This is a genomic window from Marinomonas pontica (genome assembly GCF_036322735.1).
Classification (GTDB): domain Bacteria; phylum Pseudomonadota; class Gammaproteobacteria; order Pseudomonadales; family Marinomonadaceae; genus Marinomonas; species Marinomonas pontica.
Window position 1 is genome coordinate 1,638,342 of sequence record NZ_AP027271.1, and the last position, 115,343, is coordinate 1,753,684.

At 42.6% G+C, this 115,343-nt stretch carries 98 protein-coding genes, 3 tRNA genes and 1 pseudogene (2 of these 102 cut by a window edge); 69 read left to right on the top strand and 33 right to left on the bottom strand.

The genetic code is table 11. The annotated features are described in order from the left end of the window. Positions 1-1,108, bottom strand: partial view of a patatin-like phospholipase family protein gene (locus AABA11_RS07665; protein WP_265727831.1) — the 5' portion only. 38 nt of this gene lie to the left of the window's left edge; the window shows 1,108 of its 1,146 coding nt (coding positions 1-1,108); the start codon lies at positions 1,106-1,108; its stop codon lies beyond the left edge, outside the window. A gap of 256 nt (positions 1,109-1,364) precedes the next feature. Here AABA11_RS07665 and AABA11_RS07670 point away from each other — a divergent pair, with 256 nt between their 5' ends. Both AABA11_RS07670 and pgm read left to right on the top strand, forming a co-directional pair. Next, complete coding sequence (locus tag AABA11_RS07670; protein WP_338266756.1) at positions 1,365-2,489, top strand: beta-ketoacyl-ACP synthase III; 1,125 nt, start codon at positions 1,365-1,367, stop codon at positions 2,487-2,489. Positions 2,490-2,603: 114 nt separating this feature from the next. After that, positions 2,604-4,253: a phosphoglucomutase (alpha-D-glucose-1,6-bisphosphate-dependent) gene (pgm, locus tag AABA11_RS07675; RefSeq protein WP_338266758.1), complete on the top strand. Its 1,650-nt coding sequence runs from the start codon at positions 2,604-2,606 to the stop codon at positions 4,251-4,253. An 88-nt stretch (positions 4,254-4,341) separates the two neighbouring features. On the opposite strand, the gene AABA11_RS07680 is transcribed toward pgm, so the two are convergent. Both AABA11_RS07680 and ydiJ read right to left on the bottom strand, forming a co-directional pair. Next, on the bottom strand, positions 4,342-5,082 hold the full coding sequence (locus tag AABA11_RS07680) for a spermidine synthase (RefSeq protein ID WP_338266761.1): 741 nt from the start codon (positions 5,080-5,082) through the stop codon (positions 4,342-4,344). 68 nt (positions 5,083-5,150) lie between these two features. After that, complete coding sequence (gene ydiJ, locus AABA11_RS07685) at positions 5,151-8,225, bottom strand: D-2-hydroxyglutarate dehydrogenase YdiJ (RefSeq protein ID WP_338266763.1); 3,075 nt, start codon at positions 8,223-8,225, stop codon at positions 5,151-5,153. Positions 8,226-8,412: 187 nt separating this feature from the next. Between ydiJ and AABA11_RS07690 the strand changes: the two genes are divergently transcribed. From AABA11_RS07690 to AABA11_RS07735, 10 genes are all read left to right on the top strand, one after another. Then, on the top strand, positions 8,413-9,345 hold the full coding sequence (locus AABA11_RS07690) for a 1-aminocyclopropane-1-carboxylate deaminase/D-cysteine desulfhydrase (RefSeq protein WP_338266765.1): 933 nt from the start codon (positions 8,413-8,415) through the stop codon (positions 9,343-9,345). 131 nt (positions 9,346-9,476) lie between these two features. Next, the gene (locus AABA11_RS07695) at positions 9,477-10,358 is read left to right on the top strand and encodes an NAD(+) kinase (RefSeq protein ID WP_012069864.1); all 882 of its coding nucleotides are present in this window, start codon (positions 9,477-9,479) and stop codon (positions 10,356-10,358) included. A 179-nt stretch (positions 10,359-10,537) separates the two neighbouring features. Continuing rightward, the gene (locus AABA11_RS07700; RefSeq protein ID WP_338266769.1) at positions 10,538-11,293 is read left to right on the top strand and encodes a rhomboid family intramembrane serine protease; all 756 of its coding nucleotides are present in this window, start codon (positions 10,538-10,540) and stop codon (positions 11,291-11,293) included. 66 nt (positions 11,294-11,359) lie between these two features. After that, entirely contained in the window at positions 11,360-11,641 is a 282-nt protein-coding gene (locus AABA11_RS07705) for a YeaC family protein (RefSeq protein ID WP_265727838.1), read from the top strand. Then, a complete protein-coding gene (locus AABA11_RS07710; RefSeq protein WP_265727839.1) occupies positions 11,641-12,465 on the top strand; it encodes a DUF2797 domain-containing protein in 825 nt (274 codons plus the stop codon). The genes AABA11_RS07705 and AABA11_RS07710 overlap by 1 nt, the downstream gene beginning before the upstream one ends. Positions 12,466-12,475: 10 nt before the next feature. After that, positions 12,476-15,109 (top strand): aminopeptidase N, encoded by a 2,634-nt coding sequence (gene pepN, locus AABA11_RS07715; protein WP_338266773.1) that lies wholly within the window; start codon positions 12,476-12,478, stop codon positions 15,107-15,109. 175 nt (positions 15,110-15,284) lie between these two features. Next, positions 15,285-16,880 carry a coiled-coil domain-containing protein gene (locus AABA11_RS07720; protein ID WP_338266775.1) on the top strand — a complete coding sequence of 532 codons (1,596 nt, stop codon included), beginning with the start codon at positions 15,285-15,287 and terminating at the stop codon, positions 16,878-16,880. Positions 16,881-17,040: 160 nt separating this feature from the next. Further along, positions 17,041-20,778 (top strand): methionine synthase, encoded by a 3,738-nt coding sequence (gene metH / locus AABA11_RS07725; RefSeq protein WP_338266777.1) that lies wholly within the window; start codon positions 17,041-17,043, stop codon positions 20,776-20,778. Positions 20,779-20,853: 75 nt separating this feature from the next. Next, entirely contained in the window at positions 20,854-21,462 is a 609-nt protein-coding gene (gene cobO, locus AABA11_RS07730) for a cob(I)yrinic acid a,c-diamide adenosyltransferase (RefSeq protein ID WP_265727841.1), read from the top strand. Between the two features lie 82 nt (positions 21,463-21,544). After that, entirely contained in the window at positions 21,545-21,898 is a 354-nt protein-coding gene (locus AABA11_RS07735; protein ID WP_265727842.1) for a RidA family protein, read from the top strand. A gap of 45 nt (positions 21,899-21,943) precedes the next feature. Here AABA11_RS07735 and AABA11_RS07740 read toward each other — a convergent pair whose 3' ends face one another. After that, positions 21,944-22,438 (bottom strand): Crp/Fnr family transcriptional regulator, encoded by a 495-nt coding sequence (locus AABA11_RS07740; RefSeq protein ID WP_338266781.1) that lies wholly within the window; start codon positions 22,436-22,438, stop codon positions 21,944-21,946. A 288-nt stretch (positions 22,439-22,726) separates the two neighbouring features. On the opposite strand from AABA11_RS07740, the gene AABA11_RS07745 reads away from it, so the two are divergent. Then, complete coding sequence (locus tag AABA11_RS07745) at positions 22,727-24,313, top strand: ABC-F family ATPase (protein WP_338266783.1); 1,587 nt, start codon at positions 22,727-22,729, stop codon at positions 24,311-24,313. Positions 24,314-24,403: 90 nt separating this feature from the next. Here the strand turns inward: AABA11_RS07745 and AABA11_RS07750 are convergent, their stop codons facing one another. The 4 genes from AABA11_RS07750 to AABA11_RS07765 all read right to left on the bottom strand — a co-directional run bounded on the left by AABA11_RS07750 (position 24,404) and on the right by AABA11_RS07765 (position 27,616). Next, the gene (locus AABA11_RS07750; RefSeq protein WP_338266785.1) at positions 24,404-25,240 is read right to left on the bottom strand and encodes an MOSC domain-containing protein; all 837 of its coding nucleotides are present in this window, start codon (positions 25,238-25,240) and stop codon (positions 24,404-24,406) included. Between the two features lie 115 nt (positions 25,241-25,355). Continuing rightward, positions 25,356-26,522: a type III PLP-dependent enzyme gene (locus AABA11_RS07755; protein WP_338266787.1), complete on the bottom strand. Its 1,167-nt coding sequence runs from the start codon at positions 26,520-26,522 to the stop codon at positions 25,356-25,358. 266 nt (positions 26,523-26,788) lie between these two features. Continuing rightward, entirely contained in the window at positions 26,789-27,208 is a 420-nt protein-coding gene (locus tag AABA11_RS07760) for a DUF6691 family protein (protein ID WP_265727847.1), read from the bottom strand. A gap of 9 nt (positions 27,209-27,217) precedes the next feature. Next, on the bottom strand, positions 27,218-27,616 hold the full coding sequence (locus AABA11_RS07765; protein WP_265727848.1) for a YeeE/YedE family protein: 399 nt from the start codon (positions 27,614-27,616) through the stop codon (positions 27,218-27,220). A gap of 168 nt (positions 27,617-27,784) precedes the next feature. Between AABA11_RS07765 and AABA11_RS07770 the strand changes: the two genes are divergently transcribed. Together AABA11_RS07770 and AABA11_RS07775 are read left to right on the top strand one after the other, a co-directional pair. Next, a complete protein-coding gene (locus AABA11_RS07770; protein ID WP_338266792.1) occupies positions 27,785-28,243 on the top strand; it encodes a DUF6942 family protein in 459 nt (152 codons plus the stop codon). After that, entirely contained in the window at positions 28,237-28,683 is a 447-nt protein-coding gene (locus AABA11_RS07775) for a tellurite resistance TerB family protein (protein WP_338266794.1), read from the top strand. The genes AABA11_RS07770 and AABA11_RS07775 overlap by 7 nt, the downstream gene beginning before the upstream one ends. 46 nt (positions 28,684-28,729) lie before the next feature. Here AABA11_RS07775 and AABA11_RS07780 read toward each other — a convergent pair whose 3' ends face one another. Further along, a complete protein-coding gene (locus tag AABA11_RS07780; protein ID WP_265727851.1) occupies positions 28,730-29,314 on the bottom strand; it encodes a superoxide dismutase in 585 nt (194 codons plus the stop codon). A 158-nt stretch (positions 29,315-29,472) separates the two neighbouring features. Between AABA11_RS07780 and AABA11_RS07785 the strand changes: the two genes are divergently transcribed. Continuing rightward, complete coding sequence (locus tag AABA11_RS07785) at positions 29,473-30,393, top strand: hypothetical protein (protein WP_338266797.1); 921 nt, start codon at positions 29,473-29,475, stop codon at positions 30,391-30,393. 57 nt (positions 30,394-30,450) lie between these two features. Here AABA11_RS07785 and AABA11_RS07790 read toward each other — a convergent pair whose 3' ends face one another. Together AABA11_RS07790 and AABA11_RS07795 are read right to left on the bottom strand one after the other, a co-directional pair. Next, positions 30,451-31,293 carry an IS3 family transposase gene (locus AABA11_RS07790; RefSeq protein WP_338266799.1) on the bottom strand — a complete coding sequence of 281 codons (843 nt, stop codon included), beginning with the start codon at positions 31,291-31,293 and terminating at the stop codon, positions 30,451-30,453. After that, on the bottom strand, positions 31,293-31,793 hold the full coding sequence (locus tag AABA11_RS07795; RefSeq protein WP_338266801.1) for a hypothetical protein: 501 nt from the start codon (positions 31,791-31,793) through the stop codon (positions 31,293-31,295). Before AABA11_RS07795 ends, AABA11_RS07790 begins: the two co-directional genes overlap by 1 nt. Before the next feature lie 229 nt (positions 31,794-32,022). Here AABA11_RS07795 and cysD point away from each other — a divergent pair, with 229 nt between their 5' ends. Continuing rightward, positions 32,023-32,928 (top strand): sulfate adenylyltransferase subunit CysD, encoded by a 906-nt coding sequence (cysD, locus tag AABA11_RS07800; RefSeq protein ID WP_265727854.1) that lies wholly within the window; start codon positions 32,023-32,025, stop codon positions 32,926-32,928. An 18-nt stretch (positions 32,929-32,946) separates the two neighbouring features. Beyond that, positions 32,947-34,560: a sulfate adenylyltransferase subunit CysN gene (gene cysN, locus AABA11_RS07805; RefSeq protein WP_265727855.1), complete on the top strand. Its 1,614-nt coding sequence runs from the start codon at positions 32,947-32,949 to the stop codon at positions 34,558-34,560. Between the two features lie 64 nt (positions 34,561-34,624). Here the strand turns inward: cysN and AABA11_RS07810 are convergent, their stop codons facing one another. Together AABA11_RS07810 and AABA11_RS07815 are read right to left on the bottom strand one after the other, a co-directional pair. Beyond that, positions 34,625-35,365, bottom strand: a complete 741-nt coding sequence (locus AABA11_RS07810; RefSeq protein ID WP_338266806.1) for a siderophore-interacting protein — start codon at positions 35,363-35,365, stop codon at positions 34,625-34,627. Positions 35,366-35,381: 16 nt separating this feature from the next. Further along, the gene (locus AABA11_RS07815; protein WP_338266808.1) at positions 35,382-35,822 is read right to left on the bottom strand and encodes a MarR family winged helix-turn-helix transcriptional regulator; all 441 of its coding nucleotides are present in this window, start codon (positions 35,820-35,822) and stop codon (positions 35,382-35,384) included. 143 nt (positions 35,823-35,965) lie between these two features. Here AABA11_RS07815 and AABA11_RS07820 point away from each other — a divergent pair, with 143 nt between their 5' ends. The 14 genes from AABA11_RS07820 to nadA all read left to right on the top strand — a co-directional run bounded on the left by AABA11_RS07820 (position 35,966) and on the right by nadA (position 46,853). Continuing rightward, on the top strand, positions 35,966-36,481 hold the full coding sequence (locus AABA11_RS07820; protein ID WP_338266810.1) for a transcription elongation factor GreAB: 516 nt from the start codon (positions 35,966-35,968) through the stop codon (positions 36,479-36,481). 191 nt (positions 36,482-36,672) lie between these two features. After that, on the top strand, positions 36,673-38,445 hold the full coding sequence (aspS, locus tag AABA11_RS07825; RefSeq protein WP_338266812.1) for an aspartate--tRNA ligase: 1,773 nt from the start codon (positions 36,673-36,675) through the stop codon (positions 38,443-38,445). Between the two features lie 161 nt (positions 38,446-38,606). Then, positions 38,607-39,164: a crossover junction endodeoxyribonuclease RuvC gene (gene ruvC, locus AABA11_RS07830; protein ID WP_265727860.1), complete on the top strand. Its 558-nt coding sequence runs from the start codon at positions 38,607-38,609 to the stop codon at positions 39,162-39,164. Then, on the top strand, positions 39,161-39,763 hold the full coding sequence (gene ruvA / locus AABA11_RS07835; protein ID WP_338266814.1) for a Holliday junction branch migration protein RuvA: 603 nt from the start codon (positions 39,161-39,163) through the stop codon (positions 39,761-39,763). Before ruvC ends, ruvA begins: the two co-directional genes overlap by 4 nt. 3 nt (positions 39,764-39,766) lie before the next feature. Further along, positions 39,767-40,780: a Holliday junction branch migration DNA helicase RuvB gene (ruvB, locus tag AABA11_RS07840; RefSeq protein WP_338269642.1), complete on the top strand. Its 1,014-nt coding sequence runs from the start codon at positions 39,767-39,769 to the stop codon at positions 40,778-40,780. Between the two features lie 9 nt (positions 40,781-40,789). Continuing rightward, positions 40,790-41,470: a protein TolQ gene (gene tolQ, locus AABA11_RS07845; RefSeq protein WP_265727862.1), complete on the top strand. Its 681-nt coding sequence runs from the start codon at positions 40,790-40,792 to the stop codon at positions 41,468-41,470. Next, a complete protein-coding gene (gene tolR, locus AABA11_RS07850) occupies positions 41,470-41,895 on the top strand; it encodes a protein TolR (RefSeq protein ID WP_338266817.1) in 426 nt (141 codons plus the stop codon). Before tolQ ends, tolR begins: the two co-directional genes overlap by 1 nt. After that, positions 41,895-42,845 carry a cell envelope integrity protein TolA gene (gene tolA, locus AABA11_RS07855; RefSeq protein WP_338266819.1) on the top strand — a complete coding sequence of 317 codons (951 nt, stop codon included), beginning with the start codon at positions 41,895-41,897 and terminating at the stop codon, positions 42,843-42,845. The genes tolR and tolA overlap by 1 nt, the downstream gene beginning before the upstream one ends. Beyond that, positions 42,845-44,143 (top strand): Tol-Pal system beta propeller repeat protein TolB, encoded by a 1,299-nt coding sequence (gene tolB, locus AABA11_RS07860; protein WP_409371073.1) that lies wholly within the window; start codon positions 42,845-42,847, stop codon positions 44,141-44,143. Before tolA ends, tolB begins: the two co-directional genes overlap by 1 nt. A 19-nt stretch (positions 44,144-44,162) precedes the next feature. Continuing rightward, positions 44,163-44,750, top strand: a complete 588-nt coding sequence (pal, locus tag AABA11_RS07865) for a peptidoglycan-associated lipoprotein Pal (protein WP_265727864.1) — start codon at positions 44,163-44,165, stop codon at positions 44,748-44,750. Then, a complete protein-coding gene (gene ybgF, locus AABA11_RS07870) occupies positions 44,750-45,544 on the top strand; it encodes a tol-pal system protein YbgF (RefSeq protein WP_338266822.1) in 795 nt (264 codons plus the stop codon). The genes pal and ybgF overlap by 1 nt, the downstream gene beginning before the upstream one ends. A gap of 41 nt (positions 45,545-45,585) precedes the next feature. After that, positions 45,586-45,661, top strand: a tRNA-Lys gene (locus tag AABA11_RS07875). Between the two features lie 27 nt (positions 45,662-45,688). Then, a tRNA-Lys gene (locus tag AABA11_RS07880) sits at positions 45,689-45,764 on the top strand. A gap of 42 nt (positions 45,765-45,806) precedes the next feature. After that, positions 45,807-46,853 (top strand): quinolinate synthase NadA, encoded by a 1,047-nt coding sequence (gene nadA / locus AABA11_RS07885; RefSeq protein WP_265727866.1) that lies wholly within the window; start codon positions 45,807-45,809, stop codon positions 46,851-46,853. 24 nt (positions 46,854-46,877) lie between these two features. On the opposite strand, the gene AABA11_RS07890 is transcribed toward nadA, so the two are convergent. Continuing rightward, positions 46,878-48,398, bottom strand: a complete 1,521-nt coding sequence (locus AABA11_RS07890; RefSeq protein WP_338266824.1) for a coiled-coil domain-containing protein — start codon at positions 48,396-48,398, stop codon at positions 46,878-46,880. Positions 48,399-48,541: 143 nt separating this feature from the next. Here AABA11_RS07890 and AABA11_RS07895 point away from each other — a divergent pair, with 143 nt between their 5' ends. Continuing rightward, positions 48,542-49,108, top strand: coding sequence for a nitroreductase family protein (locus tag AABA11_RS07895; RefSeq protein WP_338266826.1), 567 nt, complete (start codon positions 48,542-48,544; stop codon positions 49,106-49,108). Between the two features lie 91 nt (positions 49,109-49,199). Beyond that, positions 49,200-49,287, top strand: a tRNA-Ser gene (locus AABA11_RS07900). A gap of 71 nt (positions 49,288-49,358) precedes the next feature. On the opposite strand, the gene AABA11_RS07905 is transcribed toward AABA11_RS07900, so the two are convergent. Beyond that, entirely contained in the window at positions 49,359-50,498 is a 1,140-nt protein-coding gene (locus tag AABA11_RS07905) for a hypothetical protein (RefSeq protein ID WP_338266829.1), read from the bottom strand. 479 nt (positions 50,499-50,977) lie between these two features. Here AABA11_RS07905 and AABA11_RS07910 point away from each other — a divergent pair, with 479 nt between their 5' ends. Next, the gene (locus AABA11_RS07910) at positions 50,978-51,598 is read left to right on the top strand and encodes an inovirus Gp2 family protein (RefSeq protein WP_338266831.1); all 621 of its coding nucleotides are present in this window, start codon (positions 50,978-50,980) and stop codon (positions 51,596-51,598) included. Positions 51,599-51,689: 91 nt separating this feature from the next. Here the strand turns inward: AABA11_RS07910 and radC are convergent, their stop codons facing one another. Next, a complete protein-coding gene (gene radC / locus AABA11_RS07915; protein WP_338266833.1) occupies positions 51,690-52,148 on the bottom strand; it encodes a RadC family protein in 459 nt (152 codons plus the stop codon). Between the two features lie 126 nt (positions 52,149-52,274). On the opposite strand from radC, the gene AABA11_RS07920 reads away from it, so the two are divergent. The 11 genes from AABA11_RS07920 (at position 52,275) to AABA11_RS07970 (ending at position 68,471) form a co-directional block, all read left to right on the top strand. Next, positions 52,275-52,457 (top strand): AlpA family transcriptional regulator, encoded by a 183-nt coding sequence (locus AABA11_RS07920; RefSeq protein ID WP_338266835.1) that lies wholly within the window; start codon positions 52,275-52,277, stop codon positions 52,455-52,457. Positions 52,458-52,555: 98 nt separating this feature from the next. Then, positions 52,556-52,855 (top strand): hypothetical protein, encoded by a 300-nt coding sequence (locus AABA11_RS07925; RefSeq protein WP_338266837.1) that lies wholly within the window; start codon positions 52,556-52,558, stop codon positions 52,853-52,855. Between the two features lie 91 nt (positions 52,856-52,946). Continuing rightward, positions 52,947-53,717 (top strand): hypothetical protein, encoded by a 771-nt coding sequence (locus tag AABA11_RS07930; protein WP_338266839.1) that lies wholly within the window; start codon positions 52,947-52,949, stop codon positions 53,715-53,717. Next, positions 53,717-54,262 (top strand): BREX protein BrxB domain-containing protein, encoded by a 546-nt coding sequence (locus AABA11_RS07935; protein WP_338266841.1) that lies wholly within the window; start codon positions 53,717-53,719, stop codon positions 54,260-54,262. The genes AABA11_RS07930 and AABA11_RS07935 overlap by 1 nt, the downstream gene beginning before the upstream one ends. Positions 54,263-54,271: 9 nt before the next feature. Further along, on the top strand, positions 54,272-57,742 hold the full coding sequence (gene brxC, locus AABA11_RS07940) for a BREX system P-loop protein BrxC (protein WP_338266843.1): 3,471 nt from the start codon (positions 54,272-54,274) through the stop codon (positions 57,740-57,742). A gap of 52 nt (positions 57,743-57,794) precedes the next feature. Further along, positions 57,795-61,298: an Eco57I restriction-modification methylase domain-containing protein gene (locus AABA11_RS07945; RefSeq protein WP_338266845.1), complete on the top strand. Its 3,504-nt coding sequence runs from the start codon at positions 57,795-57,797 to the stop codon at positions 61,296-61,298. Positions 61,299-61,422: 124 nt separating this feature from the next. Further along, positions 61,423-62,535, top strand: a complete 1,113-nt coding sequence (locus AABA11_RS07950) for an AAA family ATPase (RefSeq protein ID WP_338266847.1) — start codon at positions 61,423-61,425, stop codon at positions 62,533-62,535. Beyond that, positions 62,532-63,197 carry a DUF4276 family protein gene (locus tag AABA11_RS07955; protein ID WP_338266849.1) on the top strand — a complete coding sequence of 222 codons (666 nt, stop codon included), beginning with the start codon at positions 62,532-62,534 and terminating at the stop codon, positions 63,195-63,197. The genes AABA11_RS07950 and AABA11_RS07955 overlap by 4 nt, the downstream gene beginning before the upstream one ends. 3 nt (positions 63,198-63,200) lie before the next feature. Then, positions 63,201-65,246, top strand: coding sequence for a BREX-1 system phosphatase PglZ type B (pglZ, locus tag AABA11_RS07960; RefSeq protein ID WP_338266850.1), 2,046 nt, complete (start codon positions 63,201-63,203; stop codon positions 65,244-65,246). A 90-nt stretch (positions 65,247-65,336) separates the two neighbouring features. Continuing rightward, entirely contained in the window at positions 65,337-66,941 is a 1,605-nt protein-coding gene (locus AABA11_RS07965) for a hypothetical protein (RefSeq protein ID WP_338266853.1), read from the top strand. Then, positions 66,942-68,471: a hypothetical protein gene (locus AABA11_RS07970; protein ID WP_338266855.1), complete on the top strand. Its 1,530-nt coding sequence runs from the start codon at positions 66,942-66,944 to the stop codon at positions 68,469-68,471. A 49-nt stretch (positions 68,472-68,520) separates the two neighbouring features. Here the strand turns inward: AABA11_RS07970 and AABA11_RS07975 are convergent, their stop codons facing one another. From AABA11_RS07975 to AABA11_RS07990, 4 genes are all read right to left on the bottom strand, one after another. Then, a complete protein-coding gene (locus tag AABA11_RS07975; protein ID WP_338266857.1) occupies positions 68,521-70,386 on the bottom strand; it encodes a DEAD/DEAH box helicase family protein in 1,866 nt (621 codons plus the stop codon). Between the two features lie 61 nt (positions 70,387-70,447). Continuing rightward, complete coding sequence (locus AABA11_RS07980) at positions 70,448-72,439, bottom strand: DEAD/DEAH box helicase family protein (protein ID WP_338266858.1); 1,992 nt, start codon at positions 72,437-72,439, stop codon at positions 70,448-70,450. Positions 72,440-72,489: 50 nt separating this feature from the next. Then, complete coding sequence (locus tag AABA11_RS07985) at positions 72,490-73,395, bottom strand: GIY-YIG nuclease family protein (protein WP_338266859.1); 906 nt, start codon at positions 73,393-73,395, stop codon at positions 72,490-72,492. A 211-nt stretch (positions 73,396-73,606) separates the two neighbouring features. Continuing rightward, positions 73,607-75,577 (bottom strand): sigma-54-dependent Fis family transcriptional regulator, encoded by a 1,971-nt coding sequence (locus tag AABA11_RS07990; RefSeq protein WP_338266860.1) that lies wholly within the window; start codon positions 75,575-75,577, stop codon positions 73,607-73,609. 407 nt (positions 75,578-75,984) lie between these two features. On the opposite strand from AABA11_RS07990, the gene AABA11_RS07995 reads away from it, so the two are divergent. The 8 genes from AABA11_RS07995 to AABA11_RS08030 all read left to right on the top strand — a co-directional run bounded on the left by AABA11_RS07995 (position 75,985) and on the right by AABA11_RS08030 (position 85,950). Then, entirely contained in the window at positions 75,985-77,814 is a 1,830-nt protein-coding gene (locus AABA11_RS07995) for a flavin-containing monooxygenase (protein ID WP_338266862.1), read from the top strand. Positions 77,815-78,018: 204 nt separating this feature from the next. Then, entirely contained in the window at positions 78,019-78,279 is a 261-nt protein-coding gene (locus tag AABA11_RS08000; RefSeq protein WP_338266864.1) for an HTH-like domain-containing protein, read from the top strand. 71 nt (positions 78,280-78,350) lie between these two features. Beyond that, entirely contained in the window at positions 78,351-78,779 is a 429-nt protein-coding gene (locus AABA11_RS08005) for a hypothetical protein (RefSeq protein WP_338266866.1), read from the top strand. Then, positions 78,776-81,271 carry an Hsp70 family protein gene (locus AABA11_RS08010; protein WP_338266868.1) on the top strand — a complete coding sequence of 832 codons (2,496 nt, stop codon included), beginning with the start codon at positions 78,776-78,778 and terminating at the stop codon, positions 81,269-81,271. Before AABA11_RS08005 ends, AABA11_RS08010 begins: the two co-directional genes overlap by 4 nt. A gap of 3 nt (positions 81,272-81,274) precedes the next feature. Next, the gene (locus AABA11_RS08015) at positions 81,275-82,738 is read left to right on the top strand and encodes an ATP-binding protein (protein ID WP_338266870.1); all 1,464 of its coding nucleotides are present in this window, start codon (positions 81,275-81,277) and stop codon (positions 82,736-82,738) included. Beyond that, complete coding sequence (locus tag AABA11_RS08020) at positions 82,731-83,534, top strand: hypothetical protein (RefSeq protein ID WP_338266871.1); 804 nt, start codon at positions 82,731-82,733, stop codon at positions 83,532-83,534. Before AABA11_RS08015 ends, AABA11_RS08020 begins: the two co-directional genes overlap by 8 nt. A gap of 9 nt (positions 83,535-83,543) precedes the next feature. Then, positions 83,544-85,190, top strand: coding sequence for a hypothetical protein (locus AABA11_RS08025; protein WP_338266874.1), 1,647 nt, complete (start codon positions 83,544-83,546; stop codon positions 85,188-85,190). Between the two features lie 391 nt (positions 85,191-85,581). Next, positions 85,582-85,950: a hypothetical protein gene (locus AABA11_RS08030; RefSeq protein WP_338266875.1), complete on the top strand. Its 369-nt coding sequence runs from the start codon at positions 85,582-85,584 to the stop codon at positions 85,948-85,950. 417 nt (positions 85,951-86,367) lie between these two features. On the opposite strand, the gene AABA11_RS08035 is transcribed toward AABA11_RS08030, so the two are convergent. Together AABA11_RS08035 and AABA11_RS08040 are read right to left on the bottom strand one after the other, a co-directional pair. Next, a complete protein-coding gene (locus AABA11_RS08035) occupies positions 86,368-89,214 on the bottom strand; it encodes a UvrD-helicase domain-containing protein (protein ID WP_338266877.1) in 2,847 nt (948 codons plus the stop codon). Positions 89,215-89,744: 530 nt separating this feature from the next. Next, positions 89,745-89,912 carry a hypothetical protein gene (locus tag AABA11_RS08040; RefSeq protein ID WP_338266879.1) on the bottom strand — a complete coding sequence of 56 codons (168 nt, stop codon included), beginning with the start codon at positions 89,910-89,912 and terminating at the stop codon, positions 89,745-89,747. 153 nt (positions 89,913-90,065) lie between these two features. On the opposite strand from AABA11_RS08040, the pseudogene AABA11_RS08045 reads away from it, so the two are divergent. Then, positions 90,066-90,413, top strand: a pseudogene (locus AABA11_RS08045) (transposase); the annotation flags it as partial. Between the two features lie 142 nt (positions 90,414-90,555). Here AABA11_RS08045 and AABA11_RS08050 read toward each other — a convergent pair. From AABA11_RS08050 to AABA11_RS08070, 5 genes are all read right to left on the bottom strand, one after another. Continuing rightward, a complete protein-coding gene (locus AABA11_RS08050; protein ID WP_338269644.1) occupies positions 90,556-91,530 on the bottom strand; it encodes an IS5 family transposase in 975 nt (324 codons plus the stop codon). A 67-nt stretch (positions 91,531-91,597) separates the two neighbouring features. Then, positions 91,598-92,818: a tyrosine-type recombinase/integrase gene (locus tag AABA11_RS08055; protein ID WP_338266881.1), complete on the bottom strand. Its 1,221-nt coding sequence runs from the start codon at positions 92,816-92,818 to the stop codon at positions 91,598-91,600. A gap of 241 nt (positions 92,819-93,059) precedes the next feature. Continuing rightward, complete coding sequence (locus AABA11_RS08060; protein ID WP_338266883.1) at positions 93,060-93,467, bottom strand: acyl-CoA thioesterase; 408 nt, start codon at positions 93,465-93,467, stop codon at positions 93,060-93,062. Between the two features lie 24 nt (positions 93,468-93,491). Further along, positions 93,492-94,520: a GGDEF domain-containing protein gene (locus AABA11_RS08065; protein WP_338266886.1), complete on the bottom strand. Its 1,029-nt coding sequence runs from the start codon at positions 94,518-94,520 to the stop codon at positions 93,492-93,494. Between the two features lie 164 nt (positions 94,521-94,684). Further along, positions 94,685-95,029: a translation initiation factor Sui1 gene (locus tag AABA11_RS08070; RefSeq protein WP_338266887.1), complete on the bottom strand. Its 345-nt coding sequence runs from the start codon at positions 95,027-95,029 to the stop codon at positions 94,685-94,687. Positions 95,030-95,174: 145 nt separating this feature from the next. On the opposite strand from AABA11_RS08070, the gene AABA11_RS08075 reads away from it, so the two are divergent. Beyond that, positions 95,175-95,729, top strand: a complete 555-nt coding sequence (locus AABA11_RS08075) for a GNAT family N-acetyltransferase (protein ID WP_338266889.1) — start codon at positions 95,175-95,177, stop codon at positions 95,727-95,729. Here the strand turns inward: AABA11_RS08075 and AABA11_RS08080 are convergent. Genes AABA11_RS08080 through AABA11_RS08090 form a run of 3 tightly spaced genes read right to left on the bottom strand, consistent with a single transcriptional unit; the run spans position 95,689 to position 97,999 of the window. Then, positions 95,689-96,414 carry a pseudouridine synthase gene (locus tag AABA11_RS08080; RefSeq protein WP_338266891.1) on the bottom strand — a complete coding sequence of 242 codons (726 nt, stop codon included), beginning with the start codon at positions 96,412-96,414 and terminating at the stop codon, positions 95,689-95,691. The genes AABA11_RS08075 and AABA11_RS08080 overlap by 41 nt on opposite strands. Next, positions 96,411-97,349, bottom strand: coding sequence for a D-2-hydroxyacid dehydrogenase (locus tag AABA11_RS08085; RefSeq protein WP_338266893.1), 939 nt, complete (start codon positions 97,347-97,349; stop codon positions 96,411-96,413). The genes AABA11_RS08080 and AABA11_RS08085 overlap by 4 nt, the downstream gene beginning before the upstream one ends. 20 nt (positions 97,350-97,369) lie before the next feature. Further along, positions 97,370-97,999, bottom strand: coding sequence for an arylesterase (locus AABA11_RS08090; RefSeq protein WP_338266896.1), 630 nt, complete (start codon positions 97,997-97,999; stop codon positions 97,370-97,372). A 25-nt stretch (positions 98,000-98,024) separates the two neighbouring features. On the opposite strand from AABA11_RS08090, the gene AABA11_RS08095 reads away from it, so the two are divergent. Genes AABA11_RS08095 through AABA11_RS08105 form a run of 3 tightly spaced genes read left to right on the top strand, consistent with a single transcriptional unit; the run spans position 98,025 to position 103,540 of the window. Then, complete coding sequence (locus tag AABA11_RS08095) at positions 98,025-98,708, top strand: ABC transporter ATP-binding protein (RefSeq protein WP_265727876.1); 684 nt, start codon at positions 98,025-98,027, stop codon at positions 98,706-98,708. Then, positions 98,705-101,164 carry an ABC transporter permease gene (locus tag AABA11_RS08100; protein ID WP_338266901.1) on the top strand — a complete coding sequence of 820 codons (2,460 nt, stop codon included), beginning with the start codon at positions 98,705-98,707 and terminating at the stop codon, positions 101,162-101,164. The genes AABA11_RS08095 and AABA11_RS08100 overlap by 4 nt, the downstream gene beginning before the upstream one ends. A 30-nt stretch (positions 101,165-101,194) precedes the next feature. Further along, positions 101,195-103,540 (top strand): DNA polymerase II, encoded by a 2,346-nt coding sequence (locus AABA11_RS08105; RefSeq protein ID WP_338266902.1) that lies wholly within the window; start codon positions 101,195-101,197, stop codon positions 103,538-103,540. Positions 103,541-103,548: 8 nt separating this feature from the next. Here AABA11_RS08105 and AABA11_RS08110 read toward each other — a convergent pair whose 3' ends face one another. Both AABA11_RS08110 and AABA11_RS08115 read right to left on the bottom strand, forming a co-directional pair. Next, entirely contained in the window at positions 103,549-104,325 is a 777-nt protein-coding gene (locus AABA11_RS08110; protein WP_265727879.1) for a TatD family hydrolase, read from the bottom strand. Next, positions 104,322-105,506 (bottom strand): EAL and HDOD domain-containing protein, encoded by a 1,185-nt coding sequence (locus AABA11_RS08115; RefSeq protein WP_338266905.1) that lies wholly within the window; start codon positions 105,504-105,506, stop codon positions 104,322-104,324. The genes AABA11_RS08110 and AABA11_RS08115 overlap by 4 nt, the downstream gene beginning before the upstream one ends. A gap of 114 nt (positions 105,507-105,620) precedes the next feature. Here AABA11_RS08115 and AABA11_RS08120 point away from each other — a divergent pair, with 114 nt between their 5' ends. The 6 genes from AABA11_RS08120 to AABA11_RS08145 all read left to right on the top strand — a co-directional run bounded on the left by AABA11_RS08120 (position 105,621) and on the right by AABA11_RS08145 (position 110,191). Continuing rightward, positions 105,621-106,556: a chemotaxis protein CheV gene (locus AABA11_RS08120; protein WP_265727881.1), complete on the top strand. Its 936-nt coding sequence runs from the start codon at positions 105,621-105,623 to the stop codon at positions 106,554-106,556. 96 nt (positions 106,557-106,652) lie between these two features. Continuing rightward, positions 106,653-107,456, top strand: a complete 804-nt coding sequence (locus AABA11_RS08125; protein WP_338266907.1) for a sulfite exporter TauE/SafE family protein — start codon at positions 106,653-106,655, stop codon at positions 107,454-107,456. 120 nt (positions 107,457-107,576) lie between these two features. Continuing rightward, the gene (gene hemH / locus AABA11_RS08130; RefSeq protein WP_338266910.1) at positions 107,577-108,569 is read left to right on the top strand and encodes a ferrochelatase; all 993 of its coding nucleotides are present in this window, start codon (positions 107,577-107,579) and stop codon (positions 108,567-108,569) included. 1 nt (position 108,570) lies between these two features. Beyond that, positions 108,571-109,287, top strand: coding sequence for an HAD family hydrolase (locus tag AABA11_RS08135; RefSeq protein WP_338266911.1), 717 nt, complete (start codon positions 108,571-108,573; stop codon positions 109,285-109,287). A 21-nt stretch (positions 109,288-109,308) separates the two neighbouring features. Continuing rightward, positions 109,309-109,683 (top strand): hypothetical protein, encoded by a 375-nt coding sequence (locus AABA11_RS08140; protein ID WP_338266913.1) that lies wholly within the window; start codon positions 109,309-109,311, stop codon positions 109,681-109,683. A 4-nt stretch (positions 109,684-109,687) separates the two neighbouring features. Continuing rightward, positions 109,688-110,191: a DNA topoisomerase family protein gene (locus AABA11_RS08145; RefSeq protein WP_338266914.1), complete on the top strand. Its 504-nt coding sequence runs from the start codon at positions 109,688-109,690 to the stop codon at positions 110,189-110,191. On the opposite strand, the gene AABA11_RS08150 is transcribed toward AABA11_RS08145, so the two are convergent. Then, complete coding sequence (locus AABA11_RS08150; RefSeq protein ID WP_338266916.1) at positions 110,188-111,078, bottom strand: TIGR01777 family oxidoreductase; 891 nt, start codon at positions 111,076-111,078, stop codon at positions 110,188-110,190. The genes AABA11_RS08145 and AABA11_RS08150 overlap by 4 nt on opposite strands. A 167-nt stretch (positions 111,079-111,245) precedes the next feature. Here AABA11_RS08150 and AABA11_RS08155 point away from each other — a divergent pair, with 167 nt between their 5' ends. The 4 genes in view from AABA11_RS08155 to AABA11_RS08170 are tightly spaced (at most 39 nt apart) and all read left to right on the top strand, a layout consistent with a single transcriptional unit that may run on beyond the window. After that, positions 111,246-111,653, top strand: coding sequence for a sirohydrochlorin chelatase (locus AABA11_RS08155; protein ID WP_338266918.1), 408 nt, complete (start codon positions 111,246-111,248; stop codon positions 111,651-111,653). A 39-nt stretch (positions 111,654-111,692) separates the two neighbouring features. Continuing rightward, a complete protein-coding gene (locus AABA11_RS08160; protein WP_265727889.1) occupies positions 111,693-113,084 on the top strand; it encodes a Wadjet anti-phage system protein JetA family protein in 1,392 nt (463 codons plus the stop codon). Then, positions 113,084-113,737 (top strand): DUF4194 domain-containing protein, encoded by a 654-nt coding sequence (locus tag AABA11_RS08165; RefSeq protein WP_265727890.1) that lies wholly within the window; start codon positions 113,084-113,086, stop codon positions 113,735-113,737. The genes AABA11_RS08160 and AABA11_RS08165 overlap by 1 nt, the downstream gene beginning before the upstream one ends. A 9-nt stretch (positions 113,738-113,746) precedes the next feature. Further along, positions 113,747-115,343 carry the start of an SbcC/MukB-like Walker B domain-containing protein gene (locus AABA11_RS08170; protein WP_338266921.1) on the top strand. It continues 1,820 nt past the right edge of the window, so 1,597 of the gene's 3,417 nt are visible here — the first part of the coding sequence; its start codon is at positions 113,747-113,749; its stop codon lies beyond the right edge, outside the window.

Below are 115,343 nucleotides of genomic sequence, written 5' to 3' on the forward strand. Positions count from 1 at the left end.
TTTCCCACATGGCGTCTTGATAGCCTAGGTCCATTAGTGCTTTGCAATATTGCGGTGTAAATAGCAAATAACTGGCTGCCGAACTCACTTTTTCAGACGTTGACCCACCTGCCGCTTTTAACAATACACGAATATTTTTTGGAAGCGTGGAAAGGTAATGGTGCGCAATGGCGTTCAGCTCTTCTGATGGAGAAATAATTAATGTTTCTGTGGGAAGGTTTTGGTGCTTTGCCTTTTTATCTTCCGGTAAGTCTCGAATAAGACTGTTCATGATTTCCAGCTGATAAATATCGTCTTCTAAGTTGTCAATAAATGCACTGTTTAAGAGTTGCCCAAGTATTTGCGCCATACTTGGGGCGCTTGAATCAACAGTTGTGTCTGGTATCGCCCATTTTTTTGCACTTCTGTTTCCGCTTACACCAATGATAAAGAGTTTATCTGCGCCCAACTTTAGAGCTGGATAAATAGCCGATTTTTGTCGAATTGCGCCATCACCGTAATAGTGTTTGTCAATTTTATGGGCTGGGAAAATAGTAGGGATAGCGCTGGAGGCTAATAAATGATCGACACCTAAGTTTGCAACAATGCCTTTGCGGCGGTTGCCTTGCCAAGACTGTAGCTCAGAAGAGCCTTGAAAGAACGTGGTTGACTCGCCTGTGCTGTAACTCATGGCGGTAACGGCCAACGCTTTTAGTTGCTCATTTTGTATGGCGATGTTGATTTTCGAGAAATCCAAGTGATTGGTGAGCAATTCTTTGAGCGGGCTGTTGTCCATTAAAGCAATAGAAGTGTCATGGTTGTGCACGTGGAATAGTGACATGAGTGTTTTGGTCACCGAGGTTGCCACTGGCCATCGACCAACTGTGTAAATTTGGTCTGGAGTTAGATGCCGCCAAACAAAAGCAAGCGTTGAAACAGCTTTAGAAAAATTGTCAGCATAGGAAGCGAGCATCGTCGCATTTAAAGCGCCCGCTGAAGTACCACATAAAATTGGAAAAGGTAGAGGGGTATTTTTGGGTAAAAGTCTTCCCATGGCGGAAAGAACACCAACTTGGTAAGCAGCGCGAGCGCCACCGCCAGATAAGATTAATGCATTATTTTTCTTCATAAAAGCTCACTTCTTCGACCCTGATTAAGCAAAGAATTTATCTCATAGTGAATCACTTTCTCCTATAAAAACAACTACTCATTTACATATAAGTATGGCGTATATTGGTAGTATTGCCATTAAGAGATATCAACAAATCGAATGACATGGCGCTTTTGTTATTACATTTTGTGGACTGGACTGACGATGTGGTACACAATCTCATCTATACTTTTGATGACAATATTACGGTTAAAATAATAAGAAAGGTGAATTCATGAATACTTCTGTTGTTATAAGCGGTGTTGGGTTATGGACACCTGAACACAGCATTTCCAATGAAGAGCTTGTCGACAGCTACAATGCTTGGGCGGAACGTTACAATGTTGAGAACAGTCAAGCGATCGCATTGGGAGAGGTAGACGCTAAGCCTCTTTCAAGTGCTGAATTTATTGAAAAAGCATCAGGCATTAAGAGTCGCTATATCTATGCAAAAGAAGGTGCGTTGGACATTGATCGCATGCGTCCTATTTTAGACGTTAGAGGAGATGAGCAAGTTTCCCATCAAGCAGAGATGGCCATAGCCGCTGCAAAGAAAGCCTTGCTGGCCGCTAATAAAGTCCCAAGTGACATCGATATGGTGATTGTGTCATGTGCTTACACACAGCGCTCTTATCCTGCCATTGCTATAGAGGTTCAATCTGCCCTTGGTATTGATGGGTTTGGTTTTGACATGCTGGTGGCGTGTTCCGCAGCGACCTTTGGTTTGCAAAGGGCGGTGGATGCCATTAAAGCGGGTTCCTCAAAAGGGGTGTTGGTAATCAATCCAGAACTGACGTCGCCGCAAGTTAATTATATGGACAGGGACTCGCATTTTATTTTCGGTGATGTGGCAACGGCGGTAGTAGTAGAAAGCAGTCAAACCTGCCAATCAACACATTCATTTGATGTGCTAAGCACCAAGTGCATTACGTCTTATTCAAATAATATTCGCTCTAATTTTGGCTACACAACGCGTGTTACGGATGAAGAACCCTATTCAGCCGACATGCTTTTTCATCAAAATGGTCGAAAGGTTTTTAAGGAAGTGTGCCCAATGGCCGCCGACCACATTGAAAACCATTTGAAGAGTGAAGGCATTCAGGTGTCGCAGTTGAAACGATGGTGGTTGCATCAAGCGAACATCAACATGAATCTATTGATCAGCAAGCGGTTATTAGGGCGAGATGCAACGCTGGAGGAGGCGCCAGTGGTGCTTAATGAATACGCCAATACTGCCTCGGCCGGGTCAATAATTGCGTTTGCGAAATTTCATGATGATCTTTCGGTTGGCGATATCGGTGTGATTTGCTCGTTTGGCGCTGGGTATTCCATTGGTAGTTTGATATTGCGTAAGCGTTAATTGCGTATTCTTTTGTAAGCCTTTAATAACTAGCTAGGTTAAGTCATTGAAACAGATGTGATTATAAGGGAGACTATTCGCATCGGTTTCAAAGACTCAATAGGGCTTTTAAATATGGCAATTCATCCTCAAGCAGGGCTGCTTGCATCTCATGACTTACTTGTAAACCTCCCAGAACTCATGTCGGCTTATTATCTTAACAAGCCATCTGTCACAAAAAATCCAGACGAACGTGTCAGCTTTGGCACATCAGGCCATCGTGGCAGTGCGCTATCCACCAGCTTTAATGAACACCACATATTGGCCATTGCTCAGGCTATTGCCGAATACAGGAAATCTCAAAACATCACCGGTCCTTTATATTTAGGAAAGGACACGCATGCTTTGTCTGAAGCGGCTTTTCAAACCACGGTGAGCGTGCTCACAGCCAATGGTGTGCGAGTTCGTACGCAGTTAAATGGCGGCTACACGCCAACGCCGGTTATTTCGCATGCAATATTAACGCACAACAAGCAAGCGTCAGGCAGTGACATGAGTGACGGCATTGTTATTACGCCTTCTCATAATCCGCCAGAAGATGGCGGTATTAAATACAATTCAAGTAAAGGCGGCCCAGCAGATAAAGACATTACCGACTGGGTAGCCAAAAGAGCGAATGCATTATTAGAAGCCGACTTACAAGGTGTTAAGCGTTTCTCGCCCGATGAGGTGGAAGCCAGTGGTTTAATCGAACCGTTTGATTTCATTAATCATTACGTTAATGACCTTGAAAATGTCATAGACATGAAAGCCATCGCGGATAAAAAAATCCGTATTGGTGTTGACCCAATGGGTGGTTCAGGTATCCATTATTGGGAGCCGATTGCAAAAAAATATGGCTTGGACATAACGGTTGTTAATAAAGAAGTCGATCCTACTTTTCGCTTTGTGCCAAGGGATAAGGACGGCAGAATTCGGATGGATTGTTCCTCTCCTTACTCCATGCAAGGATTGTTAAAGTTAAAAGATGACTTTGATATCGCCGTCGGAAACGACCCTGATTATGACCGACACGGTATTGTGTGTTCTGGTTTTGGATTGATGAATCCAAATGCGTATTTGGCTGTCGCGATTGAATACTTATCCCAGCACCGCAAGCAATGGCCACAAAAAATTCAATTTGGTAAAACCCTAGTGTCCAGTGGCATGATAGATCGCGTGGTTGATGGATTAGGGCGACCACTTTGTGAAGTGCCTGTTGGCTTTAAATGGTACGTTGAGGGAATGTTCAATGGCACCATGGCGTTTGGTGGAGAAGAGAGTGCAGGCGCTTCCTTTCTCCGTAAAGACGCCAGCGTTTGGACAACGGATAAGGACGGTTTCATCATGGCGTTGCTCGCGGCTGAAATTTTAGCCGTCACAGGTCAAGACCCTCAGACACTGTATGAAGCGCAAGTAGCCAAATATGGGAGACCATTCTATAAGCGTATTGATGTTGCGGCGACACCGGCTCAAAAAGCACTCTTGGGTGCATTAGACGCAAAAGATGTCACTCAAACGGAATTGGCTGGTGAGGACATTGTGTCTGCTTTGACACACGCACCAGGAAACAATGCCGCCATTGGTGGTTTAAAAGTATCCACCAAAAATGGTTGGTTTGCTGCCCGACCGTCTGGCACCGAAAATGTGTATAAAATCTATTTAGAAAGCTTTATTTCAGAAGAGCATCTTGATGAATTGGAAAAAGAAGCAAAAGCGCTAGTGGACAGCGTACTTGCTAAGTAATTAACGCACGATACGACATCAAAAACGCCGTTTATTTTGAGCAAATAGACGGCGTTTTTATTTTTTTAGGGGTAGGGTTTTTTACCGCTTAGATCTCAGATAAACGGGAGAGCCATTTTCCTAATTGAAAGCCCAACTTATCGCTGAGTTTTTGTGCCGTGTTTTTCAGCTCCTTTGCATTGTCGTGATTGGCACGTTTGCCAGCGATAACCACCCAGTTGCCACTTCCTGTGTCTAGCGCCCGCACATCGTTAAAATGTTGTTTAATGATGTCGGTGAGTTCTTGGTTATTTTTATGATCTACCCAACAATTAAGGGCTAACCAGCCGTCTTCTTTGATGTTTTTTGCGCAATTTGCGATAAAACTAGCCTGTAATACTCCACGATCCATGCCCTCCGTGTTGTAGAGATCTGTCATGAGTATGTCGACTTTTTTGGTCAATCCTGCCTCAATATAATCAATGGCGTTCGCCACCTCTAAGTTGATGCGTTTCCCTCTTGGTAGCTTGAAATACATTTCCGCAGCGTCCAGAACCTCTTGCCTAAGTTCCACTGCGGTAATGTGTATTGCCGGAACGGAATGATGCAATGCGTTGAGTAGTGTGCCGCCACCTAACCCCAAAATGCATACACGTTTCGGTTCGCAAAATAGCAGCGGCAGCATCATGGCTTGAGTGTATTCATGCTGCAGAACATGAGGCGTAGAAAGACGAATACGGCTTTGCTCGTCACCTTCGGCAAAGGACAAAATACGATATTGGCCATCGTCAAAAATGCGAATAGGGCCCAATTCATCAGCGCTGTCATGTAGTAAGTTATGGTGACTCATTATTTTCCTTTCAGTTTAAGCATGGCGTTTGCTTTCCAAACGCTATGGAAATGTTTGTATAATGCTGATTAGTGAGTAGTGGCTTCTCGTAGGTGCCTTAGAATAACTTGTATTGGGTGTGGAACATGAGTGTCGTCAAAACGTTTAACCTGACTGCGGCAAGAATAGCCTGTGGCAACTAACTTACCAAGCAGACCAGGATTGGTGATTTTTTCTTTCCACGACAAATCATAAATCGTTTTAGAGGTCTCTTTATTAGCGGTTTCATGGCCGTAAGTCCCAGCCATGCCACAACAGCCAACGTTTTCGACTTTTAATTCTAAGCCAAGAATACCGAAGACCTTCTGCCAATCTTGAATAGATGCGGCCGCGTTGGTCTTTTCCGTGCAATGTGTCATGAGATGATACGTTGAGTTGTCGCACATCAGTGGTTGCTTGATGAGGTGCTCACTTTTCTTCATTAGCCATTCTTGCATTAATTGGATTTTTGGAATTTGTCGAGTATCGCCAAAGGCTTTGGTGTATTCCGATCGATAGGTCAGCGTCATAGAAGGGTCGATGCCTATAAAGGGCAAACCATAGAAAGCCAAGCTTTGCAGCATGTCTAAATTTTTGCGTGCAGTGCGATTAAAGGCTTTCATAAAACCATGCACATGTAAGGGTTTGCCGTTAGGCATATAGGGCGCAAGATAGGCTTGGAAACCAAGACGGCTTAGCGTTTCCATTGTGTCCAATACCAGTTCTGTATCAAAGTAACTGGTAAAGGCATCTTGCACCACGATGACAGCGCGAGATCGGTCTTTTGGGCTTAAGGCCTCAATTGCCAATGGCGTTGCTAGACGAATGCCACGACGCGACATTTCTTTTTTTAAATTGAGCTTGCTCAGTTTCGGGTTGTCGGCCAAACCTATGTATTTGCTGCTGAAGTGATTAACCCAGCTACGGCTTACCAACCAATTATATGGCTGTGGAAATATCGCCATGGTTGGCATCATGAATTCTAACGAGCCAATAAGATAATCTTTCGCTGGTCGCAGATAGCGGCTGTAGTATAGCTCTAAGAATTTTGCTCTAAACTCTGGTACATCGACTTTAATTGGGCATTGTCCAACACAAGATTTACACGCCAAGCAGCCCATCATAGATTCATGCACTTCGTTGGAGAAATCATATTCACCACGACGCTTTGCTAGGGTATTTTTCAGTCTTGGTAAGAAATTAAAAATTACATTGCTGTCTTTTGCATCTTTGCTTGCTTTGACTGTATCCACGCCTTGCAGGCTCATACCACGAAGCCATTCACGCATTAAAGAAGCGCGACCTTTTGGCGAGTGGCGACGATCTCGGGTGCCTTTCCAAGAAGGGCACATGGCATCATTTGGATCGAAGTTATAGCAGGCACCGTTGCCATTGCAGTACATGCCTTCTTGAAATTGATCACGATTCTGCAATGGAATTTGACGATCAAATTGACCACGTAATGGAACGGCATCTATCTTTAATAAATCTACACCGAGTTCAAATGGCGTGGCGATTTTACCAGGATTTAATCGGTTTCTTGGGTCAAATGCGGCTTTTACTTGCTGGATACTAGGATAGAGTTCACCGAAGAAAGCGGGTGAATATTCAGAGCGAACGCCTTTGCCGTGTTCACCCCACAATAAGCCATTGTATTTCTGCGTGAGCGCAACCACCTTATCGGTGATTTCACGGATCATGGGCTCTTGGGATTCGTCTTTAAGGTCAAGCGCAGGGCGAACATGCAGAACGCCAGCATCCACATGGCCGAACATGCCATATTGAACCTTGTAGCTGTCTAGAACAGCGCGAAATTCCATAATGAAGTCAGCAAGGTTTTCTGGCGGAACGGCGGTATCTTCAACGAAGGGAATAGGGCGACTTTGTCCCTTGGCGTTTCCGAGTAGGCCAACGGATTTTTTACGCATTCCCCAGAGCTTGTTGACGTTGTCGTGCCCCATAGCGATGGTGTAGCCCAACGCGCTGCTTCCGCCTTGTTTGACGAGAGCATCGAGCTTGTCAGTGAGCCCTTTGATTTTGTCGGCAACGTCTTGTTCGTCATTGCCTGTGTATTCGACAAGATTGATCCCTTGGATGTTTTCTCCCGCCTTTTCTGGAAAAAACTCAGCGACGGAATTCCAAACGATGTCACTTTTTGCAAGGCCGAGCACTTTTGAATCGACGGTTTCGATAGAGGTTGGTTTGGCATCGAGTAACTCGCGTGCATGTCGAAGCGAACCTTCAAAGCTGTCATAGCGAATGTTGACCAGAGCCGCATAGGTAGGAATCGGCAAAAGATTTAGTTTGGCTTCAACAATAAAGCCTAATGTGCCTTCTGACCCGCAAAGCACCGAGTTCATATTGAATTGACCATCTTCGGTGCGAATATGAGCCAAGTCGTAGCCAGTTAGGCAGCGGTTGAGTTCTGGGAAGGTGTCTTTGATCTCTTGCGCTTTGCTTTTTTGAATACTATCGACAACACGGTGCGCATGAGCGGAATAGTCACTGCCACTTTGTATTTCGGCCAGTGTTTCATCATCAATGGGGGCTGATTCTAGTAGATGGCCATCTAACAGCACGGTTTTTAATTCGAGAACATGGTCACGAGTTTTTCCATACATTACCGAACCTTGTCCGCTGGCGTCGGTATTTATCATGCCGCCAATGGTGGCTCTATTGCTGGTGGAAAGTTCCGGGGCAAAAAACAAACCATGGGGGTTGATGGCTTTGTTAAGTTGGTCTTTCACTACGCCGGCTTCAACGCGAGCCCAGCCTTCTTCTGCGTTGATCTCCAGAATTCGATTCATGTGCTTGGATAGATCAATCACTAAACCATCGGTTAAAGACTGCCCATTTGTGCCTGTGCCGCCGCCTCGTGGGCTTAAAACGACATCATTAAATTCTTCTTGGTTGGATAACTGCACCAATAACTGAATATCTTGTGTGTTCTTTGGAAAGATGACGCCTTGAGGTAAAACTTGATAAATAGAATTGTCCGTTGAAAGAACAACACGGTTGGCATAATCAGGATGGGTGTCTCCTGAGAATCCTGAAGCTTTCAGGCGTTCGATGAAAGAAAGGTATTTGGACTGAACGGGCGAGACTTCAGAAAGCTTTGGAATCATGTTTCATCTCCACAAATGATGAGTGCGGAAATGTTAACAAAGAAAAGCGGTCTAAAGGGATATTTATCAGACGAATAAATCGACCTATCACGTTATTTATATTCATGTTTAGCAGTGATGCGCACGAATTTTACGATATTATGATTCGCGTCTGCCTTTTACTTCACAGCTAGGTGTTTTTGTGTCAATGATCCAGCCCATTACTTTATCGAACTCCTGCCGCCAAGCGACTGACATGTTATACGAATTAGACGTTTATCGAGGCGATTTGGAGCACCCTAATGCACCAGGTAATAAATGGCACAAACTTCAACACCATCTGAACTCGGCAAAACAGCAAAACGCCTCTGTCATTGCCACCTTTGGAGGGCCTTTTTCGAATCACCTTCATGCTTTTGGGACAACCCTGAGAAACATGCCGTATAAGGCGGTTGCTATTGTGCGAGGTGAGTTGCAGCCGCGATTAACGCCTACTTTGCGTGACATGGTTGTTGCTGGTGTTGAATTATGGCCTTCTTCGAGAGCGGATTATCGTCTAGGAATGGAGTCCGATGTTGTTGGTGAAATCAATAAACGTTATGCCAATGTTTACTGGATTCCCGAGGGTGGTGGCGGAGAGGCTGGGGCGTTGGGGTGCCGTGATTGGGCAAAATGTCTTTGTGAACTAGATAGCAGATACGATGCATGGGTGGTGTCTTCAGGCACTGGCACCACCGCCGCTGGTTTGTTGTCGTATCCTGATATCCCTGATCTGCATGTGTTTAGCGCTCTTAAAGGTGAGCCTGCTCAGCGAGATGTTATATTGAATTTAGCCAATCGACTGTCTACAGATTCAATACTGAGAGACCGTTTAGATAAAAAGTTATTTTTCCATTCTGATTGCCATGAAGGCGGTTACGCTAAACACAGTTCCGAGTTACTCGCTTTCATGCAAGAGTTTGCTCATACGAATACAAGCGTTGAGCTTGATCCGGTTTATACTTGCAAAAGTATGCGCGCGTTGGTAAGAGCAATGGAGAGCGGTACTTGGCCGTATCGGCGTACCTTGTTTATTCACACTGGTGGGCTACAAGGGTGGCGAGGATATTCAAAAGATACTAATCCCTATCCCTGTCGTTAACGAGATGGCGAAAACGGGCTTCTTCATGTTAAAGTTGGCCAACTTATGTAAAACCCACGCTAAAATAAAAACCGTCATTAATACTTTAGTGGGTTGATTTGTATACATTGAAAACGGGAAGAGAATGACACATGAGTCTTTTTAGACGTGTTGGTATTATTGCTCGATTAGACAAGCCTCAGATTCTTGATACGGTTAAGAAACTGATGGAATATCTCCAAGAAAAAGACATCGCGCCGGTGCTGGAAGACCAGTTGGCGACTATGATGCCAGGCGTTAAAGTCGCTTCTTCGGCATTAAAAGAGTTAGGTGACCATTGTGATATGGTCATGGTAGTGGGAGGGGACGGCAGTTTCCTTGGTGCAGCCAGAGCGATCTGCAATTACGACATCCCTGTGTTAGGTATCAACCGAGGTACATTGGGTTTTCTAACGGATATTTCTCCTCACAACCTTCAAGAAGAATTAGACCCAATTTTTCGTGGTGAATACCATGAAGAAAAACGCTTTATGATTGAAGCTAAAATTAAGCGTCAAAATCGCCCCAGCGGCGAGGGGATTGCGCTTAATGATTTGGTACTTCACCCAGGTAAATCTGCTCGGATGATTCGATTTGATTTGTTCATTGACGATCAATTTGTGATGAATCAAAAATCCGATGGTCTGATTGTCGCCACACCAACAGGCTCAACGGCTTACGCACTCTCTGCGGGCGGCCCTATCATGTTGCCAAAATTAGATGCTTTGGTTCTAGTGCCAATGCACCCGCATACGTTGAGTAATCGTCCTATTGTGATTGATGCGAATGCTCGTATTCGTATTGTGGTGTGTGAGTCAAATTTGACTTACCCAAGTGTTAGCTGTGATGGCCAGTTAAATATTACCGCTGCCCCAGGCGATGAAATTCACATCACAAAGAAAGCAGGTGGAATACGTTTGATTCATCCTAAAAACCATGATTTTTATAACGTCTGTCGTGATAAATTAGGGTGGCAATCCAGCTATCGTCCTTAATCTGTTGTCTTGGCTCCAGGTTCTTATTGTTTTTAAAAAGGTATCCTCTTTAGGGCTCCATGTATTTTGTTTATCAGTTTAATAAAACAGAAGACCCTAAAGGGTTAACTGCCGCGTTATGGCATCATAAAATAGCCCATCAAGTTGTCTTTAATAAGGGGCATAATGAGCTGTGGATTATGGATCCTAGTCAATTGCCAGCGGTTGAGCAATTAATGTCCATCTGGAAAGACGACCCAGATCTACTGCAAAGTGTTAAACGAGCTCAGCCTACCTCATCTGCAATGTCTTCTAATCAACGTCTGTTTTCACAATTTGCGCTAGCGCCTGTTACTACGGGGTTGTTGTTACTTACTGTGTTGGTTGCTGTCATTACTCAGTTGGGTTCTGATTTGACTATGGTGGGCTACTTTTCTATCAGTCCGTTTGACATTAAAAATGGTCATATCTATTTCTATAATTCCATAGAAGTCTTTAATAAAGGTGAGTACTGGCGATTCTTTTCACCCGCATTGTTGCACTTTAGTGTTTTGCATATTGTGTTTAATACGCTGTGGGTATGGGATATTGGCTCCAAACTGGAACGAATTTTAGGTTCAATTGTTTGGAGTATCGGCGTTATCCTTATTGCCGTTTCAAGCAATGTTTTGCAGTATCAAATAAGTGGTTATCCATTATTTGGTGGTTTATCCGGTGTGGTATATGGGTTGATTGGCTTTGCTTGGCTGATGCCTATTTTGAACACGCGTTGGCCGACGATTATCAGCAAGCAATTGATGGTGTTTTTTGTTGTCTGGTTGGGTATTGGTTACACGCCCTTTCCTGAAATGTTAGGGCTTGGCAGCATCGCTAACACTGCGCACACTATTGGTTTGCTGTCGGGCTTGTTGCTTGGCATGATTTATTGGTTTGTGACGAAACGTCGCCTCAGCTAATTGGATATAGTACTTTTACTGTGTCGTTTTTATTAATAGCCTGCATGATCGCAGGGAGACCTGAACATGAATTTTAAAGAAATGATCGACAATATGTCGCCAGAAGTGTACGTCAAATTAAAGCAAGCGGTTGAACTTGGTAAATGGCCAAATGGTGTAAGACTGACACCAGAACAAACCGAATTATGCCTGCAAGCTGTCATTACCTACGATTACAGTAACAAAGAAGAAAAAGACCGTGTGGGTTATATCGATACGACAGGGCATAAAAACATTGGCAAGAAAGACCCAGCAAAAGAACAAGACACCATAAAATGGGTTGGCGATGGCCCTGAGGGACAAGCTTAATGTTACAGGGCAATCTCAAAAAGATGTCGACTGAGGTTCATGACAGTAAGGTGTCTTATTACTTGAACTTAGGTAGCGATCGAGTTTTGGTCAACGATTTGTTGGGTAAGACAGTCTCCTTACACCTTGATGGCACTATTCATTGTGTTAACTGCGGTAAGGTAACGAAGAAGTCTTTTAGCCAAGGCTTTTGCTTTAATTGCTTTCGAAAATTGGCCGCTTGCGACACTTGCATTATGAGCCCTGAAAAATGTCACTTTCACTTAGGAACCTGCCGAGAGCCTGAGTGGGCGGAACAGTATTGTATGCAAAGCCATTATGTTTACTTGGCCAATTCATCGGCGCTAAAAGTTGGCATTACTCGTGGCGATCAACTGCCAACACGCTGGATTGATCAAGGTGCAACTCAAGCCCGAGCTTTGTTTCGAGTGCAAAACCGCAGAATGTCCGGATTGGTAGAGACCTTGTTTAAAACCCAAGTAGCGGATAAAACCAATTGGCGCAATATGCTCAAAGGATCCTCCATCGAGATGGATCTTGAGCAAGAGCAAGAGCGTTTAATTGATCAACTATATGAGGGTTTAGATTCTCTTCAACACGAATTTGGCCTTCAGTCCATTACTGACTTATCCGATGAAAATGAAACCCATGAATTTGTTTATCCGGTTTTAGAGTACCCCACTAAAATTACCAGCCTTAACGCCGAAAAAACGCCTCATATTGAAGGCACTTTGATGGGCATTAAAGGCCAATATTGGATGCTAGATACTGGCGTGATTAATATCCGTAAATACACAGGCTATCAAGCAACACTGAATTTTTAGGAGAGAGCACATGAAAGAGAGTCAACCTTCCGCGATTTTTTTAAAAGACTACAAAGTTCCTCCTTTTCTTATTGATAAAACAGAACTGACGTTCGATTTAGACGAAGCAACAACGATTGTTACATCCCGTTTGCATATGCGCCGCAATCCAGCTTTTGGCAAATCGACCGCGCCATTGGTTCTAGACGGTGGGGAAGATGTTAAGTTGATCGGCGTTGCCATGGACGACTATGCGTTGCCGCCAGAAGAATATCGCGTCAGTGAAAATAAACTGATTATTACCGCCACAGCAGACGAATTTTTGCTGACCTGCGAGACCTTGATTGAGCCACAAAACAACACACGCCTTGAAGGCTTGTATCGCTCATCGTCCATGTTCTGTACTCAGTGTGAAGCGGAAGGTTTTCGTCATATTACATATTACTTAGATCGTCCAGATGTGATGTCTGTGTTCACCACGACCATTATCGCTGACGAAGCACGTTATCCTGTTATGCTGTCTAATGGCAATGAGGTTGAACGTGGAAAAACCGATGAAGGTAAAACGGTCGTTGTCTGGCACGATCCATTCCCAAAACCAGCTTACCTGTTTGCCTTGGTGGCCGGCGATCTTGCAGTCAAAAATGATGTCTTTACCACGCAAAGTAAGCGCGATGTAAAACTGCAAATTTTCACAGAGTCTCATAATATCGATAAAGTCGATTACGCTATGGAAGCGTTAAAGCGTTCTATGCGTTGGGACGAAGAAACCTATGGCCGTGAATACGATTTGGATATTTTCATGATCGTTGCCGTAGATGATTTCAATATGGGCGCAATGGAAAACAAAGGGCTGAATATTTTCAACTCTTCTTGTTTGCTCGCCAGTCCAGAAACCACGACAGACGATACTTATTTGCGTGTCGAGGCGATTGTTGCTCATGAATATTTCCACAACTGGTCTGGAAACCGCGTGACATGTCGCGACTGGTTTCAATTAAGCCTGAAAGAAGGCTTCACAGTTTTCAGAGATCAAACTTTTTCTGCCGATATGCATTCAGAGACAGTAAAACGTGTGGAAGACGTTTCTTTCCTGAAGACAGCGCAATTTGCTGAAGACGCGGGTCCTATGGCGCACCCAGTTCGTCCTGCTTCCTTCATTGAGATTTCAAATTTTTACACGTTGACTGTGTATGAAAAGGGCTCTGAAATAGTTCGTATGATTCATACGCTATTAGGCGCTGAGAAGTTTCGTGCGGGTTCTGACTTATATTTTGATCGCCATGATGGTCAAGCCGTCACATGCGATGATTTCGTCGCCGCTATGCAAGACGCTTCTGGTGTGGATTTAACCCAATTTAAACGCTGGTATTCTCAAGCGGGTACACCAATTGTTAAGGTGACAGACAGCTTTGATGCCGCGACGGGGACTTACCGTTTAACCATGGTGCAGGATACCCCAGCAACACCTGGCCAGCCGACTAAACTGCCTCTTCATATTCCTGTACGTGTTGGTTTGCTTGATGAGCAGGGTAGTGTGTTAACGGCTGAAGTGAATGGTGTATCAGCAGAAGATCATGTCCTGCATTTGACATCCAGTGAGCAAGAATTCGAGTTTCATGGTTTAAGCGCGAAGCCAGTGCCATCTTTGTTGCGTGGCTTTTCAGCGCCCGTAAAATTACGTTATGACTATTCTTCAACAGATTTATTGTTGTTGCTGTCATCGGATTCGGACGGCTTTAACCGCTGGAGTGCATCGCAGCAATTAGCGGTTAATGAGCTGACCGCTCTCATTAATCAAGCGATTGAAGGGCAAGAATTATCGATCGACTCACAATTAGTTCATGGATTTAAAGCCTTGTTGAATGACGAGTCGTTGGACCCCGCTATGGTGGCTTTGATTCTTGCTTTGCCAAGTCAGGCGTATTTGTCTGAGTTGGCAACCCCAATTTACCCAGCCGCAATTAAACAAGCACGCCAGTATTTAAAGGCGTTGTTAGCAAATGCGTTATCAGCGGATTTTGAGCGTGTTTATCGAGAGCACAAAATGGATGGCGACTATCAACCGACGGCAGAAGACATCGCGCATCGCTCTTTAAAAAATATCGCATTGTCATACTGGGCTGAAACAGAGAGTGAGCTCGCTCAGCAAGAGGTTGTGTCACAATTTAAGACAGCGAATAATATGACGGATCAATTTGCAGCGCTTTCTATTGCCGTAAATTCACAACACGAAAAAGCAGAGGCTCTATTGGCTTCCTTCTATGAACAATGGAAAGCTGAGCCGCTGGTGGTGAATAAGTGGTTAATGTTGAGTGCAAGCCAGGAGCAAGAAACAGCGCTGACAACCGTGAAAGGTTTAATGGAGCATCCTGCCTTTGATCTTAAAAATCCAAACAAAGTGCGCTCTGTATTGGGTGGATTTGGTCAAAGCGTGTCTGGTTTTCATCACGAAAACGGCAGCGGTTACGCTTTCTTGGCGGATCAAATTATTCTCTTGAATAAACGCAATCCACAAATTGCTTCCAGATTGTGTACGCCGCTGACTCGTTGGAAAAAAATGCAGCCGGAACTAAGTGTAAAAATGAAAGCCGAACTTGAACGTATTTTGGCGGAAGATTTGTCCAAAGATGTTTATGAGGTGATCTCAAAAAGTCTTGCTTAACCACTGTCTTTTTTTCAAGTTTTGCTAAAGCCTCGTTGGATTCCAGCGAGGCTTTTTTATTGACTCCTTGAAATTAAGCGAAAGCTTGTCTTTACTGGATCTTTGCAATCTATGCGTAAATCTGGCATAAGAGAGGTAACTTATTGTCGACCTTGAGTTTATTAAGGAGCGAAAAATGAAAACTAATACAAGAATATTTCTGCCCATTAGCTTAGGGTTGATGCTCTCCGCCTGCAGCACTTCTTCTAGTCAAGACTCGACCAACTCCATTGCCACAGACGCCATTGAATCCCCCCCAGCCGCGACAATGCCCATTTCTGTGAATGAAACGACAGCAAAAAATGTGTCGCAAAATCAAAATCAAGAGCAGGGTGCAAATCAGGTTCTTATCAATGATTTACAGAAAAAGCTCAGTGATAATCAGAAGCAGCTTGCTGCTTTGAATCTGTCCCTTGATGAAAAAGATCGGCGCATTGCCTCTTTGCAAAACGCGTCTCCCAGTGCAGAAACACTGGCAACGCTAGAAGAGCAGAAAAAAATTCGCGCTGACCTAGAATCAAATTATGCGGCATTGCAACTAGATAACGACTTATTGCGACGCCGTATTGCTCAACTGGAAAATGAAAATAGTTCTCTTAAACAGCAGATATCAACGTTAGAAAACATGCCAACGTCTGATGACGGTTTTAAACAAAGCTATTTTGATTTGCTTGACGTTAACGCTGACCTGCAAAAAAAATACGCCAACCTAGAAATGGACAACGAAGCGTACCGCAAGCAACTTACGGCTTTAAAAAAAGAGAATCTAATCTTAGGCGGTGCATTGTCTGAAGCAAGAGCCCAACACCAAATCTTGTGGGATCGTATTCGTGTGCTTACCGACTCGTCAACCAAGTCGCCAGAGACAGACAATAGAACAGCGGATATTAATGACGTCCCAGCAGTGACAGTAATACCAAATCGTCCTAATGTTGAAATAGAAAATGCAAATATGCGTTCAACACTGGCTAAGTTAGAAGCTCAAATTGCCGAGCAAAAAAACATCATTACTGAATATCAGAGTGACGTACTAAAGTTGGAGTCCGCGCTGGATGAAAACGCCGATTACGAAGCTCGATGGAAGCAGCTAGACGCAAAGTTGGCAGAAGCTCAGAAAGAGAATGCGCTATTAAATGTTCAGTTGCTTAACGCGGAAAAAAATCAGCAAACTGTTCAAGCGGAACTTGACGAACTCACCGCGCGGTTGAGCAGTACATTACAAACGTTGGAGTCTAAAGAAAATGAAGGCATTTCCATTGGCGCATTTATGGATTCTCTTCAGTCGCAGATCCGTTCAACGCTGAACAATGTCCAGTGGCAGTTGCCAAATGAAATTGCCTTACATAATAATTTCGAGATCATTGTGTCTGCCGATGTTCAGCCTTCTTTGAGCGGACAAACTTATCAAGCTGAATTGGTAACGGACAGTGACATTCAGATGGTGAGTGACCGTATTGCAAGTGCCGTTGTACAAAATGGTCGATTGCAATGGCGGTGGCGTGTAGCGGGATTAAATGAAAAGCCTGAAGCCCAGCTTAATCTTTTTGTTCGCCAGCAGATTAATATTCAAGGTCAGCCTATTCAACGCCAGATTTATCGTGGCAGCCAAACGTTATCGCTTATTAACACTAATCTATTTGAAAAATATGGCTTTTGGGGCGGTGCTATTTTATTGGGTTTGATTGGCGGTTTTTTAATTGGCAGAGTCAATAAGTCGAAAAATACCGTCTAAATAACACGTATCGAAGCCCATTTAAGTGTTCTGCCATTGGTTGGGCAGGGCTTAATTGGGCTTTTCTCGAATCATTCAACTCCTCATTACTTTTTTTCAACGCGCCATTCGTTGCTTTTCGGTATAGTACGTTCGCATATTCTTTTTTGAGGTGGTGAGCGTGGTAAAGTCCGATTCGTATTCTATTATTGAGAAACGACTAGCAGAAAACGTATTGATTCTTGATGGCGCCATGGGCACCATGATTCAGGGATATAAATTAGAAGAGCAAGACTATCGCGGCGAACGCTTTGAACATTGGGAAAGTGACTTAAAAGGCAACAATGACCTACTTTCTCTGACCCAACCTAAGATCATCAAAGACATTTATTCTAGCTATCTTGCTGCTGGCGCGGACATTATTGAAACAAATACGTTCAATGCCAATTACATTTCCATGTTGGATTACCACATGGAAGACCTCAGTTACGAGCTGAATTTTGAGTCTGCTCGTCTAGCTCGTGAAGCCGCTGATGAATTCACCAAACAAAACCCAAACAAGCCCCGTTTTGTTGCGGGTGCTGTTGGCCCAACCAGCCGGACTTGTACAATCTCTCCCGATGTAAATGACCCCGGTTTTCGTAATATTCATTTCGATGAATTAGTGGACGCTTATACCACGGCCGTTGATGGTCTTGTCAAAGGGGGGGTCGACATTCTTTTGATCGAAACCATTTTCGACACCTTGAACGCCAAAGCGGCTATCTATGCGGTTTTGGATTATTTCGAAAAAACCGGCGTACGTTATCCTATTATGATTTCTGGCACCATAACGGACGCTTCCGGTCGAACGCTATCAGGTCAAACAACGGAAGCCTTCTGGAACTCTATATCTCATGCCAAGCCAATCTCCGTTGGTTTAAACTGCGCATTAGGTCCAAAAGAACTGCGTCAATATGTAGAAGAGCTTTCTCGTATTGCAGATACGCATGTGTCTGCTCACCCTAATGCGGGTTTACCCAATGCTTTTGGTGAATACGATGAATCACCAGAAGAGATGTTAGAGGAGATTCAAGGCTGGGTTGATTCTGGCTTTTTGAATATCATTGGGGGGTGTTGTGGAACGGCACCAGAACACATAGAAACCTTTGCAAAAGCCTTTGCAGATGCGACACCACGCGTTGTTCCTGAGATCGAAAAAGCCTGCCGCTTATCCGGCCTTGAACCGTTCAATATCGATGGAAATAGTCTGTTTGTGAACGTGGGTGAAAGAACCAACGTGACTGGATCCGCGATGTTTAAACGCCTAATTAAAGAGGGTGATTTTGATACCGCTTTGGATGTAGCGCGTCAACAGGTTGAAAATGGCGCCCAGATCATCGATATAAACATGGATGAAGGCATGCTGGATTCCCAAGCCGCGATGGAGCGATTCCTTAAGCTTATTGCGTCTGAACCGGATATTTCTCGGGTTCCGATCATGTTGGATTCTTCTAAATGGGAAATTCTAGAAGCCGGCTTGAAATGGATTCAAGGCAAGGGTGTCGTTAACTCTATCAGCATGAAAGAGGGCGAAGATAAGTTCCGTGAGCAAGCTCGTAAGCTGATGAAATACGGCGCGGCTGTGATCGTCATGGCGTTTGACGAAGTGGGTCAAGCGGATACTCGTGCTCGTAAAATTGAGATATGCCGACGTTCATACCACATTTTGGTAGACGAAGTTGGCTTCCCGCCAGAAGACATTATTTTCGACCCCAATATCTTTGCTATTGCCACTGGTATTGAAGAACACAATCGTTATGCCTTGGACTTCATTGAGGCGACAGGCGACATTACTCGCGAATTGCCTTATGCCAAAGTGTCAGGAGGTGTTTCTAACGTCTCTTTCTCTTTCCGTGGTAACAACCCGGTGCGTGAAGCGATTAACGCAGTGTTCTTGTATCACGCCATCAAGCAAGGCATGACAATGGGTATCGTGAACGCGGGTCAGCTTGCCTTGTACGAAGATATACCGCCTAAACTTCGTAATGCTGTAGAAGACGCGGTGTTAAACCGTACGCCAGATGCAACAGACAATTTATTGGCCATTGCTGGTGAATTTGCAGGAACGGGTGAGGTTGCCGAAAAAGAAACGCAAGAGTGGCGAGGTTTGCCCGTCTCTGAGCGCCTTAGTCATGCTCTTGTGAAGGGGATAACCGAATTTATTGATGAAGATACGGAAGAAGCACGTCAAGCCTTTGCTCGTCCATTAGAAGTGATTGAAGGACCATTGATGGATGGCATGGGAATTGTCGGTGATTTATTTGGTTCCGGTAAAATGTTCTTGCCACAAGTTGTTAAGTCCGCGCGCGTAATGAAAAAAGCGGTTGCTTACTTAATGCCATTTATCGAAGAAGAAAAGCGCCTCAATATGGACACGGCTTCGTCTAGTAACGGCAAGATTGTTATGGCAACTGTGAAAGGCGATGTGCACGATATCGGTAAGAATATCGTGGGGGTTGTACTGCAATGCAACAACTTTGAAGTCATTGACCTTGGAGTTATGGTTCCTGCTGAAAAAATATTGCGCACCGCAAAAGAAGAAGGGGCTGACATGATCGGCCTGTCTGGCTTGATCACGCCATCGTTAGATGAAATGGTGCACGTAGCAAAAGAAATGGAGCGACAAGGTTTTGATTTGCCCGTCATGATCGGTGGCGCGACCACCTCAAAAGCCCATACTGCGGTGAAAATTGAGCAAAACTATAAACGCAATCAAGTGGTTCATGTTACCAATGCCTCGCGAAGTGTGGGTGTTGCCAGTGCGTTGTTGAGTAAAGACAAAGAGCGTTATCAGAAATTTGTTGATGAGATCAAAGCAGATTACGAGAAAACCCGCATTCGTTACAAAGATCGAGCGAAAGCAGGTCGTCGGGTGTCTTTGGATAAGGCGCGTCAAAACAAGCCGCCGATTGAGTTTGCAGGCGACAATGTTGTACAACCTAAAAAACTGGGTATTACCGTACTCACAGAAAACGATATCGATCTAAATTTGGTTAAAGACTATATAGATTGGACGCCATTTTTCCAAACATGGGAGCTGGCAGGGGCTTATCCGCGAATCCTTACTGATGACGTGGTTGGTGTGGAAGCAACGCGTGTCTATGAAGATGCGTTGAAAATGTTGGAGGAAGTGATTGCAAGCAAATCCTTGCAAGCGCGTGCTGTGGTAGGTTTGTTTCCTGCCAACCAAGTTGATCACGATGACATTGAAATCTATTCTGATGAAACACGCAGTGAAGTGATAGAGCGTTTGTCTTTCCTTCGTATTCAAAACGAATTAACAGCTCCGGGAAAATACAATCATAGCTTGGCAGATTTTGTCGCGCCAAAAGAAAGCGGCGTAGCCGATTACATGGGGGCTTTTGCTTGTGCGGCGGGTTTTGGTATTGACCCACTGGTTGAAAAATACGAAGCAGACCATGACGATTACAATTCCATTATGATCAAAGCGGTTGCAGATCGTTTGGCCGAAGCAACGGCCGAGTATTTGCATGAAAAAGTTCGTAAAGAATTTTGGGGCTACGCTGAGGCCGAAGCTTTAACCAATGAACAACTCATCAAGGAAAAATACCAAGGTATTCGCCCTGCGCCTGGTTATCCAGCGTGTCCTGACCATACAGAAAAAGCCAAACTTTGGACGCTTTTGGATGTGAAAGAAAAGATTGAAATGGAAATCACGGAAAGCTTTGCCATGCTACCGACTGCGGCCGTTAGTGGTTGGTACTTTGCTCATCCAGACGCATCGTATTTTGGTATTGGCAAAATTGGCCCTGATCAAGTTGACAGTTATGCAGAGCGTAAAGGAATGAGCAAAGATGATGCTGAGAGATGGTTGGCCCCTAATCTTGGCTATGACCCTGAAGACGATCGCATATAAAACTGGCCGCGTTAGCACATAATGTTGTGGTAACGCGGTCTTCTTATTTAATAACGCTAGCGAGTATGCTCGACCATGGCAAAAGCAATTCACGACGCAGAAAAACACTTACAACGCATGCGAAATATTAAAAAGCATGTAGACCAACGTATAGCGAAAGCCCAAGAAGACAAAGGTACGTTTGTTTTATTGACAGGTAATGGGAAAGGAAAGTCTAGCTCTGCGTTGGGTATGGTTGCCCGCGCACTAGGTCATGGCATGAAAGTGGGTGTTGTTCAGTTTTTGAAAGGAGAGTGGAATACGGGCGAGATTGATTTCTTTAAGCTGCAAGACAATGTGCAGTGGGAGATCATGCCGTCTGGCTTTACTTGGGAAACACAAAACAGAGAAGCCGACATCGCATCTTCAGAAGAGGCGTGGGCGAAGGCACAAACAATGTTGGCGGACGCTACTTTTGATCTTGTGGTTCTCGATGAGCTGACTTATTTGCTTCATTATGAATATTTAGATGAAGATAGCGTTGTTTCTGCATTAATGAATCGCCCAGATTCGCAGCATTTAGTGGTTACAGGCAGAGGTGCGACAGAGGCCTTGATTGAATTGGCGGACACGGTCAGTGAAATCAAGGAGGTAAAGCATGCCTTCAAGCGTGGCATAAAAGCGCAAAAAGGTCTGGAGTTTTAAGAGTGCATGGCTTTATAGTGTTCAACTCATTTTTATAAATATAAAACAGTGTGGTTTTTCAACCTAATAGATAGAGGTAATTATGGCAACTATTGAACGCATGGAAGTAGGTCAACGTATGAGTCGTATCGTTAAGCATAACGAAACCGTTTACCTGTGTGGTCAAGTTGGGGCAGACGCAAATACGGACATTACTGAGCAAACTCGAACTATGTTAGAAAAGGTTGATGTGTTGCTAGAGCAAGCTGGCTCAGACAGGTCATACATACTGTCAGCAACTATTTATCTTCGTGACATGAAAGACTTCACTGCTATGAACGCGGTTTGGGATACTTGGATTCCAGAAGGTCATGCGCCAGCAAGAGCTTGTGTTGAAGCTCGTTTAGCAAGAGCTGAGCTTTTAGTCGAAATTTCTGTAGTAGCGGCGATAAAGTAATCGCACGGTCAAACTGGTCGGCTGATCTTTTTGTCTGACAGCCGACTAATTTCTTTTTACCAATAGATCATTTTCAACAAGCGCATTGCTCAGTACGCGTATAGTTCTTGCCATATCTCGCGATAAATTCATCAGTAGAATACCGAAGTCGAACGGGTATTGATCATGAAAGTCACTGAACAGTTGGCTGGATATTTCCAGTAATAAGCTGTCTTCTAAGGCATACAAACTACCAACACGTTCATGTAAGGCAATCATAGACACAAAGCCAATTGCTTCACCAAACCCAATGGTTCTCGTTCTACATTTGTTGTCACCATGTTGTTTATAAAAGTCTAATTTTCCGTGCAACACCGTATGGAAGCTATCGCCCTTACTGCCGTAAGAGAAAATTTCCTCACCTTTAGATACGGCATGCAGTGTGCCTTGCTCGGTCAAAAACTGAATGGAAGCGTCTGATAAGGCGCCAAATATGGAGCCTCCCTTTAAATGGGAAGGAGATATGTTGTATTGCGATGTTTGTGCTGAGACGGTATTCATAGCGCTCTCCGCCAATGTGAATCTATTCCATGTCATCGGCTGTGTTCCGCATTTCTAAATAGTCGATCGACAATATAAGTTTTAGCGTGTTTAACACGAAATAACCGTGTTGTTTTGTATTTTGCCTATGTATTTATGACTCTATATGTAACCGTTAGTTCGAGCTTTTTTTTACAATAAGCGCTTTCTTCCTTAAAGACTTGTCTCAATCTGTGCGATAATGCAGCCCATAATCTTTGCTTTTAAAGAAGCAAACAAAATTTACCTTATGAAAAACGGAAGAATGCTTTGTTAACGACGGCTAACATCACCATGCAATTTGGTGCAAAACCTCTTTTTGAAAATGTCTCTGTGAAGTTTGGAGAAGGAAAGCGCTACGGTCTTATTGGCGCTAATGGTTGTGGTAAGTCCACATTCATGAAGATCCTCGGTGGCGATTTAGAGCCTAGCTCCGGCAACGTGTCTAAAGATCCAAATGAGCGTTTAGGTAAGCTGAAGCAGGATCAATTTGCTTATGAAGAGTATTCCGTTATTGACACTGTCATCATGGGGCACACTGAGCTATGGGCTATCAAATCCGAAAAAGACGCCATTTACGCTAACCCAGAAATGACCGAGGCAGATGGTCTTCGTGCTGGCGACCTTGAAGCAGAGTTTGCGGAAATGGACGGTTACACTGCCGATGCCCGTGCTGGTGAGCTGCTCTTGGGTGTGGGGATTCCTACAGAGCAACATTATGGCCTTATGAGTGAAGTCGCTCCAGGCTTAAAGTTGCGTGTGTTGCTTGCTCAAGCTTTGTTTTCCGATCCAGAAATTTTGTTATTAGACGAGCCTACCAACAACTTGGATATCAACACTATACGTTGGTTGGAAGGGGTGTTGGTTGAGCGCAACTGTACCATGATCATTATTTCCCATGACCGTCACTTCTTAAACTCCGTTTGCACAAACATGGCGGATTTGGATTATGGCGAATTGCGTTTGTTCTCTGGTAATTATGATGAGTACATGACGGCAGCGACTCAGGCTCGCGAGCGTCTATTGTCGGATAATGCGAAGAAGAAAGCCCAAATTAATGAGCTGAAATCGTTTGTTAGCCGATTTTCTGCGAACGCTTCTAAGTCTAAACAAGCCACCTCTCGAGCAAAACAAATCGATAAGATTCAGTTAGAAGAAGTGAAGCCGTCTAGTCGTCAAAACCCATTCATCCGTTTTGAGCAAGAAAAGAAGCTGCACCGTATGGCTGTTCAAATCGAAAATGTGGCGAAATCTTATGACGAGCAGCTGTTTAGCGGTCTGAACATGATGGTCGAAGTTGGCGAGCGTATTGCGGTCATTGGACCGAACGGTATCGGTAAAACGACGTTGCTAAAATGTTTGGTTGGCGATACGGAATTGAGTAAAGGTGACGTGAAGTGGTCAGAAAATGCCAATATCGGCTATTACGCACAGGACCATGCCCATGAATTTGAAAAAGACGTAGATCTTATTGAGTGGATGGGGCAATGGGGGCAAGAAGGCGACGATGAGCAAGTCATTCGTGGTACTTTGGGGCGTCTTTTATTCTCTCAGAATGACATCAAAAAGTCCGTCAAAGTGTTGTCTGGTGGTGAGCAGGGTCGTATGCTTTTTGGTAAGCTGATGCTGCAAAAGCCAAATGTGCTTGTTATGGATGAGCCAACTAACCACATGGACATGGAGTCTATTGAGTCTTTAAACTTGGCGCTTGAGAACTACCCAGGTACATTGATATTTGTCAGTCATGACCGTGAGTTTGTATCCTCCTTGGCGACTCGAATCGTTGAGGTAACCAGCGAGGGTATTGTTGACTTCCACGGAACCTACGACGAGTATTTGGCTAAGCAAGAAGCATAAGGCCAGAAACAAATTTATTGCTCAATCTTTAAAAAAAGGAAGACTCATCATTATGAGCCTTCCTTTTTTTTGTAACGCCAGCGGCAGGTGTTAGCGTCTGTCAAGGTAGGTTTCTGCTTCGTGATATTCTAAAATTTCGACTGTGTCACCCGTACTTATCCTTCCTTTGTTTAGTGCAATCATATTGACTCCGAATGTCACGCCTTCTTTCCCTAATAGACGAAATTTCCCCAACGTTTTTAATGGTTCACCTTTGCCAATTCTTTCAGCGGTCTTTGGGTTCAGCGTTGTAAATATGCAGCGCACACAAGGCTTCACATTTTCAAATTCAACCTCACCAATTTTTATGCGCTTCCAGCGATCTTCTTCAAATGCTTGATTACCCTCTATGACCAAATTGGGTCTGAATTGTGCCATTTCTATGGTTCGAGTAGCCGTTTTGTTTAGATCATCTAAAGAGGCTTGGGTGGTCAAAAGGAACGGGTAGCCATCAGCAAAAGCAACGGGCGTTTCTGGTCTGCGGCTTGTGTAACGTTGTGAAGTGGTGCCAAAATAGATCAATTTAACGGGCTCTGCCGCTATCTCGCTCAGCCAAGTATCTATGTCATTTTGTGTTCTTTGGCCTTGTAGCACATCGTCCCAAACTTGAACGGACAGGAACTCTGCTGGAAATGTATCTGCATGCAATACCACCTTGTTTGCCATTTTCGGGTGAGAAAGCAGCCATTGATTGTTGCCAAGGGAGCGCGCGGTGATGAGGGTGATATTGGGATGTTCTCGCCCACTGATGAATTGATTGTTTTGGTTAACCAGCATATAGCGACGATCACCAAGTAGACCAGAAAAATCCACTTCGCTGCTTTGTAATGAAATCCCTTGTATGGATTTAATGGGATAGATTGTCAGTTCACTTAGAGAATAAGGCATGAAAGTTCCTTTTATTGGCAAGCGCTCATTATTACTTAGGTTAAGGCGTGTGCCAATAAAAAAGCCCCGGAAGTGTCACTCCGAGGCTTGTGTTGATATTGATGAGTTATCTATATCAAAGGTAGTAAGACGCCAATGGAGGGAAGCCATTGAATTCAACCGCACTGTATGTTGTGGTGTAAGCGCCAGTTGATAACCAGTACATACGATCCCCAATAGCCAAGTTCAATGGAAGGCCATATTTGTAGTTTTCATACATAATATCTGCACTGTCACATGTTGGTCCCGCAATAATAACTTCTTCTAATTCACCGCCTTTATCCACGTGAATAGGGTACTTAATCGATTCATCTAGTGTTTCGATTAGACCAGAGAATTTACCAACATCAGTGAACACCCAGCGGTTTAAAGCCGTGTGTGATTTACGAGAAATCAAAACCACTTCACTGACAAGAACGCCCGCATTTGAAATAAGTGAACGACCAGGTTCTAGAATGATGCGTGGTAAATCTGATCCGAAGTCTTCTTCTAAGAAACGGGTAATTTCTTCAGCGTATGTTGCAAGGTCGTTTGTACGAGCAATGTAGTTAGCTGGAAAGCCGCCACCCATGTTAATCATTTCGAGAACGATTCCGTCTTCTTCTTTCAGACGTTCAAATATAACCTTAACGCTCGCAATGGCCGCATCCCATGCGCCGATATCGCGCTGTTGAGAGCCAACGTGGAAAGAGATTCCGTAAGGAACTAATCCAAGCTCTTTTGCAAGAACAAGTAAATCCATTGCCATGTCTGGGCGGCAGCCAAATTTGCGAGAAAGTGGCCAATCAGCAGTGACCGTACCTTCGGTCAAAATACGAACGTAAACGCGAGATCCTGGGGCTGCTTTTGCTATATTGCGCAAATCCGCCTCAGAGTCTGTTGCAAACATACGAACGCCTTTCTCATAGAAATAACGCACATCTTTGGCTTTTTTGATGGTGTTGCCATAACTCACTTGATCTGGAGAAATGCCGCCAATAGAAAACAGTTTGTCCAGTTCGTAACGGGAGGCGACATCAAAGTTTGAGCCGCGGTCGCGAAGCAATGACAAAATTTCTGGTGCAGGGTTTGCTTTGATAGCATAAAAAATGTCAGCGACAGGAAAGCCTTTAGTCAGCTCTGTGTACGCTTCATCAATAATCGCCGTGTCGATGACGACAAAAGGGGTTTCTTTTGTTTCTGCAAAGGCTTTAAAGCGTGCGAAACGTTCTGGTGTGTAAAAAGAATTGACGTCAATAGTCATGGGCGAGAAGCTCCTTAATTATGCAAAACATAAACCGATTAAATAAGTAAACGCCTTTACCTTATCACGTCCTACTTATGGCTGTTACTTATCCGGCTCGATGGCCTTAAGCGACTAGCGCAGCAGTTGAAGCGGTGCGGATTATGTTCAGCAATGACGCGGGCGAAATTTAAGGCGCATGGCCCTTTGGGTCAAGTATTTTTTCATATTTTGGGGTAAAAAAAAGAGACCACAAAAGTCTCCTTTTTCTTTAGGTTTTTTTTGCGTTACTTTTGCGTAACACGCATTTGAATAAAGTGTATTCCACTACCAATAACGAGGGCGGCAATAAAATACATTCCTTCGCTTGGGTTGTTCACCAAAGCAGTTAAGCCTGGTCCCGGACAATACCCACTCAGCCCCCACCCAATACCGAAGAGTGAAGAGCCGATCAATAACTTGGCATCAATGTGCTTCAGGCTTGGTACTTGCCATTCTTTGGCTATCCAAGGCTTTACTTTCTTGTTTTTGATCGCGTAACCAAGCATGCCGACAGCAATGGCACTGGCCATTACAATGATGAGTGATGGGTTCCAGTCACCAAAAATATTAAGGAAGCCAATCACAACCGCTGGGTTTGTCATTTCAGAAAAAGCGAGGCCGAGGCCAAACAATAAGCCAGAAATAAAGGTAATAGCTGCAAACATCTCTTTCTCCTAATTCAAAATTGAAACGGTGATAATCGCCGCCGCCATAAAGGTTAAAGTGGCCACAATAGAGCGAGGGGATAAGCGCGATATACCGCAAACACCATGACCACTTGTGCATCCTCCTCCAAGGCGTGTACCGTATCCAACAAGCAGGCCAGAGAGTATTAGTAGCCAAGGGCTTCTGGTTTCTGGAAACGCGACGGTCTGTTCTGTTAACGTGCCATATGCCGAGCCGCCGATGATCAAGCCTGCAATGAACAAAAATGGCAATAGCCGACCTTTGTTAAACAACAATTGCGACAAAATGCCGCTGATGCCAATGACTTTTCCCGTGCTCAAAAGGTAGATCGTTGCGGTTAGGCCGATGAGCAAACCGCCAATTAAAGGGTTAAAAAGTGATTCCATGTGTGTGTCCTCATGATGATATGAAGGTATTCTAATGTATATTTATAAGTAAAGTCTAATATATGTTTTAAGTCCTATTCATTTTTAAATAATTACACGCTCTTTGTGCATTGGATGGCTGATATCCTCGGTGAGGCGAGGTATCCTTAAGGTTAAAAGGAGATCAGAATGAGTGATTTATGGCTAGGAGCTTCCATTCAGCAGGCAAGATGCATTTTTTTAATGCCGAATAAGCCGATTTTCCCAAGCTCAGAATCCGAGCCGGTGTCTGTGGCTCGTTTGATTGAGCTAAATGGAAATCATTGGCGCAAGATTTTTACAATAATGGCGAAACTGGTGGCGACAGATCTGCTTTCTTGGAAGTCTGTTCGCGATGACTGTTTATTGGATTGGGTCGGTATTGCTTTTTCTGTGGATCAAATTCATGACTGTGAGCAAACTGTTTTTATTGTTGGTAAAACATTTGAAGCGGATTTGCCTATAAAAAAACAGGCGGTGAAAGTGGGGCATAAACAGATTGCTTACGTCTCCTATCCTTATGTTTGGTGCCCATACCTAGATTACCGTCAATTTCCCAACAGCCTGATTAGTGAACTTCGGGCGTGTATATTGGAGTCGAAATGTTAAATACCTTAAAGCGTTTGTTTAGTGTGCCGGTTGAGAGCGGTGAAACCATATCTTATCAAAAGGCCATTGCCGCTTTGTTGATGGAAGTAATGCTTGCTGACCATGAGATTGATCCTAAAGAAGAGATAAAAGTGAAAGAGTACTTGCGATCCTTGAGCGGACTGGATGAAGGTATTGATGAGCTTTATCTGGATGCTCGTTCTGGTGTGGATCAGGCTAATGACCTTTATCAATTTACAAAAGTGATTAATGACGTAGCGTCAATTGAGCAAAAATTCCTGTTGTTAAAGGGGTTGTGGCACGTTGCTTTAGCGGATGGCGATATTGATTCGTACGAAGATCATCGTATTAGGCGAATCAGCGAATTACTTCTTATGCCTCACTCTGAATTTATTCAGGCAAAAATAGCGGTTCAAAAAGAGCTGACTAACAATGCATAAAAAAATGCGGCTCAAGGGCCGCATTTTTTATAGCTGCAATGTCGTATTAAGCTGCGAAGTTTGCTGCTGCAAATTCCCAGTTAGCCAACGCCCAAAAACCTTTTAGGTAATCAGGACGTACATTGCGGTAATCAATGTAATAAGCATGCTCCCAAAGATCGACAGTGATGATCGCTGTTTGACCATTTGTCATTGGAGTGGCTGCATTGCTAGTGTTAACGATCTCTAGAGAACCGTCTGCGTTTTTCACCAACCATGTCCAGCTAGAACCAAAGTTGTTTACCGCTTTGTCATCAAAGGCGGCTTGAAATTCTGCGAAAGAACCCCATTTCGCATTGATAGCATCCGCTAGCGCGCCAGTTGGCTCGCCACCGCCATTAGGGCTTAGGCTGTTCCAGAAAAATGTGTGGTTCCAAATTTGAGCTGCATTGTTGAAAACAGGACCCGCTGGTGCAGAGGTGATGATCTCTTCAAGCGTTTTATTTTCGTATTCAGATCCAGGAACCAAACCGTTCAATTTTACAACATAAGTGTTGTGATGCTTACCGTGGTGGTATTCAAGCGTCTCAACAGACATGTGAGGCTCTAGTGCATCTTTAGCATAAGGAAGAGCGGGTAATTCAAAAGCCATTTTCAATTCTCCTTGCTTTTAATTAACGAAAAATGCTTGTTATCAAGCAGTTAATGGTGCTTATATAGTAGCACCGAACAGCTTAAGATAATATTATTTAGGTTTGTTCTAGAATGAATTTTCATAATTTCTGTTAATAACGACTATATAAGATTTCCATGCGAAGAGACGATGATGTTGAGATCCCAAGCCTGACTCTGGATCAAGATGAAGTCAGCGAAAGAAGACCCAGTGCAGTCACACCTAAAGGGCATTCTAATCCTTCTCCAACTAGACCTGTACATGCTCCTAATGTTGTGCATAAAAAGACCAGTCTTGTTGGGATTTATATTTTGCTTATTCTTTTACTGCTCGCGTCATCTGGGGCGGGTTATTGGCTGTGGCAGCAAAATATGCAGTTACGTAATGAGCTTTATGGCGCTAAGAGTGAGATTCAAAACTTAGACCATCAATTACTTGCCGCAGATGTATCCGCAAATAAGCAAGGGGAAACGCTCGAAGAAACGCTGAATAAACACGACAGTGAAATTCGTAAGTTGTGGGGCGTCGCTTATGATACGAATAGAAAGTCTATTTCAAGTAATGAAGCGGCCATTGATGATTTGCAAAAAAGATTAGCAACATTAAGAGAAACTGTCTCTACACAATCTAAGCGTATTGCGATTCAAGCAGACGCCTTTAGTGATGTAGAAGCTGGCTACAACAAGTTAGTCCCTGCTGTTGCAACAATTGACAGCGTGGTCAAGGCGGTTTCAGCATCACAAGAAGGCCAGAGTCAGAAAATAGTGGCTGCTGAGAAACGTATTGCTGCTCAAGCTGGGCAAAACGAAGCGCAAGCAATCAGTTTAGAGCAAATTTTGCAAAATCTATCCGCACTACAGCAAAAGGTGTCGGCAGTAGAGAAGCAGGCAACATCAGCAAGCTCAGCCGACCTGTCATCGTTAAAAGACACTCTGACGAAGCACCAAGAAGCCATCGACTCTAGCGATACTTTTAGAGTACAAGTCAATGCAGAGATCATTCGTTTGCGTAAGCAGATTAACCAGCTCATGCTTGAACAGCAACTGGGTAGTGAATAAGTAGACAGCAATAAAAAAAGCCGATTGTGAAGTGACCCCATAAAGTTGGACTCATTTCTAAGCAGCTAGCAAGGCCTGATTTCGATATTCAATCGGACTCAGGCCTTTTAGTTTCTGTTTAATTCGCTCGTTGTTATAGTAATCGATGTATTCTTTGATTTTCTCAATAAGATCATCGGCATTTCTAAACACGTTATTGTGGAACATTTCTGTCTTCAGTATGCCGAAAAAGCTCTCTGCAACGGCATTATCCAAACAGTTTCCTTTGCGTGACATACTTTGTATTAATCCCTTTTCTCTAAGCTGGTTTTGATACTGTCGATTCTGATATTGCCAACCTTGATCTGAGTGAACAATGGGCTTCTCATGCGATTTTAATTTATCTGTCGCGCTCTTCAACATATCTGTGACTAAGGAGAGCTTCACCGATTGACGTACTTCATAGCTCACTACTTCTCGGTTAAAAAGATCAATAATAGGAGACAGGTAAACCTTCTTGTCTCCCACTTTAAATTCAGTGACATCCGTTACCCATTTCTGGTTAGGCCTATTTGCCACAAATTCTCTATTAACGAGATTTGGAGCTATTCTTCCTACATGCCCTTTATAAGATCTATATCGCTTCGGTCGAACTTTTGATTTGAGCCCTAGTTCATTCATAAGGCGTTGAACTCGCTTATGGTTAATAAGAGTACCTGCTGAACGTAATGCCAGTGTGATTCTACGGTATCCATATCGACCTTTGTGTTGATGGTAAATATCTTGTATTTGCGCCTTTAGCCCTGCATCAGACCCAACAACAGCTAGCATCTTACGATGATAGTAGTAAACGCTTCTAGGTAACCCTGTCGCTTTAAGCAAACAAGATAAGTTAAATTCTGCCTTGAGCTCATTGACCACTAGAGTCTTTTCTTTGCTTTTTTCTTTTTGGCTTGAGCCAAGGCTTCTAACTTTTTTAAAACGGCATTCTCAGCACGTAAATACTCTAATTCTTCTCTCAGTTCTTTTTCGGTCATTTGTTCTGAGGGAGTTGGAGTAGTCGAAGAATGATTCATGTTAGATTTGCCTTTTTTTCGTGAAGTAAGTCGTAGAGTACCTTCACGAGAATAAAGGGATCGCCATTGAAATAAAATACCTGGAGAAGATAAATCAAAGTACGCACAGCAGTAAGCAAGAGACCATTTATTTGCTTGCATGGACTTCACTGCGTTTAACTTGAAGTGAGATGAATAAGGATGGCCTTCATGACGAAAACTTTCAACGCCATGTATTTGAAAAACTAATGACCAGTAACGGATTTGTCCTGATGACACTCCGAATTTACGACCGAGTTCTCTTGAACTTTCATGTTGAGCAAGTTTGGCTAATTTTAACTTAAACGCTCTGTGGTATTTAGACATAAAAAGACCCCCAGTAATTGGATAGTCCAACTATTGGGGGTCACTTCATTGATCGGCTTTTTTTATGTCCAGCGTTTCTGCAGCGACTCAAAAGTCTTATATAGGTTTTATTAATAAGGCTTTTTTAATATGCATATTCCACTAAAATCTACTTAAGATTGTTTTTATAACTTTAAGGCATGTTATAGTTTGGAAAATGCTGAATCCTGATATATAGAGATGGGAAATTATGACAGAGGCAAGACTAACTCACCTAAAACAGCTAGAAGCCGAAAGTATTCATATTATTCGTGAAGTGGCCGCTGAATTTGACAATCCTGTAATGCTTTATTCCATTGGTAAAGACTCTGCGGTTATGCTGCATCTTGCCATGAAAGCATTTTACCCTGGTAAACCGCCGTTTCCTCTCATGCACGTGGACACGGGCTGGAAGTTCAAAGAAATGATCAAGTTCCGCGACGAAATGGTTGCAAAACTTGGCTTAGAACTGATAGTCCACCAAAACCAAGAAGGCATCGAGCAGGGTATTGGTCCTTTCACACACGGCAGCTCTAAGCATACTGATGTGATGAAAACTCAAGGGCTTAAACAAGCTTTAGACAAATACGGATTTGACGCCGCATTTGGTGGTGCGCGCCGTGATGAAGAAAAATCTCGTGCAAAAGAACGTGTCTACTCTTTCCGTGATAAGCAGCATCGCTGGGATCCAAAAAATCAGCGTCCTGAATTGTGGAATATCTATAATGGCAAAGTAAACAAGGGGGAAAGTATCCGTGTTTTCCCATTGTCTAATTGGACTGAGTTGGATATTTGGCAATACATTTATTTAGAAAGTATTCCAATTGTTCCTCTTTATTTTTCTGCTAAGCGTCCAGTTGTAGAGCGTGATGGAACATTAATCATGGTTGATGACGATCGCATGCCGTTGAACGGCGAAGTGCCTGAAATGAAATCTGTTCGCTTCCGTACTCTTGGGTGCTATCCATTGACAGGTGCGGTTGAGTCGGAAGCTGCTTCCTTGCCTGAGATTATTCAAGAAATGTTACTGACAAGAAGTTCAGAACGGCAAGGGCGCATGATTGACCATGATTCATCAGGGTCAATGGAAGAGAAGAAGAAACAAGGCTATTTCTAAGTTTGGAGTAAAGAAAGAATGTCTCACCAGTCAGAATTGATCAGCCAAGACATACTTGGCTACCTAAAGCAACACGAAGAAAAAGACTTATTGCGCCTTCTTACTTGCGGTAACGTCGACGACGGTAAAAGTACTCTAATTGGTCGTCTGCTTCACGATTCGAAACTTATTTATGAAGATCACCTTGATGCGGTTAAACGTGACAGTAAAAAGTCTGGCACACAAGGTGAAGAAGTTGACTTAGCATTGTTAGTTGATGGCTTGCAAGCTGAGCGCGAGCAGGGCATTACAATAGATGTTGCTTACCGTTACTTTTCTACAGAAAAGCGTAAATTCATCATTGCAGACACACCTGGGCATGAGCAATACACGCGCAACATGGCGACCGGTGCATCCACTTGTGACCTTGCAATTATTTTGATCGATGCGCGTTATGGTGTACAAACACAAACACGTCGTCATAGCTATATTGCTTCGTTGTTAGGCATTAAGCATGTCGTGGTTGCTATTAATAAAATGGATTTGGTAGCGTTTTCTGAAGACAAATTCAACCAAATTAAAGACGACTATTTAACGTTCGTTGACCAGCTTGGTGATCGCAAGCCTGCGGATATTCATTTTGTGCCTATGTCTGCCCTTCGTGGTGACAACGTCGTGAATGCTTCCGAAAGTACGCCGTGGTATAAAGGTGGTCCATTGATGTCAATTTTGGAAACGGTACAAATTAATCGTGATGTAAAGCGCGATTCTTTCCGTTTTCCTGTCCAGTATGTGAACAGACCCAATCTTGATTTTCGCGGTTTCTCAGGGACTATCGCTGCTGGTGCGGTTAAGCCAGGCGATAAAGTGGTGGCTTTGCCTTCCGGTAAGACGTCAGCGGTAGAGCGAATTGTCACATTTGATGGTGACCTTGAAACAGCTAAAGCTGGACAAGCTGTTACTATTACGCTTGAAGATGAGATTGATATTAGCCGTGGCGATATGCTTTCTCATATTGGACAAGAGCCATTGATTGCTGCGACTTTGCGCTCCTCGATTGTATGGATGGCTGACCAACCATTGGTTCCTGGTAAGCTATATGATTTTAAAATTGGGACGCAAACGGTTCCGGGTAAAGTTCATCACTTCAATCACCGTGTTGATGTCAATACTCTTGAAGAGAGTAACATTGACGAATTGGAATTAAACGGCATTGGTGATGCTGTTATTCAGCTGGATGCGCCTGTTGCATTTGATGAATACACGGATAGCCGCTTTACTGGTGCGCTGATCATTATTGACCGATTAACCAACGTAACAGTTGGCGCTGGCATGGTTGAGGAAGCGGTTGCTGAACTTGATCAAGATGCTGTTGTGAGTGCAGAAGATCGTGCCGCTCGACTTGGTCAAAAACCAGCTGTCATTGCTTTAGAGCAAAGCGTGCTGGCGCAAAGTGCTGCGCTTGAAAGATTGTTGCTTCGTCAAGGCGTGGTTGCGTTAGTGAAGGTCGATTCAACAGCGGCTGAGGCTGCCTTGGTTCGCCAAACTGGCGTCGCATTTTTGATCGGTGATGCAAACATTGCTGATTCACACATCGCTGAAACGACACTGGAAAGCGTGGTGGAACTCATTGTGGAAAGCATACAGCTTTAATGCTGTATTAGTGTAAAAAAACCAGTTTCATTTTGAAGCTGGTTTTTTGTTTTTATCGCCCTTATTAGAGTGAAAGTTCTGTATCCTCTCGTTTCACTTCTTTGTGCTGATCTTCGTTAATGCCTAATTTCCAATAGCTTGAGATGTAAAAGTTATCTTTCTCTAGTTTAACGTCGTTTTTGAAAAAGTTTCTCAGTGTTTTCATCGCGCTGAACTCGCAAGCAACCCAGGCAGACACACTTCCAGGTAACCATGCGAGTGATTTTACCTCATCCAAAAGCGCGTGGCTGTTCTCTCCTGGGTGTGGATTAACCACCCATTTTAGTTCGATCCCTGAAGGGTGTTTTAAAGGCTGGATATCCTCCTTTGATGTGACTTCAATTACGGCATACCCTTTTGCATGTGTCGGTAACTTTTCAAGGTTAACGCTTATTGCAGGCAAGGCTGTCATGTCTCCGACCAATATATGCCAATCCGTTGATTCTTCGATCAATTTTTTTGGACCTGGTCCTCCGACTAGAATAATGTCATCGGCTTTAGCTTGTTTTGCCCAAGAAGACGCTGGACCTGCGTCATCATGAAGAACAAAGTCGATATCAATTTCGTCGGCTCTTTGGTGTCTAATTGTATAGGTGCGAAACAGCGGTTTTTGTCCTTCTTTGGGGAAGATTAATTTAACGTAGCCGCTTTCCTGATCTTCAGGGATGGTTTGTATATTCTCGCCACCTAATGTAATTCGTAACATATTAGGTGTGATGTTTTGCTTGCGAATGACAACGAGTTCTCGTGGTTGTGGTCTGCTCATTTTGGAATCCTTAATTTTATTTATTACTAATGCCAGAGGGTGATAGATTGCTTACCATCGTCTCTGCAATGCGAATAAAGTCTTCAATCTGTTGTTGTGATAGGTTTTGAGTCATGTTTTGTACTGCGGCTTGATCCAAAGCGATTAAGTCATTTAATAGTTCGTTGCCAGTTTGGGTTAGCGTCAGAAGTTGGGTTCTGTGATTGCATGGGCTTCTTTTTTTGTCCACATAACCTTCATTTACTAATTCTTTTAATGTTCTGGTGACTTGCGATTTATCCAGTGACAGTTTGTTCGCAATGTCTTTTGCGCTGCAATTATGAATTTTACTGATGCATTTAAGGGTGCGAATGTGACTAACAGGAATAGAAATGCCTGCAGCAACTGCAGATTCGCGCAGCTGGTTGCGATAGCTGTGCATTAGGGTGTGCAATGAGTCTCCGAAAAGAGTGTTCATATTGTGAACCAATTTAATATATTTATGAGAATGGTTATCAATATACAATTCCTAAGTTGATATTGTCAACTTAGGAATTGTGCAAATATGACGTCTAAAAAAAGTATTGGTCGTGGCTTTTATTAGAAAAGAGACGGGTTAAAATGGCGTCTTCAGACAAGGTTAGCTTAACTATGGATAAAACCAAGGCGCATGACGCCATCACATTAGCGCTTTTACAACGCTTTGAAACAGCAAAGTGGGCGGCTAAACAAGCCCATGACGCGGCAATAAACGAGGAAAGTGTTGCGGAGAACAAGTACGACACTTTTGGTCTGGAAGCGTCTTATTTAGCCCATGGGCAATCTCAAAGGGTTCTTGAGTGTCAAACGGATTGGCAGCTTTTTGAAAAGAAACAAGCGGTTCTGTACGGTGACGGCCTTGTTGGTTTGTGGTGCTTGGTGACGCTTAGTAGGGTGGGCGACAGCGAAAGCGAAAAATATTATTTTATCTCGCCCTGCGCTGGCGGGCTGTCATTAGAGGTTGATGATAAGTCGCTTTATCTTGTTACCCTATCCAGTCCTGTCGGGAAATTGTTAACGGGCAAATCCGTAGGTGACAGTGTCGACCTATTACAAGGTGGTGTAAAGTTGCCCTATGAAATCATTAATATTGAGTGATTGCGCACTACTGAGTGAGACAAATTTAGGCCAGCCTCTAGAGAGTCGCTCTTTGTTCGCATATAATGCTTTGCCTTAAAATATTCGTTTCTTCTATTTGGTGTTTAAAAACACATAAACATTAGCAACTAAATGGAAAACACCCTAAGAACACATCAATCTCTTACTGAGAAAGTAATAGGAAAGAAATTATGCGCAGCCATTATTGCGGCGAGTTAAATGCTTCTAACATTTCACAAGAAATTACCTTATGCGGTTGGGTTCATCGTCGTCGAGATCACGGTGGCGTTATTTTCTTAGACGTTCGTGATCGCGAAGGTATTACCCAGGTTGTTTTCGACCCAGATCGTGCAGAAAGTTTTGCGCTTGCAGATAGTGTTCGTAATGAGTTTGTCGTTAAGTTGAAAGGTTTGGTTCGTGCTCGTCCTGAAGGTACGGTTAATCCAAACATGCATACAGGTGAAATCGAGGTCTTGGGTACAGAGCTTGAGATCTTAAACGCAGCTAAAACGCCACCGTTTCAGCTTGATGAGCACCAATCCGTAGGTGAAGACGTTCGCTTGAAAAACCGCTTCATCGATTTACGTCGCCCTGAAATTCAGCAGAAAATGCGTTTTCGCTCAAAAGTAACCTCGGTTTTACGTCGTTACCTTGATGATAACGGCTTTTTGGATATAGAAACACCTATTCTTACTCGTGCAACCCCTGAAGGTGCTCGTGATTACTTGGTGCCAAGCCGCACACAGCAAGGTAGCTTTTTTGCGTTACCACAGTCACCACAACTATTTAAACAATTGCTGATGGTGTCGGGCTTTGACCGTTATTACCAAATCGCAAAATGTTTCCGTGACGAAGATTTGCGTGCAGACCGTCAGCCAGAATTTACTCAAGTGGACATCGAAACGTCTTTCATGAGCGAACAAGAAATCATGGCCATGACAGAAGACATGATTGTCGGTTTGTTTAAAGAGCTTATGAGTATTGACTTGGGCACTTTCCCTCGTATGCCGTATTCAGAAGCCATGGAAACCTATGGTAGTGATAAACCAGACTTACGTATTCCGTTAACTATTGTGACGGTGTCTGACTTGATGGCTGATGTTGACTTTAAGGTGTTTTCTGGCCCTGCAACAGATCCAAAAGGCCGTGTTGCCGCTCTTAAGGTGCCTGGTGGTAATGCTCTTACCCGTAAGCAGATTGATGACTATACCAAGTTTGTCAGCATTTATGGTGCAAAAGGATTGGCTTATATTAAGGTGAATGACAAATCTAACCTTGAAGAAGGATTGCAATCACCGATTGTTAAGTTCTTGCCTGTTGAGGTTCGAGCAGCATTGCTTGAGCGTTTAGAGGCAGAAGACGGTGATCTGATTTTCTTTGGTGCTGACTCTGCCAAAGTGGTAAATGAGGCGCTTGGTGCACTTCGTTGCAAATTAGGTGAAGATTTAGATCTTTACACTTGTAAGTGGGCACCATTGTGGGTAGTAGATTTCCCAATGTTTGAAGAAACGTCAGATGGCGGCATCACTGCTATTCACCATCCGTTTACTGCGCCGTCTTGTTCACCTGAAGACTTAAAAGCTGACCCATTAAATGCCTTGTCGCAAGCATATGACATGGTTCTTAATGGTACAGAGTTGGGTGGCGGTTCTATCCGTATTCACCAATCTTCGATGCAAGAGACGGTTTTTGAATTGCTTAATATCAGTAAAGAAGAGCAAGAAGAGAAATTTGGCTTCTTATTGGACGCTTTGAAATTCGGAGCGCCGCCACATGGTGGTTTGGCGTTCGGTCTTGATCGTCTAGTGATGTTAATGACGGGTTCTAGCTCCATTCGTGACGTTATCGCTTTCCCTAAAACGCAGAGCGCTACTTGTTTATTGACTCAAGCGCCTGGTGAAGTGAGCGAGAAGCAATTGAAAGAATTGAGTATTCGTGTCCGCAAGCCAGTAGTTGAATCTTAATGTTTCACTTTAACTTATTTTAAAACAGTAAGTTATGCTACTGAATTGAAAGAAATACGTAAAAGGCCGCTAATCAGCGGCCTTTTTTATACTTTGCCATTGCATACTGATTAAAGGGCTGTTGAAATATACAGTAACTTGATAAAGGCGCGTAAATAGGTATGGCCACAACGAGAATTCTAGCAATCGACCCAGGTTCCAGAATTACTGGATTTGGTATTGTTGATATTATCAATGGCAAGACAAGCTACGTGGGCAGTGGTTGTATCAGGCTGCCTGACGAAGCCCTTTCAGTAAGGTTGAAGCATATTTTTAATAATGTATCTGCTTTGCTGGAAGAGTATCGTCCTGATGAGTTTGCTATTGAGGAAGTGTTTTTGGCTAAAAACGCCAATTCGGCATTAAAGCTTGGTCAAGCCAGAGGCGCGGCAATTGTGGCAGCGTCTTTACGGGAGCTGGTTGTGAATGAATATGCCGCAAGACGAGTAAAGCAATCTGTTGTTGGGAATGGCAACGCAGATAAAACGCAAGTGCAAATGATGGTTCAGCTATTGTTAAATTTAACCTCCAAACCCCAGGCTGATGCTGCTGACGCTCTGGCTATCGCATTATGTCACGCGAATACACGTACTTCTGGTGGCTTAGAGTACGGAGTCGGCAAGCGTGCAGGTCGAACGTCTAAGCGTTGGACAGAACAAGATGTAAGGAAAGCTTTGTGATCGGACGAATTGTCGGCACTTTGGTAGAAAAAACACCGCCTGAATTATTGGTTGATGTGAATGGGGTCGGTTATGAAATCAGCGCATCCATGACAACCATTTATGACCTGCCTCAATCAGGCGGGTTGGTGACATTATTTACACACCTAATCGTAAAAGAAGACTCGCATACGTTATTTGGTTTTGCTGATAAAAATGAACGAGCGCTATTTCGCATTTTGATAAAGGTAAACGGTATTGGACCTAAGATGGCGTTGGCTATTTTATCCAGTATGTCTTCCGATGAGCTTATTAGTAATGTCCAAGATTCAGATGTTACGGCTTTAACTCGCATTCCTGGCGTCGGCAAAAAGACCGCTGAAAGACTGATTATTGAGTTAAGAGATAAGTTAGGGCAAGCGGCAAAAAATGACCTTTTCTCAACTCCTGCGGTGCTGCGTCAGGTTCAAGCAGACCCAAGACAAGAAGCTGAAGCTGCCCTGATTTCTCTTGGTTACAAACCACAAGAGGCAGCTAAGGCAATTGCAGGTGTTCCTGTTGATGCGGCGAATAGTGAAGATGTTATCCGGGCAGCTCTAAAAGGAATGCTAAGGAAATAAATGATGATTGATCAAGATCGTATTATTTCAGCTGAGATTAAGGGCAGCGACAGGCAAGTAGATAGAGCAATACGCCCGCAAGCACTTGCAGAGTATATTGGTCAGCCAGTTGTTCGTGAGCAGATGGAAATCTTTATTCAGGCGGCTAGGCAGCGAGCCGAACCGCTCGATCATACGTTGATATTTGGTCCTCCGGGATTAGGCAAAACGACGCTCGCCCATATCATTGGTAATGAAATGGGGGCTGATGTTAAAACAACGTCTGGCCCTGTGCTTGAAAGAGCAGGGGATTTAGCAGCGTTACTGACTAATTTAAATGAAGGGGATATTTTATTTATCGATGAAATTCATCGGCTTAGCCCCGCCATTGAAGAAGTTCTTTATCCTGCAATGGAAGACTATCAGCTTGATATCATGATTGGTGAAGGACCTGCAGCAAGATCAATCAAAATTGAACTCCCCCCCTTTACGCTTGTCGGAGCAACAACGCGAGCAGGATTGTTAACGTCGCCATTACGCGACCGGTTTGGCATAGTTCAGCGTTTAGAGTTTTATGATGTGGAGTCGTTAACAACAATTGTGGCTAGGTCAGCCGGTAAAATGGGCATGCAGTTGGACTCGTCTGGCTCGTTTGAAGTTGCGAGGCGTTCAAGAGGAACACCTCGCATAGCAAACAGGCTATTGCGTCGAGTTAGGGACGTCGCCCAGGTTGAGGGTGTGGAACTTGTTGGTCAAAAAGTTGCCCAAAGGGCACTCGATATGTTAAGTGTAGACAGTCAGGGGTTTGATCACTTAGATAGACGTATGTTGTTGACCATGATAGAAAAGTTTGACGGTAGACCTGTTGGGCTAGACAGCGTATCAGCTGCTTTAGGGGAAGACAAAGACACAATAGAAGATGTCATAGAGCCATTTTTAATCCAGCAAGGTTTTATTATAAGAACCCCGAGAGGGCGTCAGGTAACAAAACGAGCTTATGAACATTTTAATTATCAATTACCTTCAGATTTCAAATAGAGGTTAACAATGTCAATTTGGGGACTTATCGCCAGTGCTAGTTTGGTAGTTCAACTTGTAATGTTGATTCTATTAGCGGCTTCCATTTTTTCATGGATTGTTATTTTCCAGAGAATAAGAGTATTAAAGGCGGCTAAAAAAACACGCACCGCATTTGAAGAAAATTTTTGGTCTGGTATCGATCTCAGTCAGTTATACAGAAAACTGACTCAAGAAGGCCGAAAGGTGGAAGGAATGGAAAATATTTTCACATCAGGCATCAAAGAATTCACTCGACTAAGGCAGAATCAAAATGTTGACCCTGATGCCATTATGGAAGGGGTGCAGCGCGCTATGCGTGTGGCACTTTATCGTGAAGAAGAAAAATTAGATCAACATTTACCTTTTTTAGCCACGGTCGGCTCAACAAGTCCATACATTGGTTTGTTCGGGACAGTTTGGGGCATTATGCATTCCTTTATTGGGCTTGCAGAAGTTCAGCAAGCCACATTGGCAACCGTTGCGCCTGGTATTGCAGAAGCACTTATTGCGACCGCGATTGGTTTGGCGGCGGCAATTCCAGCGGTTATTGCGTACAACCGCTTTTCCTCAGCGGCGGAATCATTAGGCTCAAGTTATGAAAACTTCGCTGATGAATTTACTAGCATACTTCACAGAAAAGTACATGTTAGAGAGGGAGGCGCTGTATAGTGGCTCGCTCAAGAAGAAATAAACGTCGTCCCATGGCAGAAATAAATGTTGTACCTTACATAGATGTTATGTTGGTGCTGCTTGTTATATTTATGATCACAGCCCCCATGCTTACTCAAGGGGTGGATGTTGAACTGCCGAATGCGAATGCTGCTCCTATCCAAGATAGCGAAAATGAAGTGCTAATTGCATCAGTGGATTCGAAAGGTAAATTTTATTTGGATGTAGGTGGTAAGCAAGAATCTATAACCTTATCGCAGTTACAAGACAGAGTTCGCAAAGTCTTGAGCCAAAATCCAAAAATGTCTGTGCTGGTGAGAGGCGATAAAAACGTTCCTTATGGTGACGTTATTGGCTTGATGGTTGCATTGCAGGGGGCTGGTGCGCCAAATGTTGGTCTTGTAACAGAGCCGGATAGAAAGTAATGAAGTGGCTACGTAATGATAATTATAGTATCCCAATTGTTCTCGCGGTTTCATTGCACCTTGTCATTCTTGTTGCAGGTGTTGTTGTGATTGATCTTAATGGTGAAGAGCAAAAGACACCCAAAAGGCCGCCAATTGTTAATGCCACTGTCATTGATATTTCTCAAACAATAATTGGCAAGCGAGAAGCGGAAGAAAAAGTCGCTAGGCAACAAGCAGCGTCATTGGCCGCACAAAAGAAAAAGGAAGCAGAGCAAAAAAGACAAAAAGAAGTGGAGCGAAAAGCGCTGGAAGAAAAGCAAAAGCAATTAGCAAAAGCCAAAAAAATAGCGCAAGAAAAAGAAGACGCACAGAAGAAAGCGGCTGAAAAAGAGAGGCTGAAAGAACAACAACAGTTAGCTAAACAAGCAGAAAGCAAGCGCTTAGCAAAAGAAGCGGAGCAAAAGCGTGTTGAAGAATTACGGTTAAATGAAAAGCAACGTAAAGAAGAAGCGTTAGCTCAGAATGCGGAAGCTGAACGTAAGGCAGAAGAAGAGCGTAAACGTGAAGAGGAAGCCGCGCGACTTGCCGCTGAACAGAAAAAGGCAGAAGAAGCCGCAGCTGCGCTAGCGGCCGCTGAGGAAGAACGAAAGCAGGCGGCGGAAGAGGCTCAAATGGTGCAATCCATTAGTGGCTTAATTAATGATAGAGTGACTGCTAATTGGACACGACCCCCAAGCGCTCGAAATGGAATGAAAACCTATCTGAGAATTTATTTCTTACCAAATGGTGAGGTCAGAAATGTTGATGTCACTAAGTCAAGTGGCGATGGGCTGTTCGACCAAAAAGCCGTTGATGCGGTGTATAAAGTGAGAAAAATAGACGAGTTGTCACAGGTAGACTCCTACGTATTTGAGCGTAATTTTCGCCAAGTGGATTTGATTTTTAACCCGCAAGATTTGAGAAATTAATGATGTTTAAAAAGTGCTTAAGTGCTGTTTTCTTATGTTTGTTTTATATTAACTCAGCCTATGCTCAGTTGGTGATTGAGATAACCAGTGGTGCTGATCAGTTGCTTCCTATTGCGGTAGTACCATTTGGGTACTCAGGTGTGGATGCACTGCCTGAGGATGTTGCAAAAATTGTAGAAGATGACTTAACGCGCAGTGGCTTGTTTCAAGCCATTCCCCGATCGAATATGTTAAGTTTGCCTTCAAAAGAAGAAGATGTGTTCTATCGTGACTGGCGTGTACTGAAAAGTGACTATGTCATCATAGGTAACATACAAAAACTCCCCAATAATCAGTTCCGAATAGGCTTTGAATTATTGAATGTACTGAGTCAAAAGTCAGTTCAAAAACACAGCTCTATAGATGTTGGTGCGAGAAACTTTAGGGACGCTGCCCATTACATTAGTGATAAAGTTTACGAATTGTTGACGGGAACAAAAGGAGCTTTTAGTACTAGAATATTATATGTTACTGCAGAGGGTGACAGAAAAGCCCCTTTGTTTAAGTTGCAGGTTGCTGATGCTGATGGCCATCGACCACAAGTTGTTGTTGAGTCTAAAGAGCCTATTCTTTCTCCATCATGGAGTATGGATGGTCGAAAAATTGCGTATGTAATGTTTAGAAATCGACGACCGAATATTTTTATTCAAGAATTGGCAACCGGCAAGCGTCAGCAGATCGCCCAGTTTAGAGGGTTGAACGGTGCTCCAGCATGGTCTCCTGATGGTAAGAAATTGGCCCTGGTTTTGTCTAAAGATAACAATCCAGAAATATACACTCTTGATATAGCTACACAAAAACTTGAGCGTATGACCAATCATTATGCCATTGACACAGAGCCAAGCTGGGAACCGGATGGAAAAGGAATAGTATTTACATCAGATCGTGGCGGTAACCCGCAAATATATCGACTTGATGTTAATAGTAAGCGAGTAGAAAGAGTAACTTTTGAAGGTGAATTAAACACAAGAGCAAGAATGACCCCTGATGGTCGTTATCTTGTCACCGTTCAGAAGGACGACGGTAATTATCATATTGCATTACAAGATATGAAAACTGGCCGTGTACAAATTCTTACAGAGACTTACTTAGATGAATCGCCAAGCATTGCGCCAAATGGTAGCATGGTGATGTATGCCACAACCTATCAAGGAAAGGGTATCTTAGCCGTAGTATCCGTTGATGGACTTGTAAAATATAAGCTACCATCAGCTGATGGAGATGTACGAGAGCCATCTTGGTCCCCGTATTTCAAATAAAGACATTGAGGAGTGAATAATGAGTGTAAACAAACTAGGTAAGTTTGCTGTAATTGGATTATCTGCCGCTTGGATTGCAGGTTGTAGCACAACAGCAACAGATACTGATACTTCAACGGTTGCAGAAGATGCGAGCTCTACTGAGCAAGCGGCTGCGACAAATGATACTACTGGATCTTCTGATCAAGCATTTGGTGCGGGTGAAGAGGGTGCTTTAACTAGTGTTATCGTTGAAGAAACACCAGCTGCTCAAGATACAGGTATGGATTCTTTGGCAGGTGTTGAAACTGTATTTTATTTTGATTTCGACAAATCAATTGTTCGCCCAGAATCTCGTGAAGCGCTAGCTAAGCATGCGGAATATCTTGTGTCTCACCCAGACGCTCGTATCGTATTGGAAGGTCATGCTGATGAGCGCGGAACTCGTGAATACAACATGGCTCTTGGTGAGCGTCGTGCAAAAGCCATTAGTCGTTACTTGACTATTCAAGGTGTTGCTGCTTCACAAATCGAAACAGTGAGCTTTGGTGAAGAAGTGCCTGTCGCTTTCGGTCACGATAGTGATGCTTGGCAATTAAACCGTCGAGTTGAAGTGCGTTACGAATAATGATTGATACAAACATCAAGATTCGCTCTTTGGCATTGGCGCTGTGTTTCACAGCGCCAATTGCTTTGGCCGAAACTCAGCAAGCAGGCGCAGGATTATCGCCAGGGGCTGCTGCTGAGCTGCTTTTTCAACTGGAAACATTGCAGCAAGAAGTTCAAAGCCTTCGAGGTCAACTGGAAGAGCAAGGGCATGAATTGAGGCTGATGAAAGAAAGTCAGCGTGATCGCTATATTGATCTTGATAAGCGAATTTCTTTGTTGATGTCAGCATCCGTTAGCGAAACAAAACGAAACGTTACTTTTTCACAAGCGGAATCTTCACCTCAGACTGTTGTACCAGCCACTGTTGATAAAACGACGCGTCCAGTAAGTGCGCTAGCAACATCACCTTTGGCGCCTGTAACGCTACCACCACCTTCGGAAAAGTCTCAACAATCGTATGACGATGCGTACAATCTTATTCGTCAAAGAAAGTTTGATGAGGCAGAGATTGCATTCACGCAGTTTGTCACTACTTATCCGAGCAATTCTTTAACTGGAAATGGTTATTACTGGTTAGGGGAAGTAAAGCTGGTTCAAGGTAAGTCTAATGAGGCGTTAGGTGCATTCTCAACCGTGATCCAGAAATTTCCGGGACACAGCAAAGAGCAGGACTCTTTGTACAAACTGGGAACCGTAAGTGATCAAATGGGCGATAGTGCAAAAGCGAAGACTTATTTACAGGATGTTATCCGTCGTTTTCCAGATAGCAAAGCTGCCAAACTAGCGTCAGGGTATTTAAGCAAAATTAAATAGCTTGCATTCCTCAGCGGGCTCTGTATTATACGCAACCCGTTGGGTCGTTAGCTCAGTTGGTAGAGCAGTTGACTTTTAATCAATTGGTCACTGGTTCGAATCCAGTACGACCCACCAACTTCTTTATTCCTTTTTTATGTTTTTGGGTCGTTAGCTCAGTTGGTAGAGCAGTTGACTTTTAATCAATTGGTCACTGGTTCGAATCCAGTACGACCCACCAAAAACACTCATCCTGCTCCCAGTTTTCTTAAGGGGTAATAATATGTCCGAACTTTTTGATAAAGCAGCACTTCGCGATACTGTCCAAAAATATCTCTCTGAAGCCGAAGAAAGCCTAAAAGTAAGGTCAGCTGATGATGACCAAATCCGCACCGAAATAAAAGCATTGCTCAAAGAAAAAAATGCGGTTTTAGTTGCTCATTATTACACTGAAGACGCCATTCAAGAGCTTGCTGAAGAGACGGGCGGCATTATTGCTGATTCGTTAGAAATGGCTAGATTTGGCGCCAATCATCCGGCGAAAACGCTGGTTGTCGCCGGTGTTAAGTTTATGGGTGAAACAGCAAAAATCCTAAGCCCTGAAAAAACAATTCTTATGCCAACCCTTGAGGCAACGTGCTCGCTTGATATTGGGTGTCCAATTGAAGAGTTTTCTGCATTTTGTGATCAATACCCCGATCGAAAAGTGGTTGTGTATGCTAATACCTCTGCTGCAGTTAAAGCTCGTGCTGACTGGGTGGTGACATCAAGCATTGCTTTGGATGTTGTCGAGCATCTTGTCGAGCAAGGTGAAAAAATCATTTGGGCGCCTGACCAGCACCTTGGCGGATATATACAGCGCGAAACGGGTGCTGATATGATTCTCTGGGATGGAGCGTGCATCGTCCATGAAGAATTCAAAGCAAAAGGTATTTTGGACCTAAAGGCAATTTATCCCGATGCCGCTGTGCTGGTTCATCCTGAGTCACCAGAATCTGTTGTTGATGTTGCCGATGTGGTTGGGTCAACTTCCCAGCTTTTAAAAGCGTCTCAAACAATGACGAACGATACCTTTATTGTTGCGACGGATAGAGGCATCTTTTACAAAATGAAGCAGGCATCACCTGAAAAGCGTTTTGTTGAAGCGCCTACAGCAGGATCTGGAGCTACTTGTAGAAGTTGTGCGCATTGCCCATGGATGGCGTTAAATAGCTTGGAAATGTTGCGTAATTCCCTCAGAGATGGATCGGGACAAATCGATGTGCCTGAAGACACAAGGGTGAAAGCGCTGATTCCTTTGCAGCGAATGTTGGATTTTCAGGTTAAATAGTCAAAAGGTTAAAATGGGGACACTCTAATGATTGAGTGTTCCTAAGTACTTCTTCTCTAGATCTGAAAAGGCGAGTTGTAATCGATCGCTTTCAAGACTTTTCTTATTGTAGATGACCCTTAGCTCTTGATAACTCTTTTCCAATCTCATATCCAATACCTTCGCTTTTAGTTCGGTTGTAATATTTACAAGCTCTCTGTTTCTTTCTCTCTGTTTTATTAGGCTGGAAGAAAGCTCAGATGTATCCCCTTTGTTTGAGCTTAACAAGCTAACCTTCTCTTTAAGTATTTGGTTTTCTTGTTCGGCTGTCTGTAGCTCTTGTGCTAATAATGTGACACACGTTTCAGACTCATGCAGTAAGCGTTCCAATGCTTTTGTGTCTTTATCTTGCTCGCTCAGTGATTCCATGGGGATATTTTCGATTGCTGAATTTAAGCCGTCTCTTAGCGATACCAGCGCCTCTTTTTTATTGGCATTTAGGGATTGGAGGTTGCCTATTGCGGTCTCATTGCTCTGGCTGAGCTGTTGCTCTAGCTCCATCAGTTTAGCGTCTTTATCGTTTATGTATTCCTTTAAGCTGGCTATGGATAAATTGGAGCTTTGTAACTCAGCTTCAAGTTGCATAATTAATGATTGAGACTCTACGGACATTCTTTCAAGTTTTGTAATGGCTATTTTTTGCGCCTCTATAGCATTTTTAGAGTTTTGATTTTTCTGCGCTTTGGCTATTTCATTCTTTAGCTGATCAATGACTATTTCTTGGCGTTCGGAAAGGCCGCTTAGGCTGGATATTTGCTTTAAAAAAGTAGAACGTATTTCTTTCTCCAGTTGCTTGGCTACAGGTACTTCAATGTTGAAGGGTAAATCAGTGTCATCGCTATCAATTTGGGCTTGCTCTAGTTTTTTAATTTTTAATGTAAGATTGTCAATTTCGGCTTGTAATCGATCCCGCTCTATCTGCTTAAGCTCAAGTTGCTTGAGATTTTGTTTAGTCCAATCAATTCGGTGCTTTAAATCTATATTCAGCAGGTTTTGGCTTTGAGTGAGAGCCTCTTTTGAGATAAGTAGTTCGGCGGTCTGCAAAAATTCACTTTCCATCTCTTTTAAGCTGGCTTGTAACTCATCGATGTTTGTAGATTGCAACTTTGGTGAAGACAACGCATAGAGTAGGCTAGATAAAAAGCGATTCAAAATCGGAGTTGGCTGATCACTTGCTTGATTAAGTAAAATAGCGCGTTCCGCCTTTAGTATGGTTCCCCAGACTTTAACCCTATTGATTTCATGGCTCTCTAGGCCGGTTTTATTCATAGAATCAGCAGCGTAATGTATTTGCCTATCTAAAAAATGCGCTAGCCCTTTATAAACCGACGCTTGTTCAATGGGGTTCTGTGGCGATAGATTTGATGTTTCATTTTTTTCTGGCTTCTTGGTTGTTGCTGTTGCTGTCGTCTTCTGAACCCCTCTGCTTATCCAAAAAACGACAATATTTGCGATTAGCAAAAGTGTGCTTGCTTCAAGTAATGTCCAAATTAACCACTTAGCCATAAAAGCCTCGACCACTCGTCAATAGATGTGATATTCATTATCATTAATTAATAATCAGCTATCAGCTATCAGCTATCAGCTATCAGCTATCAGCTATCAGCATAGCTTTATTTATCTCCCATGTTAACGGAATGCCAGATTTTATGAGTAAAGAATTTTTAACCTTCATGCGTAATCGTGTATCACAGCCGAAACTTACCTTTCCCTCGCCAACCCAAAGTGAGTGGGAAGCGATACTTTCTGCCGCGAGCAGAGCGGCCGATCATGGCAATCTTACCCCATGGCGTTATAAGGTTTACGAAGGAGAAGGGCGCTCTAAGCTAGGTCAAATATATTGGCATCATGCTGTATCTGAAGTGGATAGTATGCCGCTCAACAAAGAAGAGGCTTTCATTAAAAAAGCATATCGAGCGCCTGCCGTATTACTGATTTATGCCCATGTTCAAGAGCACCCCAAAGTCCCAGCAATAGAGCAAATTATGGCAACATCGGCTGCGGCTCAACAAGTACTGCTTGGGTTGAATGCCTTAGGTTATGGCGCTATGTGGCGAAGTGGCCCTGCCTGCTTTACTCAAAAAACGAAAGAGCTTTTGTCTCTTGGCGTAAATGATCAAATTGTCGGTCTAATTTATGCGGGTACCGCAGAGAGTACAACCACCAGCACGCCTGACGTAACACTAGAAAAGCACCTTGAATGGGTAAGAGATTAATTTTTAAGGTTAAATTGTCAAAAATGGGTTGCAATTAGGCTTGGTCATCACTAATATACGCACACAAATTACGCAGAGCGTAAAAAGTTTTGGTGAGCTGTCCGAGTGGCCGAAGGAGCACGCCTGGAAAGCGTGTATGTCGAAAGGCATCAAGAGTTCGAATCTCTTGCTCACCGCCATTATTCCTTTAAAATTAAGGGCTACAGAGTGGCCCTTAATTTTTTACATCAAAAAGTACATCAATAGGTTTTTACTTTAAAACTCCATATACTGCTAATCTTTGCCTTTCTTGTTTAATTAGATCCTTGATTGTTTCTTTTTTTGTTTTACCATTCGTTTTAGATATTGCATCTAAGTCATCATAGTCTTTCTGACTCAAATTAATTGTATTGCTCTTACTAGATTTTCGGTCTCTGATTTTTTTCTCTGACCAAGCTTTTGATATCCTAGCCTCAATTTGCTTGATATCTCCTTCAAAATCTGTGAAGAATTGATATATCAAGAAATCTAAATGATGTTTATCTGGTGTATTGCTGATGTTATAAGGGCTAATTTCGTTTTTTGACATCTTTTTGAGGAAGTAGTCATACATCCATTTAGTGTTAATTTTTTGAGTTGCAATCAATTTTTGTACTTTTCTCATTTTCTCCGTTGTTTTCATGTATTTAGCTTTAAGGTCCATTATGAAATCATTTCGATTCTCTAAGCCTGTGTCATAATAGGTGTTATCTAGCAGAAGCAATAAATTCAAGTAGATCTCTTCGTTTGTAAGGAGTGATAATCTACTCAAATTTGCACCGTTAAAGTATATGCTCTCACTGTTTAATATGTTCATCTCTTTAGTCGAGTTATGCAGCCTGATAATGCCATTTGGCTGTAAAATATATTGCGCAACCCCCTGAAGTTTTCTCTCTCGTCCTTTTTTTTGGTTGCTTTGTATTATGTGATTTTCAACTTCTTTCATCAGTATGTAGATCTGTGATCTATTTCGTTTGATCCATTCAATTCGAGAGTTGCTTAGTAAGTGCTTTTCTTTTTTTGAAAATATTTCTTCAAAGTATTGTTTAATGAACTTTTCACGCTTATCGATTTGTCCGTGACTATCTTCACCTTTATAGATGCTCATTGAGAACGCCCAACTAGGAAAGAATAGCTGTTGGCTTTGAGGCTCTTCTGACTCTTCTGGCTCTTCTGGCTCTTTGTAGGATTCATTATTATTAATAAATTTATCGTGAAGGTTTAAAAATCTAGCCATTTTTAAGCATAAGTAGGAGTGATTACGTCCTAAAAATGTTAAAGGGTCATTGGTAAAGGTTGAATTACTTCCCATGTTATTAACGTAATGAATGACGCAGCACCTTATGTCCTTAATTGTGGTTTTATTGTTCATCACTGCCTCTAAATAAATGAAATTGATAATCGTTATCTATTATTGGTCGAAAATTTCCATAGCAAATTCCGTGGTTCTTATTATAGCCTATAGGCTTGTATTTATTGGGCCTACACCTTGCTATCTGGCTAAATTATTGAAAGTGCTGCAAACTACAGCTTCAACAAAAAAAATTTGTGATTTCTCAATTATTATACTTGTGAAGGCTCAATAAAAGTCCTTTCTTTTAGAAATGAGTGTGATACTAAGAGCAGAGGTTAGACATTAAACTAAAGATGTATTTACGAGATAACCTCAGAGTGGCCACTGCACAAAAAAGCCACGTGTATATGGATGATCCTTCGCACAAAAGCCTACCTGGCAGTGTCTCAAAATGTTGGTTTAATAATATATAAGAAGTGATTGCCCCCTAGGAGCAAGAACGTAAAAAAATACAGAGATAACCCTTTTGTGAAATCAACCACGCATTAGGAGTTCTCATGAAACAAGTTAACCAATATCAAGGTCTAAATATCCACAGTCCATTATCTGAATCCAACGTAACGTATCTAAGCCAACTCAAATCTCTTATAGAAGCAAGTGTTGCTGAGTCAGCAAGAATTTTAGCTTTTAGGTTTGACCTAAGGTTTCCAGAAAATTACAAAGGAAGTCAGGAAAAAGTCATCACGAAATTCTTTGAATCGTTAAAAGCTCAAATCAAGGCAAAGGATGCTAAAAGCATAAAGGATGGGAAGCGGGTTTACCCCAGTCGACTTAAATATGCTTGGGTTAGGGAGAATGGCGGAGCAGTGAATGACCATTTTCATGTTGTCGTTATTTTTAATAAGGATGCATTTGCTTTTGTTGGTGATTACGATAGTGCTGAAACAAATACAGCTAGAAGAATAAAAAAGGCTTGGAGTAGTGCTTTAGGGTGTAAAGAGGAAAGCGCTAAGGGCTTAGTCCACTTCCCTAAATCGGCTATTTATATTTTAAATAAAAACAAAGAAACTTATCAAGGTAAATACCGGCTTCTATATTACCGCATTAGCTACTTGGCCAAAAATCGAACAAAAGTCTATGGCACTGGAAAGCGTAGTTTCGGTTGCAGTTGGAAATAGCGCTAATTAGAGCTTTTTAAAGAATAATGTAGGTCAAAAAAAAATTGAAACCTAAGGCAGAGCTCCATTACCTGGAGCTCTGCCTTTCTTTTTATAAATATCCACTTTCTGCGAATGAAAACGTATCTTCACCTATGATGATGTGATCAAGAGTTCTGACATCAATTAGGTTAAGTGCCTTTTTCAGTGTTTCCGTTATGGCTATGTCTGCTTGTGATGGCTGAGATACGCCTGAAGGGTGATTGTGAGAAAAGATAACTGCAGCTGCATTGTGATGCAATGCGGCTTTAACGACCTCTCTGGGATATACAGCGGCAGCATCTATGGTGCCAAAGAATAACTCCTGATATTGAATAAGCCTGTGTTGTGAGTCTAAGAATAAAGCTACAAAGACCTCTCTTTGTTGATAGCCCAGTTTTAGATTAAGAAAGGTCTGAGCATCTAGTGCGCTAGTGAAGACCTCGCTTCGTTTAAAACGTTCTTTGATAAAGCCAGCAGCGGCCTCTAGAACTTCTGACTCAGATTTATAGGTGAATGATTTATTCTGCATATTGATTTCCTCTGTTGATGGTTTATACACAGAGATGATGTAGGTCTGAGTTTTTTTGAAACTGAACTCACAATCTGTAAAAAATTACAGCCATGCATTTTGATGTATTAGAACGAGGGCATCAAAATGCGAGTAATGAAATTAAATGAAGTCATCAACACGACAGGTCTTTCTAGATCATCCATCTACGCATACATGACAAAAGGTGAGTTTCCTAAGCCTATTCAGTTAGGCCCTAGAGCCGTCGCTTGGATTGAAGAGGAGGTTCAAGGATGGTTAATGGAAAGAGCGAGTCAGAGTCGATTGTGAGCGCTCTAGTTTTTTCAGATTATTGGACTTAGCGGTTGTAATAGCTCCATAATTTAAGGCTGCTAATTATTATCAAAGATTAAGAGGAGTTAGCTTTTATGGACGATAAAAAACTAAGTCGTTACCTTCAGTCTGTAGGCCAAGCCTGTTTTATAAGGTTTTTTGAAGAGTTTTCTTCGGATACGTTGTCACGAGATGCCTTAATAGCCAAGTTGCGAGACCAAACGACCTATACCGAAAAATCTTGTGCTTCAAGAGTTAGTAAGGCGCGTAGCATTTTAAACGCTGGGCTAGCAGATAAAGCTTTATCTCTGATTGCTTCTTCTAATTCTGGCCGTGTTAGTCAAGAAGTTAAGGAGAAAGCTAGAAGTTACCTTGTCGAAAAGCAGCAGCCGTAATTTTTAATCCGATGTGAAATTTTTAGCTGTGTAGATCCCTTTTAGGGTAAGTTGTTGTAGAATTTGACTTTTATCTTCCAAAGAGTAGGTGATGACGTTACGGACCGAACAGCAATTAACCAAGCTTGGCTTTAAATTTGGCAAAAATGGTGCTCATTCTGCCCGAAGTATGATGATTGTTGAGTTAAAATATCTATTGGATACTTTTGATGAAGATGCAACGCCTGATTTATATAAACGGGCAGTAGTTGATTTAAATGTATTGAACAAGCCAACAGAGAAGTCTCGTACGTTAACTTATCGCCATTTGACTGACCTTTATGGTCTCGACCCTCAATTGTCTCTATTTAAGGTTCTTCGACAATGGTGGGAGCGAGATGAAGCCTCTCAGCCAATTCTTGCATTACAACTAGCTATCGCTCGTGATCCATTGTTACGGGCTTCTTGTAAAGTAGTTGTACCTATGCGAGTAGGTGATCACCTATCACGTGAAGAGGTGGAGGCGTTCCTTGCTAAAGATGATCCAGATCGTTTCAGCGCGGCTTCACTAAAATCCTTTGCACAAAATTTAAATGGTACTTGGACACAAGCTGGTTATTTATCTGGTCGAAACAAAAAGTTTCGCGAAGAGCCGAAGATTAGTTATGTGCATGTAGCGTTTGCATTATTCTTAGCTCATTGTCACGGTATCAGTGGGCAGCGACTTTTTGACAGTCAATGGTGTCAGTTTCTTGACCAACCCAAAGACCGACTTTATGAATTAGCGTATATTGCTTCTTTACGAGGACTGCTTAATTTCAAACAAGCCAGCGACGTGGTTGAAGTAACATTTCCAATCATTACGCTACCTAAGGAAACATAATGACAGACCGCCTATCAAAATTGCTAACGAGTTTCGAAAGACACATTAGTATTCCTTGGCCTGCAGCGGTTTCTGCTCACGAACGTACAATTTTCTTGGTCTACAACAAACAAGATGAGCTTAAGCTTCGAGCGCGTGTGGGCGAGTTCGAGCTTGCTTCTACCCAAAGCAACCATCCATGGACTTTGCTTGACTTAACACACAGTTTTGAGCAGTGGATGTCAGACCAAGATTACAAAGAAACCTATTTTGAAGACCCGGAATATCTGGAAGGTTTGTATGATGACTTTGCCGATGATCTGGTAAACAAACTAATTGAGCAAGTACATTTAAACCAATCTAAAGATAGTGTTATCGCTTTATTAGGGTGTGGGACGCTATTTGGTTTTGCATCCGTATCGGGAGTCGTTGAGGCATTAGCCAATAGAATCACCGGTAGGTTAGTTGTCTTTTTTCCAGGTGAAGTAGAAAACAATAACTATCAACTTTTGGACGCCAAAGATGGTTGGGGCTATCACGCTACTGCCATCACAGCGACAGTATAAGGAATTAGAATGTTAAACCGTGATATTTTTGTTAATGACCCTATCGATAGCCGTCTCGCCAATAACGGTGTAGCGCAAGTCAAAGATGACCAATCTGAAGGTGCGTTAGCCACTTTAGAATATGAGCTTCGTACCTTCGTCTGTGATGGTGCATATCAAGAAGGTTTAAATAAGATATTTAATAGCTTTCTAGGCGCGGTGAAGAGTGGTGGAGAGTTACAAGGAGTTTGGATTAGTGGTTTCTTTGGATCGGGTAAATCCCATTTAGCAAAAATGTTACGGACATTATGGACAAATCAAACAATTAATGGCGTTTCAGCACGTGATATTGCCGATTTACCAGAAGTAATTACCAAACAACTGAAAGAGCTTACCGCATTAGGCTTAGCTAATGGTGGCTTACATGCGGCTTCCGGCACGCTCTCTGCTGGAGCAAGTGATCGAGTGCGTCTTGCATTGCTCGACATTATTTTTAAATCAGCCGGTTTACCAGAGCAATATCATCAAGCGCGTTTTGTTATGTGGCTCAAAGCACAAGGTGTTTTAAAGCAAGTTCAGGAACACGTTGAGGCCAATGCTAAGCGTAAAGAAGGCATAGATCTTTGGTTAAACGAAGTAAAAAATCTTCATGTTTCGCCCATCTTACATAACGCTGTACTTGATGCTATTCCTGGTTTTGCATCCGACATTAAAGAAGTGCGCGAAATGATGCGTGCCCAATACCCTATTGTAAAAGATGTCACTAATGATGAAATGGTTGATGCAATTACCGATGCTTTAAGTCATAACGGTGAACTACCTTTGACCTTAGTAGTGCTGGACGAAGTGCAACAGTACATTGGTGACAACATCCAACGTGCACTGGATGTTCAAGAAACCGTTGAAACCTGCTGTGGTGCAGGTGCTCTAAAATCGAAGTTACTTTTTGTAGCGACAGGTCAAAGCGCGTTAACGGGAATGGCGAATCTACAGCGTCTAATGGGGCGATTCCAATTACCGGTACAACTGGAAGACACCGATGTTGATAAGGTTATCCGTAAAGTTATTTTACAGAAAAAAGCATCTGCCACAGGTGCTGTTCAGGCTGTATTGAATGACAACCTTGGTGAAATCTCTCGCCATCTACGTGGCAGCACCATTGAGCACAACAAAGATGATGAGCAATGGATGGTCCCCGATTACCCACTGTTACCTGTGCGTCGACGTTTTTGGGAAAAGGTCTTACCAGCGATTGATCGAACAGGTACAGGTTCTCAATTACGCAACCAATTGCGAGTGGTTCACGAAGCCTTAAAAGTCACAGCAGACAAAGAGTTAGGCTATGTCGTACCGGCAGATTATCTATACGACCAAATATCCACCAGCTTACTGCAAACCGGCGTTATCTCAAAAGATATCTACGAAGACATCAGTCGTAAAAAAGGCGGTACGGAAGAACAGCGTTTACAAGGTCGTATTTTGGCGTTGATTTTATTGATTGGTAAATTGCCTGAAGAAAAAGAGTTGGGTATTTATTCAACTGAAGAAACGCTTGCAGATTTATTATTAGAGGACCTAGAGAAAGACAAGCATACCTTGCGCCCGCTTGTTCCCAAAATGTTAGCTCAGCTAGAATCTGAACATCTTGTTATGTCATTAGATACGGCTCAAGGTCGTGTATATCACTTACAAACAGTCGAGAGCCAAGCTTGGTATGACGAGTTACGTCGTCAAGAAAATGATCTTCTAGGTAACCCTCAAAATATTGAATCTTATCGTACTAAAGAGATTCAAAATCATGTTCGTAAGCAAGTCAATCAAGCCATGGTTAATCAAGGTGAAACGCAAGTTCCGCGAGCGATTCAACTTTATTTTGAATTAGAGTTACCTAAAAATGCACAAAATCAATTGTGCGCCTGGGCGCCTGAACAAACCGAAAAACAATTTTTAGACGCGGCCCGTGGTACTGATCAGGAAGATGCCACCATTTTTATTTATGTACCTGATTCACACCGTTCAGAACTGCGTAAAGCCATTGTTACCATTAAAGCGGCAGAAAATACGGTAGATGTCCGTGGTCGCCCAAGTACCGAAGCGGGTAAAGATGCCATGAAGGCCATCAATACTCGTCAACAAGAAGCAGAAAATACCAAGAATGCGCTGTTAAAAGACATCTACAGTCATATTCAGGTACGTCTTGCTGGTGGGCAAGAAGTTGAAGGGCTCACTCTAACTGAACAAGTACAGGCTGCCGGTAAACTCGCTTGTGAACGTCTATACAGAAAATTCAAAATTGCTGACAGTAAGGGTTGGGATAAAGTCTATGATTCGGCAACTGAGCATTTAGACCCTAACGCTTTAGCGAAACTTGACTATAACGGTGAGCCAGACAAGCATCCTGTTTGTGCTGAAATCCTCCGTTTTGTTGGGACCATGAAGTTAGGTAAAGAGGTCCAAGAATACTTTGAACAACCGCCTTTTGGATGGAGTAAAGATACCATTCAAGGGGCATTGTGCTCTCTGGCAGCATCCGGTGTGCTTAAAGTGGCTGATAACCAAGAAAATGCGGTTTCTGTCAAAGATTTGCGCAGCAATAAATGGCGTGAAGTGAAATTCCGCCCCGAAAAGGTCAGCCTTTCTAAAGTACAGATGATTAAGGTCAGAGGTATTGTCTCAGCATTGCTAGAGAAACCTTGTAATAACGGCGAAGAAGCGGCGAAACTACCCGAAGCGTTAGCTCATGCTAAAAGAATGGCAGATCAAGCGGGTGGGGATGCGCCATTGCCATCACCACCAAACACCTCGTTAATTGCTGAACTGCAAATGTATTCGGGCAATGAACAACTTCAAAAAGCTTATGAAAACCAGCAACAGTTAGTGGATGACTTTAAGGACTGGAACGATCTACAAATCAAAATCGATCAGCGTCTAAAAGATTGGGCAAAGCTTAAGCAGGCAATGAGATACTGCAAAGATCTTCAAATCCATGAAAAGCTTGAAGTGGAAGCACAAGCCATTACACATCAACGAAGCTTGTTAATAGAACCAAACCCGGTAAGTCCCTTATTAAAAGACGCTACCACAGCGCTGCGTGATGCATTAACGGCCCACCGTAGTCGTTATGAAGAAGACTACAATACCTGTTTACAAGATCTTAAAGAAGACGAACACTGGCAGAAACTCGATGAAACTAAACGCCATGGTTTTTTATTCCAGCGCCGTTTAGACAGCGTACCAGACATTCAGATCAGCACTTTGGAAGATGCGTTTGATTCTCTCGACAGCATTAGCTTTGAGCAATGGAATGACAAAGCTGCTGCCTTGCCAGGTTTGTTTGATGCCTTACTCAAAGATGCCATAAACGAGCTACTGCCAAAAACCAAGTATCATAAGCTCAATAAGAGAGTGATCAACAATGAAGAAGAGCTGAAAGAGTGGCTCGACTACGTAGAGCAAGAGCTGCGCCAGCAGTTGATTAATGGTCCTGTTATGCCGAGCTAACACGCTATTTGTAATATTTAACGAATACGCAAATACACTTTTTAGGAACAACATGCGACAGTCATTAGATAAAACACTACGTAAGCAATTAGAAACAACAGTAATTAAAGCACGCGATGTCGTTGAGCAAGCGGTTACGGAAGCACTCACTCGTCTGGGAGTGGCCGAGGCACAAGCACCGACATATCTGAGTGATACTGAGCGCGCTCTGCGAAATGTCTTGCGTGCTCATGGTCGTCAGTTAGGTGATAAGCTCACTGATGGCAAACAAACTACCGATGCTTTAATGAATGAAATGGCTTACGAGCATTGGCATCGAATGCTTTTCGCCCGCTTCTTAGAGCAAAATAACTTACTCATGTACGATGAATACACATCGGTAACATTAGATGAATGTGCTGAGCTTGCCGAAGAAGAATCAGATTGCAAAGATGGGCTTGAGCTAGCCGGTCGCCTTGCAGCAAAAATGCTGCCGCAGATCTTTCGTACTGAGTCACCCGAGTTTCAAGTGACGTTGTCCATCAACCACACCAATACCTTAGAATCATTAATAGCCAAGTTAGACTCTGCGGTTTACCAAGCTCAAGACAGCCTAGGGTGGTGTTATCAGTTCTGGCAAACCAAGAAGAAAAAAGAAGTAAACGACTCTGGCGTAAAGATTGGCGCTCAAGAACTGAGCCCGGTGACTCAGTTATTTACCGAGCCCTATATGGTAAGTTTTTTGCTGGATAACGCACTAGGTGCCTGGTGGGCCAATAAACGCCTGACACAGGATGATCTGGCCCGCGCCAATAACGAACAAGAGCTTCGTGATAAAGCGGCTATTGATGGTGTGCCATTAACTTACTTGCGTTTCGTTAAATCTGAACAAACCAAACAATGGCAATTGGCATCCGGTGGCTTTGAGCAATGGCCAAGCAACCTAAGCGAACTGAAAACCCTCGACCCATGCTGTGGCTCTGGCCACTTCTTGGTGGCAGTATTTTTAATGCTGGTGCCGATGCGGATGCAGCTAGAACAGCTCAGTGCCCGTGAGGCCGTTGATAAAGTCATCACAGAAAACCTACATGGTTTAGAGTTGGATCAGCGTTGTGTTGAATTGGCAGCCTTTGCTGTGGCGCTAGAAGCCTGGCGTTTCCCTAATGCGGGTGGATATCGTCCACTGCCTGAATTGCACCTCGCGTGTTCTGGTTTATCCATCCATGCAGCAAAAGACGAATGGAAAGCTATTAGCGCCGCCGCAGGCAAGCAAAACCTCACCATCGCCCTAGATAGCCTTTATCAAACCTTTAAAGATGCGCCTGTGTTGGGTAGCTTGATTAACCCACGCCGTGGTAATGCCGCCAAGATCGCCCAATGGAGCGAATTACAACAGGCGATTTCAGGTGCGCTAAAGGCTGATCAAGCCCAAGCTGATTTAGACAGCGATAATTCCAATGCTATTACCCAGCGGATCGAGGCGGGTATCGTTGCCCAAGGCATTACCAAAGCGGCGGAGCTACTCGCGGGGCAATACGCTTGGGTGATTACCAACGTGCCTTATCTTGCTCGTGGCAAACAAAGCGATACCCTAAAAGACTTCTGTGAAACCTACTACCCAGAGGGCAAAAATGACCTGGCGACGGTTTTCTTAGATCGTTGTCTAGAGTTCTGTACAGAGGGGGGGACTTCCAGCATTGTCTTGCCGCAAAACTGGCTCTTCCTTACTAGCTATAAGAAATTCCGTGAAAAATCACTCACACAGGATACTTGGCACTCCATTGCCCGTCTTGGCCCAGGTGCTTTCGATACGATCAGTGGGGAGGTAGTAAAAGCCATCCTAATCACTTTAAGTCGTGGTAATCAGCAAACCATTACAACTGGATTACTTTCTGAAGACGGTGAAAGCCAGTGGATTAGAGGTATTGATGTATCTGCCCCACGAACAGCTTTAGAAAAATCGCTGCTTTTGGCTAATGAAGAGATTAGTAATGTCACACAAGCACAACAGCTAGAAAATCCAGACTGTACAATTATTCTATCCAATTCGAAATCTAGCACTTTATTAAAAAAACATGCCAAAGCTCTAGCCGGAATACTAAATGGGGACTCACCAAGGTTTCAAAGGTTTTTCTGGGAGTTCCCAATAAAATCTCAAATATATGTTTATCAGCAAGGGACTGTAGATGGAATGCGTCATTTTGGAGGACTTGAAAAAGTTATTGAATATGATGATCACAATGGCCATTTAAGGCTGCCAGCAGATGAAAGGCGTGAGCGATTACATGACTCTGACCAAAGGGGCAATGCTGCTTGGGGAAAGTGGGGAGTTTCAATAAGCCAGATGAATATCCTTCCAGCTTCGCTGTATATTGGTAATAAATTTGACTCAAATGTTGGGGTACTAGTTCCTCTTGACAAGTCATACTTAAAAGCCATCTGGTGCTATGCTTCAGATTCATCATACAACTTAGATGTAAGGGAAATTGATCAGAAGCTAAACGTTACAAACGCTACGTTGGTAAAAATACCTTTTGATTTTGAGTATTGGTCTAAAGTCGCTGAAGAACAATACCCAAATGGTCTGCCTGAGCCCTACACCAATGATCCAACCCAATGGATCTTTCATGGCCAGCCCTGTGGTTCGGTTATTTGGGACGAAGAGAGTAAGTGGACTGTAGAAGGAGAATTGCGTACTGACGATACCGTTGCGCAGGTAGCGGTTGCCCGTTTATTAGGTTATCAATGGCCTGCAGAATTAGACCCAGAGATGGAACTATGTGTTGAGCAGCGAGCTTGGGTAGAGCGCTGCGCTGAGTTAGCGGATTTTGTTGATAATGATGGGATTGTATGTATTCCCCCGGTCTGGAAAGAGCCAAAAGCAGTAAATCGCTTAGTTGAAATATTACAGGCAGCGTATGGTAAGGCATGGAGTAGTACTTTAGAAGAAAGGCTACTGAAATCTCTAAAATCCAAAGACTGGGAGAGCTGGCTGCGCGATAAATTCTTTGAACAGCACTGTAAGCTATTCCAAAATCGTCCCTTTATTTGGCAAATCTGGGATGGTCAAAAAGATGGTTTCTCTGCTTTGATTAACTACCATAAGCTCGACTATAAATGTCTCGAAAGACTTATACACACGTATTTAGGTGATTGGATTGCAACTCAGATATACGATTCGAATGCGGGCGTAGATGGCGCCGATATTCGCCTAGCCGCTGCGGAAAACCTCAAAGAACAGCTGGAAGCTATCCTCGTCGGTGAGAAAGGGCTAGACATCTTTGTTCGTTGGAAGCCACTCGCCGAGCAACCTATTGGCTGGAATCCTGACTTAAACGACGGTGTTCGTCTTAATATCCGTCCCTTTATGCTCGCCAAAGACGTGGGTAAAAAAGGCGCTGGCGTCTTACGTGCCAAACCCAATGTACACTGGAAAAAAGACCGTGGCACCGACGTAGTTTCTGCACCTTGGTATCACCTTGGTCTAGAATACGGCGGCAAAGAAGGCGACCGCATCAACGAACACCACCTAACACTTGCCGAGAAAAAAGCCGCTAGGGAAGATGCTAAGCACTGATTTGGTAATTTACACCCTGACTTCTTCTCTAGAAGCCAGGGTGTTGCTGAAGTTACCCACCGGTTAAGCTAAACTACCAGTTTGATATTTATTTCGCGCAGTTAAGCAATATAAGGCAAATGCAATGGGCACTATTAACCCAATACACTCTCTGACCATTAAAGGCTTCAAATCTATTCGAGAGATGGAGGATTTGAAGCTTACTAGCCTCAATGTACTGATTGGTGCCAATGGTGTTGGTAAAAGTAACTTTGTCTCATATTTTCGGATGCTTCGCGAAATGCTAGATGGTCGCCTGCAAGTATGGGCAGCTAAGCAAGGCGGCGCGGATAGGATCGTAAGCTTTGGCGTTAAGGAGACTGAGGAGCTATCTTCGTTTGTTACCTTTGGTCTCAATGGCTATAAATTTTCTCTAGAGCCGACTTTTGAAGGTGGATTTACCTATACCCAAGAGTCATTGTTTTTCGATGGTCCAATTTATGGACCTAAATGGATACATTTAGGTACAGGGCATTCCGATTCAAAGTTGCCAGAAAAGTATGAAAAGTCTGGAAAAAACTCTGAGGCGGATTATTGCTATAGCTCTATTTCAAGTTGGCGTGTATATCATTTTCACGATACAAGTGATACCGCGGCGGTTAAGCGTCAAGGTGCGGTACATGATAACGAATATCTACGCTCCGATGCCGCGAACCTAGCAGCATTTCTATACCAGTTAAAAGGTAAACATGAAGATGTTTATCATCAAGTGGTGAAAACAGTACGCCTTGCAGTGCCTTTCTTTGATGACTTTGTTTTAAAGTCGACAGAGCTTGCGTCAGGTGAAGAACAAATTCGTTTATTGTGGCGCCAAACTGATAGCGATTATCCACTTTGGCCGAGCCAGCTTTCAGATGGCTCTATTCGCTTTATTTGTTTGGTGACGGCATTACTGCAACCTGAACCGCCTTCTACCATCATCATTGATGAGCCAGAGCTTGGCCTACATCCCTACGCGATTACATTATTGGGAGCTTTGCTCCGTTCTGCTTCAAAACGTATGCAAGTAATTGTTTCGACACAATCGGTACCTCTTCTCAATGAGTTTGATTTGGATGACCTGATTGTCGTTGAGCGTGAGCAGGGGGCTTCAGTATTTAAGCGTCTTGAGGCTGAGGCGTTTGAAGCTTGGTTAGAGGACTATTCGATCGGTGAATTGTGGGAGAAAAATATCTTAGGTGGGAGGCCAAGCAAATGACGATCGTTCATGTGATTTGTGAGGGGCAAACAGAAGAGGCGTTTGTAAAAGAGTTATTGGTCGAACGTTTTGCCCACCGTGGTATATACCTGATGCCTGTACTTATCGGTCGTCCTGGGCATAAAGGAGGTAACTTTAAATTTGATCGCCTTTACCCAGATGTGCGCAATCGCTTGCTAGGTGACCGACAATGTTATTGCACAACATTTTTTGATTTTTATGGTTTACCACAATCCTTTCCTGGAAAAACAGCGTTAAATGATCAAGCTCCTATGGCTTCAAAAGCTCGTGCCCTCGAAGACGCGCTGATTGCAGAGCTTACAAATAAGTTAGGAGAAGATGTTGTGCGACGTTTTATTCCATACGTTCAAATGTATGAATTTGAGGCTTTACTTTTTAGTCATCCTGAGAGTATGGCGCTTGGTATGGACCAAATAGAATTAACAGATACGTTTACTTCCATCGCAAGGCAATTTGAAACGCCTGAGCACATTAACAATAGCCCTCAGACAGCTCCAAGTAAGCGGATCGAAAATGTTCTGCCAGGATATGAAAAACCATTATTAGGTACATTAGCCGCGCTAGAAGTTGGTTTAGATGTCATGCGTCAACAATGCCAACGATTTAATCTATGGCTTACACAGTTAGAGGATCTAGCCTAGACAATGATGATAATTGAGACTCTTAAGCGACACCTACGCCAAAGTGCCCACCATAATGTTAGCGTGCAAGCGGCTCCGGCCGCTATTCTTTGGACGGATGGCGAACGCCAGTGGCAAAGCGCTATGCCATTTATTAAGCAACAATTACCAGAAGTCATTGAACTAGGTGAATATGAGCCAGAAAAACGTATAGGCCCAGCAATTTGGCTAAAATGTGTGATTGCAGGGCTATTAGAAGATTGCCAATTGCCAGGTGATTTGACGCCCATTATTTATTTACCTGGAGTAAGTCGTAAAGATTTACGTGCCATCGAAAGTTGCCCTGAATTTATTAAACCTTTAGCAGAACTGCAGTATCGCGGTTGCTGGTGGACTTACCCTAATCTTAATCGCGATTGGACTGTAGGGGCATTTCTAACAAATTCACATATAGGGTTGGAGCTGGACATTGCTAAAGACAAGCAAACTCAAGAATCTTTGTTAACTGTTCTTCCTGATTTATTGGAAACTCCCGTTTCTCAATTACAAGGTAAGAAGCTGGAAGCCTCAGATTTTATCTCCATTGTTCTTAATGATCCTGTGAAAGACATTTTAGGATGGCTAAATCAACCAGAAGAGAAGGCTGTTAGTTGGAAGGGCAGTAAATGGGATGTGTTTGTTCAATCTTGCCGAGCTCATTATGGCTTTGATCCTTTACGAGAAGATATTACAGATATATGCCAGCTACTCTGTTTGGCAGAGGGAGCGTGGCAGGACGTATGGCAAAGGTATGAAGAGACAGCGACAAATTTACCAAACATAATCGAACGCTTGAAAGCAATACAACCTGATGGTTTGGCAATGGTTCATCCAGAGCATTATTTAACTGAAAACATGCGTGATGAGGAGCAGATTGAATCTGTTATCCTTCAAGTTGATGGACAGTCAAATGACACTATTAAACAAGCTCTAATCCGTGTCTGGCAACAGCAGCAATCTCGTAAAGAGTGGCTTTGGTTTAGTTTAGGTTTATCGCCATGGCTAGAAATACTAGAAGAGCTAGTGGCGTTGGTTGAGCATACTCAAGTGGCTTTTACCGGTGCTGACCCACAAGGTATGGCTGATATGTACGCTGAACGTTTTTGGAAAGCGGACGGTGCCGTTATCAAAGCCATGTCAAAAGCACGCCATATTCAACATGAAGAGGCATTAGCTACATTACTAGGTGTTATCTATACACCTTGGCTTGAAGAAACGACCCTAAATTTTCAAAAGTTAGTAGATCAGCAGGGCTATCCTGGTGAAAACCAAGTAAGGTCAGGTGTTGGTCAATACCACCTTGGTGGACAAGTTGTCTTTTTTGTCGATGGATTACGTTTAGATACCGCCCACTGGCTACAAGATAAGTTAACCAAGCATGAAAACAGACAAGTGGTACTCAGTACTAAGTGGTCGGCGTTACCTTCGTTAACGGCCACAGCGAAAGCAGCGGTGACACCTGTCGCGGATCTCCTTACTGGTATGCTGGACAACGACGATTTTAAACCTGCTGTAGCAAGCTCTATGGCAGAGTTTAGTAGTCATCAGTTAAAGCGAATGCTAGGTAATGTTGGCTGGCAATATTTGGACGGTTTAGAAACAGGAGATGTTAGTGGTTATGCTTGGGTCCAAACAGGTGATTTAGATCACTTAGGCCATGACCACCAGCGTAAAATGCCTCAACACATTGATTCCGTATTAAATGATGTAGTTGCTCGTATTGAAGGGCTGCTTGAAGCAGGTTGGCGACAAATCAAAATAGTCACTGACCACGGCTGGCTATGGGTGCCCAATGGTTTACCTAAAGGGAATCTTCATAAAGCGCTAGGAAAAAACCGCCAACGCCGCTGCGCAATTCTTAAAGACAACGTTACTCACGATGGTTTAGTGATGCCGTGGTATTGGAACCCTTCGGTTAACATTGCCATGGCTCCTGGTATATCCGCTTACGTCACCGGTGACTATTACAATCATGGTGGGCTGTCACTTCAGGAATGTTTGACACCCGTGTTAGAGGTTAAGTCTGTTTAGGAAGAAAGATTTTGAATATCGCTACATGTTTTGGCTAAATTGGAGTAACTAATTTAGATTTATTAAACAAGGAAAATAAGGAAGTAGTTTATGTCGAATGTTAATACTTATGTAAGAGAGAATGTCAAAAATATTGGTGAATACGTATATTTGGCACCAGATATCCCCGAAAAAAAGCTTAACAATGCAGTGTCTGCAATGAAGTGTGAGGACTTATTGCATTCAATTATTGCTATTCAAGATGCGACTTTGTTTGGTAAATCAGATGAAGGTTTTATTTTTACTGGAGATCGATTTATTCATGATAAGCGTGGTGTTTTCTTATATTCTGAGATTGAAAAAGTAGAATACAAAGAAGACGTTACTGTGAATGCCAAAGGCAAAGAAAGTATTAAGAAATATGTTGAAATTACTAAGGATGGTAAAGTTCATAAATTCAGTGATATGTATGGTGTTAAAGATCAGAAACTATCTGACTTCCTAGGGCAAATTGTTTCTGACTTCAGTGAATTCAAAAATGAGAAACAAGCAGTTGACTTAGTTGAGATGAATGATGAGTTTAAGATCAATTATCTAAAACTGATTGCTAATATGACATATGAAGATGATGGTGACATTGATGAATTAGAGCTTTCTGAAATTTTGCTGCTATCGACACGACTACATCTTAGTGTCGAGGCTAGAAGTGAAGTTAGGAAGTATATTTCAGAAATCGAAAATGATATCGAGCCTGTTCAAAATATATTGTCATCAATTCGAGATTTAAGTGATCAATCACAACATAAATCTATAATGATTTCTTTAGCTAAAGACATTGTTAACACTTATTACTCATCTAAATCCGAAACTAATGGTGAAGTGCCATTTTTGCTTAAACATAAAGATAGCATGGAACTTAGTCATGACGATTTACAGTTTGCTCAGGATGCTGTGTCAGAAGCATTTCAAATTTTAAATGATGATGTAGATGACAACGACATTCGTGACAATGCCTCGAAACTTGCTTCTACTGCAGCAGCAGTTGGTGCCCCAATTGCTGCCGTCTATATCTCCGGCTCAGTTGTTGGTCTTTCCGCATCAGGAGTAACCTCAGGTCTTGCAACTTTAGGCCTTGGGATGGGGATGACTGGGGGCTTAGCAATATTAGGCGCAGTTGGTTTTTTGACATTCACGGGCGTTAGAAAGTTTTCTGGTGTGAATGAGTTAGATCGCTTTAAGGTAAAGCAGGCAATGCTAAATGAGGCATTGAAGCAAACGCATTTAACAATAAAGAACACAATAGAAGATATTAATTATTTGGTTGAGAAGCTTTCAGAAGCAATGGAGACTGGAGAATCAAACCGTGCTGAAGTTTTGAAACTAAAGGGAATGGTTGCAAAATTTGCCGGCGCTCTTCAGAAAGAAAGTCAAAAGGCTGATGTATTCGAGAATGCTGCTAACAGAACTAAATGTCCAAAAATTCTTGATCATCAACGCCTAAAAAATCTATGCGAAGGTGCAACTAAATCTAAAATATACGACTTTATACTTGAGCGATACGAAGAAAATGAAAAAGGTGAGTACATTCTAAAAGGAAGTGTTCAAACGGAAATGCTAGATAGGATGTCGTCACTTTTTGAAAGTATCGGCTACTTTGAGATGAACAATGCGTTAAAATCAAAACTTCAGTCTAAAGTCAAAGGGGTTCTTAGTTAAATGGAGGAGCTGGACGAGAAGGCTTCCGCATCATTAGTACAAAAGCATCAGCTTGGTCTTGCTCAAAGTAAGACCACTGAGCTTGATGTTGCAATAGATCAAGTTGAAGCTTACGAATTAGAAAACTCGAATTTGATTGAAGAACTTAAAAAAGAGCTAGATGATTTGGGGGTTACTTTTGATGAAAATAATCCTTTATCAGACTTAGATGAAGCAGACAGGCTACTAATTGAACTAGAGCTTGAAATGCAAGAAGTAGTCGATCAGCCGAAGTTAAATAGGGTAGAGATGCTCAATTTTAATCAAATATTAGATGATGAAATGAGCTGGGATGAGTACATTTCATCTGTAAAAGAGTATTCTGACAAAAACAGTCTAACCAGTGCTAACCCATTCGACGGTTTATTGACTAGAAGTCAAGAAGCTGATCTTAGAAATAGAATTCAGAATGAATTTACTCATAAAGCACCTAACTGTGACAAGATAGATTACGCTATTGCCAGTACCTCTGGTTTAATTTGTGGAATAATTGATGTTGTTTTTGTAGGTGCCCCTGGAGAATCCCCTCTAGGTAATGCGGTTGATGAGTTTGCGAATAAATCCACTGAGAAGTTTGCGAATCTCTTAGGATGGGATGCTGAAAAGGCGGGGCTAAAAGGATCGAACACAACAGCGAGCGCTATAGGATTTTTGGAGGGAAAGTTTAAAGTAAACTATGACCAGGCTACTACCGCCGCAGTCGATGGTGCAGTTCCTAATCTATCATTAAAGAACCATCATTTAAAAAGCTTAGGGCATTCTCCAGACTTAATTGGTTTGTTTTTCTCTGTTCTTAATCAGTTCACAAGTACCTCTACATTTATCAGCAATGGACAGCTGATTACCGTAGACACGGAAACAAATGAGTTAAAGGGTAACAACTTTGTTGCTAAAGTATTTTGTGGGATCGCAAACTGGTTTGGTCACATCATGTCAGATTGGACGGGCTCATCAGGTACGGTTGGTCAAGGAGGCCGTGGAATGGGAGTGCCAATACCATTCTACAATCTTCTTTTGGGTCTGAATGTAGGTGAGTTCGGTGAGAATAAGCAATCCATTGCGACTGTTGCGACTAAAGTCTTTGAAAAAGGCTATGATGCTAGACATGGATTAACGATGGCCATTCCCGTTGTTCTCAATGAATTGATTATCAGGTTTTGCTGGGTTATCCGAGCGCGATTCTTTGATAGTAAGGATTGGAAAGACTGTATACCGTCAGAATCTAATCCTGAGTTGCGTCGAATGTTATTCGTCGGACAAGGTGCTTTGTGTCTTGTAGATGGTGTTGATGCTGTAATAAGGGGGGGAGGTGAAATCGTTACTACGCTATTAAGAACAAACTTGATTGCCTGGGCTCGTTTCGCTCACCTTTCCCTCAAAGAGCTCAATGCATGGGCAATGCAGGGTAAGATTGATCATGTGCTTATAGATAAATATCTTGATCAAGAGTTTGAAAAAATATTAAGTACTAGCTATTCAAGGACTAGGTAAGCCATATCGCTAGAGTAAGTGTATAAATTACGCCTGCTCTTTTATAGTTTTAGTCTGTATTGAGAATACTGTTATGTTGAATTCTTGATTTATTGACCTTCTCTTGATCATCACTAGATCTTTCCCGCAGGAAATCTCCTCGTTTGTATAGAAGAATCAAAGTATCATCATTTTCGAAGCCAAATAGTCTGCATATCTCACTCATATCATCGATATCCAGTGCTCGTTTGAAAGCGTCTTTTTGACCTGATAGATTGTAAATACTAAAAATACTCGCCATAACACGCTTGCTATCTGTCGTTTCACCTCCACCTGGATTAACGATTTTATTGAATTCAACAGGTTCCAATTGATCTAGTAATTGGGTGAAGTGTAAGGCTCTGGATTTTGCACAGCTTGGCGTGCCATCATCATACGTGGCACCATTTACCCACTGGGCTTTTATCCAATTTTGATGTTCACCTCGTAGTGCACGACCTTGTTTTCGATAGGGCTCCCCATCAGCTAACAACTCTTCTCGAATTAGTCTTATAGCTTCTAGTAGATCTAGGTCTTTTGTGTATCGATTGTAGTCATATTGTTCTTTATCCAACTTCCCTGGAACGACTACATAACTTTGGGTTAGATATACTTTCTTATCAACAAGCTTACGTTTGGATGAGACTTCAGTTAACACAGCCGGTGTTACGGAAGTACCGCGGTCAAAACCTCTAATTTCATAACGTTCGCAGATATCTTCAAATTTTTCTCTAATACCTTGGAATTCTTGACGCTCATCTTGCTCTTCAAGGAAGTCTAATAATTCCCCATAGGCACGAACCGAATCAAGGTTCGTATAATGCGTGGCTGTCGTATTGTGATGATACCCGCATGCACGTCCTACATTTGCTTGCACGACGGCAGCAATATTGGAAATAGAACTGTCCCAACTGTTGATCAAGTTTTCTTTCATCTCTTGGCCAAAGTTTACACCCGCTCGAAATCCAGCTACGGTAATAGCAATAAGTTTATCGTCGAATAACTTGGCAGTTTCGTATTCACGTTTGAAGTCCTCTAAGGAGCAAAGCTCATGATCTTCTAATCCAACCAGCTTTTGTCCAATAATATGTATTTGCTCTGATTCGATACCGCTTTCTAACAAAATATCTCGTGCTTGCTTAGCTTGGCTAGTGGGTACTCTTATAAGTGACCATCCTGACCCCTCGTGCTCTTGAAATTGACGAATAAAGCGTTTGCTTAAAAATAAGGCATCGCAGAAATCTCTATTATTTTCGTCTAATTTGACAATTTGTTGATGGCGGTGCATTTCTCGAATTCCGTGATATTCATTGCTTGTTTTGTGGAAGACAAGGGCTGTATGAAAGTTGTGCCTCAGAATCGAGTCGTCACTTGCAGCATAGAGAGCACTGAAGGGTGTTGCTGAGACAAAGGCTATACGGCATTCAAGGTTAATGTTTTCTAGGTAATCAAATACTTTAGCGTAACGCACACTGTCAGTAGCTGAACCATAATGACACTCGTCAATAATAATAAGTTTAGGCGCTTGGAACTTAAACTCACCCTTGAGGCATGACTCAAAATGAGCAAAGTTACTAACGACTACGTTATGGCATGCAGCTAGGTCGTTTTTAGCCTGTTCTTGTAATGCAACATCAGCCATTGTCACTAAGTAAAGCGTGTCTTTTAAGTATTTTCGTTGACAGATTATTTCATCAGAAAGTGACAGTCGTTGCATTGAAGCAAGTGCTAAAGCAATACCAGATTTGCCGGATTGCATCTCGGCCGCAATAACAACAGCACGAGCACCGTTTTGGAATTTTGAAAATGTTCTTTCTGCCGCTTGTCTTTGATGTTCGTAAGTATGCGTACTTAGCGCTTCACGAACAATACTTCGATGTTTGTCTGTTTTGCTCATTGTTTTATTACCTTAAAAAAAGAGGGCGTTTGGAGCCCTCTTTTCTTTATCAACATAACAGTTAGATGTGCTCAACCACATCAGAAAAATGTGATTCATCACTTAACTCGCCTTTTTTGTCAGGAAGTTGATTGTGCTCTTTTTTCAGCAATGATCGCTCCAAATCATATTCGCCACGTTTGTATATCACCATCATAGTGTCATCGTGATCAATACCAAAATAGTCACACATTTCAGCAACATCTTCTCGGGTCATCATGGTTTTATTAACTTTACGACGAGAAATGTTGTACGTACTAAATACAGCTGCAACAACACTCTTGTCTTCAGAGCGTTCGCCAGAACCAGCAGCAACGACACGATTGAATTCAAGGTATTCTTTTTCATCTAGCATCTTTGTGTAGAGAATGGTCTTTTCTTTTTGGGTCCCATCAGCTCTTGCTTTCTCGGGGTTATCATAGCTATCACCATTGACCCAATGTGCTTTTATCCAATTTTTCGCTTTGCCTCGCATGGCGCGACTGCCTTTTACAGAGGGGGCACCTTTAGCTGTAAATTCACGTCGTATTGTTTCAATGGCAGAAAGTAATAACGGGTCAGATGTGTAGTAATTATAATCTACATTCTCATCTAACAATTTGCCTGGGACAGCTACATAACTATCAACCTTATAAGTTTCAACATCGCCGATTGGGCGACGTTTTTTGTACTTAATGGTAAGGCCGACATCTAACCCATTTACCTGATATTCTTGACAAACATCTTCAAAGAATTCTCTTAGTCCATCGAAATCAGAAGCAGCATGCTCGGAACATGTATTTTCTAAGTGATCCAGAATAGCCGCATAAGCTTCAGTTGCATTCAAGTTGGTATAGTGTGTTGATGTATTGTTACCATGATAACCACATGCACGCCCTACATTAGCCTGCACAACAGCGGCGACACTTGCAACAGTACTATCCCATGTCGAAATCAGATTGTTTTTCATCATAGCACCGAAGTTGATGCCAGCACGGGCTCCGGCAACAGTTATAGCGATAAGCTTATCTTCAAAGTCTACAGCCTCGTCAAATTCCTTTTTAAAACGCTCTATACTGCAATGTTCGTCTTCGGGTACACCACTAAGAGAGTTGCCAAGAATATAGATGGACTCCGCCGGTATGCCTTTTTCGATTAAAAGGTGTTTGGCTTCCATGGCGGCTCCGGGCGGTACTCTTACCAGCGACCATCCCATTCCTTCGTGGTTTAAGAATTGCTTGATTAATTCGTCACGCTCAAATGTCTGCATCATGAAATTGCGGGTTTCAGATTCAAGACCTTTCACCATGCCATTTTTCAGCATTTCCCGCACACCATAATATTCGTCGCTGGTTTTGTGGAAAACTAAGCGAGTGTTGAAGTCTCGACGGAGGATGGAATCTTTTAAAATATTTTCTGCCGCTTCCTGTGCTTCTTTCACTAGATCATTGTTTTCTGTTTCCTGGGCTTCTTGTTTGAGCTCCATGAGCTCTTCGTATTCTGTCTCCGCTCCGTACAAAGCGCCAAACGGAGTCGCAGAAATGAATACAACCTTGCATTCATCGTTTTCTTGCTCTAAATAATCAAATATTTTGCTGTAGCGTACTGCCGCAACATTCGATCCGTAGTGACACTCGTCGATTATAATAAGCTTTGGTGGGTTGCCTTTAAACTCGTTTTCTAGTGCTTTTTCGAAGTTAATGAAGTTACTCACAACGACATTTTTTGCTTGTTTCAAATCCTCTTCAGCCTGGTCACGAAGAGCGGTGTCTGGCATTGTAACCAGGTACAAGGTGTCTTTTAGCTGCTTACGGTCACAAATATCCTCATTAGACAGGCTTAAACGCTGCAAGCAACAAAGAGCTAGTGCTATCCCTGATTTCCCTGCTTGCATCTCGGCAGCTGTGACCACGGCACGAACCTTGCTTTCAAGTGCAGTAAATGTCTTCTGAGCGGCATTAACCTGGTGGGAGTGAAGGCTAGGGCCTTCCAATATAGCAGTAACTAATTGGCGTAATTTAGTGGATTTATTCAACGTAACAGTTCCTTGTGTTAGTTATATTTAGAGTAGGCTGCTTATGGTATTCAGGCCTTTAAGTGACTCTCATTATTAGCATTTGATATTTCTGTCGTTTCTACAGACTTGAGGTCTTGACCAAGTTCATTTTTCCATTCTACTAGACCATTAGCGCTTCTACCCATGATGACAGCTGCTGCGATTGATGGGCTACTGAAAAGATAATCTGTATTAAAACTCATCTCTTCAGTGTTTTGTGTTATTACACCGCTATCAATAAGTTCATTTCGCAGATTTTGAGCACTTTTCGGAAATGAAGGAACTGTATTATTTGCTACTGTTGTGCCAGCAAATACTACAAATCCATCACTTGTTCGTTTCCCTTTACCAGATGCCCCTCTAGCACCTTTCAAATTAAATATATCATCAGTCTGATAGCTATCTAGAGCAATATTTACGAGTGGTTCAAAAACCTTATATCCCATTGCATTAACAAGAATTTTTATATATTCGATAAACTCTTCCATTTCGGCTTGGTCAGATTCTGAAATATTGCTTCTGGTAGGTGTGTTGGCGTTTTGTAGCTCATACCTATTGGCATGCAAGGCAACTTCATAAAGGCGAGATTCCAAGTACTTGATATGAGCTTTGTTCAAATTTTCATCCTTACTGATGAAAACAACAGACTCGTTCCAAAACTCTTTTTCTGATACGTGTTGTGCTAAACGAGTATAAGCATTTTCAGCTTCGCCAATGTAGGCTTTTGGCTTAGCAGATGATGATTCTGCTCGCCCGAATAATAGATAAACTGAGGTGCTTTTCAGATCTTGACGATCGGAACAATCTTTTACCTTTCCACGAGGGATGCGATATGCTTTGCCGTTCCAGTTTGATAACTCACAGATCATTCGTCCGTTTGGATCGGCATCCATCAAAAATAGTTTGATTGTTTTGCCATACTTTTTTGCGTACATCCTGTTGCCCTAGTCACCTGAAAGTTCTAAACATATTAGCTTAGTATCGTGTTAATAATAAGGTAAATGAAAGCATAAATTAAGCAGATTTCCTATGACAAGAAGCTCACAAGCTTAATGTGTCAGCGAGCAAAGCACTGTACTGTCATAACAGGTTACCGCTTTAGTTATGGTCATGAGGGATTTAGTATGTACTTGTTAGTTGTGCGATTTACCAATTCTTTGGCTGTACAACCCCCTGTTTTACCATACGTCTATAGACAGTAGGCCGGGATACACCCAATACCCTGGCTACAGAGGATACGTTCCAACGATGCTGTTGAAGTAAGTCCAATAAAGAGGGTTGTTCCGCTTGCTGGGGGAGGTTTTCAGGGAAGGCAGCATAATGAGTCGTCGGTTGGATCTCGGGGAGTGTTTGATTCAGATGCTGGTGATGGGTGATAAACTCTTCGGGTAAGTGCTGGACCGTAATCTCGTCGCCTGCACAGACAGCTTCCGCAAACGTTAGCGCATTTTTAAGCTGACGAATATTGCCTGGCCAGTTGTAAGCTAATAACGCACTCATGGCATCAGCCCGTAATCTCACGTCTGGATTGATCTTTTTCAATAACACCTGAATTAAATATTGCTTATCTGCGCGTGCATTCAGCGTTGGCAGCTTTAATGTTGCTCCATTTAAACGATAGAACAGATCCTCCCGAAAACGTCCGTCGGTTATGCGTTGTAACAAATCACAATGTGTAGCCGCTAATACGCGGATGTCGACCTCTATAGGTTGTAACGCGCCCAATGGTAAAACCAACCCTTCGGCTAACACTCTCAGTAAGCGTGTTTGTAAATGCAGTGGCATATCCCCAATCTCATCTAAAAAGAGAGAGCCGCCATCCGCTTGTTGAATTAACCCTTTTGCCCCTTTTGCTCGCCCCCCAGTAAAGGTTCCAGGGGCATAGCCAAACAACTCACTTTCAATCAACGATTCTGGGATTGCCGCGCAATTAACAGCAACAAAAGGCTTGTCGGAGCGATTACTGCTAACATGAAGCGCTTGGGCTAAGACTTCCTTACCAGTTCCTGTATCTCCTAAAATCAGTAAGTTCATATCCCTATGGCGTAAACGTTTAGCCAAGCGAATGGTTTTTCGCATCGCTGGGTCATCGGCACACAAACAATCTAGGCTGGGAACAGATTCTTCTTTATCGGTGAGAATACTGGAAAGGTGCTTTTGGTAAGGCGTGTTCATAGTTGGTTCGATCAACATACCGAACAAAGTTTGCTGAGTGCCCGTTAAACGAAAAGCGCGAATACCATCTTTGCTTTCGTATGTAATGGATAAAATATCCCGCCATTGACACTCCAACAATGTTGGTAGCGAAATGCATTGTTGGCCAATGACTTTGCATTGTGACAATAAACGACGTCCTGCTGTGTTTGCCGCTAACACTTGACCTTGTTCGTCTAATGCGAATAGCAGTTGTCCATTTACCTGTACTAACTCACGCGATTGATCGCATTTGAATATCAGGCTGTGTCGATAGCGTCGCAAGAAATACGCATCTTCTATCAGTCGAGCGTAGAGCTGAGTTAAATGCAGCGCAAAATTTTGACTGTCAGGTGAACGAGATGAATTTAACGCAGAAATATCCAAAACAGCCAAGAGTTGGCCAAAAGGGTCTTTGATGGGTGCGGCGGTACAGGTTAAGCCAATATGAGAGCTATCAAAATGATTGGTACGGTGGCACGTCAGCGCTTGTTGCTCTTGGATGCAGGTACCCACAGCACATGTACCTGCGTATTGCTCACTCCAATCCGCACCTAAATAAAGTCCTGCCTTCTTCAGTCGATCATCATCTTTTTTATTACCCAAAAATTGAACAGTGATACCTCGGTAATCACTAAGCAATAAAACATAACCGAGTCCTGCAATTTGTGTGAATAATTGCTCTACACCCGCACGTGCAACATTTAACAACTCATCCACCGAGTCTTGATGTTCTAGCAGGGTTTGCTGAGTCACAATGCGTGCCGGTCTAGGTCGACTAGGATCCAAACCATACTCGTTAATACAGCGTTGCCAAGAGCGGCCAATCAACTCTGGGGGAAGCGCGCTTTTACCGTTCAATCGGTGACCGTCATAACGCAATATCGTTTCTATATGACGGCGTTGCTGACTCATATTGCTCATGCTGATACCTAGCTTTGGTCTATTTATAGTTATTTTTGACTGTCTTGAGTCTAACCCCGAAAAAAGAACCTTTCTAGCCTTCTTTGCAACAACCTCTTTCGCCGTCGAAAACTCAAGATCACACCTGTAACATTCAGCGTTACACCTGTAATAAAAGGTGTGACAGGTGCAATCATCAGGAAAACAGAAAAATTCATTACATCATCGAGCGATAACCATACTTTTCAGAGTAAAGTGTTAAAAATCAGAAAGTTGTAAGTGTGATCATGATTAAAACAGATTGTTGGCACGCATGCTGCTCTTGTAATTAACCAGCACGATTCAGACGTACATGCAAAAGGATCTGAGTTGGTTGTCTTTTTAGGCAAACGCAGTAACAAAAACAATAATCTGCAATGGAGATACTTATGACCCAGTCAGCAACTAAGCAATCAGCGCTGAGCACAACACATCAACCCAATGTCACGGTTACCCAATGGCTTGAAAAACTATCGTGTGCATTTCATTCAAATACTCCCAGCGATGCCGCATTTCTGTTTGAAGAGGATGGATACTGGCGAGACTTGGTCGCATTTACATGGAACATAAAAACATTAGAAGGTCGTACGGCTATCCTTGACATGATCAACGAAACGGTTAGCCATGTCCGCCCTACAAACTGGCAATTGGATGAAGACGCCACCGAAAAAGACGGTGTTATTGATGCTTGGATTACGTTTGATACCGCTGTTGCTAAAGGCCGTGCCTACCTTCGTTTGCGTGATGGGCTTGCTTGGACGTTTTTAACCACCATGGTCGAGCTCACAGATTATCCAGAAAAGCGTAACAAACGTCGTCCAAAAGGCGCAGAACATGGTGCCAATAAAAATCGTCAAACATGGCTTGAAAAACGCCAACATGAAGAGATGACACTTGGCTACACAGAGCAACCATATTGTCTCATTATCGGAGGTGGGCAAGGCGGTATTGGATTAGCCGCTCGTCTGCGCCAACTAGATGTTCCAACCATCGTAATTGATGCTTTACCAAAGCCTGGGGATACATGGCGTAATCGGTATAAGTCACTATCCTTGCATGACCCCATTTGGTATGACCACATGCCATACCTTCCTTTTCCTGAAAACTGGCCAGTCTTTACTCCCAAAGACAAGATAGGTGATTGGCTGGAGATGTACACCAAGGTTATGGAAATAAACTACTGGGGCTCAACTCGTTGCACGAGTGCACAATTTGATGAAGAAAAACAAGAGTGGGTGGTCAATGTCGAACGAGATGGTGTCACTCTGACACTTCGCCCCAAACAGCTTGTTTTAGCAACAGGTATGTCTGGTATTCCGAACATACCTGAAATCCCTGGCATGGATACGTTTGAAGGGGAGCAGCATCACTCCAGCAAACACCCTGGCGGAGAAGCTTACAAAGGTAAGAAATGCATTGTATTAGGAGGGAATAATTCTGCCCACGATATTTGTTGTGCACTTTGGGAAAACGAAGCGGATGTCACCATGATCCAACGCTCTTCGACGCACATCATCAAATCTGACTCCCTGATGGAGCTTGTCTTAGGGGGCTTATACTCAGAAGAAGCGGTTGAAAACGGCATGACAACTTATAAGGCAGATATGACCTTTGCCTCCATTCCGTTTCAAATCATGCCACAGTTCCATATTCCCGCTTATCAAGCGGTTGCAGAAAAGGATAAAGACTTTTATCAGCGCTTAACGGATGCTGGTTTCTTACTTGATTTTGGCGAAGATGGCTCGGGGCTCTTTATGAAATATCTGCGTCGTGGCTCGGGCTACTACATCGATGTGGGTGCATCTGATTTGGTGGCCAATGGCGATATTAAACTAAAATCGGGTGTTTCCATTGAACGTATAAAACCAAAATCCGTTGTACTGACAGATGGCACAGAACTCGAAGCCGATTTGATCGTTTACGCCACAGGATTTGGTTCAATGAATGGTTGGGCCGCTAAGATCATCTCTCAAGACGTCGCTGATAAAGTGGGTAAATGCTGGGGGATGGGTTCAAACACAGCGAAAGACCCTGGACCTTGGGAAGGGGAGCTTCGCAATATGTGGAAGCCCACTCATCAAGAAGCGCTCTGGTTTCATGGAGGTAACTTGCATCAATCCAGACATTATTCGCAATATTTATCTCTGCAACTGAAAGCCCGTATGGAAGGGATAGAAACCCCAGTTTATGGCATGGAGCCAGTCTACCATTTGAGATAGCAAATCGAAAGTTGGGGCTATGAAGTTAAAGTAGCCTAAACGCCATCATGTTAAACAGCGACCACTATAGTGGTCGCTCATGCATCGATAAGCAGACTTCGATATTGCTGGTGGAAAATTAACTATATGGAGTTTTCAGTCAGGATTGTGGTAAAGTCTTTGTAAACGGAATTCATGAAAGTTTTAAGACTGAAAGGAGGCGTTGTGGCTACTAAGCAAGACACATTATTTCGCACATTTGCCATGCTGCGAACCATACCAAAAGAACCTAGATATAAAGCCACTTCAACTATCCACGCCGCCTTAAATGATACCCCTCACAATCAATACGCCTCCGACCTGCATCTGAAAATGATCAAGTATGCTCATGAGTTTAAGAACATTACAGACAAAGAGTTTTGTGAAGGGGTAGGTCTGCTAAGTAGCTTCGGTACGAAATTTATCAAAATTTGCAATCTAACTTAGCGCCTGAATGCGGCGGGATTAGATACTTTGAAAATTTGAGAAATCAAACAAGCCTATTCAAGTCCGCCATAATGATCACTAAAAACGGAAATAAAAACATGAACTCACAGGAGATTTTAATGGCGTACTCAGAGCAAACCACAACGCCCCCTGAGGCTATGCGTGAGGCTGTAATCAGTATGGCAATCGAGTCATGGCGCTTCGGTCGAGTATTTGATCGACTTTTGTTAAAGCTCGATGCAGGGGAACAAAGTAGATATAAAAGCCAGTTTCGTTGGTTTATCAAAAAGGTCGATGAAGCACTTGAGCACGCTGAACTTCGAATTGTCAATGTTGAGGGTCATCCTTTCGATCCCGGCATAGCGGCTACTCCGTTAAATATCGAAGAATTCGATGCAAAAGATAGTTTGATTGTTGATCAAATGCTTGAGCCAATCATTATGGGAAAGGAAGGTTTGGTTAAAACAGGAACTGTTACGTTGAGGAAGGTGGAGCTATGAAAAACTTTGTTGGCATTGACCTTGGGACTACAAATAGTGCTATCTGCTCGTATGACGGTTCCGAGACTCGTATTTGGAAAAGTCCTGAACAAAATGATGTAACGCCTTCAGCTATTTATATCGATCGTCGTGGTAATAAATATGTTGGAAAGCGAGCTTACGATTCTGCACCGCATAGCCCTGACAACTCAGCGATGTTATTCAAGCGTGTAATGGGAACAAGTACGCCAATTCAGCTATCTGCAGTAAATCTTACCAAGACTCCAGAGGAATGTTCAGCTGAAGTACTAAAAGTGTTGTTCGGGTACTTGCCAGAAGAAATTAGAAATGATCCTGATACGGGGACTGTAATAACTGTTCCAGCAGCATTTAACCAGATGCAGAAAGACGCAACAATGCAGGCTGCTAGTATGGCCGGGATCGGGAAAGTTGCACTTATGCAGGAACCTGTAGCTGCAGTAATGAGCGTTATGCGTGCCCGCAATACAGATGGCATGTTCCTAATTTATGATTTGGGTGGCGGCACGCTCGATATTGCCATTGCGGAAAGTATTGGTGGAAGGGTAAATCTTCTTGCTCATAGTGGCATAGCTATGTGCGGTGGACGGGACTTTGATCGAGTATTAGTCGATAATTTGGTTCGTCCTTGGTTACTTGAAAAATTTGACCTTCCAGAAGACTTTTCTGTAAACCCTAGTTTTAAATCTCTTATTAGGCTGGCCACCTGGGCTACAGAGCGCGCAAAAATTGAGCTTTCAGCGCGCGAGGAAGTTGTTATTAGTCTTTCAGAAACTGAAACACGAGCGAGAGATCTGAGCGGAGATGAAATCTATCTCGACATCCAATTAAAACGTGAAACTTACGATAATTTGATTGCAGAGCGCGTAGCTGAATCGATTAACTCAGCTCGTGAGGCCTTAAATAACGCTGGGCTCTCTCCTCATGACCTTGAGAGAATTGTGTTTGTGGGTGGTCCAACCAATTATAAGCCTTTGAGAGATAAGGTTGCTTATGAGCTTGGAATACCTGGAAACACCGATGTGAATCCAATGACAGCTGTGGCTGAGGGAGCAAGTCTTTTCGCTGAATCTATAGACTGGGGTTCTCAGAACCGATCGCGCAAAAACACCCGAGGTCAAATCACCTCTGGTGGAGGACTCGATCTATGTTTCAATTACATTGCACGTACTCCGGATGTTAAAGCGAAGATAGCAGTTCAGCTCGCTGTGCAAGCAGCATCGGGTTTAGAATTTCAAATCGATAGTGTAGATACTGGTTGGACATCGGGTCGTATGCCACTTAAGCATGGAACTACTCTTGACGTGACTCTGTCAAAGTCCGGCGAAAACACGTTCAAGGTATTTGTTTTTGATGCTGTTGGTGGCCCTCTTACTCTGGAGCAGGACAAAATTATCATTACCAGAACAGCAGCTACTGTGGACGCAATTCCTGCTTCTCATTCAGTTGGTATTGAAGTCCTGGAAAAACTCGGTGGTCGCCCTGTGCTCGACTATCTGGTTCGTTCTGGTGATTCACTTCCTAAGAAGGGGAAAAAGATATTCAAAGCGGCTGAGTCTTTAAAGTCAGGTGCATCTGGCTCACTTAACCTGAAGCTTTGGGAAGGTGAGATTGAAGATCCCATCGCCGACAACCGGCCTATCGGTGTTCTAAAAATTTCAGGCACTGATTTTGATGGCGGTGTTATCCCCGCAGGAGCGGATCTTGAATGTGAGTTTGAGATATTGGACTCTGGAAACATTATCATTGAAGTTTCAGTGCCCTGTATCGGCGGAACGTTTCATTCTGGCAGAAACTTCTATTCTCGACAAGAAGGGCAACTTGACTACACAGCCGCTGCTGTCATAGTTGCCGAGGAAGGGGAAAGAACACTAAATCGCATTGATGAAATCAATGAGGTAGTGGACAACCCCAAACTCGAACAAGCAAGACAGAAGCTTGAGTTTGCCACCGAGCTTGATCCAGAAGAAGCAGAAAGTGAAAAGTCGCAGGAGGCTATGGAGAAAGTGCTCGAAGCACGAAAACTCCTCGCACAAGTAAGAAAAGAGCACCTCAAAGAAATTCGACAGATAGATCTCAACTCAGAGGTGTCTTTTTTCGACGATCATATCCGCGAACATGCTCGTCCCTCCGAAGCTTCTGCTTTCGATAACTTGGTGAAAACAGCTCAGCGCTCAATCGATCGAAACGACAAAGATTTTGAACACCATCTTGATGAACTGAGAGGTAAAAATTTCGAAATCCTATGGCGACAGGATTGGTTCGTCGTTGAACGTTTCAAGCATATGGTTAGCTCCCCACATTTGTTTGCAGACAAGCATCGTTTCGAGGAACTCGCCAATATCGGCACGCAGCTCATGCGCTCCGACGACATTGAAAAACTTCGCGCCGTTGTCGCCCAGCTTTCGATGATTCAGATCGGCGGCGGCCCAGACAACGAGATGTTCGATGTAGCCAACATTATCAGGGGATGATTTATGGCCAACGGCTTATGGCTGCCTAAAGGGTACGAGTTACCGGATGGTTCGAAAATCCGGTCACTCCTCTATTCCGGCGAAGAGTGGCAGATTTTTGATACTAATGGTTCCAACAATATTCTGGTCACGCGTCCGGAGTTAGTACAGAAGTGGAATGATTGCGGTTTTCTCGACGAAGCCCTGTTCACGGAGGTCTCATCAGGAACTGAATTTTTTCGCAGCCTGAGCAGCCATAAGAAGTACTCTCTGGCTCCAGTTGAAAATGGCAAGTCGCCCGAAAGCAAGGTAGATGCACTGGCCTTTGCCTTCGCCTTCAGAGAGTCTCGGAAGCTATCAGAAGATGCCTCATTTCATGATGCTGTTTATGTGGAACAGTACTCTAGACTGCTCCCGGCCTTGACGTTGACCCCCCACGTAGATGATGAAGTGGTTTTTTGTACTTGGATAACCGGAGGGGTCATCATCTCCACAGAGTCCTTCAGGCGTTTAACCAATTTGACAGGATGGATGCCTGCTGGCGATCTGGCCGAAATTGTAAAGACCGCTGGTTTTATCGTACCTGCTGATGCAGGTCTTCTGGCTAAGCGCAAGCCCGCCTCCCAAGTCAAGACCGAAGAAAAGACCCCTATCCCCAAGGCGGCTGCCAAACCTGAACTGCCGCAATCCTCAGAACAACTGGCCGAGGCTAAAGTATTCAGGCTTCCTGGGCGTCCACAGCTAGAAGAGTTTTTTAACGAATACGTCATCGACATCATTTTTAATGCCGAAAAATACCAGGCTATGGGCGTCGATTTTCCTTCCGCCATCGTCCTGCATGGTCCGCCGGGCTGTGGAAAAACCTTCGCTGTGGAGCGGCTTGTCGAGTTTATAGATTGGCCCAGCTACTCGATTGATTCCAGCAGTGTGGGCAGCCCCTATATCCACGAAACCAGCAAAAAGATCTCCGAGGTTTTTGACAAGGCGATTGATGGTGCTCCTTCCGTCATAGTCATCGACGAGATGGAATCTTTCTTGTCAGACAGGCGCTCTGTCAGTTCGTCCGGCTTGCATCACGTCGAGGAAGTAGCTGAGTTCCTTCGACGGATACCGGAAGCCATCAAGAACAAGGTGCTGATTGTCGCAATGACGAACCTGATCGAGATGATTGATCCGGCCATTCTGCGTCGCGGCCGATTTGACTACATCATCGAAGTTGGCATGCCGTCGAGGGAAGAAGTGGCATCATTGGTAGACTCACTCTTGAGCAAACTACCGGTAGCCGACGGCCTTAACGTGGACAAGATCCTCGATGAGCTCACTAGTAAGGCACTCTCCGATTCGGCCTTTGTTATACGCGAGGCCGCACGACTCGCTGCCAAGACCGGGAAGACGGAACTTGATCAAACCAGCATTGATGCAGCGTTGAATAGTCTTCCTAAAGACGTGGAAAAAAAGAAAAGAAGTATCGGATTTATTCATGAGTGAAATTTGCGTGGATAATAAAAAGGTTGTCTCCAATTTGTCAGAGATTTCTTCTTCATTGAACGTATCTGATGAAAATAGTCAAGATTCAACAGCGTCTTTGAATGATTGGGTCAACACAGACGCAATATGTTTTGCACATTTGGAAAATGAAGTAGATGGCGACGATAATTTTTCTAAAAAAAAAGATTGGCTGATCATCAAATTTATTAAGGCCATAAACACTTGGTCCTTTGCTATTACTTTTGGTCTCGCCAGTGGATTGGTTATAGGGATCTATCAAACCTTAGTCAGGTTGGTTCCGCTGATTTTAATAGGAGGAGTCATCTTTTGGTTTGCTACGTCAGATAGCAGAGAGAAAAACAAGGTAATCAACTCCTTCGATGGGTTTGTAGAAAATAGCATCCGGAGCAGAATAGATGTTTCTACTTTACCCGTGGTTGCCGGAAGAGTTCTTCCTGTTGACCTGTCAGAAAGTAAAGTCGACAAAAATATATATTTCGCTTTAAGCGACGAATTACGTCCTAAGACTGTGGAGGAGGTGTCACTGATTCTTGGTATTAACTGCCAAGGGCAAGTCATAGGAACATACACTGACGGAAGAAAAGGGCTTCAACAACATTGTGATGTCCATCTGATAAATCCAAAAACACTAGAGTGGACTTTTCTCGGGGAGTTTGTTGGTTCTGAGCCTCCAGAGACGAAAAAAGATTCGGGTGATAAAAGCGGATCTAGGTCAACAAGAGAAATCTTAAACAAATTCAATTCCATTATTTCTTCTCGAATATCAAGTAATTAGGTGGTCTCTATGGATTTATTACACAATCCTTTTCATATCCTGACAGCAAGCCCGCGCGATAATCGTCGAAGGATAATGGAGCTGGCCGATGAACGTAGCCTTTTGCTCGAATCAAGTGAGTGCATGGAGGCGCATTCGGAGTTGACAAATCCTCGAAAAAGGCTCTCCGCTGAAGTTGCATGGTTGCCAGGCATCGGGCCAAAACGTGTAGGAGAGGTGTTGTCGATCCTTGAATCTTCTCCAGCCGATTTGCTGAAATTAGATTGTTTTTCTTCAGTTGCCGAGACAAATTTACTTGTAGCTGCTTTTATCCGATTGTCTTTCTACAATGTGGATGAAATTGAGGTGTGGATTCTAAAGATTGCTCAGTTATTTGAGAGCTTAAACTTTGAAGATCTTATGGTAACCCTTAATGACGATCGAGTCGTTTCAGGCTTTCCAGAGGTATCAGATTTATTTTCTATTAGTGCAGAGATTGATAAACGGAGGAGATATTATCGGCAATCTATTGTTTCAGTACTGAACAGTATGCCTCCAAGAAAATTAGTAGAGGCTGTAACTGCTGTTGTTGAATCTGCTACAAATTATGGAAATGATCCCGGACCTATTCTTATAGCTGATCTAATTGATTCATATGAAGTAGATGTACAGAGCATTCTCGATAACAAAGAGGCAAAGATAAATAGCCTTGTTGAGAAACTTAGGGTTGCTGTAGATACAAATCAACCTGACTCTAAGCTGGACCTTTTGGTGGGGCATTTAGTCGAGATCGTTAAAGATTGGGGTATAATAGCTCAACCAATACAGATTAGTGCAAAAAGTCGAGGACTGGATCATCATGCGAGTTACCGCGTTGCAAACCTTGTTCGTAGCTTATCTATTGATATATTTAATGAGTACGATAAAGTAGATCTCACAAAGCGGCTCATATACATGTTGAATGAAGTCTTTATGGTAGTTGGTGAATTTGCTGAGCAGATTACTGAAGATATAAATCTACTTATTGAAATGCAAAAGAAAAGGAGAGTAAACTCGTCACTTGAGTCTATATCTGACCTTTGTAATGACACCATAGAGAAAGTTGAAAACCAACCAACTACCGCTAATTTAGAAGCACAGAAAATTATTAATATTGCTCCACAGCTTTTAGAAAGGCTTTATGATGAAAATTATAATGCTGAAACAATCGAGAATAGTAAAGATAGTATTGCAGTTACTCTAATGCATTGCGCGGTCGTTCATGCAAGTAATACGGGAGATTGGAAGCCATGCATTGAGTTTCTTGAACATGCAGTTGATTTTGCTTGTAGCGATGATATCAAATCAAGTATTAAGATAAACCTCTCAGAAGCAATTGTTCAAAATAAACTTTATGAGGAACTCAGGCCTATCAAATCAGCTCCTAATCCTCGTATGATTAATGGTACTGGTACTAAGCTGTACGGTTCAACTGATCGTGACCAAGTATCAGGCTCATTTATAACAACGTATTATTTCGTAATACTTGCTATACCTATACTTCCAATAAGTAGGTATCGAGTAATACCTACTGATAAGGGATATCGATTCCTTGGTAAGACACATTTAAGGACGCTCGACAAATGGCATATTGCAATAACTCTAGGTTTAATTGCTTGGTTGGCTATTAGCATTTAATGATATAAGATAGCGACATGGATACAAGCGGTGAGCGTTGACTCTAACTCATAAGCTAGTGTACATATTTAAATAGCATATTACACTTTCGAAAATTCACAATAACATGAAAATGTCTTGAAAGAATGTAAATAAGTCTTTTTTAAGTTAAGATGGGCTTTTAAATTTCGGTCTTCACTACAATATTAATTAAATTTTTCGGTAGCTAGTTAATAAAAGGCGTCCAAAAATACGAATTATTTTTTTATAGACAAGACGCTCTGAGTAAGACTTGACCATGTTAAAAGACGAAAAGTACTAAAATGAATGGCTTCTTTTACTCGAATAAAAGAAGTCGAAAGTGATTTCTGTTTTCTTAACTTTTATTAACATTAAAGGATGTATTTAAATAATGAAAAAAATCAATTTAATGACTGGTGTTATAATTCTTTTTTACTTTTCATCTTCTGTTGCACAGCCATCATACAAGATACCTCCAAGCATTTCATCATCAGCCAGTGTTCCTGTTATATCTGATCAGAGAATGCAGGCCTGTGTTGAGATTTATAATCATGCTGAGTGGCTTGCAAGTGAAATCAAATCGGAAAAAATTGATATATATAGTCAAGAGTCAGTTGATAGCTACAATGCGCTAATAACTAAACATTCAAACTTAATTGATAATTTTAATCGTGAATGTGCTGGGAAACAGTCACGCTCTGCTTGCGAAGCCGCGCAAAAGTTAAATAGGGAAAATGGATTGCCAGAATCTTCTTGTTAAAAAGATAAAGGTAAACACTTTCACTCTTTTGGAATTAGACTTTAAAAAATTTAGATGTCACCTTATATTTTTCACACTATACATGAAATTAACATTGTTAGGGAAGCGAGCTCGAATAGTCTATATTCTATTTAAGATAGTTATCCTTAATAGCTTTCATTTTCTAATTATATCTGTAAATAAAGTCTAATTAGCCGAAGAGCCTACGCAACTATATAGGTTGGTTGAGATGGTTTGAACAGGATAGACAAGTCAAAGCAAACAATTTAACAGTTTTTGAGTGATATGTTTATCAAAGCTCAATTTCAACAAAGCTCTCTAATTTAGCCCTTTATTACATAAATTATTTACGAGAAAAGTGCATATCTAGATATTTAAATTTCGGGGGAAACTTCGAGAAAGATAGTTCCCAAAGGATTATTGTTTTCTGATGTTTCTACATTGATCACCTTGTATTCCATAACCAGAACAGCCCCAAAAATCGCCAAACTTGCCACTTCTAAGCTTCATCGGTCGACCACATTGATCGCAAATCTTCATTGAATGGCCGCAATCTTTGTTGTTACAATCGCTAGTGTTACGACTATCGATAGACGGTGCTCCACAATCTTTACAAACACGTGCTTTACCTACACTACACCCCTTGCCTGTGCTGCATGCATAAAACCCACTAAACTTTCCGTCTATCCGCTTTAAATAGCCAGCCTCGCAATGAGGACATTTGAATATTTGTCTATAGCGTTGCTTGAATGCTTTAGAATGAATATGAACATTGTATTTTGGGGCTAATAATTCAGTAATGAATGCTGATGGAGAAGTAGGATCTCCGATTATATAGGATTTTTTCTTAGCTCGCGTCAGGCCAACATAAAGTAATCTCCTTTCTTCAGAATGTGGGTAGGCATCTAATGCTGGTAATAAAGCTTCTATTACTGCCTGATCAATATTTTCATTTGGGAAACCTAACTTTCCTTGTGAAAAACCAATTAAAATACAGTAATCAGCTTCCAGGCCTTTTGATTTATGAAAGCTCCAAAGCGAGACGTTTTCAAGTAATTGACTTCGGGCTAAGGCGGCTTTAGATTCGTTTAAAAGATAATTATATCGTCCTATAACAGCAATACTGGCATTGTTATCTTCGGTTTTAATTTTTGAAACGACTTCTACGACTGTTTGATATAAACCATCTTTAACGCCGATTTTGTCATCAAGCAAGTACACTTGAGAGCTATCTACCTTAGTATGTGTTTCAATATTCTTTTTATACTGTTCAGGGTTTTCCATTATAAACTGGCCTGCAGTATCAGCGATGCTATTGTTGTACCTAAATGTTTTCTGTAGCTTTGTTTCTGTATATGGAGCAACCAGTTCATTGAATTTAGTGATAAGTTCAAGTTTGCCGCCAGAAAATCGGTAAATAGATTGCCAGTCATCACCCACAACGGTCAAAGATGGTTTTGGTCCTCGTTTAACAATGGATTTAACTAAATCTAGTCGAGCAGTCGAAATATCTTGAAATTCATCGACAAGTAAATATTTCCATTTTGGTGTGAATAAACCCTGTTCTATTGCATCGATACTTTGAATAATCATATCATCGAAATCAATTGCGTTTTGGTCTTTAAGCTCTTGGATATAGGCTTCATGCAGAGCATTCAGTAATACGGCGTGCTTCTGAGGCTGTGATATTCTAGCTTGTTGAAAGCGGGTCAGCATGCTATCGTAATCAAGCCGATCAACTCTGATCGATGCTAACGCTTTTAACAATAAGTCACACCAATTACCTATCTTACCGGTATTTTGAAGCTGCTCAAGTAACTGCTCACTGTTGATTGGATCAAATTTGACACCTAAATATTTAAGCTTTTCTTCCAAGCCATGCGTGAGCGTTTCTTCAACCCACTCATAATGAAATGTCTCAACAAGTGTTGTTTCACATTCAATATGTAGTTCACGTTTACTCTTCATTTCTTTGTTGTACTGAATCGCATCAATATCGGGCCGTGTGCCACCTGATCTATCAATGCCAAAATGTTCAATATAAATGTCGGTGCCGTCGAGGTGAAAATCTGGCTTGTAATCAAAACCAACTTCAATTCTGCGTTTGCTGACGTATCTAGCTTCATAAGTATAAGGTATCCCATTCAAATACATGAAGTTTGCAATCACTAACTCCTGGTAACCTTTTACTAATTCGTCATTTAGTGTTCGAAGCTCATTGTCACGAACATATGCTTCGTATTCAGCCTGTGTTTTGATGGTAAAGGGATCAACAGGCTCTGGGGTTAAACTGATAAAATCAACAAGACGGCTTATATCCTCATATAAATAATTCAATAGCCACTCTGTTATCCATTGCTTCAATTTTAGAGGATCTTCGACAAAAATACTCATGTGAGTTGAGAGACGGGCGTCACTCAATACCTGACGACCAAGGGAATGAAATGTAGAAATATGCGGAGTTCTATCTAAGGTGATACCAGTTTTATTCGAGCTTCTATGCAGGCGTTCATTTAATTCATTCGCAGCAGCTTTGTTGTACGCCAAAATCAAAATATCTTCAGGTTTTGCCAAACCTCTATCTATTAAGTCCAGTGCTTTGGCAACCATCACAGATGTTTTACCAGTACCGGCAGCTGCCAGTACCATGTTAAAGTCATCAGAGCGAAGGACACCTAAACGTTGTTCGTCAGTTAAAGGGTTCGCTTCAACACAATCGAAAAATTCTTTGCGTTTTTCTAGATAGATTTTTTCGTGGTGGTGTTGAAGTGCATTATATGAAACTGGATGAAATTGATTAATCTCTTTAACCTTCATGATTAAAGAGTCATTTAAAAATTGGTTCCAGGTAGTAGGGTCACTTTTAAACCCATTACTAATTGTCGAGCAAATGCTTTGAAGTTGGGGAAGATAAGATTGTCTTGGATATTGAGTGAAAACAGCGCTTTCCCATATGTCAACCAGACTTGAAAGATATTCAGTGAAAAAAATAGCAATTTTTTTATTCAGTGTGTGAGCAAAGTCTTTTGCATCATTTTTTTTTAGGAAACTGATTGTTTGTGAGATGTCATTTAATGTTATTGTCAATTGACTGCCGTACCACTTTTCATTAATCTGCGCAAAGCTATTGCACTGATTTAAATCAAGTGCATAATGAACCTTTCTCATGTGAATAACTAAAGTTGTGTTATCAAGCCTAATGCCCTTATAACCCAATAATCTTCCCAAAATATTCACAGGTAAAAAATCCATTTCTTTTAACATAGTTAGACCTAAATTAATATAGTGCGTTTATTAATATAAATATTATCTTGGATTTATCTTTATGTTAGAAGAAGACACATTGGAAGTTCTCAATAAGCTTATCACTTTTACACACTCAGTTAGACGCAGAGTATTGTGTATCCCATTTCGTTATTACTTGTCGCTGCTGCCTATTTAATTTTTATTTTTCATAAGTATAAATTCGCGCAATTTGTTCCATATCACCACTTTTTGTGGTGTATCTGTTCTATAATAGATAAGTACGTAACAACTATCAAAACCTTTTTTATAGGCGGCAGCATGATGAAATTGTGATTGCTACAGTGATGGCACAAAAATTAAGGGTAAGTTTGGCATATCAGTCTAAATGTAATGATATACAGCTCTCATTTTCTTCCCCTAAATGCTTTGCCTTTGCTGCTAAGGATGTTGTTAACAAGTCGTTTTCACATTTTAAGTGATATCTTATAAAATCAATTATGCTCAGAAGTTAAAGACACGACTTGTTCGTACATTTCCTAGTAAAATAGTTAGTTGCTCCCAGAATTATCTTGCTGTTTATTCATGACTGCCACTAGCTGGTCTTGAAGTGACTCTACCTTGTCGGCAAACCTTGCCTGATCTTCACAGTGTAGAAGAGATATATCCTCAAACTCAATTGTATTAAGTGCTATCAAAAGTGCTTCTAAGCGTTCCATTTCGTTCTTCCTTGAAATCAATAAACAATAGAGGTAATTACAAAACTGTCGATATAAGCAACATTTTTTCGTAAAAAACAAAAAAAAGAGGAGGCGTGGGCTGCCGTTTCCGGCGACGATAGAGTTACCACACAAAATCGACATAACCACTTTATGAATGCTACGACGCCCCAACAAATAATGCAACGCTGGCAAATCATTCAAGTCCAATTGATTCCTGCCTTACACCACTAAATAGGCTTATTGACACCAAAACTTGAAGAACTGATTCATATCTTGGAGTGTGCTCGTATCGAAGAGTTTGTGACACGTTTCTCGTATCGGATGGGGCGTCCTGTTCATGAACTCGCTTGGTTGGCTAATGCTTTTGTGGCTAAGGTGGTGCTTGGGCTTACGGCCACGGTGCACCTAATACAACGCTTGAGCATAGACAAATCATTGCAGCGAATCTGTGGATTTCCACTTCATAAGAAACTGCCATCAGCGTCGACTTTTTCTAGGGAACGTGCGATTAAGTCAGATTATTAGCACTAAGTCGCCGCTGGCCTGATTCGCTCTTTAATTTACTAAAAACCTCGGTTTTTAGTGTGTCTTATTCCCTAGTTGGAGGCTTAAAAGCTCCAACTACCACCATCAAGACGGATTAACCCCGTGCAGACCTTATCATCTGATCCACTCGCAGTATGTTTCCCAGTGCAAACAACACCGCGAGCTTGTTGTCATTTTTTGATAGACCTTTATAGACCACTTTGCGGAAGCCAAACTGGCACTTCAGTATCCGAAACGGGTGCTCTACTTTTGCTCTGATGCTCGCTTTTATGTACTCAGTATTGATGGGGATTTTATTAATACGGGGATGCTTTTTCCATTCCCGAACCTTGCTTGGCATCTCCGCAATCAACCACTCCAACGTCTTATCTTTTGTTTCCTCACGTTTTTCCACGCCACGGTAGCCCGAGTCAGCAGAGACAAACGTCTCATCGCCATGCATGAGCTCAGTGATTTGGTTTAGGTCGTGTTCATTGGCAGAAGTGGTGGTGAAACTATGCACCAAGCCACGTTTAGCATCGACTCCAATATGTGCTTTTAATCCGAAGAACCATTGGTTTCCCTTCTTAGTTTGGTGCATTTCTGGATCACGTGATTTGGCTTTATTTTTGGTCGAGCTAGCGGCTTCAATAATAGTCGCGTCAACGATGGTGCCTTCTTTGAAGTAAATACCTGAGTCTGATAGCCATTTATGGACTTCTTTAAATAGTTTTCGTCCAAGCTTATGCTTTTCCAGTAAGTGCCTGAAATTCATAATAGTTGTGTGATCAGGTATCGCACCTTCTAAGGATAACCCAGCAAAAAGCCGCATAGAGGTAATCTCATAAAGAGCGTCTTCCATTGCAGGGTCTCCCATGTTGTACCAGTTCTGCATAAAGTGAATGCGCAACATGGTAGACAAAGGATATGGGCGACGTCCATTACCTGCTTTTGGATAGAAGGGTTCAATTTGGGCTTCAAGCTGCTGCCAAGGAATCAATTCATCTATTCGACCAAGAAAGAGTTCTTTGCGAGTCTTGCGGCGTTTGCTGGTAAATTCGGTGTCGGCGAAGAAAAGCTGGATCATGATCGGTAGGCGTCGTAGTTGTCTTAAGTCGGCGAGATTATCTCATGTTACTGACTTAATCGCATGTTCCTTAACTGAAGCAACTTCTAGCCCAATCTTCCATTAGTAGCCTTCTTTTTTGAAGTAAATCACCTCGTTGATAGGCAGCCTCGGCTTGGTCCTTCAGTTTATGCGCAAGGGCGTGTTCAATGACCTCTCTGGGAAAGCTGGTTGTTTCCCCCGCCCAGTCACGAAAAGTTGAACGAAAACCGTGTTGGGTTAAGTCTCTACGATCCATGCGCTTTAGAACGGCCGTAAGCGTCATATCTGACATCTGCTTACCTTTTTGACCTGGGAAGACTAAATTGCCACCAGCAACCTTAGGGAGCTCTTGAAGTATCTTAATGGCACCGGTTGAAAGAGGGACTCGATGTTCCTTGCGGGCTTTCATGCGCTCTGCTGGAACTATCCATATCTTGTTTTCAAAATCAATTTCATCCCATGTAGCGCCACGTACTTCACCAGAGCGAGCAACTGTTAAAATTGAAAATTCAAGCGCCCTGGCTGCAAGGCCAGGGCGCTTGGAAAGCTCTTTCATAAAATTAGCAATGTCAGCATAAGGGAGGGCGGCATGGTGCTTGCGATTTTGTATTTTACTTGGTTCGGGAAGTAGCGGTTTAAGCATTCCTTTCCAACCCGCTGGATTATCACCTTCTCTAAATTCTTTTGCCTTAGCATAATCCAAGATTGTTTCAATACGACCACGAAGGCGACTGGCCGTTTCATTCTTTTCAAGCCATATAGGTTGAAGTACTTCAAGAATGTGTGTTTTGTTTATTTGGTTTACCGGCAAATGGCCAATAACAGGGAAGGCGTATTGCTCCAAACTAGAACGCCATTGTGCGATATGCTTAATATTCTTTAATTCTTTTTCTTTGATGTTTAGTACCAACTGAGCGCACTCACTAAAGGTGGTGTTTCTGGCTTGCTGCCGAATAGCTTCGGCTTTGCGTTCTTTTTTGGCTTCAAGAGGGTTGATGCCGGCTTTGATCTCACTACGAAGCTCTCTGGCTTTATCTCTCGCATCAGCAAGAGTAACTTCAGGGTAGCTGCCTAAACCAAGGAAAAGCCGGTTAGGTACTTCTTTGCCTGATTTGTCTATTCTGGTCCCCATAAGCATATTTAAAACCCAGCTTCTAGAATTACCTGCCACTTTTAAGGAGAGGCCGCTGACACCGCCAACGGCATGACGACCGTCTTTTTTTATCTTAGAGACAGCTAGGGCAGTAAGCTCTTTTACAATTTTTGGCATCGAATTTCCTTGTACATCAACCAGTACATCAATAGAAGCAGGATTTTAGTATATCTGGCTGGATGCTATTGGAAAAGCTTTTTCTATAAGTTACTGATATATAATGAATTATTATATTATATTAGACTTTACTGGAACTTATAATGGCGGACTTGCTCACCGCCATTATAAAAAAAGACGTCTAATTAGGCGTCTTTTTTTTCATCTCAAATTTGTAGGGCCTTGACTAAGTAATTCTTGCTTAATCAATTAAAAGCTTGGCTTGCTCAAATAGAATGGGTTTCCCTTCCTTGGTTGTTGATGTCACTGTCATTTTGGCTTCTAGCATTAATTGATCGCTGTTTTTCTTGTATATATTTTGATGAAAAACCAGTTTGAGCTTTGACTGACGCTCTACATGGGTCTCAATATAAAAGGCATCGCCGCTCTGTAGGGAACGTTTATAATTTAACTCTGCCTTTATGAGCACCAAGTGTATTCCTTCGCGCGTAATGGCTGCAAAATCCAGCCCTCGTGTTTTGATAAACTGATGTCGCGCGTGTTCTAGGTAGTTCTGGTAAACGGAGTTATTAACAATGCCTTGCATATCACATTCGTAATCACGAACGATAAAATCAATGTAATTTCCCTTTAGTTTAGAGTCTTTCATGACAATACCTTCAATCTGTGAGTTTTATTCATGATGAGCAATGCGATTTTTGCCTGACCGTTTTGCATACAATAGATAGTGTTGTGCTCTCTCAACCAGTTCTTTAGGGCTTTCATCACCAAACAAAGTGGCAACACCAACCGAAACGGTCACTTGGCGAAGTAGTACCTTGGTGTTTTTGTAACGTATTTTTTGAATTGAGATCTCATTTCGAACCGATTCCGCTAACTGAGATGCAACACTTAACTCGGTTTCGTTGAGCAGCATGGCAAAACGGCCACCCTCTAGTCGAGCAAGAAACCCTCTTTCTGGAAGTAAGCGAAGTAATAATTTAGAAATATACCGAATCAATGATGTTCCCGCTTTTGTGCCGTATTCTTGGTTCACACCACTTAGGTCATCAATGTCGATCAACAATAAAGTTAAGTCATCCTCTGCATACGGAACAAGTGAGAAGAGCATACGCTCAAAGCCTTTGTCGTTTGAAAGTAGAGTAATGGGATCTAACTCAACGTTCTTTTTTACGTCGGACAGCTCATTCTTTAGTGCAGCCAATTCGTCTTGGGCGGATTTTAAAGATTGACCAAACAGTTTGATGGCCTGATTCGCGCGCAACACTCCTTGCTCTAAAGTGGTTGTAAGTTGTTCGATTTGAGCATTTTCACTGGCAGTTACTAACGCCATTTTTGAGTTTCGTAGGGTAGAATTAAACCTTTCAACTTCACCAGAAATTGTAATCGTCTCAGTTTCAAGGGTATTCGTTATGTCTTTTAGGCGGCCACTTTGGTGGTGTGCGTGCTGAAACTCTTCTGGCAATAAAAATTCATTAAACAATTCTTTTGAAACAAATGCAGGAAGGCCACCAAAACGACGTAATGCTCTATCAACCAACTGATTAAGCTTAGGGTTTTTATTGGAGGCGTATTCGTACCAAATGCCATAATTATATGGGGTAGGTGGTATATCAAGCTTAACCATCAGCGGAATGGCAGATCGCATGAGTTGTTTCGCTTGTTTTGTGTTGTGTTGGAACATCGGAACCTCTGCTGCCACATTAATACCACTAAGGCGTCCCATTCCGTCAGTGGTTCACAATTTATAACGAGCAAAACTGCTTGCTCAGTAACAATTTGGCTTCGATTTCATCACGAATCATTCGTGCCTTGATATCTGAAAAACTAAAATCATAGTAAATGTTATGACGAAGAATAGCTATCTTAGCCGCCGGTAAATTTACTAGAAAACCCTTCTTTTTCAAGTAGATCCTTTAATTTTTGACGATGGTCTCCTTGAATTTCAATGTGTCCGTCTTTCACTGCCCCACCAGTGCCGCACTGGGTTTTTAGCTTTTTTCCCAATGTTTTTAATTTATCTTCCGTTAATGGTAACCCTGTTACTACGGTAACACCTTTGCCTTTACGTCCTTTTGTTTCTAAGGCAATGCGTACTTTGCCATCACCGACAACGGTGTCATCTTTGCATTGGCAGTCTGTAACAGGGTGCTCGCAGGCAGGACAAAGGCGACCTTGATCGGTTGAATACACTAAGCTTCTATTTTTCATGGATTTTCATTCCTCCTTTATAAGCACAAAGCGATTATTTTAACATTTCATTCAGGTTGAACGAGAGAAAAAAGACATTATTCAGCATGAATTGGATATCTGCACTAAGCTATCAATAATACGGTTATCAAAATGCGTGCTGGTTATGAATATGACACTAATCATTAGACAGGCTACTAAAGCAGACCTAAGAAGCATCCTCTTGTTTGAGTTTCGTAACAGAGGTTGGTTTTCACAGTTTATTCCTCAACAAGCGCTTAGTCAGCAGTCTGAAATGTATTTTAAGCGTCTGTTGACTGGAAAATTAAAGCAATTTCAATATCTGGTGTGTCTGCCTAACGATGTGTTAATCGGTCGGTTTAGTGGTCAATATCTGGACGATTCCTCATTAGAAGTTTCCTATCGCATCGCAAAGAACTTCACTCGCCAAGGCATTGCACAATACGTTCTCAAACACTTGCTGTTAGTTTGGGCGAGCCATGGTATCAATGAGGTCTATGCTCAAGTAGCAGACCACAACCAGGCATCCATAAAAGTACTGCTTAGCTGTGGTTTTGAACTGCAAGAAAGCCAAGAAAAGGCCATCAAGATAGGTCCCAATATACACGATAGTCTTATTTATCGTTGGCCCATTATCGAAGACGTAAACCCTTTTTTTATCAAACCTGATGATCCGACAATATTTCCAGAACACTCTTAAGTTGCTGATCTAAAGCTGCTTCCATGATCATTTTTTCTTGGCTAACAGGGTGGGTAAACTCCAGCTTCGAAGCGTGCAATATCAAACGAAAATGTTCCGGCCATATTTCTTTGACTACTTTATTGATGTGTCGGCAGCCATAACATGAATCCCCGACAAGTGGGTTTAGGTGGTGTTTAAAGTGCCGGCGTATCTGATGTTTTCTGCCTTGTTTGGGGGTTACTTCTAGCCAGCTTAATCGCATACTATCGTAACGGCTAACGGGGATAGGCAACTGGTAATGCATTAGGCAAGTAAAGCTTGTCTCAGCGTCTTTTTCAGTACCTTCCAATTTAAACCGAGAACGTCCTTTTTGTTCATTCAATTTTGCCAAAGGGTAGTCGATTACACCGTTGTCATCACAAAAACCGCGCACTAAGCAATGGTAGGTTTTAGACGTTGTATTTTCAGAAAATTGTTCGGACAGTAAGCGAGCTATTTCAGGGCTAAACGCCATCACCAAGACACCAGAAGTGCCACGGTCTAAGCGATGAACGGGAAATACCCATTTGCCAGTCTGGTCTCGGAGCCGCTGAACCACGGCATCTTCTTCGTCTTTAGCTAAATGCGTGCGGTGAACCAAAAGCCCAGACGGCTTGTTTACGACAACAAGATACTCATCTTGAAATACGATTTCTAATGTCATAGTGATGAGTCTATAAAAGCGGTGATTTTTTTCATGGCAAGATTTACCAAGGTTTGCATTGCCTCGTCACTTGCCCATGCAATATGAGGCGTTAAAAGGAAGTTAGGCAATTCAGTGAGGGACTGAAGTGGGTGATCTTCGGGCATCGGTTCTTGTGTCGCAACATCAAAAGCCGCACCCGATATTTTCAGATTTTTTAGTGCGTCCACGAGTGCTTTTTCATCAACAATTCCGCCGCGACTGATGTTAAGAAGCAGGCAACTTTGTTTCATTAAAGAGAATTCGACTTCGCTGATGAGGTCTTTTGTTTCGTCTGTTAACGGGCAATTGATGCTAATTATATCCGCTGACTGTATCGCTTGCCGAAAGCTCAAATAGCCATCGCGCACTTCAGTCGCATTTTTTCGTTCTGCGAAAATGACATCCATACCAAAGGCGTGTGCAATATACTCGATTTTTTTTCCTAGTGTTCCACTCCCAATGATTGTCATGGTTGATCCTGACAAATCTTTTATAGGGTAATCTAAAAAGCAAAAGTGTTCGGAGTTTGCCCATCGCTTTGATTTCACCGCGTCAACATACGATGTCAGGTTACGTCGTAATGCCAACAACATGGCAAAGGTGTGTTCTGGTACACTGATTGTTGAGTAATCGGTGACATTTTGAACGGCAATATTTCTGTCTTGACAGGCATTTGTATTGACGTTGTTGGTGCCTGTTGCCATTACTTGAATAAGTTTTAGGTTATTCGCTCTGTGTATCGCTTCTTCGTTTATGACCACTTTATTCGAAAGAACAATATCGGCATCTTGAATGCGCTCAATGACGTTTTCGATCGCAGTATTGTCATAAAATACAACATCGTCAATGCTGTTTGGCAGTTCGATCTTTATGTGTTTAGGGAACGAGCCTCGGTCCAAAAAAACGGCTTTCATTCAATTTTCCTTATTTTTATCTACTTAGTGGTATCTATTAACGGTTTCAAATATGGCAGGATGTTTTGCAGAACGATGGGCTGCCCCATTTTGTTTGGATGTAAGCCATCGTTTTGCATTAGCGATTTATTTAATGCAACATCCTTAAGCATGAACGGCAGGTAGGCAAGATCGTATTTCTCGGCAATGTCTTTGTATAAATTGAAGAACATTTGTGTATAGCGTTTACCATAGTTTTGTGGGATTTGATTGCCTACCAACAAAACAGCCGCACCGGCTTCTTGTGCTTGTTCAACCATTTTTTCTAAATTCAATGTGGTCTGATTTAAAGGGTAACCGCGTAAAGCATCATTGGCGCCCAGTTCTAAAATGATCCAACTGGGGTTGTGAGCCTTTAATAACGCAGCGAAACGTGACAAACCGCCTTGTGTTGTCTCACCACTCACACTGGCATTAATAACGTCTATTTCTGGATGAGAATAAGAAAGTTCTGTTTTAAGTAAACTAACCCAACCATCTTGTTGTCGTAAATTATACGCTGCACTAAGACTGTCGCCCATAACAAGTAACGTAGATGCTGAGGCAACTGAACTAACGCACAATAGCACAATGAATGTGCAGACTCGCTTCATGTGTTTAAAAACAAACATATCAAACCTTTTTAAGTGGACCATTATGACTAGAAGTACTGCAATTAAAGTGTCTAATTTAACTCATACTGTGACATCGAATACAGGGGATTTAACCATATTGAAAGGAATCAATATGGAAATCAAGGAAAGCGAGTCAGTAGCCATTGTTGGGGCTTCGGGGTCGGGGAAATCGACATTATTGGGTTTGCTAGCCGGTCTTGATGTGAATACATCTGGTGATATTTTTCTGTATGACCAAGCGTTTTCGAGTCAAACAGAAGAACAAAGAGCGTTAGCCAGAGGTCAATATGTTGGTTTTGTTTTTCAGTCTTTTCATCTTTTGCCCAGCTTGCAAGCCATTGAAAACGTCATGCTACCCGCGGAGTTAAAAGGCGATAAGTCCGCTCGCCAAAAGGCAGAGCTGTTGCTCGATAAAGTCGGGTTGTCGCATCGGTTAACGCATTATCCAAATCAACTGTCTGGTGGTGAGCAACAACGCGTTGCTATTGCTCGTGCATTTGCATCTAATCCGAAAATATTGTTTGCAGACGAACCAACAGGCAATTTAGATGAAGAAAATGGGCAGTTGATCATCAAGCTGCTGTTTGAATTAAACCAATCTGAAGGCACAACTTTAGTGATGGTCACTCACGATAATGAGCTGGCAAAAATGTGTGATAGGCAATTGGTAATGTCAGCAGGGCAGCTAACGGAAAGAACACTATGAATTTTACATTTCGATTAATGCTGCGAGATATTCGCAGTGGTGACTTATTAACCTTATTGTTTGCCTTAATCATATCTGTGAGCACAGTCACCTCAATCGGCTTGTTTATTGATCGTTTGCAATTGTCATTTGAACAAGAGTCGGCCAACTTACTAGCGGCTGATCGCTTAGTTCGATCTGATGACACTATTGCCAAAGATTGGGAAGACAAAGCATCGGAGCTGACGCTAAAGACGGCCCAGCGTACATCATATACGACCATGTTGTTCGCGGGAGATTCACTGCAACTTTCTCAAATAAGTGCTGTAACAAATAGCTACCCATTAAAGGGGGCTTTCTTGGTCGATGATGAGCTTTTTGGCGTAGGTACGAAATCCACAAGCTCACCGGAAAAAGGCAATATTTGGGTGTCCTCACGTTTGGCGAGTTTGTTGAATATTCAGCTAGGTGACAAGGTTGAGGTAGGGGATGCCACCTTAACCGTGTCTAAATATTTAGTTCGCGACCCAGGCTCTAGTTCTTCTGCATTTGCTATTTCTCCCCGTGCTGTAATGAGTATGGATGATCTAGAATCCACCCATGTCATCATCCCTGGTAGCCGCGTGCGTTATTCCTTGTTGCTTGCTGGCGACAAAGATGCGCTGCAAGCGTATCAGAACTGGCTTGAGCCGCAGCTAAATGAAGGACAGCGCTGGCAAACACCGACTCAACGGGGCGAACGCATCGGTGATACCATCGGACGTGCGGAATCTTTCTTATTGCTAGCAGGTACATTGGCGGTCGTAATGTCTGGCGTGGCGATGGCTTTGGCTTCTGCTCGATTTGTAAAACGGCATTTAATGCAAGTGGCTATCCTAAAAACTCTTGGGGCAACGCCGCCGCTCCTTAGACGTATCTTCTTTCAACAATTGTTTGCCTTATTTGTTGTTGGAGCCGGGTTGGGATTAGCAATTGGCTGGGGATTGCAAGAGGTCATTGCTTCCTTGTTATCTGGTCTGATGTCGACCGCTTTGCCTGAACCATCGTTTGCCCGTTTATGGTTAGGAGCGGCAACAGGCCTAATTTCTATGTTGGTTTTTTGCTTACCTCTTATGTCACATTTGATTAAAATTTCACCGTTGTCAGTATTGCAACCAAATGCGAAGGTGGAGCTCAACAGTTTGTTCATATATCTGGTGGGGTTTGTTGGGATGTATGCTCTGATGTGCGTGTATACAAAAGGCTTTTTGTTGCCAAGTATTATGACGGCCGCGATTGCAGGGATTGCATTGCTGGTTGCTGCAATCGGTTGGTTGGCTTTTAAGTTGGGACGTTCATTGACATCTGGCGCAACAAGCGGGTGGCAAATAGGCTTGGCAGCGTTGTACAGAAGGCTAATTCCGAATCTATTCCAGCTGTTGGTGTTTACTCTTATTATCATGCTTGGGCTGATTCTTATTGGTATAAAATCCAGCTTAATTGCAGATTGGCAACAACAATTGCCCGAAGATGCTCCCAACCATTATTTATTCAATGTTCAAGCCGATCAAGTTGACGCGATAAATGATCAAACCGCCCAATTAGGCGTAAAAAGATCCGATTGGTATCCAATGGTGCGTGGTCGTGTCACCGCAGTAAACGATGAATCTGTTCAATCCCTTTACCCAGAAGAAAGAGGCGAACCAGAACTCTATGAACGTGAGCTTAATCTGACTTGGTCAGACAACCTTGGTAAGGGTAATGAATTGGTGGAAGGCGACTTTTCGGCTGAGGGTCTATCTGTTGAGCAAAAAGCAGCCAAAGAAGCGAACTTGAGTATAGGTGATGAACTGACCATTAATATTGGTGGCAATATCGTTACTTTGCCTATCACCTCAATTCGAACGGTCGATTGGGGGTCTATGCAGCCGAATTTTTATCTCATTTTGCCAAAAAGTGCGCTGGAAAATTACCCTGCGAATTTTGTAAGTAGTCTGTTCATTGGGGGCGATGACGCTCAGCCTTTTTATAAAGCCATGTCGTCATTTCCCACTGTGTCTATCCTGAACGTTGGGGATATTTTAAAACAAATACAAACCATCATTGGGCAGCTTTCTCAAGCGATTCAACTGGTTCTTCTCTGCATTTTGAGTGCTGGGGCGCTGGTTTTATTGGCCAGTGTTCGATCTACTCTAGAGGAACGCTTAGAAGAAGGCGCTTTGTTGCGCGTGCTTGGGGCCAGAAGCGCACTGGTTCGACAAGCCTTATTAGTTGAGTTTGGTGCTCTTGGCATTTTTTCTGGACTCATCGCTGCGATAGGGGCAGAAAGCTGTTTGTATGGTTTGCAGGTTTTTGTGTTTAATGCACAAGCCAGTTTTCACCCCTTATTGTGGTTGATTGGTCCTGTCATTGGTGTATTCGTTATTTCAACCATTGGTGTCTTTGCCAGTAGGACTGTGTTAAAAGTGCCTCCCATGCATTTGTTGCGTGATTTATAGTCGGTGTTATTAGCAAACTAGGCTGTTGAAATGTTTATAGAAAAACAAGGCTACATCGTGAGTCGTCATACTAAAGATGTGGATGGCCACATTGAGATGAGCCTTTTTATAAAAACGCAGGAAGGAACGGTGAAAGTCTTTCCTGATCGACAGCTTAGTGTGTTCTTTACCAATGCTCCGCTTGATCGTCTCCCTCAAAATGTGACAGGAATCCAATGTCGCTTATCATCTTATCGGTCGTTCGAGAATGAAGCCGTTACTTTGGTGCAAAGCAACAGTTTGATGCTCCACCAGCAGATGATCAATCAAGTTCGCCAACAAGGTTTTGCCGTCTATGAAGAAGACATCAAGCCTCATAACCGCTATTTAATGGAGCGTAATATCCGTGGAGCAGTGCGCTTTATCGGCGAGCCGGATACAAATCAGCAGGTATTTCGTCAAGCGCGAGTCATCGCAGGAGATTGGAAACCCAGTTGGAAAGTGTGGTCCTTAGATATTGAGACTTCGGTTTCGACCAATACCTTGCTGTCTATAGGTATTACCGCAAAGGGTCAGCGTGTTGCGTTTGTTGTCACCCCTAAGGCCGCTGTTTCAGACACAATTCGACGTTTTGATGATGAAAATAGTCTATTACTGGCTTTTATAAGATTCGTGAGAAAGCATTCACCGGATATTTTTATCGGCTGGAATTTAATCGGTTTTGATTTGCAATTTATTGATCAGCGCTGTCAAGCCTTAGGCATTCGTCCTGCATTTGGTGCTAATGGTGAAAGCTGGAGCATTCGTTCATCAGATAACCAAGGAAAGTACTTTGCCAGTATTCCTGGACGTGTCGCTTTGGATGGCATTACTTTGCTAAAAGTGGGGGGCTATCAGTTTGAATCTTTTAGTTTAAACAATGTCAGTAAAGAAATTCTCGATGATGGAAAGTTATTGCATGGTAATGAGCGATGGCAGGAAATCGAACGGCTTCACAGGGAAGATTTAGATGCCTTTGTGGCGTATAACTTACAAGACTGTGATTTGGTCATGCGCATTTTTGACAAGCTAAAATTGATAGAGCTACAGCAAACACGAGTGGATTTAACCGGCATCCCTTTTGAACAAACCGGTGGTTCTGTAGCTGCCTTCGAAAACCTCTATTTACCCAGACTCCACAAAGCCGGCTGGGTGGCTCCAGCCTGGCGTGACGAAGATTTTGTGGCCAGTCCTGGCGGTTTTGTTATGTCTTCCATTCCTGGCTTGTATAAAAACGTTTTGGTGTTTGACTTTAAAAGTCTGTACCCGAGTATTATCCGTACCTTTCATATTGATCCACTGGCTCGCATTACGGCCAAACTCGTTTCGGACCTACCTGCAACAGTATCAACTAGGTTGGTGCCGGGCTTTTTAGGCGCACATTTTGATCGTCAATACGCCATTTTACCCACCCTTGTTGGGGAGTTAGCCAACGCAAGGGAGGCAGCCAAGCAATCTGGTAACAGCATTCTAAGTTACGCCATTAAAATCATTATGAATTCGTTTTACGGTGTACTGGGTTCAAATGTCTGTCGCTTCTACCATGCGGAGTTAGCCAGCTCTATTACTATGCGTGGTCATGAATTACTGGGGCGAACAAAACGTTGGATGGAGGAACGGGGCGCTACCGTAATTTATGGCGATACCGATTCTCTGTTTGTTACTTTACATGATAAATCCAATGTCGACCCTAAAATACAGGGGCTGCAGTTACGAAAAGACATAAACACCTGCCTTTCACAATGGTGCCAAGAGTACGCTCAATTAAATTCTCATTTAGAACTTGAATTTGAACGCGTATATGAGCGTTTCTTTATGCCAACCATTCGAGGACAAGAGGAAGGAAGCAAAAAGCGTTATGCTGGGCAATCAGGTGGTCAACTTGTCTTTAAAGGTTTGGAAGCGGCTCGAACCGATTGGACGCCATTAGCAAGGCAGTTCCAACGTACACTCTTTGAAAAAATCTTTAATGATGAAAATCCCATTGAGTACATTCAAAACGTGGTTGAAAGATTGCGAGCGGGTCTTTTTGATGACCAGTTGGTATACAGCAAACAACTAAGTCGACCGCTGTCGTCGTATACGAAAAATATACCGCCACATGTTCGTGCCGCGGCTATGATTGATCAGAAAAGGGCCGAACAAGGCTTGCCTCTTGAATACAATAAGGGGCGAAAACGCGTGTATTATGTTTATCAACGATCGGGGGTTATGCCCTATGAGGGCGCAGAAACCTTGGTTGATTTAGACTACGAGCACTATATTGAAAAGCAGATTGAACCCATTGCGGACAGTATTTTGCCCTTTTTTAAAACCAATATGGCCAATCTTCTTTCCCAGCAAATATCTTTACTTTAGTTGGCAAATTACACAGAAATACCAAATAAGCTCTTGGTGTTTTCACGGGTTGCTTTGATCAATTCTTCTATGGTGATACCTTTTCGCTGCGCCACTTCTTGAGCGACCCAAGGCAAATATTTTGGATGGTTTCTTTTTGGCCGTGGACGAATATTTCTGGGTAATAAGTAAGGCGCATCTGTTTCGATGAGCAATTTATCTAAAGGAATATGAGGGATAGACGCTTGTAAGTCAGCCCCACGCCGTTCATCACACACCCAACCTGTTATGCCGATGTATAAACCTAACGCCAGATAGGCATCAAGCTCACGCTGACTTCCGGTAAAACAATGGATAATCGATTTTTCTGCTAAGTCGGGGTGCTTTGCCAAGGTAGCAACCATTTCTTGGTGTGCGTCTCTTTCGTGTAAATACAACGGCAGTTGGTGCTCTGTGGCTAACTCTATCTGTTGATGGAAAGCGTACCGCTGCTCATCAGGTGTCGAATAATTGCGATTGAAATCCAATCCTGTTTCACCAATGGCGACAGGACGAGAAGTGTGTATTAACGCATTAATCTGGTCACGGGTCTTTTCCGACCACGTTTTTGCTTGGTGAGGATGGCACCCTAAAGTGTTCCACATATTAGGATGTTGTTGGCACAATGCCTGAATAAATTGGCTTTCTTCTAAGTCCGAAGCAATACATACCATGCCATCCACTGCTGACGCTTTCATTTCTGACAGAGTTTTATCTAAGTCATCGATAAAGTATGAGTGGTTAATATTGACACCAATATCAATCATAAAGACCCCATTTGACGCGCTTCTTTTAAGCTTTGAATGTACAGCTCACGAAGTGATTCTTGAGTCACCTCTTTGTCTGAAAGTTGTTCAAATGGGATTCTTGTCCATTGTCCAGATTCGTAAGCCTTAACCACGTTAAGAATGCCCCCGAGGTTGCCTTTAGACTCTAATAATGCAGCTTTAATGTTTGCTTCTAGGGGTAAATCCTTTAAAAGCAATGACAACTCTTCGTCTAGAAAACTGGGTAAGTAAGAGAAAAGCCCCACTAAAAAAGCACCTTCCAGTCTTGGGAACAAATGAGCGGATAAGTTTTGGCAAAAACACGCCCTAGAAAGCGCCATAGAGAACAAGCAGGCCGGTTTACCTGTCACGCTGCCGAACATGACTAAACTCACCCATTTGATTAAATCCCGAATGCCAATGATCTCAATAGCCCGCTGTGCGTTTGAAACATTAAATTGACTGCGATAGATCGCAGAGTGCGTTAATTTAATGATTCGATAGGTTAATGTGGGGTCTCGCTCAATGTATTCAGCAAGAATCTTTGGGGAGGCTTCATGGTTATTAAGCGCCACCAACAAATCGATCAAAATAGTTCGGTAGGACAAAATACGCTTACCTTTAATTGACGTCATTTTATGCAGAAAACCACCGCTAAAATGCCCCTTTGGTAGGGCTTCTACAAGTTGGGCATACTGTTCAGATTGTTCTACTTTATTGACCCAAACACATTTGGAGGATAGGGCGGGGTTAGCCATTGTCTCGATAATTTGTTCTACCGAGGTCTTGTCTAGACTAAAAAATACATGGGAAAAGACGTTAAAAAAGTCCGCAGACATGGGGGCGTTTTGTGGGTGAATAATGCCTAATTGATGGCCTTGTAATCTAAGTTCCGATAAAAGTTCATAATCGGACTCGTTTAATGTAGAAGCAATCAAAAAAGTCACTAGATGTATGTTTTTTTGTAAGGGCAAAGCCTGAAGTTCGTCTAAACTACTTTTAATGTAGATGGTTTTTTGTTGTGTTACTTCGATAAGATTCACATCAACGAATAAAGAGCTTAAAAACGATGCTTTATTGTCGTTAGTCACCCCGGCTGGGTGAAGTATGTAATACGCTACGGTTTCCGAATCGCGATTAACAACAGCCTTACGGCAAAAAAGTACATCGTTGTTATTCATTACGGGGCCTTGAAAAGAATAGTTGTCACAAAAAAATACTGTAACGGATAGTCGAATACAATATCATGGTATAAATGGATTAACGCCTTAATTTAAAAATGTTTGGAGTAAAATATGGCAAGCATGTTAGACGCTGTAGACCAAAGAACCAAGTTAGTGGGTGAAAACCGCTTGGAACTGTTGATGTTTCGCCTTGGTGGAATGCAAATGTTTGCAATAAACGTTTTTAAGGTTCAAGAGGTAGTGATGCTGCCTAAACTGAACTTAATGCCTCATCGTCACCCATCTGTGGCTGGTGTTACGCATTTTCGTGGTAGAACCGTTCCTGTTATCGACTTATCTGAATCCATTGGTATGAGACCCATTGATCGCTCTCAGCCCTGTAATCTTATTGTGACGGAATACAATAATACCGTTCAGGGTTTTATGGTTGGTGAAGTAGATCGCATCATCAATATGAACTGGAACGAAATTTTGCCTCCACCAGATGGCACAGGTCGTCAACATTATTTAACGGCAATAACGCGGGTTAACGACCGTATTGTTGAAATCATCGATGTTGAAAAAGTCTTGGCTGAAATTTCTCCTTATGACAGCCGTGTCAGTGACGATGTAATTGATAAAGAATTGCTAAAAGACGCAAAAGGTTTAGAGGTATTGGTTGTCGACGATTCATCTGTTGGTTTGGCTCAGTGTCGTTCAACATTGGATTTTATGGGCATCAAAGTCCATGAGGCGACGGATGGTAAGCGCGGTTTAGAGAAACTTAAAAAATGGGCTGATGAAGGCGAGAATGTGCCAGATAAGTTGCTCATGATGATTACTGACGCTGAAATGCCAGAAATGGACGGTTATCGACTGACTCGTGAAGTACGAGAAGATCCGCGCCTCAAAGACTTGCATATTGTCTTGCACACGTCGTTGAGCGGAAGCTTTAACAAGGCCATGGTGCAAAAAGTAGGTTGTGATGATTTCCTATCTAAATTCCAACCAGACAAATTGGCATCGTTAATTCAAGATCGAATTCGTAGCGTAGTATATAAAGAATAACGTTCGATAAATTAGCAGTACTCCAAAAGCAGGCTGATAATGCCTGTTTTTTCGTTTGCTAAGATTTCAGGCTCAAAGAGGAGTGAGTTGTACCTTATGCCTACAATTGAAATGATATTGGTGCTGATTTTGGTTGGCGCGGCGACAGGGTCGCTCACGGCGCTGATAAATGTCGCGCCCACATTCATTGCTATTCCTGCATTATATTTTTTTCTTCCTGTCGTTGGCTTTTCGTTTGACGAAGTCATGGTGCCTTTGGTTGCTAGCTGTGTCGCGGCATTTATTCCTGTTCATCTATATGCATGGATTCAATCAATGAAACAGGGGCAAGTTGATTCGCAACAGCTGATTAACTTTGCCCCTGGTATGGCCATGGGCGGTGTGATTGGAGCGCAATTGCTGTCTTTAAGCAGCGCAGTACTATTTAAAATTTGCTTTACGCTGATGGCGGTGATGTTCGTTTTTAAGATTGTGTTTAACAAAAAACTGGAAAAAACACCGACACTGACGCCAGCTAAAGCCGCCAATCTACCCATTGGATTGGTGGTTGGTTCACTGTCTGTCATGTCAGGCAATTCTGGAACTGTGCTAGCAAATGGCATGAACTCCTTGTTAAAAATAGACCAATCAAAACGTGATGGAACAACACACGGATTGGTAGTGTTTGTCTCTATTGCCGCATTGGTTGGTTTTATTTTTCCGGCAAAACCCACAATTATGATGGATGGTATGGCCTTTGCGGGCGCGATTCATTTACCAAGCGTTTTGTTTTTGGCGTTAAGTCATTTTTTGTTTTATTGGTTATGCCGACAGCGTGGGAATGACCTTGATAAACGAGTGCTATCTCTCAGCGTGACACTGTATGTTTGTTGTTCTTTGATACGTTTTTGGTCTGCTTAGCATGTAGGGTGGAAAAGTATCATCGCTGGTGGATGATGGGGGAATAAGCTTGGTATTTTCAATATTGCCCTTATTTAATGGGGTTATAATAAAACCCGAACATAAATCAAAAGGTATCGCATGAATAACTTGAGTAACTATGGTGTTTTGATGATGAACTTGGGCACACCAGATGCTCCTCACGCATCGGATGTTCGCCGATATCTTCGAGAGTTTTTGTCCGATACAAGAGTGGTTGATGTGTCACCTCTTATCTGGAAGCCAATTCTGAATCTTGCCATTTTGCCATTTCGTTCACCAAAAGTAGCAAAAGTATATCAACAAGTTTGGATGGACGAAGGATCCCCATTGCTGGTGTTAAGCAATCGGTTAAAAACGAATGTCAAAGCCGCTTTGTCTGAGAAAGCCGGCCACACGGTTCCGGTTGAATTGGCCATGACTTACGGAAACCCCAGTGTGGAATCTGCCGCTGAAGCGTTAAGACAGCAGGGGGTAAAGAACATTATCATTGTTCCCATGTACCCACAATTTTCAGCCACTACGACAGCCGCGGCATATGACAGAGTCATGTCTTCTTTAAAAGCTTGCCCGCATTGGCCGTCTTTACAATTGTTGCATGATTATGCGGATCATCCGCTGTATATCAAAGCTCTGGCCAACTCGGTTCGAGCCCAATGGGATAAGCAAGGGGAACGTCGCCATCTTGTACTCTCCTATCACGGCATTCCTAAGCGCTATGTCACTAATGGCGACCCTTATGCGCGTCGCTGCGAAATAACCAGTAAATTGGTGGCTGAAGAATTAGAACTTGGTGATCAAGATTGGACACACGTCTATCAATCTCGTTTTGGTCGTGAAGAATGGTTGAAACCTTATGCAGATGCCACCTTAAGAGCGCTTCCTTCTATGGGGATTAAAAAAATCAACGTGATTAGCCCGGCGTTTTCGATTGATTGTATTGAGACACTTGAAGAGGTTACGTTGGAACTCGGGGATGAATTCAAACACAACGGAGGTCAGGCCTTCGAATACATACCCGCATTAAACGATACAGCAGACCAGGTTGCGCTTTATGTCAGCCTAATCGAGCAAAACACTAAGCAATGGAACTGATATGACACAAAATCAAACAAACATTCGCACCATTGCGTTTGATGCTGATGATACGTTGTGGCGCAATGAAGATATCTTTATTCATGCGCAAGATGAATTTATGCGGCTACTTTTGCCTTATCATGATGAAGCATACATTCGCGCTCATTTAGCGGAAGTGCAAATCAAAAATTTAACGCATTTTGGTTACGGTATTAAAGGCTTTACCTTGTCCATGATTGAGACGGCGATTGAATTAACTGAAGGCCGCATTTCTGGAAAAGAAATACACGAAATCATTGAATTGGCGAAGCGTATGTTGGCTTCTCCTGTCGAATTGTTGGACAACATTCAAGACGTGTTAAGTAAACTGAAAGGGCATTATCAATTATTGGTGATCACCAAAGGTGATTTGCTTGATCAAGAAAGTAAATTAGCACGTTCAGGAATCGCCGATTATTTTGATGTGATTGAAGTTGTTAGCGATAAAACCAGCGATGCCTATACACAAATTTTACAGCGTCATAAGATATCGACAGATCAATTCTTGATGGTGGGCAATTCGTTAAAATCGGATATTCTTCCAGTGTTGGACCTAGGGGCACAAGCTTTACACATTCCCTATCATAGTACGTGGGATCATGAGCAAGTAAATGATGAGGTCTTGTTGCAATACCCACAACTAACCACACTGAAGGGCGTTTCGGAACTCATTAATTGGTTAGACTTTAAGCGCTAGAAAATAATGTGGGGGTGTAACATGAATTATTTAAAACTTTGTATTTGCATTTTATTGTGTACGGCGTCCTTGGTGCATGCTGATGAATCCACCTTTGATAAGGCAAAAAACGGTGCGGTTGAACTTTGGGATAAAACCAAAGAAACAACCTCTAATGTTATTGAAAGTACCTCCGAAGCTGCAACGGTTATGGGTGACAAAGCGTCACAGCTAAGTGAAAGGGCGTCTAAAAATGTCAAAGAAACGGGCTCTACAGTGTGGGAAAAAATGAAAGACATTGGTAGCGCAACCGCTGATGGCGCACGTAAAGGTGCTTCAAAGATTAGGTCTCTGGCGGGTGAAGAGAAAAATAATTGCTCAGAAGACAGCGCACTTTGTTACCAAAATAAAGAGTAGCGAAGTGAAAGACGAAGAACGTAAACCGACACCACCCAGCCATTGGGAGCAAGAGTTTCTAGAGCAAAGTGATGCGCATATCACCGCCCCTAAAGTACGTTATCGATGCCCAAAATGTGAGAGCCTACTGGTTCTAAAAGAGGGTGCAAATGGTAGTTTCTGGGGGTGTGAGGCGTATCCAGTTTGCAACTACACGGCAAACAATGAAATGGGAAAGCCAGTTAGGGCAAAGCGATACCTTTGCCCAGCTTGCCAGTCGCCGCTGCGTAAGAAAACCTTTAAAGACAATGTTTTTTGGGGCTGCTCAAGTTACCCCGATTGCAAGGTCACTGTGGAGGATGATAATGGCGTTCCGTCCAGTACAAAAAAATACCCCTGTCGCATTTGTGGTCATTACTTGGTCAGAAAAAAAAGTAAGAACGGCTACTTTTGGGGATGTATCACCTATCCGAAATGCACCAACACTCTTAACGACGACAAAGGCTTACCTGTTTTAAAAAAACGCTAGCGTCCACTTATATTTTGCTCAACATCGTCCAGTGCTGATTTTATATTGCTAAACTCAAAGCGAAAGCCATGTTCCTCTAATCTTTTTGGAATCACTCGCGCCCCTTCGGTTAACAAGCTCGCCATTTCACCAAATAGACTATTGAGTAACCATCTTGGTGTCGGCACTAAAGCAGCTCGATTAATGGAAGAGGCATATAACGAAGCAAACTCTTTTTGCGTAACGCTCGCAGGCGAAACCAAATTGAATGTGCCGTTGTATGAGTTTTCTTGAATCGCCGTCATAATGGCGCGCTCAACATCTCTTATGTGCACCCAAGGAAACCATTGCTTGCCGCCCGCTATGGGGCCACCTAAACCCAGTTTAAAAGGTAAGCGCATTTTTGCCAGCGCGCCTCCTTTTCCAAGCACTACGCCCAAGCGGAAAACAACCACACGGGTATCGTTTATTGCAAAACTATTGGCTGCAGATTCCCAGGCTTCACAGAGGTCATGTGCAAACCCTGGTTTTGGCGGTGTATTTTCATCAAAAATGTCGTCTCTAGCGACACCATAAAATCCGACAGCGGACATAGAAATAACCACAGAAGGCGGGTGTGTCAGCGCTGATTGAATGTTCTTGGTTAGACCAACACGGCTTTCATATAGGGCAGCTTTACGTTTCGCAGTCCAAGGTTGGCTAGCGATATTTTCTCCTGCCAGATTGACGAACACATCCATCTTTTCATTGAATGTCGCTAGCTGATCTAAGGTAAGTTGCTGCACTTGATCATCTATATCGGATTTTATTGCTCTTACCAAAGCATAAATTTGGTGGTTTTGTTTCAATAACGAAGTCAATAATGATCGACCGATAAAGCCCGTTGCTCCGGATAGTAGAATTTTCATGCTTTTTGGTCTCATAAATTCCAATAGTAAAACTGGTACGTTCAAAAAAAGAAATAGGATCAATAACTTCACTGATATTTTAGATGCCTCTTTTTTAGCTAAATATCCGTATTACATGATAAGGTTTTTTACTCTGCACCTTCTTTTTCTGGAATAGGATGGCTAAAATGGGGAATCGAGAAACATTAGGTATCAAAATGCAACATAAAGGGTACGATCACATCATTCTTCTTGCACACGGAAGCCCTGACCCACTTTGGAAACAACCATTTGAAGCGCTTTATCAAGATGTAAGCAAAAGCTATGGCGAATCAAATGCAAGTTTGGCCTACATGGAATTAACATCCCCTTCGCTTGAAGACGTAGTGGCTTTGTTAAATAAAGACGTTCGAAAAGTTGCGGTGCTACCGCTGTTTTTAGCGGTGGGTCGTCACCTTAGGCATGACGTACCCGCTCAAATTAAAGCGCTACAAAACGACCATCTACAAATCGATTTGCTGCCTCCTATTGGTGACGATGTGATTGTAAAACAAGCAATGCAGACTGTCGTCGCCAACCACCTAGGTAAGGTGTAAACATGCCATTAGATTTCATTGATTCATGGAGCCGAATACATGCTATTTAGACACTTACCTGATGAAATATTTCAGGCTTTAAGCGGTTCTAATAGGGGGTTGATTGAAGCCGTCTTAAACGATCTGGCTGATGTATTTTATGACCACGCTGAAGACCCCATCAAAGACAAATCGACCATCATTGAATCGATTGAAGATACGCTCCATAAGTTGGACACATTGGCGTGGCATGATGACCAAAAAGAATCATTTGATTCACCTAAAACTATTCATGATTATGCATTAAGAATTTATCATCGTTTGGTCAACACTGGCTGGCTGGTTGAAGAACAAGAATTGTATCGCGTGAGTGTATTAATGACCCCGCAGATATCAATGTTGCTTCGGTCTTTGGTTGAAATCAGCCGACATGGTAAGCGTAATTACGGTGCCACTGTTTTAAGTATTCTCAGCAATCTAGAGGCCGTAGCAAAACAACCTAAAGAACGCGGCGTGACACTGCGCCAATCAGCGGAAGCTTCTAGAGATTTCTCAGCCCATTTGAACCAAATACTACTCGGCATACGCAGTCTTCAACGAGAATTGTTTGCCAGTCGTGACCCCAAAGCCATTGTGGCAGGCTTCTTTGATTTATTCGTAGAAGGCATATTAATTGCCGATTACAAGACCATCAAAACCAGCAACAACCCATTTCGTTTTAGACGGCAAATTCTGGAATTAACACAAGACTTTCTTGGTAATCCAGAAACCATGGGGCAGGTGGCTCAGTGTTATGTGGACCAGCAACTTATTTCTATGGCTGAAGCACAAGCCATGGTTGAAAAAGATTGTCGAGACATCATTCAGACATTCAGCAATATTGAACAGCGTTTAGAGCGCATTGATGAATATCGTTATCGCCTAGAAAAGCGTGCCGCAGACACGGCTCGATATATGGACAGTTCTCGTCCAGGTATGGCCAATAAAGTGGCTGGCATTATCACTGATGTTGCGAAATATGAAAAACTGCCCATTTTAAAAGACGTGGTCGGCGCCCGATTTGTTGGAATGGCCTCTGCAGCGCAACCAACCAAACGTCGAGAGCCGCCTCCACCACGAGTAATGACCCCTGCGGAAGTGTCTGCTGACGCCATCAAATTGCGCGATCAACAGCGTCGTTTCCATGAAGCAAGGCAAGTCACCATTCCCAAAATGCAGAACTACTTGGACAAGCAGATTGCTACCGGTGAACGCAAACATATTCTCGACTTCACCATAGAATCGGTTGAGGATTTCGTCTGTTTTGATCATTTACGATATGTCGGGTCTTTGGGTGTAAGCGCTAAAAAAATAGAAGATGCATTTGAAGTGCAATTTACAAACCAATATTTGGATGTGCATGATTTCGTTGAATGTCGCGAATTTACTGTAGTGCGTAGGAGCAAAGCGTAATGCTTAGAGAATTAAAAAAGGTCGTTGAAGAGTCGGGTAAAGACGCTCAAGAATTTCAACAAACAGCGAACTTCGTAATAGCAAACCAATTTGCCAGCGCCTACAAACACGGCCAACGTAAGCATTATTTGCTATTGGAGTCATACCAAGATTATTTCGACAACCTGTTTGACGCCTTGGGCATGAAGCTCTATATCAACGAAAATGAACGACTTGCTGGGGTATTGCCGGTTCAAAAAGAAGCGTTTGTTCGTTTGAAAACCGATGAGACGTTATTTTTGCTTGTGCTTCGCCAGATTTATGAAGAAAAAATAGAAAATTTTGAAGTGGATAATGGTTTCGTTGCAACGAATACCCACATGATTCTAGATCGATATGTTCAGCTGGTAAAAAGAGAGATTCCAAGCGAGACACGTTTTAAAGACATTTTAGCGTTGTTTAGCCGCCACGGAGTGATCATACGAGGTAAATCTTACGAAGAAGACAGTAAGAACCAAATGATCAACATTACCCCTGTAGTGAGACTAATCGTCACCGAAGCGTATTTGAGACAGCTAGAATCTTTTAATGGCGCAGACCCTGATGAAGACGATGTTGCCGACGCGGATTCCGATCTACAAACAGAAAACTCGCAAGAAACAAATCAAGACTAGGGCCAAAATATGAAAAAGTTAAATCGCATCGTATTAGTAAATTGGTACCTACTTGGTGCAGAAGAAATTAACATCCGTGGAAACACGGCCATTATCGGACCTACAGGGTCTGGTAAATCCTCTTTGCTTGATGCTATTCAGACCGTGCTTACAGGAGCAAGTAAGCGCCATCTAAATTACAACGCCAGTGCAAACGATGGTAAAGCCAGCGGTCGAAGCATTCGCTCTTATATTTTGGGGATGATTGACTCCGGGCAGGCTAATGCTAAAGCATTTGGCACTCAGCCAAGACAAGATGCAACCAGCTATCTCGCTTTGGTGTTTGAGGACAGCATTACAGGCAAAGAGTCGACAGTTGGTTTGGCACTGAGTGCGTCTTTGGCATCACCAGAAGAGGACGTGCTTGGTCGTTTTGTACTGGCTAACTTCGGGGCAAGAAAATCTGACTTTATCGACGCCATGGAAGGAAAAAGCTACAAAGCCAAACCTTGGATTGAAGTGCGCGAGTCGATGAAAAAAGTGTGCTTAGATCCTTACATTAAGTCGGGCAGCGCGTCTGCGACGCAATATATAAATCGATACCTTGAAGAATTGAGCCCAAGTTCAGATCACCTTATTACATTGGATGGCTTCCTCAAAAACTTTAAAAACGCACTTAAATTTGTCCCAATCGCGTCTCCAACACGCTTCGTACAAGACTTTGTGTTGGCTGAAGCGCCGTTGCAAGTCGGCGCTTATCAGAAGTCATTAAATGAATACCGACACCTAGAAGCCAAGACACTTGAAGTGTCTAAACGCATTGATGACTTAAAATTGATTCAACAAGATTGCGAAAAAAAGCATCAGCAAGAGCAAAGTTCAATCAATTATCAATGGATAGCAACCGAAGCGCGTTTTGATGAACTTGGCAGCAAGCAAGACGACATACAAGATCAGTATGAGCTGCAAAAAGAACGCGAAGAAGAAATTGAAGAAGAATTAGCAACACAAGGCAGCTTATTAAAGCAATTACAAAGCCAATTACTTCGCTTTGAACAGCAGTACGAGCACTCAGATGTTGGTTTAAAGCTACAGCAGTTGGAACAAAATAAAAAACTACTCGTATTGCAAGGGCAGCAAGATCAAAAAGCGATTTTACAAGTTCGCCAGTTAACTTTGTTACTGTCTGCGTTGAACGCCTTTGAGGACGTATTATCAAAGGACGTCGTCAACATGGTAAAAGAGTTTTCAGCGTTTGAAGGCTTGATTAGCGAAGAAGGGCGTATCGAAGGCAATTTGAAGCCACTGACACAAAAATTGATCGCCCTTAATGATATTTTAGATAAAGAAAAATCTCAGGTGTTCGGACAACGCTCGGTTTTAAACCGGAATATTCTGAATCTAAAAGACGAATGCAAGCAGTTAGAGTCAGATGTCTCGTCCTTGAAGGGCGGTGTTAGTCCACTTTCTCAAAATACCAAACGCCTTATTGCATTGTTAAATGACGCTAACATCACTGCGACGCCGTTAAGTCATCTTTCTGAAGTAACGGATAGAAAGTGGCAAGATGCTATTGAGGGGTATTTGGGCGCACAGCGAGAGGCGTTAATCGTCGAGCCAGAAGACG

Coding starts and splice junctions, on each gene's coding strand:
- AABA11_RS07670 (WP_338266756.1), top strand. CDS start 1,365: ATGAATACTTCTGTTGTTATAAGCGGTGTTGGGTTATGGACACCTGAA.
- pgm (WP_338266758.1), top strand. CDS start 2,604: ATGGCAATTCATCCTCAAGCAGGGCTGCTTGCATCTCATGACTTACTT.
- AABA11_RS07680 (WP_338266761.1), bottom strand. CDS start 5,082: ATGAGTCACCATAACTTACTACATGACAGCGCTGATGAATTGGGCCCT.
- ydiJ (WP_338266763.1), bottom strand. CDS start 8,225: ATGATTCCAAAGCTTTCTGAAGTCTCGCCCGTTCAGTCCAAATACCTT.
- AABA11_RS07690 (WP_338266765.1), top strand. CDS start 8,413: ATGATCCAGCCCATTACTTTATCGAACTCCTGCCGCCAAGCGACTGAC.
- AABA11_RS07695 (WP_012069864.1), top strand. CDS start 9,477: ATGAGTCTTTTTAGACGTGTTGGTATTATTGCTCGATTAGACAAGCCT.
- AABA11_RS07700 (WP_338266769.1), top strand. CDS start 10,538: ATGGATCCTAGTCAATTGCCAGCGGTTGAGCAATTAATGTCCATCTGG.
- AABA11_RS07705 (WP_265727838.1), top strand. CDS start 11,360: ATGAATTTTAAAGAAATGATCGACAATATGTCGCCAGAAGTGTACGTC.
- AABA11_RS07710 (WP_265727839.1), top strand. CDS start 11,641: ATGTTACAGGGCAATCTCAAAAAGATGTCGACTGAGGTTCATGACAGT.
- pepN (WP_338266773.1), top strand. CDS start 12,476: ATGAAAGAGAGTCAACCTTCCGCGATTTTTTTAAAAGACTACAAAGTT.
- AABA11_RS07720 (WP_338266775.1), top strand. CDS start 15,285: ATGAAAACTAATACAAGAATATTTCTGCCCATTAGCTTAGGGTTGATG.
- cobO (WP_265727841.1), top strand. CDS start 20,854: ATGGCAAAAGCAATTCACGACGCAGAAAAACACTTACAACGCATGCGA.
- AABA11_RS07735 (WP_265727842.1), top strand. CDS start 21,545: ATGGCAACTATTGAACGCATGGAAGTAGGTCAACGTATGAGTCGTATC.
- AABA11_RS07740 (WP_338266781.1), bottom strand. CDS start 22,438: ATGAATACCGTCTCAGCACAAACATCGCAATACAACATATCTCCTTCC.
- AABA11_RS07750 (WP_338266785.1), bottom strand. CDS start 25,240: ATGCCTTATTCTCTAAGTGAACTGACAATCTATCCCATTAAATCCATA.
- AABA11_RS07755 (WP_338266787.1), bottom strand. CDS start 26,522: ATGACTATTGACGTCAATTCTTTTTACACACCAGAACGTTTCGCACGC.
- AABA11_RS07760 (WP_265727847.1), bottom strand. CDS start 27,208: ATGTTTGCAGCTATTACCTTTATTTCTGGCTTATTGTTTGGCCTCGGC.
- AABA11_RS07765 (WP_265727848.1), bottom strand. CDS start 27,616: ATGGAATCACTTTTTAACCCTTTAATTGGCGGTTTGCTCATCGGCCTA.
- AABA11_RS07770 (WP_338266792.1), top strand. CDS start 27,785: ATGAGTGATTTATGGCTAGGAGCTTCCATTCAGCAGGCAAGATGCATT.
- AABA11_RS07775 (WP_338266794.1), top strand. CDS start 28,237: ATGTTAAATACCTTAAAGCGTTTGTTTAGTGTGCCGGTTGAGAGCGGT.
- AABA11_RS07780 (WP_265727851.1), bottom strand. CDS start 29,314: ATGGCTTTTGAATTACCCGCTCTTCCTTATGCTAAAGATGCACTAGAG.
- AABA11_RS07785 (WP_338266797.1), top strand. CDS start 29,473: ATGCGAAGAGACGATGATGTTGAGATCCCAAGCCTGACTCTGGATCAA.
- AABA11_RS07795 (WP_338266801.1), bottom strand. CDS start 31,793: ATGTCTAAATACCACAGAGCGTTTAAGTTAAAATTAGCCAAACTTGCT.
- cysD (WP_265727854.1), top strand. CDS start 32,023: ATGACAGAGGCAAGACTAACTCACCTAAAACAGCTAGAAGCCGAAAGT.
- cysN (WP_265727855.1), top strand. CDS start 32,947: ATGTCTCACCAGTCAGAATTGATCAGCCAAGACATACTTGGCTACCTA.
- AABA11_RS07810 (WP_338266806.1), bottom strand. CDS start 35,365: ATGAGCAGACCACAACCACGAGAACTCGTTGTCATTCGCAAGCAAAAC.
- AABA11_RS07815 (WP_338266808.1), bottom strand. CDS start 35,822: ATGAACACTCTTTTCGGAGACTCATTGCACACCCTAATGCACAGCTAT.
- AABA11_RS07820 (WP_338266810.1), top strand. CDS start 35,966: ATGGCGTCTTCAGACAAGGTTAGCTTAACTATGGATAAAACCAAGGCG.
- aspS (WP_338266812.1), top strand. CDS start 36,673: ATGCGCAGCCATTATTGCGGCGAGTTAAATGCTTCTAACATTTCACAA.
- ruvC (WP_265727860.1), top strand. CDS start 38,607: ATGGCCACAACGAGAATTCTAGCAATCGACCCAGGTTCCAGAATTACT.
- ruvB (WP_338269642.1), top strand. CDS start 39,767: ATGATTGATCAAGATCGTATTATTTCAGCTGAGATTAAGGGCAGCGAC.
- tolQ (WP_265727862.1), top strand. CDS start 40,790: ATGTCAATTTGGGGACTTATCGCCAGTGCTAGTTTGGTAGTTCAACTT.
- tolA (WP_338266819.1), top strand. CDS start 41,895: ATGAAGTGGCTACGTAATGATAATTATAGTATCCCAATTGTTCTCGCG.
- tolB (WP_409371073.1), top strand. CDS start 42,845: ATGATGTTTAAAAAGTGCTTAAGTGCTGTTTTCTTATGTTTGTTTTAT.
- pal (WP_265727864.1), top strand. CDS start 44,163: ATGAGTGTAAACAAACTAGGTAAGTTTGCTGTAATTGGATTATCTGCC.
- ybgF (WP_338266822.1), top strand. CDS start 44,750: ATGATTGATACAAACATCAAGATTCGCTCTTTGGCATTGGCGCTGTGT.
- nadA (WP_265727866.1), top strand. CDS start 45,807: ATGTCCGAACTTTTTGATAAAGCAGCACTTCGCGATACTGTCCAAAAA.
- AABA11_RS07890 (WP_338266824.1), bottom strand. CDS start 48,398: ATGGCTAAGTGGTTAATTTGGACATTACTTGAAGCAAGCACACTTTTG.
- AABA11_RS07895 (WP_338266826.1), top strand. CDS start 48,542: ATGAGTAAAGAATTTTTAACCTTCATGCGTAATCGTGTATCACAGCCG.
- AABA11_RS07905 (WP_338266829.1), bottom strand. CDS start 50,498: ATGAACAATAAAACCACAATTAAGGACATAAGGTGCTGCGTCATTCAT.
- AABA11_RS07910 (WP_338266831.1), top strand. CDS start 50,978: ATGAAACAAGTTAACCAATATCAAGGTCTAAATATCCACAGTCCATTA.
- radC (WP_338266833.1), bottom strand. CDS start 52,148: ATGCAGAATAAATCATTCACCTATAAATCTGAGTCAGAAGTTCTAGAG.
- AABA11_RS07920 (WP_338266835.1), top strand. CDS start 52,275: ATGCGAGTAATGAAATTAAATGAAGTCATCAACACGACAGGTCTTTCT.
- AABA11_RS07925 (WP_338266837.1), top strand. CDS start 52,556: ATGGACGATAAAAAACTAAGTCGTTACCTTCAGTCTGTAGGCCAAGCC.
- AABA11_RS07930 (WP_338266839.1), top strand. CDS start 52,947: ATGACGTTACGGACCGAACAGCAATTAACCAAGCTTGGCTTTAAATTT.
- AABA11_RS07935 (WP_338266841.1), top strand. CDS start 53,717: ATGACAGACCGCCTATCAAAATTGCTAACGAGTTTCGAAAGACACATT.
- brxC (WP_338266843.1), top strand. CDS start 54,272: ATGTTAAACCGTGATATTTTTGTTAATGACCCTATCGATAGCCGTCTC.
- AABA11_RS07945 (WP_338266845.1), top strand. CDS start 57,795: ATGCGACAGTCATTAGATAAAACACTACGTAAGCAATTAGAAACAACA.
- AABA11_RS07950 (WP_338266847.1), top strand. CDS start 61,423: ATGGGCACTATTAACCCAATACACTCTCTGACCATTAAAGGCTTCAAA.
- AABA11_RS07955 (WP_338266849.1), top strand. CDS start 62,532: ATGACGATCGTTCATGTGATTTGTGAGGGGCAAACAGAAGAGGCGTTT.
- pglZ (WP_338266850.1), top strand. CDS start 63,201: ATGATGATAATTGAGACTCTTAAGCGACACCTACGCCAAAGTGCCCAC.
- AABA11_RS07965 (WP_338266853.1), top strand. CDS start 65,337: ATGTCGAATGTTAATACTTATGTAAGAGAGAATGTCAAAAATATTGGT.
- AABA11_RS07970 (WP_338266855.1), top strand. CDS start 66,942: ATGGAGGAGCTGGACGAGAAGGCTTCCGCATCATTAGTACAAAAGCAT.
- AABA11_RS07975 (WP_338266857.1), bottom strand. CDS start 70,386: ATGAGCAAAACAGACAAACATCGAAGTATTGTTCGTGAAGCGCTAAGT.
- AABA11_RS07985 (WP_338266859.1), bottom strand. CDS start 73,395: ATGTACGCAAAAAAGTATGGCAAAACAATCAAACTATTTTTGATGGAT.
- AABA11_RS07990 (WP_338266860.1), bottom strand. CDS start 75,577: ATGAGCAATATGAGTCAGCAACGCCGTCATATAGAAACGATATTGCGT.
- AABA11_RS07995 (WP_338266862.1), top strand. CDS start 75,985: ATGACCCAGTCAGCAACTAAGCAATCAGCGCTGAGCACAACACATCAA.
- AABA11_RS08005 (WP_338266866.1), top strand. CDS start 78,351: ATGATCACTAAAAACGGAAATAAAAACATGAACTCACAGGAGATTTTA.
- AABA11_RS08010 (WP_338266868.1), top strand. CDS start 78,776: ATGAAAAACTTTGTTGGCATTGACCTTGGGACTACAAATAGTGCTATC.
- AABA11_RS08015 (WP_338266870.1), top strand. CDS start 81,275: ATGGCCAACGGCTTATGGCTGCCTAAAGGGTACGAGTTACCGGATGGT.
- AABA11_RS08020 (WP_338266871.1), top strand. CDS start 82,731: ATGAGTGAAATTTGCGTGGATAATAAAAAGGTTGTCTCCAATTTGTCA.
- AABA11_RS08025 (WP_338266874.1), top strand. CDS start 83,544: ATGGATTTATTACACAATCCTTTTCATATCCTGACAGCAAGCCCGCGC.
- AABA11_RS08030 (WP_338266875.1), top strand. CDS start 85,582: ATGAAAAAAATCAATTTAATGACTGGTGTTATAATTCTTTTTTACTTT.
- AABA11_RS08035 (WP_338266877.1), bottom strand. CDS start 89,214: ATGTTAAAAGAAATGGATTTTTTACCTGTGAATATTTTGGGAAGATTA.
- AABA11_RS08040 (WP_338266879.1), bottom strand. CDS start 89,912: ATGGAACGCTTAGAAGCACTTTTGATAGCACTTAATACAATTGAGTTT.
- AABA11_RS08055 (WP_338266881.1), bottom strand. CDS start 92,818: ATGCCAAAAATTGTAAAAGAGCTTACTGCCCTAGCTGTCTCTAAGATA.
- AABA11_RS08060 (WP_338266883.1), bottom strand. CDS start 93,467: ATGAAAGACTCTAAACTAAAGGGAAATTACATTGATTTTATCGTTCGT.
- AABA11_RS08070 (WP_338266887.1), bottom strand. CDS start 95,029: ATGAAAAATAGAAGCTTAGTGTATTCAACCGATCAAGGTCGCCTTTGT.
- AABA11_RS08075 (WP_338266889.1), top strand. CDS start 95,175: ATGAATATGACACTAATCATTAGACAGGCTACTAAAGCAGACCTAAGA.
- AABA11_RS08080 (WP_338266891.1), bottom strand. CDS start 96,414: ATGACATTAGAAATCGTATTTCAAGATGAGTATCTTGTTGTCGTAAAC.
- AABA11_RS08085 (WP_338266893.1), bottom strand. CDS start 97,349: ATGAAAGCCGTTTTTTTGGACCGAGGCTCGTTCCCTAAACACATAAAG.
- AABA11_RS08090 (WP_338266896.1), bottom strand. CDS start 97,999: ATGTTTGTTTTTAAACACATGAAGCGAGTCTGCACATTCATTGTGCTA.
- AABA11_RS08095 (WP_265727876.1), top strand. CDS start 98,025: ATGACTAGAAGTACTGCAATTAAAGTGTCTAATTTAACTCATACTGTG.
- AABA11_RS08100 (WP_338266901.1), top strand. CDS start 98,705: ATGAATTTTACATTTCGATTAATGCTGCGAGATATTCGCAGTGGTGAC.
- AABA11_RS08105 (WP_338266902.1), top strand. CDS start 101,195: ATGTTTATAGAAAAACAAGGCTACATCGTGAGTCGTCATACTAAAGAT.
- AABA11_RS08110 (WP_265727879.1), bottom strand. CDS start 104,325: ATGATTGATATTGGTGTCAATATTAACCACTCATACTTTATCGATGAC.
- AABA11_RS08115 (WP_338266905.1), bottom strand. CDS start 105,506: ATGAATAACAACGATGTACTTTTTTGCCGTAAGGCTGTTGTTAATCGC.
- AABA11_RS08120 (WP_265727881.1), top strand. CDS start 105,621: ATGGCAAGCATGTTAGACGCTGTAGACCAAAGAACCAAGTTAGTGGGT.
- AABA11_RS08125 (WP_338266907.1), top strand. CDS start 106,653: ATGCCTACAATTGAAATGATATTGGTGCTGATTTTGGTTGGCGCGGCG.
- hemH (WP_338266910.1), top strand. CDS start 107,577: ATGAATAACTTGAGTAACTATGGTGTTTTGATGATGAACTTGGGCACA.
- AABA11_RS08135 (WP_338266911.1), top strand. CDS start 108,571: ATGACACAAAATCAAACAAACATTCGCACCATTGCGTTTGATGCTGAT.
- AABA11_RS08140 (WP_338266913.1), top strand. CDS start 109,309: ATGAATTATTTAAAACTTTGTATTTGCATTTTATTGTGTACGGCGTCC.
- AABA11_RS08150 (WP_338266916.1), bottom strand. CDS start 111,078: ATGAAAATTCTACTATCCGGAGCAACGGGCTTTATCGGTCGATCATTA.
- AABA11_RS08155 (WP_338266918.1), top strand. CDS start 111,246: ATGGGGAATCGAGAAACATTAGGTATCAAAATGCAACATAAAGGGTAC.
- AABA11_RS08160 (WP_265727889.1), top strand. CDS start 111,693: ATGCTATTTAGACACTTACCTGATGAAATATTTCAGGCTTTAAGCGGT.
- AABA11_RS08165 (WP_265727890.1), top strand. CDS start 113,084: ATGCTTAGAGAATTAAAAAAGGTCGTTGAAGAGTCGGGTAAAGACGCT.